The 115,343-nt window shown below is 39.7% G+C and carries 91 protein-coding genes, 10 tRNA genes, 10 rRNA genes, 1 other RNA gene, 1 pseudogene and 1 other annotated feature (1 of these 114 only partly in view); of the genes and pseudogenes, 107 read left to right on the top strand and 6 right to left on the bottom strand.

Features of this window, described 5'->3' with window-relative positions:
- The 69 genes from gltB to LN051_RS10390 form a co-directional block, all read left to right on the top strand.
- Positions 1 to 2,148, top strand: partial view of a glutamate synthase large subunit gene (gene gltB / locus LN051_RS10730; RefSeq protein WP_229292493.1) — the final stretch only. The gene continues 2,352 nt to the left of window position 1, outside the view; only the last 2,148 of its 4,500 coding nucleotides appear in the window; its start codon lies off the left edge, out of view; its stop codon occupies positions 2,146 to 2,148.
- Between the two features lie 12 nt (positions 2,149 to 2,160).
- A complete protein-coding gene (locus LN051_RS10725) occupies positions 2,161 to 3,618 on the top strand; it encodes a glutamate synthase subunit beta (protein ID WP_229292492.1) in 1,458 nt (485 codons plus the stop codon).
- A gap of 66 nt (positions 3,619 to 3,684) precedes the next feature.
- Positions 3,685 to 3,777: transfer RNA gene (locus LN051_RS10720), tRNA-Ser, on the top strand.
- A 426-nt stretch (positions 3,778 to 4,203) separates the two neighbouring features.
- Positions 4,204 to 5,640 (top strand): PTS system trehalose-specific EIIBC component, encoded by a 1,437-nt coding sequence (treP, locus tag LN051_RS10715; protein WP_229292491.1) that lies wholly within the window; start codon positions 4,204 to 4,206, stop codon positions 5,638 to 5,640.
- Between the two features lie 18 nt (positions 5,641 to 5,658).
- Positions 5,659 to 7,299: an alpha,alpha-phosphotrehalase gene (locus LN051_RS10710; protein WP_229292490.1), complete on the top strand. Its 1,641-nt coding sequence runs from the start codon at positions 5,659 to 5,661 to the stop codon at positions 7,297 to 7,299.
- A 15-nt stretch (positions 7,300 to 7,314) separates the two neighbouring features.
- A complete protein-coding gene (gene treR, locus LN051_RS10705; protein WP_229292489.1) occupies positions 7,315 to 8,040 on the top strand; it encodes a trehalose operon repressor in 726 nt (241 codons plus the stop codon).
- Positions 8,041 to 8,130: 90 nt separating this feature from the next.
- Positions 8,131 to 8,400: signal recognition particle sRNA large type (ffs, locus tag LN051_RS10700), an RNA gene on the top strand.
- Positions 8,401 to 8,703: 303 nt separating this feature from the next.
- Positions 8,704 to 9,237 carry a GNAT family N-acetyltransferase gene (locus LN051_RS10695; protein WP_229292488.1) on the top strand — a complete coding sequence of 178 codons (534 nt, stop codon included), beginning with the start codon at positions 8,704 to 8,706 and terminating at the stop codon, positions 9,235 to 9,237.
- 64 nt (positions 9,238 to 9,301) lie between these two features.
- Entirely contained in the window at positions 9,302 to 10,990 is a 1,689-nt protein-coding gene (gene dnaX, locus LN051_RS10690) for a DNA polymerase III subunit gamma/tau (protein WP_229292487.1), read from the top strand.
- 100 nt (positions 10,991 to 11,090) lie between these two features.
- Positions 11,091 to 11,411, top strand: a complete 321-nt coding sequence (locus tag LN051_RS10685; protein WP_229292486.1) for a YbaB/EbfC family nucleoid-associated protein — start codon at positions 11,091 to 11,093, stop codon at positions 11,409 to 11,411.
- Position 11,412: 1 nt separating this feature from the next.
- Entirely contained in the window at positions 11,413 to 12,009 is a 597-nt protein-coding gene (recR, locus tag LN051_RS10680) for a recombination mediator RecR (RefSeq protein WP_229292485.1), read from the top strand.
- 589 nt (positions 12,010 to 12,598) lie between these two features.
- Positions 12,599 to 14,149, top strand: a 16S ribosomal RNA gene (locus tag LN051_RS10675).
- A gap of 381 nt (positions 14,150 to 14,530) precedes the next feature.
- Positions 14,531 to 17,456, top strand: a 23S ribosomal RNA gene (locus LN051_RS10670).
- Positions 17,457 to 17,567: 111 nt separating this feature from the next.
- Positions 17,568 to 17,682: ribosomal RNA gene (gene rrf, locus LN051_RS10665) — 5S ribosomal RNA — on the top strand.
- The 16S, 23S and 5S rRNA genes sit together here, the layout of an rRNA operon.
- Positions 17,683 to 17,906: 224 nt before the next feature.
- Positions 17,907 to 19,250 carry an aminotransferase class V-fold PLP-dependent enzyme gene (locus tag LN051_RS10660; protein WP_229293679.1) on the top strand — a complete coding sequence of 448 codons (1,344 nt, stop codon included), beginning with the start codon at positions 17,907 to 17,909 and terminating at the stop codon, positions 19,248 to 19,250.
- Between the two features lies 1 nt (position 19,251).
- Positions 19,252 to 19,863 carry a dTMP kinase gene (tmk, locus tag LN051_RS10655; protein ID WP_229292484.1) on the top strand — a complete coding sequence of 204 codons (612 nt, stop codon included), beginning with the start codon at positions 19,252 to 19,254 and terminating at the stop codon, positions 19,861 to 19,863.
- 134 nt (positions 19,864 to 19,997) lie between these two features.
- Positions 19,998 to 20,327, top strand: a complete 330-nt coding sequence (locus LN051_RS10650; RefSeq protein WP_229292483.1) for a cyclic-di-AMP receptor — start codon at positions 19,998 to 20,000, stop codon at positions 20,325 to 20,327.
- A 129-nt stretch (positions 20,328 to 20,456) separates the two neighbouring features.
- Positions 20,457 to 21,386, top strand: coding sequence for a DNA polymerase III subunit delta' C-terminal domain-containing protein (locus tag LN051_RS10645; RefSeq protein ID WP_229292482.1), 930 nt, complete (start codon positions 20,457 to 20,459; stop codon positions 21,384 to 21,386).
- A 5-nt stretch (positions 21,387 to 21,391) separates the two neighbouring features.
- Positions 21,392 to 22,195, top strand: a complete 804-nt coding sequence (locus tag LN051_RS10640) for a PSP1 domain-containing protein (protein WP_229292481.1) — start codon at positions 21,392 to 21,394, stop codon at positions 22,193 to 22,195.
- A 13-nt stretch (positions 22,196 to 22,208) separates the two neighbouring features.
- Positions 22,209 to 22,568, top strand: a complete 360-nt coding sequence (gene yabA / locus LN051_RS10635; protein ID WP_229292480.1) for a DNA replication initiation control protein YabA — start codon at positions 22,209 to 22,211, stop codon at positions 22,566 to 22,568.
- Positions 22,569 to 22,606: 38 nt separating this feature from the next.
- Positions 22,607 to 23,332, top strand: coding sequence for a tRNA1(Val) (adenine(37)-N6)-methyltransferase (locus tag LN051_RS10630; RefSeq protein ID WP_229292479.1), 726 nt, complete (start codon positions 22,607 to 22,609; stop codon positions 23,330 to 23,332).
- On the top strand, positions 23,325 to 23,579 hold the full coding sequence (locus LN051_RS10625; RefSeq protein WP_229292478.1) for a GIY-YIG nuclease family protein: 255 nt from the start codon (positions 23,325 to 23,327) through the stop codon (positions 23,577 to 23,579). Before LN051_RS10630 ends, LN051_RS10625 begins: the two co-directional genes overlap by 8 nt.
- Positions 23,576 to 24,412, top strand: coding sequence for a 16S rRNA (cytidine(1402)-2'-O)-methyltransferase (rsmI, locus tag LN051_RS10620; protein WP_229292477.1), 837 nt, complete (start codon positions 23,576 to 23,578; stop codon positions 24,410 to 24,412). Before LN051_RS10625 ends, rsmI begins: the two co-directional genes overlap by 4 nt.
- A 96-nt stretch (positions 24,413 to 24,508) precedes the next feature.
- Complete coding sequence (gene metG / locus LN051_RS10615; protein WP_229292476.1) at positions 24,509 to 26,476, top strand: methionine--tRNA ligase; 1,968 nt, start codon at positions 24,509 to 24,511, stop codon at positions 26,474 to 26,476.
- 177 nt (positions 26,477 to 26,653) lie between these two features.
- Complete coding sequence (locus LN051_RS10610; protein WP_229292475.1) at positions 26,654 to 27,433, top strand: TatD family hydrolase; 780 nt, start codon at positions 26,654 to 26,656, stop codon at positions 27,431 to 27,433.
- Between the two features lie 20 nt (positions 27,434 to 27,453).
- Positions 27,454 to 27,993, top strand: a complete 540-nt coding sequence (gene rnmV / locus LN051_RS10605) for a ribonuclease M5 (protein WP_229292474.1) — start codon at positions 27,454 to 27,456, stop codon at positions 27,991 to 27,993.
- A 6-nt stretch (positions 27,994 to 27,999) separates the two neighbouring features.
- The gene (rsmA, locus tag LN051_RS10600; protein ID WP_229292473.1) at positions 28,000 to 28,890 is read left to right on the top strand and encodes a 16S rRNA (adenine(1518)-N(6)/adenine(1519)-N(6))-dimethyltransferase RsmA; all 891 of its coding nucleotides are present in this window, start codon (positions 28,000 to 28,002) and stop codon (positions 28,888 to 28,890) included.
- 98 nt (positions 28,891 to 28,988) lie between these two features.
- Entirely contained in the window at positions 28,989 to 29,255 is a 267-nt protein-coding gene (gene veg / locus LN051_RS10595) for a biofilm formation stimulator Veg (protein ID WP_229292472.1), read from the top strand.
- Positions 29,256 to 29,499: 244 nt separating this feature from the next.
- Positions 29,500 to 30,348, top strand: coding sequence for a 4-(cytidine 5'-diphospho)-2-C-methyl-D-erythritol kinase (gene ispE, locus LN051_RS10590; protein ID WP_229292471.1), 849 nt, complete (start codon positions 29,500 to 29,502; stop codon positions 30,346 to 30,348).
- Between the two features lie 22 nt (positions 30,349 to 30,370).
- Positions 30,371 to 31,198: a pur operon repressor gene (gene purR / locus LN051_RS10585; RefSeq protein ID WP_229292470.1), complete on the top strand. Its 828-nt coding sequence runs from the start codon at positions 30,371 to 30,373 to the stop codon at positions 31,196 to 31,198.
- A gap of 18 nt (positions 31,199 to 31,216) precedes the next feature.
- Entirely contained in the window at positions 31,217 to 31,597 is a 381-nt protein-coding gene (locus tag LN051_RS10580; protein WP_229292469.1) for a RidA family protein, read from the top strand.
- 62 nt (positions 31,598 to 31,659) lie between these two features.
- Positions 31,660 to 31,974: a septation regulator SpoVG gene (gene spoVG / locus LN051_RS10575; RefSeq protein WP_229292468.1), complete on the top strand. Its 315-nt coding sequence runs from the start codon at positions 31,660 to 31,662 to the stop codon at positions 31,972 to 31,974.
- Positions 31,975 to 32,255: 281 nt separating this feature from the next.
- Positions 32,256 to 33,620: a bifunctional UDP-N-acetylglucosamine diphosphorylase/glucosamine-1-phosphate N-acetyltransferase GlmU gene (glmU, locus tag LN051_RS10570; RefSeq protein WP_229292467.1), complete on the top strand. Its 1,365-nt coding sequence runs from the start codon at positions 32,256 to 32,258 to the stop codon at positions 33,618 to 33,620.
- A 71-nt stretch (positions 33,621 to 33,691) separates the two neighbouring features.
- The gene (locus LN051_RS10565; protein WP_229292466.1) at positions 33,692 to 34,657 is read left to right on the top strand and encodes a ribose-phosphate diphosphokinase; all 966 of its coding nucleotides are present in this window, start codon (positions 33,692 to 33,694) and stop codon (positions 34,655 to 34,657) included.
- 138 nt (positions 34,658 to 34,795) lie between these two features.
- Positions 34,796 to 35,455 carry a 50S ribosomal protein L25/general stress protein Ctc gene (locus LN051_RS10560; protein ID WP_229292465.1) on the top strand — a complete coding sequence of 220 codons (660 nt, stop codon included), beginning with the start codon at positions 34,796 to 34,798 and terminating at the stop codon, positions 35,453 to 35,455.
- 431 nt (positions 35,456 to 35,886) lie between these two features.
- Positions 35,887 to 36,456, top strand: coding sequence for an aminoacyl-tRNA hydrolase (gene pth / locus LN051_RS10555; protein ID WP_229292464.1), 570 nt, complete (start codon positions 35,887 to 35,889; stop codon positions 36,454 to 36,456).
- A gap of 50 nt (positions 36,457 to 36,506) precedes the next feature.
- A complete protein-coding gene (gene mfd / locus LN051_RS10550; protein WP_229293678.1) occupies positions 36,507 to 39,965 on the top strand; it encodes a transcription-repair coupling factor in 3,459 nt (1,152 codons plus the stop codon).
- Positions 39,955 to 41,484: a polysaccharide biosynthesis protein gene (locus tag LN051_RS10545; RefSeq protein WP_229292463.1), complete on the top strand. Its 1,530-nt coding sequence runs from the start codon at positions 39,955 to 39,957 to the stop codon at positions 41,482 to 41,484. The genes mfd and LN051_RS10545 overlap by 11 nt, the downstream gene beginning before the upstream one ends.
- Positions 41,481 to 42,668: a MazG nucleotide pyrophosphohydrolase domain-containing protein gene (locus tag LN051_RS10540; protein ID WP_229292462.1), complete on the top strand. Its 1,188-nt coding sequence runs from the start codon at positions 41,481 to 41,483 to the stop codon at positions 42,666 to 42,668. The genes LN051_RS10545 and LN051_RS10540 overlap by 4 nt, the downstream gene beginning before the upstream one ends.
- Positions 42,655 to 42,912, top strand: coding sequence for an RNA-binding S4 domain-containing protein (locus LN051_RS10535; RefSeq protein WP_229292461.1), 258 nt, complete (start codon positions 42,655 to 42,657; stop codon positions 42,910 to 42,912). Before LN051_RS10540 ends, LN051_RS10535 begins: the two co-directional genes overlap by 14 nt.
- 24 nt (positions 42,913 to 42,936) lie before the next feature.
- On the top strand, positions 42,937 to 43,332 hold the full coding sequence (locus LN051_RS10530) for an FtsB family cell division protein (protein WP_229292460.1): 396 nt from the start codon (positions 42,937 to 42,939) through the stop codon (positions 43,330 to 43,332).
- 168 nt (positions 43,333 to 43,500) lie between these two features.
- Positions 43,501 to 43,878 (top strand): S1 domain-containing RNA-binding protein, encoded by a 378-nt coding sequence (locus LN051_RS10525; RefSeq protein WP_229292459.1) that lies wholly within the window; start codon positions 43,501 to 43,503, stop codon positions 43,876 to 43,878.
- A gap of 68 nt (positions 43,879 to 43,946) precedes the next feature.
- Complete coding sequence (tilS, locus tag LN051_RS10520) at positions 43,947 to 45,233, top strand: tRNA lysidine(34) synthetase TilS (RefSeq protein WP_229292458.1); 1,287 nt, start codon at positions 43,947 to 43,949, stop codon at positions 45,231 to 45,233.
- Positions 45,223 to 45,762, top strand: coding sequence for a hypoxanthine phosphoribosyltransferase (hpt, locus tag LN051_RS10515; RefSeq protein ID WP_039647092.1), 540 nt, complete (start codon positions 45,223 to 45,225; stop codon positions 45,760 to 45,762). Before tilS ends, hpt begins: the two co-directional genes overlap by 11 nt.
- 145 nt (positions 45,763 to 45,907) lie before the next feature.
- Complete coding sequence (gene ftsH / locus LN051_RS10510; protein WP_229292457.1) at positions 45,908 to 48,040, top strand: ATP-dependent zinc metalloprotease FtsH; 2,133 nt, start codon at positions 45,908 to 45,910, stop codon at positions 48,038 to 48,040.
- A gap of 146 nt (positions 48,041 to 48,186) precedes the next feature.
- Complete coding sequence (gene hslO, locus LN051_RS10505; protein ID WP_229292456.1) at positions 48,187 to 49,077, top strand: Hsp33 family molecular chaperone HslO; 891 nt, start codon at positions 48,187 to 48,189, stop codon at positions 49,075 to 49,077.
- 170 nt (positions 49,078 to 49,247) lie between these two features.
- Complete coding sequence (gene cysK / locus LN051_RS10500) at positions 49,248 to 50,180, top strand: cysteine synthase A (protein WP_229292455.1); 933 nt, start codon at positions 49,248 to 49,250, stop codon at positions 50,178 to 50,180.
- Positions 50,181 to 50,535: 355 nt separating this feature from the next.
- Entirely contained in the window at positions 50,536 to 51,327 is a 792-nt protein-coding gene (gene folP / locus LN051_RS10495; RefSeq protein WP_229292454.1) for a dihydropteroate synthase, read from the top strand.
- On the top strand, positions 51,317 to 51,688 hold the full coding sequence (gene folB / locus LN051_RS10490; protein WP_229292453.1) for a dihydroneopterin aldolase: 372 nt from the start codon (positions 51,317 to 51,319) through the stop codon (positions 51,686 to 51,688). Before folP ends, folB begins: the two co-directional genes overlap by 11 nt.
- On the top strand, positions 51,681 to 52,160 hold the full coding sequence (gene folK, locus LN051_RS10485; RefSeq protein WP_229292452.1) for a 2-amino-4-hydroxy-6-hydroxymethyldihydropteridine diphosphokinase: 480 nt from the start codon (positions 51,681 to 51,683) through the stop codon (positions 52,158 to 52,160). The genes folB and folK overlap by 8 nt, the downstream gene beginning before the upstream one ends.
- A gap of 85 nt (positions 52,161 to 52,245) precedes the next feature.
- Positions 52,246 to 53,241, top strand: coding sequence for a tRNA dihydrouridine synthase DusB (gene dusB / locus LN051_RS10480; RefSeq protein ID WP_229292451.1), 996 nt, complete (start codon positions 52,246 to 52,248; stop codon positions 53,239 to 53,241).
- A 19-nt stretch (positions 53,242 to 53,260) separates the two neighbouring features.
- The gene (lysS, locus tag LN051_RS10475) at positions 53,261 to 54,748 is read left to right on the top strand and encodes a lysine--tRNA ligase (protein WP_229292450.1); all 1,488 of its coding nucleotides are present in this window, start codon (positions 53,261 to 53,263) and stop codon (positions 54,746 to 54,748) included.
- 563 nt (positions 54,749 to 55,311) lie between these two features.
- Positions 55,312 to 55,426: ribosomal RNA gene (rrf, locus tag LN051_RS10470) — 5S ribosomal RNA — on the top strand.
- Between the two features lie 9 nt (positions 55,427 to 55,435).
- Positions 55,436 to 55,511, top strand: a tRNA-Val gene (locus tag LN051_RS10465).
- An 8-nt stretch (positions 55,512 to 55,519) separates the two neighbouring features.
- A tRNA-Thr gene (locus LN051_RS10460) sits at positions 55,520 to 55,595 on the top strand.
- A 7-nt stretch (positions 55,596 to 55,602) separates the two neighbouring features.
- Positions 55,603 to 55,675 (top strand) — tRNA-Lys (locus LN051_RS10455).
- Positions 55,676 to 55,693: 18 nt separating this feature from the next.
- Positions 55,694 to 55,768: transfer RNA gene (locus LN051_RS10450), tRNA-Gly, on the top strand.
- Positions 55,769 to 55,776: 8 nt separating this feature from the next.
- Positions 55,777 to 55,865: transfer RNA gene (locus tag LN051_RS10445), tRNA-Leu, on the top strand.
- A gap of 7 nt (positions 55,866 to 55,872) precedes the next feature.
- Positions 55,873 to 55,949 (top strand) — tRNA-Arg (locus LN051_RS10440).
- Between the two features lie 10 nt (positions 55,950 to 55,959).
- Positions 55,960 to 56,033 (top strand) — tRNA-Pro (locus LN051_RS10435).
- Between the two features lie 26 nt (positions 56,034 to 56,059).
- Positions 56,060 to 56,135 (top strand) — tRNA-Ala (locus LN051_RS10430).
- A 138-nt stretch (positions 56,136 to 56,273) separates the two neighbouring features.
- Positions 56,274 to 57,824, top strand: a 16S ribosomal RNA gene (locus tag LN051_RS10425).
- A 381-nt stretch (positions 57,825 to 58,205) separates the two neighbouring features.
- A 23S ribosomal RNA gene (locus LN051_RS10420) occupies positions 58,206 to 61,131 on the top strand.
- Between the two features lie 111 nt (positions 61,132 to 61,242).
- Positions 61,243 to 61,357, top strand: a 5S ribosomal RNA gene (rrf, locus tag LN051_RS10415).
- Between the two features lie 232 nt (positions 61,358 to 61,589).
- Positions 61,590 to 63,140, top strand: a 16S ribosomal RNA gene (locus tag LN051_RS10410).
- 101 nt (positions 63,141 to 63,241) lie between these two features.
- A tRNA-Ile gene (locus tag LN051_RS10405) sits at positions 63,242 to 63,318 on the top strand.
- Positions 63,319 to 63,609: 291 nt separating this feature from the next.
- A 23S ribosomal RNA gene (locus LN051_RS10400) occupies positions 63,610 to 66,535 on the top strand.
- Positions 66,536 to 66,646: 111 nt separating this feature from the next.
- Positions 66,647 to 66,761 (top strand): 5S ribosomal RNA (gene rrf, locus LN051_RS10395).
- Between the two features lie 125 nt (positions 66,762 to 66,886).
- Positions 66,887 to 68,824, top strand: a complete 1,938-nt coding sequence (locus LN051_RS10390) for an FUSC family protein (protein WP_229292449.1) — start codon at positions 66,887 to 66,889, stop codon at positions 68,822 to 68,824.
- A gap of 118 nt (positions 68,825 to 68,942) precedes the next feature.
- Here the strand turns inward: LN051_RS10390 and pdxR are convergent, their stop codons facing one another.
- Positions 68,943 to 70,364 carry a MocR-like pyridoxine biosynthesis transcription factor PdxR gene (pdxR, locus tag LN051_RS10385; protein WP_229293677.1) on the bottom strand — a complete coding sequence of 474 codons (1,422 nt, stop codon included), beginning with the start codon at positions 70,362 to 70,364 and terminating at the stop codon, positions 68,943 to 68,945.
- 107 nt (positions 70,365 to 70,471) lie between these two features.
- Here pdxR and pdxS point away from each other — a divergent pair, with 107 nt between their 5' ends.
- Together pdxS and pdxT are read left to right on the top strand one after the other, a co-directional pair.
- On the top strand, positions 70,472 to 71,359 hold the full coding sequence (gene pdxS / locus LN051_RS10380) for a pyridoxal 5'-phosphate synthase lyase subunit PdxS (protein ID WP_229292448.1): 888 nt from the start codon (positions 70,472 to 70,474) through the stop codon (positions 71,357 to 71,359).
- Between the two features lies 1 nt (position 71,360).
- Positions 71,361 to 71,921: a pyridoxal 5'-phosphate synthase glutaminase subunit PdxT gene (gene pdxT / locus LN051_RS10375; RefSeq protein WP_229292447.1), complete on the top strand. Its 561-nt coding sequence runs from the start codon at positions 71,361 to 71,363 to the stop codon at positions 71,919 to 71,921.
- Positions 71,922 to 71,970: 49 nt separating this feature from the next.
- Here pdxT and LN051_RS10370 read toward each other — a convergent pair whose 3' ends face one another.
- Positions 71,971 to 73,176: a NupC/NupG family nucleoside CNT transporter gene (locus LN051_RS10370; protein ID WP_229292446.1), complete on the bottom strand. Its 1,206-nt coding sequence runs from the start codon at positions 73,174 to 73,176 to the stop codon at positions 71,971 to 71,973.
- Positions 73,177 to 73,340: 164 nt separating this feature from the next.
- Between LN051_RS10370 and LN051_RS10365 the strand changes: the two genes are divergently transcribed.
- The 30 genes from LN051_RS10365 to tuf all read left to right on the top strand — a co-directional run bounded on the left by LN051_RS10365 (position 73,341) and on the right by tuf (position 105,181).
- Entirely contained in the window at positions 73,341 to 73,802 is a 462-nt protein-coding gene (locus LN051_RS10365) for a CtsR family transcriptional regulator (protein ID WP_229292445.1), read from the top strand.
- Positions 73,803 to 73,813: 11 nt separating this feature from the next.
- A complete protein-coding gene (locus LN051_RS10360) occupies positions 73,814 to 74,347 on the top strand; it encodes a UvrB/UvrC motif-containing protein (protein ID WP_420853977.1) in 534 nt (177 codons plus the stop codon).
- Positions 74,331 to 75,335: a protein arginine kinase gene (locus LN051_RS10355; protein ID WP_229292444.1), complete on the top strand. Its 1,005-nt coding sequence runs from the start codon at positions 74,331 to 74,333 to the stop codon at positions 75,333 to 75,335. Before LN051_RS10360 ends, LN051_RS10355 begins: the two co-directional genes overlap by 17 nt.
- 12 nt (positions 75,336 to 75,347) lie before the next feature.
- A complete protein-coding gene (locus tag LN051_RS10350) occupies positions 75,348 to 77,825 on the top strand; it encodes an ATP-dependent Clp protease ATP-binding subunit (RefSeq protein ID WP_229292443.1) in 2,478 nt (825 codons plus the stop codon).
- A gap of 253 nt (positions 77,826 to 78,078) precedes the next feature.
- Positions 78,079 to 79,455 (top strand): DNA repair protein RadA, encoded by a 1,377-nt coding sequence (radA, locus tag LN051_RS10345; protein WP_229292442.1) that lies wholly within the window; start codon positions 78,079 to 78,081, stop codon positions 79,453 to 79,455.
- A 16-nt stretch (positions 79,456 to 79,471) separates the two neighbouring features.
- Positions 79,472 to 80,536: a PIN/TRAM domain-containing protein gene (locus LN051_RS10340; protein ID WP_229292441.1), complete on the top strand. Its 1,065-nt coding sequence runs from the start codon at positions 79,472 to 79,474 to the stop codon at positions 80,534 to 80,536.
- Positions 80,536 to 81,234, top strand: coding sequence for a 2-C-methyl-D-erythritol 4-phosphate cytidylyltransferase (ispD, locus tag LN051_RS10335; protein ID WP_229292440.1), 699 nt, complete (start codon positions 80,536 to 80,538; stop codon positions 81,232 to 81,234). The genes LN051_RS10340 and ispD overlap by 1 nt, the downstream gene beginning before the upstream one ends.
- Positions 81,227 to 81,703 carry a 2-C-methyl-D-erythritol 2,4-cyclodiphosphate synthase gene (gene ispF, locus LN051_RS10330; RefSeq protein WP_229292439.1) on the top strand — a complete coding sequence of 159 codons (477 nt, stop codon included), beginning with the start codon at positions 81,227 to 81,229 and terminating at the stop codon, positions 81,701 to 81,703. The genes ispD and ispF overlap by 8 nt, the downstream gene beginning before the upstream one ends.
- Before the next feature lie 92 nt (positions 81,704 to 81,795).
- Positions 81,796 to 83,250, top strand: a complete 1,455-nt coding sequence (gene gltX / locus LN051_RS10325; RefSeq protein WP_229292438.1) for a glutamate--tRNA ligase — start codon at positions 81,796 to 81,798, stop codon at positions 83,248 to 83,250.
- A 317-nt stretch (positions 83,251 to 83,567) separates the two neighbouring features.
- Positions 83,568 to 84,209, top strand: a complete 642-nt coding sequence (gene cysE, locus LN051_RS10320) for a serine O-acetyltransferase (protein WP_274704561.1) — start codon at positions 83,568 to 83,570, stop codon at positions 84,207 to 84,209.
- Complete coding sequence (gene cysS, locus LN051_RS10315; RefSeq protein ID WP_229292437.1) at positions 84,193 to 85,593, top strand: cysteine--tRNA ligase; 1,401 nt, start codon at positions 84,193 to 84,195, stop codon at positions 85,591 to 85,593. The genes cysE and cysS overlap by 17 nt, the downstream gene beginning before the upstream one ends.
- The gene (locus tag LN051_RS10310; protein ID WP_229292436.1) at positions 85,586 to 85,987 is read left to right on the top strand and encodes a Mini-ribonuclease 3; all 402 of its coding nucleotides are present in this window, start codon (positions 85,586 to 85,588) and stop codon (positions 85,985 to 85,987) included. The genes cysS and LN051_RS10310 overlap by 8 nt, the downstream gene beginning before the upstream one ends.
- Positions 85,988 to 85,992: 5 nt before the next feature.
- Positions 85,993 to 86,748: a 23S rRNA (guanosine(2251)-2'-O)-methyltransferase RlmB gene (gene rlmB / locus LN051_RS10305; RefSeq protein WP_229292435.1), complete on the top strand. Its 756-nt coding sequence runs from the start codon at positions 85,993 to 85,995 to the stop codon at positions 86,746 to 86,748.
- Positions 86,745 to 87,269, top strand: coding sequence for an NYN domain-containing protein (locus tag LN051_RS10300; protein ID WP_229292434.1), 525 nt, complete (start codon positions 86,745 to 86,747; stop codon positions 87,267 to 87,269). Before rlmB ends, LN051_RS10300 begins: the two co-directional genes overlap by 4 nt.
- A 74-nt stretch (positions 87,270 to 87,343) precedes the next feature.
- Complete coding sequence (locus tag LN051_RS10295; protein WP_229292433.1) at positions 87,344 to 87,928, top strand: sigma-70 family RNA polymerase sigma factor; 585 nt, start codon at positions 87,344 to 87,346, stop codon at positions 87,926 to 87,928.
- A gap of 78 nt (positions 87,929 to 88,006) precedes the next feature.
- Positions 88,007 to 88,150, top strand: a complete 144-nt coding sequence (rpmG, locus tag LN051_RS10290; RefSeq protein WP_229292432.1) for a 50S ribosomal protein L33 — start codon at positions 88,007 to 88,009, stop codon at positions 88,148 to 88,150.
- A 71-nt stretch (positions 88,151 to 88,221) separates the two neighbouring features.
- The gene (secE, locus tag LN051_RS10285; RefSeq protein WP_229292431.1) at positions 88,222 to 88,401 is read left to right on the top strand and encodes a preprotein translocase subunit SecE; all 180 of its coding nucleotides are present in this window, start codon (positions 88,222 to 88,224) and stop codon (positions 88,399 to 88,401) included.
- An 18-nt stretch (positions 88,402 to 88,419) separates the two neighbouring features.
- Positions 88,420 to 88,968, top strand: a complete 549-nt coding sequence (gene nusG / locus LN051_RS10280) for a transcription termination/antitermination protein NusG (RefSeq protein WP_229292430.1) — start codon at positions 88,420 to 88,422, stop codon at positions 88,966 to 88,968.
- A gap of 260 nt (positions 88,969 to 89,228) precedes the next feature.
- Positions 89,229 to 89,651 (top strand): 50S ribosomal protein L11, encoded by a 423-nt coding sequence (rplK, locus tag LN051_RS10275; RefSeq protein ID WP_037566312.1) that lies wholly within the window; start codon positions 89,229 to 89,231, stop codon positions 89,649 to 89,651.
- A gap of 243 nt (positions 89,652 to 89,894) precedes the next feature.
- On the top strand, positions 89,895 to 90,593 hold the full coding sequence (gene rplA, locus LN051_RS10270; RefSeq protein WP_105962898.1) for a 50S ribosomal protein L1: 699 nt from the start codon (positions 89,895 to 89,897) through the stop codon (positions 90,591 to 90,593).
- A gap of 115 nt (positions 90,594 to 90,708) precedes the next feature.
- Positions 90,709 to 90,850, top strand: a sequence feature (ribosomal protein L10 leader region).
- Between the two features lie 46 nt (positions 90,851 to 90,896).
- On the top strand, positions 90,897 to 91,397 hold the full coding sequence (gene rplJ, locus LN051_RS10265; RefSeq protein WP_229292429.1) for a 50S ribosomal protein L10: 501 nt from the start codon (positions 90,897 to 90,899) through the stop codon (positions 91,395 to 91,397).
- 53 nt (positions 91,398 to 91,450) lie between these two features.
- On the top strand, positions 91,451 to 91,816 hold the full coding sequence (gene rplL / locus LN051_RS10260; RefSeq protein ID WP_229292428.1) for a 50S ribosomal protein L7/L12: 366 nt from the start codon (positions 91,451 to 91,453) through the stop codon (positions 91,814 to 91,816).
- Between the two features lie 79 nt (positions 91,817 to 91,895).
- Positions 91,896 to 92,504 carry a class I SAM-dependent methyltransferase gene (locus tag LN051_RS10255; protein ID WP_229292427.1) on the top strand — a complete coding sequence of 203 codons (609 nt, stop codon included), beginning with the start codon at positions 91,896 to 91,898 and terminating at the stop codon, positions 92,502 to 92,504.
- Positions 92,505 to 92,716: 212 nt separating this feature from the next.
- Positions 92,717 to 96,268: a DNA-directed RNA polymerase subunit beta gene (rpoB, locus tag LN051_RS10250; protein WP_229292426.1), complete on the top strand. Its 3,552-nt coding sequence runs from the start codon at positions 92,717 to 92,719 to the stop codon at positions 96,266 to 96,268.
- 228 nt (positions 96,269 to 96,496) lie between these two features.
- On the top strand, positions 96,497 to 100,114 hold the full coding sequence (rpoC, locus tag LN051_RS10245) for a DNA-directed RNA polymerase subunit beta' (RefSeq protein ID WP_338061513.1): 3,618 nt from the start codon (positions 96,497 to 96,499) through the stop codon (positions 100,112 to 100,114).
- 143 nt (positions 100,115 to 100,257) lie between these two features.
- Positions 100,258 to 100,512, top strand: coding sequence for a ribosomal L7Ae/L30e/S12e/Gadd45 family protein (locus LN051_RS10240; protein WP_229292425.1), 255 nt, complete (start codon positions 100,258 to 100,260; stop codon positions 100,510 to 100,512).
- A 95-nt stretch (positions 100,513 to 100,607) separates the two neighbouring features.
- Entirely contained in the window at positions 100,608 to 101,021 is a 414-nt protein-coding gene (gene rpsL / locus LN051_RS10235) for a 30S ribosomal protein S12 (RefSeq protein WP_229292424.1), read from the top strand.
- A gap of 82 nt (positions 101,022 to 101,103) precedes the next feature.
- On the top strand, positions 101,104 to 101,574 hold the full coding sequence (gene rpsG, locus LN051_RS10230; protein ID WP_014614746.1) for a 30S ribosomal protein S7: 471 nt from the start codon (positions 101,104 to 101,106) through the stop codon (positions 101,572 to 101,574).
- A 145-nt stretch (positions 101,575 to 101,719) separates the two neighbouring features.
- Positions 101,720 to 103,801 (top strand): elongation factor G, encoded by a 2,082-nt coding sequence (fusA, locus tag LN051_RS10225; protein ID WP_229292423.1) that lies wholly within the window; start codon positions 101,720 to 101,722, stop codon positions 103,799 to 103,801.
- A gap of 192 nt (positions 103,802 to 103,993) precedes the next feature.
- Positions 103,994 to 105,181 carry an elongation factor Tu gene (gene tuf / locus LN051_RS10220; RefSeq protein ID WP_229292422.1) on the top strand — a complete coding sequence of 396 codons (1,188 nt, stop codon included), beginning with the start codon at positions 103,994 to 103,996 and terminating at the stop codon, positions 105,179 to 105,181.
- A gap of 173 nt (positions 105,182 to 105,354) precedes the next feature.
- Here the strand turns inward: tuf and LN051_RS10215 are convergent, their stop codons facing one another.
- Positions 105,355 to 106,524 (bottom strand): amidohydrolase, encoded by a 1,170-nt coding sequence (locus LN051_RS10215; RefSeq protein ID WP_229292421.1) that lies wholly within the window; start codon positions 106,522 to 106,524, stop codon positions 105,355 to 105,357.
- A gap of 108 nt (positions 106,525 to 106,632) precedes the next feature.
- Between LN051_RS10215 and LN051_RS10210 the strand changes: the two genes are divergently transcribed.
- The 3 genes from LN051_RS10210 to LN051_RS10200 all read left to right on the top strand — a co-directional run bounded on the left by LN051_RS10210 (position 106,633) and on the right by LN051_RS10200 (position 110,921).
- The gene (locus LN051_RS10210; RefSeq protein ID WP_229292420.1) at positions 106,633 to 107,823 is read left to right on the top strand and encodes a glycine C-acetyltransferase; all 1,191 of its coding nucleotides are present in this window, start codon (positions 106,633 to 106,635) and stop codon (positions 107,821 to 107,823) included.
- A gap of 275 nt (positions 107,824 to 108,098) precedes the next feature.
- The gene (locus tag LN051_RS10205; RefSeq protein WP_229292419.1) at positions 108,099 to 109,058 is read left to right on the top strand and encodes an L-threonine 3-dehydrogenase; all 960 of its coding nucleotides are present in this window, start codon (positions 108,099 to 108,101) and stop codon (positions 109,056 to 109,058) included.
- 786 nt (positions 109,059 to 109,844) lie between these two features.
- On the top strand, positions 109,845 to 110,921 hold the full coding sequence (locus tag LN051_RS10200) for a branched-chain amino acid aminotransferase (RefSeq protein ID WP_229292418.1): 1,077 nt from the start codon (positions 109,845 to 109,847) through the stop codon (positions 110,919 to 110,921).
- A gap of 101 nt (positions 110,922 to 111,022) precedes the next feature.
- Here LN051_RS10200 and LN051_RS10195 read toward each other — a convergent pair.
- Positions 111,023 to 111,232 (bottom strand): annotated as a pseudogene (locus LN051_RS10195) (tyrosine-type recombinase/integrase); the annotation flags it as partial.
- 90 nt (positions 111,233 to 111,322) lie between these two features.
- Between LN051_RS10195 and LN051_RS10190 the strand changes: the two are divergent.
- Together LN051_RS10190 and LN051_RS10185 are read left to right on the top strand one after the other, a co-directional pair.
- The gene (locus LN051_RS10190; RefSeq protein WP_229292417.1) at positions 111,323 to 111,646 is read left to right on the top strand and encodes a pathogenicity island protein; all 324 of its coding nucleotides are present in this window, start codon (positions 111,323 to 111,325) and stop codon (positions 111,644 to 111,646) included.
- A complete protein-coding gene (locus LN051_RS10185) occupies positions 111,643 to 112,122 on the top strand; it encodes a terminase small subunit (RefSeq protein ID WP_229292416.1) in 480 nt (159 codons plus the stop codon). The genes LN051_RS10190 and LN051_RS10185 overlap by 4 nt, the downstream gene beginning before the upstream one ends.
- A gap of 59 nt (positions 112,123 to 112,181) precedes the next feature.
- Here the strand turns inward: LN051_RS10185 and LN051_RS10180 are convergent, their stop codons facing one another.
- On the bottom strand, positions 112,182 to 112,571 hold the full coding sequence (locus LN051_RS10180) for a hypothetical protein (RefSeq protein WP_229292415.1): 390 nt from the start codon (positions 112,569 to 112,571) through the stop codon (positions 112,182 to 112,184).
- A 562-nt stretch (positions 112,572 to 113,133) separates the two neighbouring features.
- On the opposite strand from LN051_RS10180, the gene LN051_RS10175 reads away from it, so the two are divergent.
- Positions 113,134 to 114,033 (top strand): Abi family protein, encoded by a 900-nt coding sequence (locus tag LN051_RS10175; protein WP_229292414.1) that lies wholly within the window; start codon positions 113,134 to 113,136, stop codon positions 114,031 to 114,033.
- Positions 114,034 to 114,495: 462 nt separating this feature from the next.
- Here the strand turns inward: LN051_RS10175 and LN051_RS10170 are convergent, their stop codons facing one another.
- The gene (locus LN051_RS10170) at positions 114,496 to 114,786 is read right to left on the bottom strand and encodes a hypothetical protein (protein WP_229292413.1); all 291 of its coding nucleotides are present in this window, start codon (positions 114,784 to 114,786) and stop codon (positions 114,496 to 114,498) included.
- Between the last annotated feature and the right edge of the window lie 557 nt (positions 114,787 to 115,343).

Raw genomic sequence — 115,343 nt, 5'->3', positions numbered from 1 at the left:
CAGTATCATACGTTTAATCCGATGACGATTCAATTATTACAACACGCGTGCCGTGACAATGATTACGCAAAGTTCAAACAATTTTCGGAGATAGCGAATCATCATACGACGAGTCATTTGCGTGATTTATTTGAGTTCAAAACACGACAAAGTATTTCGTTAAACGAAGTGGAGCCCGTTACAGAAATTGTTAAACGTTTCAAAACAGGTGCAATGAGCTATGGCTCTATTTCTCAAGAAGCACATCAAACACTTGCAGAAGCGATGAATCGCATTGGCGGAAAAAGTAATAGTGGTGAAGGTGGCGAAGCGCTAGAACGCTATGAATTGAGCCAAGAAGGTTCAGACTACAAAAGTGCAATTAAACAAGTTGCTTCCGGTCGTTTCGGTGTGACGAGTTATTATTTACAACATGCGAAAGAGATTCAAATTAAAGTGGCACAAGGTGCGAAACCGGGTGAAGGGGGACAATTGCCTGGCAAAAAAGTGTATCCTTGGATTGCAGAAGTAAGGGGATCGACACCGGGAATCGGTTTGATTTCACCACCACCGCATCACGATATTTACTCGATAGAAGACTTGGCGCAATTGATTCACGATTTGAAAAATGTGAATCGTCAAGCTGATATTACCGTCAAATTGGTTTCTAAATCTGGTGTAGGAACGATCGCAGCAGGTGTAGCGAAGGCGTGCGCTGATAAAATCGTAATTTCAGGCTACGATGGCGGTACAGGTGCTTCTCCTAAAACGAGTATTCAGCATGCTGGATTGCCATGGGAATTAGGTTTAGCTGAGACACATCAAACATTAATGTTAAATGGTTTACGTTCGCGCGTGCGTCTTGAAACAGATGGTAAATTACTGACTGGGCGAGATATCGCCTATGCGGCAATGTTAGGCGCTGAAGAATTTGGTTTTGCAACGGCCCCGCTTGTTGTTTTAGGATGTGTCATGATGCGCGTTTGTCATAAAGATACTTGTCCGGTGGGTATTGCTACACAAAATGGAGATTTACGTGCCCTTTTTACAGGAAAAGCAGACCACGTTGTGAACTACATGCATTTTGTGGCCGAAGAATTACGTGAAATTTTGGCGACACTTGGTTTACGCACTGTAGATGAACTTGTGGGGAGAACCGATTTATTGGAAGCTTCTCAAGCAATGCGTCACCACCCAAAAGCACGTGAGTTAAATGTCGCTAAATTATTGCACCAAAATGAAGGTGAGCGTACGAAGCAGATTGAGCAGCAACATGGCCTTGACCATAGTTTTGACTTAACAATGCTATGGCCCGCTGCAAAACAAGCGATTTTAGCGGGGACTCCTTTTAAAGGGACGTTCAAAATCTGCAATGAACAGCGTAATGTAGGCGTAATCACAGGCAGCGAAATTACACAACGTTATGGCTTAGAAGGATTGCCACCGAATACGATAATGGCTTATACGACAGGACACGCCGGTCAAAGTTTAGGTGCTTGGATGCCTCGAGGGCTAACGGTACATCATACGGGTGATGCTAATGATTACGTTGGAAAAGGATTGTCAGGCGGACAAGTCATTGTCAATGCGCCTAATGAAGCGCGTGAAGATGAAATTATCGTTGGTAACGTTTGTTTTTACGGCGCGACAAGCGGGACAGCCTATATTAATGGACGTGCAGGAGAACGTTTCTGCATTCGTAATAGTGGTGCGCATGTCGTCGTTGAAGGTATCGGTGACCACGGTTTAGAGTATATGACAGGTGGCCGTGTCGTCATTTTAGGTGATGTGGGTAACAATTTTGGCCAAGGTATGAGTGGTGGTGTAAGCTATATTTTTCCAACATGTGTAGATGAATTTAAAACGACACACTTCTTAGAGACTTTAGATTTTGATGAGGTTACAGATGCAAAAGAATGTGACATGTTAAAGCAAATGTTAATGAAACACGTTCGCTATACACAAAGCCAAAAAGCGCAGCGCATTTTAGATGGTTTTGAGAAACATGTAACGCAATGTGTCAAAGTAATTCCTAAAGACTATAAACAAATGATGCATAAAATTTATCATTTTGAACGTCAACAAGAACATAAAGACGCATTGCTTTCCGCATTTAATGACCACACAGATGACGCTCTATGGACAGATAAGTCTATGACGGTTTACTAAGGAGGTCAAAATATGGGTGAATTTAAAGGGTTTATGAAGTATCCTAGACAAAAGCTAAATGAGTTGTCTTTAACAGAGCGTATTAAGAATTTTGATGCATATCAATCTCGTTTTTCAAATGAAGATGCGCAGCAACAAGGCGCACGTTGTATGGACTGTGGGACACCTTTTTGTCAGACAGGAGTTCAAATCGAACGTGAAACACTAGGGTGTCCATTAGGTAACTATATTCCGGAGTGGAATGATTTAGTTTATCGTGGAGACTTTAAAACAGCGTATGAACGGTTGTCAGAAACGAACAACTTCCCTGAATTTACTGGTTACATTTGTCCGGCGCCTTGTGAAGCTTCATGTGTCATGAAAATTAATAGAGATGCTATCGCGATTAAAGGCATTGAGCGTACGATTATTGATGAAGCTTTTGAACATGGTTGGGTTCAGCTGCGTGTGCCAGAAGTGCGTTTAGAAGAAAAAGTAGCTGTGATCGGCAGTGGTCCAGCTGGGCTTGCGGCAGCTGAAGAGCTCAATGCGTTAGGCTATAAAGTGGATGTTTATGAAAAAAATATGCAACCAGGAGGTTTATTGACGTACGGTATCCCTAATATGAAGCTGGATAAAGATGTCGTTTTTCGACGTGTGCGTTTAATGGAGACTGCCGGTGTAACTTTCCATTGTAATGTTGAAGTGGGTAAGGACATAGACAAAGCCAAATTGGATGCGACGTATGATGCAATTGTCATTTGTACAGGTGCGGAGAAGCCACGCGATTTACCGCTTGAAGGACGTATGGGCCAAGGCATTTATTTTGCGATGGATTATTTAACAGAACAAACGCAATTACTTATGGGTGAAACGTCAAAACAGACAATTTCAGCTAAAGGGAAAAATGTAGTAGTGATTGGTGATGGTGATACTGGAGCAGACTGTGTTGCTACGGCATTGCGTGACGGTTGCAAATCTGTGGTGCAATTCAATCGAAAAGCAAGAAAGCCAGAACGGTTTGAAATGAATTACAGTTGGCCGTTTCCTGAGCCAGTCTTGAAAAAAGATTATGCGCACCAAGAATATGAGGCGCGATTTGGTGTAGAACCGAGAGCGTATGGCATTCAAACGATGCGTTTTGACATTGACGAAATGTTTCATGTGCGTGGTATTTATGCGCAAGTTCAACGTGATCAAGCAGACGGTTCGTTGTTAGGTGATGACCGAGAAATTTTAATTCCAGCGGATTTTGTGTTATTGGCGATTGGTTTTGAAGGAGTCGCGTCTCAAGTAACACAGGCATTAGGGGTTAAAGTGAAGTACCAAAAAATCGTGGCGAATACGTCTGATTATAAGACGAGTCAATCTAAATATTTTGCGGCTGGAGATGCGCGAAGAGGGCAAAGTTTAGTTGTTTGGGCAATTAAAGAAGGGCGTGAAGTTGCTCATTCTGTCCATAGTCATTTAACGCGTAAAAGTTTTGTTTGATTTTTGTAAAATTTATGTTGACATTGTGTGCGGGCTATAATATTATATTTTATGTGCTCGTCACACGGAGGAATACCCAAGTCTGGCTGAAGGGATCGGTCTTGAAAACCGACAGGGGCTTAACGGCTCGCGGGGGTTCGAATCCCTCTTCCTCCGCCATTATAAGTAAAATCCAAGACTAATAGATATAAAAGCCAAATGTTTAACTGAAGTTGAACATTTGGCTTTTTTACGTGTTCGAAAATGATGTAATGCATTGGAGTGCTTACGATTCTGTACGTTAAGGCTCGTAATATCAGGCACTGAACGTTAGTTTTGTTTTGAATGTAAAAGTGGTTTAAATAGCTCTATAATTGTAAGTGATTAAACAAAAAATAAAGAAGACATGTCCTACCGACAACAATAAAATACTGTACATAGTTTACGGAGTAAGCATAGGTGGCATGAACATTGCGAGCTATACTCACTCCGTTTTATTTGCAAAAAATGAACATTTAGCCAACTATATATGAAAGCCTTTACAAAACTTGTCTATACAACTTACAATTTGTATAGACAAGTCTGAAATTTAAGGAGTGATAAGGGATGGCTGTGAAGCGCTCAGATGTTCAAGCGATTGTTGATGCAATTGGTGGGGAAGCAAATTTACAAACTGCCACACATTGTGTGACGCGTTTGCGTTTAGTATTAGAAGATGATAGTAAAGTAAACAAAGACAAATTGGCTGCTAATCCACTCGTAAAAGGGCAGTTTAAAGCAGATAATCAATATCAAATTGTAATTGGACCAGGAACGGTTGATGAAGTTTATAACATTTTGATCAACGAAACAGGTACAACCGAAGCATCTAAAAGTGAAGCGAAAGCGGTGGCTGCGAAGAAAGGAAATCCATTGCAACGTTTAATTAAGTTATTAGGGGACATTTTTATTCCAATTCTTCCGGCAATTGTTACGGCTGGTTTGCTTTTAGGGATTAACAATGTACTGACGATGCCGCTAATAAATAAGTCTCCATCTATTGTGGAACGTGTACCGCAAATTGCGGACTTTGCAAATATTATTAATGTTATTGCAACCACAGCGTTTATATTTTTACCTGCGCTTGTAGGTTGGAGTGCGATGCGCGTATTTGGAGGGAACCCTGTCCTTGGTTTGGTACTAGGGCTTGTACTTATGCATCCTCAACTCATGTCGCAATATGACATTGGTAAAGTAGAAAAAATCCCCACATGGGAAATTTTTGGATTAAAAATCGAACAATTAAATTACCAAGGACAAGTTTTACCGGTATTACTTGCTGCATATGTCCTTGCAAAAATTGAAAAGGCATTAAATAAGGTAGTCCATAACTCTGTGAAGTTATTAGTTGTTGGCCCTATTGCATTACTTGTTACTGGTTTTTTAGCGTTTTTAATTATAGGACCTGTTGCACTAATTATTGGTAAAGGTATTACCGGTGCAGTAACATTTTTATTCCAAAATGCGGGTTGGCTTGGTGGTGCCATCTATGGTTTGCTTTATGCACCGCTAGTCATTACAGGGCTACATCATATGTTTTTAGCGGTCGATTTCCAATTAATCGGTAGTGATATTGGTGGAACATACTTATGGCCGATTGTAGCAATGTCTAACATTGCGCAAGGTTCTGCTGCATTTGGCGCGTGGTTCATTTATAGAAAACGAAAAATGGAAAAAGAACGAAGTTTAGCAGCAACTTCAGGGGTATCTGGTTTCTTAGGGGTTACAGAACCAGCGATGTTTGGTGTGAACTTGCCGCTCAAGTATCCATTCATTGCCGCAATTTTAACATCTATGTGCGTTGGTGCTTTAATTGGAGCTTCAGGGGTTATTGGTAATGTAGGTGTAGGCGGTGTTCCGGCAATTCTTTCTATCAAACAACAATTTTGGGGCGTCTACATTATCGGAACACTCATTTCGATGGTAATGCCATGTATACTAACGATTGTTTTCTCAAGATTTAGTCGTGAAAAAACAAAGAAAATGGTAGATGAAACGTTATAAATTTAAGGTGGGTATGAATTGGTACAAAAAGATTGGAAAAAATCAGTCGTATATCAAATTTATGTTAAATCCTTTAATGATACAACTGGAAACGGTGAAGGTGATTTGCAAGGGATTATCGAAAAATTAGATTACCTTGCTTATTTAGGCGTGGATTATTTATGGTTAACGCCAATTTATGATTCGCCAATGAATGATAATGGTTACGATATACGCGATTATTTCAAAGTTAATGCGCGATTTGGTAACGAAAAAGATTTGAAAACATTGATTAAAGAGGCGCATGCTCGGCAATTGAAAATTATGTTAGATATTGTTGTCAATCATACGTCGACGGAGCATCAATGGTTTCAAGAAGCTTTAAAGTCTAAAGAGAGCCCTTATCATCAGTTTTACTTTTTTAAAAAATCAAATGATGGACCTCCGACAAATTGGGAATCGAAATTTGGAGGAAACGCGTGGCAATATGATTCTAAATCGGATGAATATTATTTGCATTTGTTTGATGTGACACAAGCGGATTTGAATTGGGATAATCCTGAAGTACGTCAAGAAGTATTTAAAATTGTGAATCATTGGATTGATTTGGGTGTGGACGGTTTTCGATTCGATGTCATTAATTTAATTTCTAAAGGAGCATTTAAAAATTCAACAGCGATTGGAAAAGAATTTTACACAGATGGTCCGCGCGTACATGAATTTTTACATGAGTTGAATCGTGAAACTTTTGGCGATAAAGGAATGATGACGGTAGGTGAAATGTCTTCAACGTCTTTGGAACATTGCATAAAGTATACACGTGAAGCACGTCAAGAATTGAGTAGTGTCTTCAATTTTCATCATTTAAAGGTGGACTACAAAGATGGTGAAAAATGGACGAATCAAAAATTCGACTTGCAACAATTAAAAGCCATTTTAATGTATTGGCAGCGTGGCATTTACGAAGGAGGCGGGTGGAATGCAATATTTTGGTGTAACCATGATCAGCCTCGGGTCGTTTCGCGATTTGGTAACGATGAAAATGAGGAGATGCGTCAAACGAGTGCTAAGACACTAGCGATTGCTTTGCATATGCTTCAAGGAACGCCTTATATTTATCAAGGTGAAGAAATAGGCATGACAGATCCTCATTTTACATCGATTCATCAATATCGAGATGTGGAATCGTTAAATGCATACGAAATGATGAAACGCAAAGGCTACGAGGAGTCGGAAATTTTAACCATTTTAAGTCAGAAATCTCGAGATAATTCACGTACACCTATGCAATGGGATAGTTCTAATCATGCTGGGTTTACTACTGGAAAGCCTTGGATTGACGTCGCTTCTAATTATCATACGATTAATGCGGAAGCGGCGCTAGCGGATGAAAGCTCAATTTTTTATACGTATCGCACATTGATTCAATTGCGTCATGAACATGATATTATTACTTATGGTGACATCGTACCACGTTATATGGATCACCCTGCACTTTTTGTTTATGAGCGTCATTATAAGGATGAAGTTTGGTTAATTGTTGCTAATATGACGAGCGAAGTAGTTGAATTACCAAATACGTTAGATATTAAAGGACGCCGAGTGATTCAAAATGGGACAATAAACGAATATGAAATCGGAGCGTATGGTGCTATCGTTGTGGCTAAAGAAAAAGAATAAGAGGCGAGGACTGAAATGAAACAAAATAAATTCAAATGGATATATGAGAACATGCGACGTGCGATTTTAGAAGGTACGTACCATTATGGTGATCAGCTCCCATCTGAATATCAGTTAGTAGAAAATTACAACGTGTCACGTGAAACAGTTCGTAAAAGTTTGAATATGCTTGTTTCGGATGGAATGATTCAAAAGATTCGAGGCAAGGGTTCGGTCGTTATTTATCAAGGCATGACGGAATTTCCATTTAATGATTTAATGAGTTTTAAAGAAGTGAAAGCCTCCTTGAACTTACCGCATCAAACGGTGGTACATTCATTTGAACGTATTCGAGCGGCAGATGTACCACATGTTAAACAAGCGCTGCAAATTGCTGATGAAACCCCGCTTTGGCACTTTGTACGTTATCGTCAAGTCGAAGGGGTAACGAAAATTATCGATGAAGATTACGTACTGGCTGCATTGTTTCCTGATTTAACGAAAACTGTTGTTCAAGGCTCGTTTTATGACTATGTTGAAAATGTAAAAGGGTTCGAAATCAGTTTTTCAAGTAAATCTATCACCTTTGAGCCGTTTGGTGAGACAGAACGGCAAGTTCTCGGCCAAATTACCCCGGAGTATACAGCAACGGTAAGGGGAATTGTACATTTAAAAGATACAACGAAATTTCAATATAGTATCTCTAAACATATCGCAACAGAATTTAAATTTATTGATTTTTCAAGACGTCATAAAATTTAGGGATTATCGAGACAATGTTCGGCTATTTGTCAAAGTTCGTGTATGTTTGGGCTTGCATTTGCATAATAGGATGTAGTAATATTGATTTTACCGTGCTAAGCGGGGAGGTAGCGGTTCCCTTTTCTCGAAAACCGCTTTATGCGAGGCTGAATTCCTTTGTCGCGGATATGTATTTGTGAAGTCTGCCCAAAGCACGAGGTGTTTGAAGATTTCGGTCCTATGCAATATGAACCCATGAACCATGTCAGGTCCTGACGGAAGCAGCATTAAGTGGATTCTCATATGTGCCGTAGGGTAGCCGAGATTTAGCTGTCGACTTTGGTAACGTTTGTGATGCATATACAACGCAAAGGTGCACGGTTTTTTTATGCTAAAAATCTTAAATCATATAGATAAAGGGGCGAGGACATAGAACTGTTCTCGCCTCTTTTTTCTATATAATGTTTTAAAATATAGGAATTACCTTTGTGAGATAAATTTTTTAAACTAAGTAAAGCAGTTTCTGTATATCGATGATTTGGGGTGCGTTGTTAATATATGTGGAGGTTGAAAATATACGATGGACTGGCGATCAGGTAATTTTTAAGTATATATAAGAAGTACTTTAACGATTTTTGTTATAATGTGTTTACTATACACATCATGAGATAAGGGAGGGATTAGATGTCAGTTTACATTAGTACATTAACAGAAAATGACTATGCACCTTCACTTGAGATGGTTCAAGAAGCTTTTAAGGATGTTCCGGAATCGGATGGAAATGAACAAGAACTCGTTCGAAAACTACGTCTTGAGCCAGAATATCATTTTGAACTCGAAGTAATTGCCAAAAATGAAGCGGGTGAAGTGATTGGGCATGCTTTATGTTCGCCGATTCAAATTGAAGCGGAGAATGAACGTTATGAGGCTTTAGCATTAGCGCCTGTTTCTGTAAAAAAAGCTTACCAACGCAAAGGGTTAGGAAAAGCGCTGATTCAAGCTTTAGAAGAACGTGCCCAAGAACTCGAATATACGACCATTGTCGTGTTAGGACATCCGGATTATTACGCAGCGCTAGGTTATGAAGTGGCAGCGGAACATGGGATTTCAACGCCTTTTGAAGTGCCAGATAATTTCGTGCGTGTCAAATTTTTGTGGGATACGTTAGAAGACACGCCGCATGGTCAAGTCATCTATCCAAGCCCCTTTTTTGAATAACCTTCACATACATTTTGAAGTGAGCATGCTATAATGAGACTATTGTAAAAACGGAGGTGCCAAAGTGAATTACCAAGCATTGTACCGGATGTTTAGACCGCAAAGTTTTGAAGATGTTGTCGGTCAAACGCATGTCACAAAAACATTAAAAAATGCGATTGCCAAAGAAAAGCAATCACATGCTTATATTTTCAGCGGACCAAGAGGCACTGGGAAAACAAGTATTGCAAAAATATTCGCCAAAGCGATGAACTGTGAAACACGCACAGATGGGGAACCTTGTAATACGTGTGCAAGTTGTGTGAGCATTACGCAAGGGACAAACTCCGATGTGATTGAAATTGACGCCGCGAGTAATAATGGTGTCGATGAAATTCGTAATATTCGGGACAAAGTAAAGTACGCCCCTAGCCAATCTAAATATAAAGTTTATATTATAGATGAGGTACATATGCTAACGACAGGTGCATTTAATGCATTGTTAAAAACGTTAGAAGAACCGCCTGCGCATGCCATTTTTATTTTGGCTACAACGGAACCGCACAAAATCCCACCAACGATTATTTCGCGAGCGCAACGTTTTGATTTTAAGGCGATTCATTCAGATAACATTGTTGACCGCTTGCAGTATGTCGCAGATACGCAAAGTATCGTGTATGACCATGAAGCGCTTGTCTTTATCGCGAAAGTGTCAGAAGGCGGTATGCGTGATGCATTAAGTATTATGGATCAAGCTATTGCGTTTGGTGATGAACGTTTGACATTAAAAGATGCATTAGATGTTACAGGGAGTTTGGACGAATCAGATTTAAATGCATTATTTAAAAATGTGGTCGAAGGCGATGTACATGCCGCTTTTGAGCGTTATCACGGTTTTATTAGCGAGGGCAAGGAAGTCAATCGGCTCATTAATGATATGATTTATTTTGTTCGTGATACGATTATGTTCAAAACAACAGCGGAAACACCTTCCTACGACGCGCTTTTCCAATATGATTTAGAAGTACTTTATAAAATGATTGAAATTATAAACGATACGCTCGTGTCTATTCGATTTAGTGTAAATCAAAATGTTCATTTTGAAGTATTGCTTGTAAAACTTTCAGAAATGATTAAGGAAGTTGTTCAAACTGGAGAAGTGGTCGTGAATCATGCACCGTCAGAAAGTAACGAAGCAATGGTTCGACGTATGGAAGCGTTAGAATCCGAATTGCGCACGTTGAAGTCTCAAGGTATTGCGACGTCGAGTGCCCCTAGCAAGCCTAAACCAGCGAAGAGACGAGGCAATGGTTCGACTTATTCAGTTGAGCAAATTGCTAAAGTGCTTGATAAGGCCAACAAAGAAGACATTGCACGTATTAAAGAACGTTGGGCGGATGTCATTCAATACGCGAAAGATCGAGGTCAAAAGGCGCTTGTGAGCTTACTTCAAAATTCGGAACCGGTCGCTGCCAGTGAAGATAAAGTCCTAGTTAAATTTGAAGAAGAAATTCACTGCGAAATTTTAAAGAAGGATAATGATAAGAAAGAAAGTATCGAAAATGTGGTACGCGATATCATTAATAAAGCGGTCGAAGTTGTAGGTGTACCTGCTGATAAATGGATGCAAGTGCGCAGTGACTATATCGATCAACGTAAACAAGGTCAATCATCACAAACAACAACGCCTAAAACATCGCAAGACAATGTCGTACAAAAGGCGAAAGATTTATTCGGTGATGAAACAGTTCATGTTATCGAAGACGAAACATGACAATCACCTTAAAGGTATGTATAATTGTAAACGAATCTAAGAGGGAATAACTCTCTATAATTAAAGATGATATTAAGCATAAATTAGGAGGAAGATAGTGATGCGCGGTGGCGGAAATATGCAACAAATGATGAAACAAATGCAAAAAATGCAAAAGAAAATGGCAGATGAGCAAGAAAAGTTAAAAGAAGAAAAAGTTGAAGGTTCAGCTGGCGGCGGTATGGTGAAAGTCATCGTATCAGGTCATAAAGAAGTTATAGACGTTCAAATCAATGAAGAAGTAGTAGATCCAGAAGATGTGGATATGTTACAAGATTTAGTATTAGCTGCGACAAACGAAGCGATGTCTAAAGCAGACGAACTTACTTCTGAACGTTTAGGCAAACATACTAAAGGCCTTAACATCCCAGGAATGATGTAAGATGCATTATCCAGCACCTATTTCTAAACTGATTGACAGTTTCATGAAATTGCCAGGCATTGGCCCGAAAACGGCGCAACGTCTGGCTTTTCATGTATTAGATATGAAAGAAGATGACGTTGTACAATTCGCTAAAGCACTTGTTGATGTGAAACGAGAACTGACTTATTGCAGTATGTGCGGACATATTACGGAACAAGACCCTTGTTATATTTGTGAAGATAAGCGACGAGATCGTTCGGTTATATGTGTTGTAGAAGATGATAAAGATGTTATTGCGATGGAAAAGATGAAAGAATATCAGGGCTTATATCATGTTTTACATGGGACTATTTCGCCAATGGATGGAATTGGACCGGAAGATATTAACATTCCAGGGCTTATTGAACGATTAAAAGATGAAGAAGTAGAAGAACTCATATTAGCGATGAATCCAAATCTAGAAGGTGAATCTACTTCAATGTATATTTCTAGACTCGTGAAGCCATTAGGAATTCGGGTGACGCGTTTGGCCCAAGGGTTGTCAGTTGGTGGCGATTTAGAGTATGCAGATGAAGTGACTTTATCTAAAGCAATTTCAGGGCGAACAGAAATGTAAATATAGAGAACGATTGAAAAAGATTGGAGAAAAGAGGTAAGGGAGTGGGACAGAAATCTATATGATTTCGTCGTCCCACCCCGACAAGGCTGACTAGGATTGAAAAGAGCGTTAAGCGAAATTTCAGTCCAGTCAGCTACTGTGCTTTTTAACAGATATATTCTCATTTGATGTGGGACAGAAATCTATATGATTTCGTCGTCCTCCCCTAAAGCATGAAAGTATGATGCTTTAACGACTTTTCTCTATTTTTTATCATTTAATAATGTAAAACCGGTGTTTTGTTGTCTAAAAGGCGCTTAGAGTGTAATTTTTAGCGTTGCCTTTATGCTAGAATGCCTGTATAGTTATATCTTGTTGAGCGGCACAAAACAGCTGTGAAACACTTCGAAAAATAAATTTTAAAAAGTTGTTGACTTGAGGTTCGAAAGTCTGTATAATTAATTCTTGTCGAGTTAAAAGAAAACGACGCATGAACATTGAAAACTGAATGACAATATGTCAACGTTAATTCCAATAATTTGAGTACGTTAAGTACTTTCAGAGTGATTGGCTTAACCAATCAACGAGCTATATCAAGCTTACTTCTTTTATGGAGAGTTTGATCCTGGCTCAGGATGAACGCTGGCGGCGTGCCTAATACATGCAAGTCGAGCGAACTGAAGAGGAGCTTGCTCCTTTGACGTTAGCGGCGGACGGGTGAGTAACACGTGGGTAACCTACCTATAAGACTGGAATAACTTCGGGAAACCGGAGCTAATGCCGGATAACATATCGAACCGCATGGTTCGATAGTGAAAGACGGTCTTGCTGTCACTTATAGATGGACCCGCGCCGTATTAGCTAGTTGGTAAGGTAACGGCTTACCAAGGCGACGATACGTAGCCGACCTGAGAGGGTGATCGGCCACACTGGAACTGAGACACGGTCCAGACTCCTACGGGAGGCAGCAGTAGGGAATCTTCCGCAATGGGCGAAAGCCTGACGGAGCAACGCCGCGTGAGTGATGAAGGTCTTCGGATCGTAAAGCTCTGTTGTTAGGGAAGAACAAACGTGTAAGTAACTGTGCACGTCTTGACGGTACCTAACCAGAAAGCCACGGCTAACTACGTGCCAGCAGCCGCGGTAATACGTAGGTGGCAAGCGTTATCCGGAATTATTGGGCGTAAAGCGCGCGTAGGCGGTTTTTTAAGTCTGATGTGAAAGCCCACGGCTCAACCGTGGAGGGTCATTGGAAACTGGAAAACTTGAGTGCAGAAGAGGAAAGTGGAATTCCATGTGTAGCGGTGAAATGCGCAGAGATATGGAGGAACACCAGTGGCGAAGGCGGCTTTCTGGTCTGTAACTGACGCTGATGTGCGAAAGCGTGGGGATCAAACAGGATTAGATACCCTGGTAGTCCACGCCGTAAACGATGAGTGCTAAGTGTTAGGGGGTTTCCGCCCCTTAGTGCTGCAGCTAACGCATTAAGCACTCCGCCTGGGGAGTACGGTCGCAAGACTGAAACTCAAAGGAATTGACGGGGACCCGCACAAGCGGTGGAGCATGTGGTTTAATTCGAAGCAACGCGAAGAACCTTACCAAATCTTGACATCTTTTGACCGCTCTAGAGATAGAGTTTTCCTCTTCGGAGGACAAAATGACAGGTGGTGCATGGTTGTCGTCAGCTCGTGTCGTGAGATGTTGGGTTAAGTCCCGCAACGAGCGCAACCCTTAAGCTTAGTTGCCATCATTAAGTTGGGCACTCTAAGTTGACTGCCGGTGACAAACCGGAGGAAGGTGGGGATGACGTCAAATCATCATGCCCCTTATGATTTGGGCTACACACGTGCTACAATGGACAATACAAAGGGCAGCGAAACCGCGAGGTCAAGCAAATCCCATAAAGTTGTTCTCAGTTCGGATTGTAGTCTGCAACTCGACTACATGAAGCTGGAATCGCTAGTAATCGTAGATCAGCATGCTACGGTGAATACGTTCCCGGGTCTTGTACACACCGCCCGTCACACCACGAGAGTTTGTAACACCCGAAGCCGGTGGAGTAACCATTTGGAGCTAGCCGTCGAAGGTGGGACAAATGATTGGGGTGAAGTCGTAACAAGGTAGCCGTATCGGAAGGTGCGGCTGGATCACCTCCTTTCTAAGGATAATATACGGAATATCGCCTTAGGCGATAAGGAATAACGTGACATATTGTATTCAGTTTTGAATGCTCATATAGGTTGAGGATTCAACATTGTACATTGAAAACTAGATAAGTAAGTATTGATTTTACCAAGCAAAACCGAGTGACAAGCGAAAAGCTTGAAACAAAAAATTATCGCTAGTCGTCGACAGACGACTCACATAATTAATAACTGGTGAAGATAAGTTAAGCATTATAACATAGATAGGATAGACGTGATTGAAAGCGTTTGTCAGTCTATGAATCACAAACAAGAACGAAGGCGCTTACTTGCGTAAGTAACTGAGTGATTTGTGCCGTGATGAATAAGAATGCGAACGCTTATCAACACGTCTAGATTAAGTTATTAAGGGCGCACGGTGGATGCCTTGGCACTAGAAGCCGATGAAGGACGTTACTAACGACGATATGCTTTGGGGAGCTGTAAGTAAGCTGTGATCCAGAGATTTCCGAATGGGGGAACCCAGCACGAGTTATGTCGTGTTATCCGCATGTGAATACATAGCATGTGAGAAGGTAGACCCGGAGAACTGAAACATCTTAGTACCCGGAGGAAGAGAAAGAAAAATCGATTCCCTGAGTAGCGGCGAGCGAAACGGGAAGAGCCCAAACCAACAAGCTTGCTTGTTGGGGTTGTAGGACACTCTTATGGAGTTACAAAGGAACATGTTAGACGAATAACCTGGAAAGGTTAATCAGAGAAGGTAAAAATCCTGTAGTCGAAAACATATTCCCTCTTGAGTGGATCCTGAGTACGGCGGAGCACGTGAAATTCCGTCGGAATCTGGGAGGACCATCTCCCAAGGCTAAATACTCTCTAGTGACCGATAGTGAACCAGTACCGTGAGGGAAAGGTGAAAAGTACCCCGGAAGGGGAGTGAAAGAGAACTTGAAACCGTGTGCTTACAAGTAGTCAGAGCCCGTTAATGGGTGATGGCGTGCCTTTTGTAGAATGAACCGGCGAGTTACGATCTGATGCAAGGTTAAGCAGAAAATGTGGAGCCGTAGCGAAAGCGAGTCTGAATAGGGCGAATGAGTATTTGGTCGTAGACCCGAAACCAGGTGATCTACCCTTGGTCAGGTTGAAGTTCAGGTAACACTGAATGGAGGACCGAACCGACTTACGTTGAAAAGTGAGCGGATGAACTGAGGGTAGCGGAGAAATTCCAATCGAACTTGGAGATAGCTGGTTCTCTCCGAAATAGCTTTAGGGCTAGCCTCAAGTGATGATTATTGGAGGTAGAGCACTGTTTGGACGAGGGGCCCCTCTCGGGTTACCGAATTCAGACAAACTCCGAATGCCAAATAATTTAACTTGGGAGTCAGAACATGGGTGATAAGGTCCGTGTTCGAAAGGGAAACAGCCCAGACCACCAGCTAAGGTCCCAAAATATATGTTAAGTGGAAAAGGATGTGGCGTTGCCCAGACAACTAGGATGTTGGCTTAGAAGCAGCCATCATTTAAAGAGTGCGTAATAGCTCACTAGTCGAGTGACACTGCGCCGAAAATGTACCGGGGCTAAACATATTACCGAAGCTGTGGATTGTCCTTCAGGACAATGGTAGGAGAGCGTTCTAAGGGCGTTGAAGCATGACCGCAAGGACATGTGGAGCGCTTAGAAGTGAGAATGCCGGTGTGAGTAGCGAAAGACGGGTGAGAATCCCGTCCACCGATTGACTAAGGTTTCCAGAGGAAGGCTCGTCCGCTCTGGGTTAGTCGGGTCCTAAGCTGAGGCCGACAGGCGTAGGCGATGGATAACAGGTTGATATTCCTGTACCACCATGATTCGTTTTAAGCGATGGGGGGACGCAGTAGGATAGGCGAAGCGTGCTGTTGGAGTGCACGTCTAAGCAGTAAGACTGAGTGTTAGGCAAATCCGGCACTCATTAAGGTCAAGCTGTGATGGGGAGAGGAAACAAGTTTTCCTCGAGTCGTTGATTTCACACTGCCGAGAAAAGCCTCTAGCTAGAAGATTGGTGCCCGTACCGCAAACCGACACAGGTAGTCAAGATGAGAATTCTAAGGTGAGCGAGCGAACTCTCGTTAAGGAACTCGGCAAAATGACCCCGTAACTTCGGGAGAAGGGGTGCTCTTTGAGGTTCACGCTTCGAAGAGCCGCAGTGAATAGGCCCAAGCGACTGTTTATCAAAAACACAGGTCTCTGCTAAACCGTAAGGTGACGTATAGGGGCTGACGCCTGCCCGGTGCTGGAAGGTTAAGAGGAGTGGTTAGCATTAGCGAAGCTACGAATCGAAGCCCCAGTAAACGGCGGCCGTAACTATAACGGTCCTAAGGTAGCGAAATTCCTTGTCGGGTAAGTTCCGACCCGCACGAAAGGCGTAACGATTTGGGCACTGTCTCAACGAGAGACTCGGTGAAATCATAGTACCGGTGAAGATGCCGGTTACCCGCGACAGGACGGAAAGACCCCGTGGAGCTTTACTGTAGCCTGATATTGAAATTCGGTACAGTTTGTACAGGATAGGTAGGAGCCTTAGAAGCGTGAGCGCTAGCTTACGTGGAGGCATTGGTGGGATACTACCCTAATTGTATTGGATTTCTAACCCGCAACTCTTATCGAGTTGGGAGACAGTGTCAGGCGGGCAGTTTGACTGGGGCGGTCGCCTCCTAAAGTGTAACGGAGGCGCTCAAAGGTTCCCTCAGAATGGTTGGAAATCATTCATAGAGTGTAAAGGCATAAGGGAGCTTGACTGCGAGACCTACAAGTCGAGCAGGGTCGAAAGACGGACTTAGTGATCCGGTGGTTCCGCATGGAAGGGCCATCGCTCAACGGATAAAAGCTACCCCGGGGATAACAGGCTTATCTCCCCCAAGAGTTCACATCGACGGGGAGGTTTGGCACCTCGATGTCGGCTCATCGCATCCTGGGGCTGTAGTCGGTCCCAAGGGTTGGGCTGTTCGCCCATTAAAGCGGTACGCGAGCTGGGTTCAGAACGTCGTGAGACAGTTCGGTCCCTATCCGTCGTGGGCGTAGGAAATTTGAGAGGCGCTGTCCTTAGTACGAGAGGACCGGGATGGACATACCTCTGGTGTACCAGTTGTCGTGCCAACGGCATAGCTGGGTAGCTATGTATGGACGGGATAAGTGCTGAAAGCATCTAAGCATGAAGCCCCCCTCAAGATGAGATTTCCCAACTTCGGTTATAAGATCCCTCAAAGATGATGAGGTTAATAGGTTCGAGGTGGAAGCGTAGCGATACGTGGAGCTGACGAATACTAATCGATCGAAGACTTAATCAAATTAGTTCATAAGGTAATGCTTGTGAAAATCTACTTACTATCTAGTTTTGAATGTATAACATTCAAAGTCACTTTACGAAGTGAAAACGTTTGACATAAAGTAAAACATTGTTTGGTGACAATAGCAAAGAGGTCACACCTGTTCCCATGCCGAACACAGAAGTTAAGCTCTTTAGCGCCGATGGTAGTCGGACTTACGTTCCGCGAGAGTAGGACGTTGCCAAGCAAACTTGCCCCAAGTACTTAAAGTACTTGGGGTTTTTTGTTGGTCTATTTTGAAAAAGTGGTTAATGAGCCACATGAATTTTAAACAAGTTTGGTATGTCTATTTCTTTTTACTTCTCTCATTCTGAATAATTACCGTTGATCATAACACATAGCATGAATAGGCAATTGAACAAATGCATGATAGGATTAAACTAATACGACGGAAGAGGTGGAAGATGGATGATGGAAAAGCCTTTATATGAGCGCCTAGAGGAATGGTCCAAAACACAACCTATATCGATGCATGTCCCGGGACATAAAAATCAAACGATAGGAGACTTATCATTTTTAACTGGTCGTTATGATATTACTGAAATTTCTGGGTTCGATGATTTACATCATCCTGAAGGACTTTTAAAACAAAGTATGGCAAATGTCAATCGTCATCCCGATTATGATGCTTTTTTTCTTGTTAACGGTACGACGAGCGGTATACTTGCAACAATACATGCTTTTCAAGAACAGTCTGGTCAGGTTGTTATGGCACGCAATGTGCACAAATCAGTCTTTAATGCATTAGACTTAGGCGCCCAACAGGCAGTTATTTTGCCTACAGAAGTAGATAGACGTACAGCACAATATAGCGCGCCTAATTTGCGACATTTAGATTTAGAAAATGGTAAATTGGGTGTGGTAACTTATCCTAATTATTACGGTCAAACATTCAACATTGATGAAACGATTAAACAATTTCATCAACACAATATCCCGGTTTTAGTGGACGAGGCACACGGCGCGCATTTTGATTTAGAAGGATTTCCTCAATCTGCTCTTAATTGTAATGCAGATTTTGTCGTTCAATCTTTCCATAAAACGCTGCCTAGTTTGACGATGAGTTCCGTCTTATTTATCCATAAAGCGGCGCCTCAACGTGAAAAAGTAATCGCGTTATTAGGAACATTTCAATCTTCTAGTCCTTCTTATTTGTTGATGGCTAGTTTAGAGGCCGCAAATGCATTTTACCAATCTTACGAAAGCACGCATTTTTTTGAGCAACGCGCTCAAGTGTTAGCAACTTTGCGTCAATCTAAGCTTCACGTACTTGAAGTTGATGACCCACTAAAAGTACTGATTGCGCACCCTAACTTAGCAGGGTATGAACTTCAAAAGCGTATGGAAGAGTTGGGCATTTATGTAGAGTTAGCCGATGAGTCGTATGTATTATGGATACTACCATTATGGCATGAGTCAGATGTTTTTCCTTTTGAGTTGTTGCTTCAGCGTATTGCACAAATTGAGGTGCCTCAAGAAGAGAGGGAGACAGAAGCGGTAGTTTCTCCAAAGTTATATACAGGTGGCGGGAATTATATTCCAAGCTCGTTTGAGAAAGACATTTGGTTGCCCTATCATAAGGCAGAGAATCGTATATTAGCACAGCACTTAATTTTATACCCTCCTGGTGTGCCGAGTCTGTTAAAGGGAGAACAAGTGTCGCTATCTATGATAGAATTAATTGACTATTGGTGTCAGAAAGGATTTCGTATAGAAGGTCTTTCTGAAGGAAAAATTAAAGTGAAGGATGACTAATATGGCATTGTTTATTACCATTGAAGGACCTGAAGGATCAGGCAAAACGACGGTACTGAAATCGGTCGTTGAACAACTATCTAAAGATTTTGAAGTGATTGCGACGCGTGAACCAGGCGGCGTAAAGACGGCTGAAGCGATTCGTAACATTTTATTAGAGGGAGACGCGATGGATGCGCGCACTGAGGCACTTTTATTTGCGGCAGCGCGTCGTGAACACCTTGTTGATAAAGTGTTACCTGCATTAGAAAAAGGGACGACAGTCCTTTGCGACCGCTTCATAGATAGTTCATTGGCTTATCAAGGTTTCGCCCGTGAAATTGGGGTAAAAGATATACAAACGATCAATGAATTTGCGATAGAAGGTCATTATCCAGATATGACATTGTATTTAGATATTCCTGCCGAAGTAGGGCGTGAACGTATTATGAGCAATCAACGCGCCCAAAATCGCCTTGATAAAGAAGACGCGACTTTTCATAATCGTGTTATAAAAGGCTATCAACAGCTGATTCAACAGAATCCTGAGCGTTATGTTGTTATTGATGCGACACAACCAGTTGATGAAGTGGTGCGCGAGGTAATAACGGTGATTAAAAAACGTTTGAAGTAAACATTCTTTTAGACGGCAGCACTTAATGAAAGCATTCAGAAGTTGAAATAAAATAACGATTTAATTTTGTTGATTCTTCAGTGAAGTGACTTAGTTACATATGATATAATAATGATCAAGAGGTGCGTGAGATTATGAAAATGATAATTGCTATTGTTCAAGATCAAGACAGTCAAGAACTCTCAGACCGACTCGTTGAAAATAATTTTAGAGCGACAAAGCTTGCTTCAACAGGTGGCTTTTTACGTGCAGGCAATACTACTTTTTTAAGTGGTGTTGACGATGATCGCGTAGAAGAAATTTTAAAAGTCATAAGTGATACATGTGGAAATCGCGAACAACTGGTGTCTCCAATCACACCGATGGGAGGCAGTGCGGATTCGTACATTCCTTATCCAGTTGAAGTTGAAGTTGGCGGGGCAACCGTTTTTGTAATGCCAGTCGAATCGTTTCACCAATTTTAGATGATAACGAAGGTTGTGGCAGCGTATGCGGGTCTTTAAGGCAGTGTGTACGACTGTGCAACCTTTTTTCTTTGGATTTATAATTATGTATGTTCAGCAACAAGACGTAAGAGACAAAGGAGCGGTGATATGAAAGAAATAGACCAATTACTTAAAGCTTATGAAAATCAAAAGCTTTCGCATGCCTATTTATTTGAAGGGGATGATATGGAAGCGATGACTTCAGCCGCGATGACCTTTTCGACACGTATACTATGTCATGGAGATACGCAATGTGAGGCTAAAGTTAACGCACACAATCATCCTGACTTTCATTATGTCAAAACAGATGAAACTACTATTAAAAAAGAGCGTATCGAACAACTTGTACATCATATGAATCAATTGCCTATTGAAAGTGATTATAAAGTGTATGTTATTCAAGATTTTGAACGTTTAACAGTTCAAGGGGAAAATAGTATTTTAAAGTTTTTAGAAGAACCACCGTCGAAAACGATTGCGATTTTAATTTCTTCTAAACCAGAACAAATTTTAGATACGATTCATTCAAGATGTCAACACGTTTACTTCAAACCGATGCGTCGCCAAACCTTTGTAGCACGTTTAGCTGAGCATGAAACGATCACTAAACCTGTAGCTGAGCTGTTGAGCACATATACCACGCAATTTGAAGAAGCGTTACAATTGAATGAAGAAGCAGATTTATCCGCTTTACGTAAAGTGATTTTACAATGGTGTGATCGATTATTGAGGCAACGCGAAATGGCGTTAATTGGCATCGTTGAATTATTGAAACAAGCTAAAAATCGGCGTTTACAATTGTTAACGCTTGCAGGGATTAACGCTTATTTTCAAGATATGATGTATGCAAAATTGGGAATGACGTCACGGATGACTTTTTCGGAGCTTCAGTCATACTATGAAACGGGTGCACAGCAATTAAGTTATCATCATTTAACCTATATTATTGAACAAATTACAGAAGCACATAAAAAGCTCAATCAAAATGTGAATCCAACGTTGGTTTTTGAGCAAATTGCAATAAAAGTGAAGGGGTGATGTGCATGTGTTTTGTTGTAGGTGTTTACTTTAAAAAAGCGAATACGTTGGAATATTATGCGCCGTGTGATGGTGATTTATGTAAAGGAACACCTGTTGTGGTGGAGTCACAACGGGGTTTTGAACTCGGAATTGTCAAGCATGAGCCAAAAGAAATAAACGGTGAGGACGTTGCACAGCCTTTAAAGCCGGCTTTGCGTATTGCTACAGAAGACGATTTATTAGCTCAAGCGGCTAATGAAGCTGCAGCTGAAGAAGCGTTAGCACTATGTAAGTCCTATGTGGCTGAACTTGGATTGGATATGAGGCTCGTCAATTGCGAGTATACGTTAGACCGTTCAAAAGTGATTTTTAATTTTACAGCAGATGAACGTATTGATTTTCGTAAGTTAGTACGTTTACTTGCGCAAAAGTTGAAAACCCGCATTGAATTAAGACAAATTGGCGTTCGTGATGAAGCGAAACTACTTGGCGGTATTGGACCTTGTGGGCGTTCACTCTGTTGCTCAACTTTTTTAGGAGATTTTGAACCGGTTTCAATCAAGATGGCAAAGGATCAAAACTTGTCATTAAACCCTTCTAAAATTTCAGGCGCATGTGGACGTTTAATGTGTTGCCTTAAATATGAGGATGACATGTATGAAGCAGCACGTGAACAACTGCCGGATGTGGGCGAAGTGGTAGAGACCCCTGAAGGTCGTGGAGAAGTAATCAGTTTGAATGTAATTAACGTCTCAATGTTTGTCAAAGTAGAAGGTTTTGAACAAACGTTAGAATATCATATTGAAGAATTAAAAACGATTAAATAAGGAGAGGGGCCCATTGGATCGAAATGAACTTTTCGACCGTTTAATGCAACTAGAGCAAAATGTAAGAGGCATCAATGAAAACATGCAGTCACTAAAAGCATTAACGGTGGAACTTGTTGAAGAGAATGTGGCATTACAAACGGAGAATGATCATTTAAAATCTTTGCTTAACCAGCAACAAGCAACCTCTGAACAAGAAGCAGCTAAGGTGAAAAAACGGGCAACCAAACAACTTCAAAGTCGTGAATATTTTGCAAAATTATACCATGAAGGTTTTCACATTTGTCATGATGTATTTGGAAAACATCGTAAAGGTGAAGACTGTATTTTTTGTTTAAATGTTTTAAATAGTAAACGTGACAATGAATCATAGGGTGATACAAAGGTGTAGAAATAAGTAGAGGTGGCAATGTGTTAGAACAAGGTGAACGTTTAGATTATTTAGTTAAAGAAAATTTGCGAATTATTCAAAATGACGCGGTGTTTTCCTTTTCGACGGATGCTTTGCTCCTCGGCCATTTTACAACACCAAGAAAACGAGATCGTATTTTAGATTTATGTAGCGGTAATGGCGTGATTCCTTTATTGTTGTCAGCCAAAGGCAATAACGCAATCACTGGTATTGAAATTCAAGAAAAACTTGTGGATATGGCGCGCCGGAGTGTGGCGTATAATGCGCTAAAATCACAAATTGAAATCATTCATGATGATTTACAGCACGTTACGCACCGTTTCAAACCGGCATCTTTTGATTTAGTGACGTGTAACCCGCCTTACTTTAAAATCAACCAAATGAATCAACATCAAATTGAAGCACATAAGATTGCGCGGCATGAATTGTATTGTACATTAGATGACTGTATTCGAGTGAGTGGTCATGCGCTTAAGCAAGGAGGACGGCTAATGATGGTACATCGTGCGGAACGCTTGTTAGACATATTTGAATCGATGCGACGCTATCATATCGAACCTAAGCGATTACATATGATATACAGTAAGGTAGGAAAAGAAGCTCAGACGATTGTAGTGGAAGGACGTAAAGGTGGCAACGAAGGATTGAAGCTAGTGCCCCCTTTTTATATGTATGACACATGTGGGAATTATACAGATGAAATGAAGGCGATTTATTATGGCTAATCATTATATTTACATTGTACGTTGTAAAGATGCGTCATTATATACGGGCTATACAACAGATATTGATGCGCGGATTGCAAAACATAATGAAGGCAAAGGAGCCAAATATACGAAAGTACGACGTCCTGTAAAACTGTTATATCAAGAAACTTTTGAAACAAAATCTGAGGCACTAAAACGCGAATATGCTATTAAACAATTAAGTCGCAAAGACAAGTTGCAACTGATTAAAGGAGCGCTAATATGACACATTTATATTTGGTAGGTACACCAATAGGCAATTTGGAAGATATGACCTTTCGTGCGATTGAGACGCTTATAAATGTTGATTTAATTGCATGTGAAGATACACGTGTCACTAAAAAATTATGCCACCATTTTAACATTACGACACCGCTACAATCCTATCATGAACATAATAAAGCACAGATGACTGACACATTAATTTCCGCATTATTGGAAGGGAAAACCATTGCGTTAGTTTCAGATGCGGGTTTGCCTTTAATTTCTGACCCAGGTTACGAATTAGTTGTACGTGCACGAGAAGCTCACATTACAGTTACACCTATTCCAGGGGCGAATGCAGGGCTAACAGCTTTGATGGCAAGCGGATTACCTTCATTTGTCTATACTTTCATTGGCTTTTTGCCACGTAAAATGCGTGAAAAAAAAGAAATATTAGAAACACGGATGTTTCAAGAAAGTACATTGCTTTTGTATGAATCCCCTTATCGTGTCAAAGAAACATTAGAAGCGATCCATGCAATTGATTCAGAACGACGTGTTACACTTGGAAGAGAATTAACTAAAAAGTTCGAACAAATTACGACAGATCGAGTTGAACACTTACTATCACAATTAGAGAAGACCATTCCACTTAAAGGAGAATTTGTCATTGTGATAGAAGGGGCTGAAGCGGTTGCTGAGACGCAGTGGTTTGAAGAACTGTCAATTGACGAACACGTTGAACACTATATTGCTCAAAATATGAAGCCTAAACAAGCAATTAAACAAGTTGCGCAAGAACGAGAAATATCAAGTAAGACGGTCTACAATATCTATCATAAGATTGAAGCTTAAAGCATGCGATTTCTAAGAAAGATGTCACGTTCGTAGATTGAAAAAGACCATGATTTTCGATATATTAGATAAGATAAGAAATGAGGAGGAGCGCTAATGGTAAAAGATACATTTTACATTACTACACCGATATATTATCCAAGCGGTAATTTACACATTGGCCATGCATACTCTACTGTAGCAGGAGACGTTATTGCACGTTATAAACGTTTACAAGGATACGATGTACGCTATTTAACAGGAACAGATGAGCATGGGCAGAAAATACAAGAAAAAGCTCAAAAAGCAGGAATGTCTGAATTAGATTATTTAGACGGAATGATTGATGGGATTAAAGCATTGTGGAAAAAGCTCGATATTTCTAATGATGACTTTATTCGTACAACAGAACGACGTCATACACAAGTCGTTGAAAAAATCTTTGAAAAACTATTAGCGCAAGGTGATATTTACCTTGGAGAATACGAAGGTTGGTATTCTGTACCTGATGAAACGTACTACACTGAAACACAGTTAGTAGAACCCGTGTACGAAAACGGTAAAATCGTAGGCGGAAAAAGTCCGGATTCAGGTCATGAGGTAGAGCTTGTTAAAGAAGAAAGTTATTTCTTTAAGCTTTCTAAATATGCGGATCGCCTACTGGCATTTTATGACGAACACCCAGAATTTATTCAGCCACCATCTCGAAAAAATGAAATGATTAATAATTTCATTAAACCTGGCTTAGATGATTTGGCGGTATCACGTACGTCGTTTAACTGGGGTGTGAAAGTTCCTTCTAATCCGAAGCACGTAGTATATGTATGGTTAGACGCCCTTGTCAATTATATTTCAGCGCTAGGCTATTTAACAGATGATGATACAGCATTTCAAAAGTATTGGCCAGCAGACATTCATTTAATGGCAAAAGAAATTGTGCGTTTCCATTCCATCATTTGGCCAATTATTTTAATGGCGCTTGATCTGCCGTTACCTAAAAAAGTTTTCGCGCACGGTTGGATATTGATGAAAGATGGTAAAATGAGTAAATCCAAAGGTAATGTGATGGATCCTAATGTATTAATTGACCGCTATGGCTTAGACGCAACACGTTATTACCTTATGAGAGAGTTGCCATTTGGCTCAGATGGTGTCTTTACACCTGAAACTTTCGTAGAACGTACGAACTATGACCTTGCGAATGACTTAGGTAACTTAGTCAATCGAACAATTTCAATGATTAACAAGTATTTTGGTGGTCAACTTCCAGCATACCAAGGTCCAAAGCATGAGCTTGATGCAGATATGGAGCAAATGGCTTTAGATACTGTGCACACGTATCATGAAAGTATGAATAATTTGCAATTCTCTATTGCGCTTTCAACGGTATGGAAATTAATTAGTCGTACGAACAAATACATTGATGAAACAACACCATGGATTTTAGCAAAAGATGATGCTCAAAAAGAAATGTTAGGCAACGTGATGGCACACTTAGTGGAAAATATTCGCTATGCTGCTGTATTGTTACGCCCGTTCTTAACACATGCGCCATATCAGATTTTTGACCAACTTAACATTCAAAATGAGACGTTACATGAGTTGGATAGTCTTGAAACGTATGGTCAGTTAACATCGGAAATAACAGTATCGGCAAAACCAACACCAATCTTTCCACGTTTAGATGTTGCAGCAGAAGTGGAATATATTAAAACGAGCATGCAACCGCCTAAATCAGAAACGGAAGCAGTATCTTCAAAAGCACAAATCGACATTAAAGATTTCGATAAAGTGGAAATTAAAGCGGCAACGATTATTGATGCGACGCACGTTAAAAAATCAGATAAACTATTGAAAATTCAAGTCGACTTAGACCATGAACAGCGCCAAATTGTTTCAGGTATTGCGAAATTTTATCAACCTGAAGACATTATAGGTAAGAAAGTGGCAGTCGTAACAAACTTAAAACCTGCGAAATTAATGGGACAAAAATCAGAAGGTATGATTTTATCTGCTGAAAAAGATGGCGTACTTACTTTAGTAAGCTTACCAAATGCAGTTCCAAATGGCGCGGTGATTAAGTAACACGTAGAGAGGCTTTAACAACGCGATTATCGAGAATGAGCAGTTTCACACAAGACGCGTTACGACACGTAACGGTAGGACTTGTTTGAACGTCGTTAGGGGTGGGACAACGAAGTCAAATTAACAATAATTTGATAACGGTCTCACTCCTTTTTTACTAAAATAGGAGGAATAATAATGTTAATCGATACACATGTACATTTAAATGCGGATCAATATGAGGAAGACTTAGAAGAAGTAATTGAGCGCGCGCGTGAAGCGGGAGTGAACCGTATGTTTGTGGTTGGTTTTGATACGAAAACAATTGAACGCGCGATGACATTGATTGAAGACTATGAATTTATTTATGCCATTATTGGTTGGCATCCGGTTGATGCGATTGATTGTACAGATGAACGACTAGACTGGATAGAGTCATTAGCGCAACACCCAAAAGTTATCGGTATTGGGGAAATGGGCTTAGATTATCATTGGGATAAATCACCTAAAGACGTTCAAAAAGAGCTATTCCGAAAGCAAATCGCATTAGCCAAACGTGTGAAGCTGCCAATCGTCATCCATAATAGAGAAGCGACACAGGACTGCATAGATATTTTATTAGAGGAACATGCTGAAGAAGTTGGCGGTATTATGCATAGTTTTAGTGGGTCTCCTGAGATTGCAGATATTGTCATTAACAAATTAAACTTTCATATTTCACTTGGCGGCCCCGTCACTTTTAAAAATGCGAAACAGCCAAAAGAAGTGGCGAAACATGTGCCTTTAGAACGTTTACTTGTAGAAACAGATGCACCTTTTCTAACACCTCACCCTTATCGTGGAAAACGTAATGAGCCTGCGCATGTGACTTTAGTTGCAGAACAGATTGCAGCGCTTCGCGGGATTACTTATGAAGAAGTGGCGCAACAAACTACAAAAAATGCAATGACATTATTCAATTTAAATGAATCATTTTGACATAAAAAGAAGGTGCCTATATGAAAATCAATGAATTTGTGGTGGTAGAAGGTCGTGATGACACAGAGCGGGTGCAACGCGCTGTTGATTGTGACACAATAGAGACGAATGGGAGCGCAATTGATCGCGAACGGCTAGATGTTATTCGTCAAGCACAAGAGACGAGAGGAGTCATTGTGTTGACGGATCCTGATTTTCCTGGCGATAAAATCCGCACAATTATTCGAGACGCTGTTCCAGGCGTTAAGCATGCTTATATCGACCGTGAAAAAGCCAAAAATAAAAGAGGGAAAATAGGAGTCGAACATGCATCATTTGAGGCTATTCGTGAAGCGTTAATGCATGTGTCATCACCTTTATCAGAATCCCATGAAACCATTGATAAAGCGGTGCTAATTGATTTAGGACTTATTATTGGCCCGGACGCAAGACGGCGCCGCGAAATTATAGGTCGAAAGTTACACATTGGTCATTCTAATGGCAAACAATTATTAAAGAAACTCAATGCGTTTGGTTATACTGAAGAAGATGTCCGACGCGCATTAGGAGAAGAGGAGTAACAAACCATGCATGAGAAAGATATAGCCACACCGACAAGAACCCGTGCATTACTTGAACAATATGGTTTTAGTTTCAAAAAAAGCTTAGGTCAGAACTTTTTAATAGACGTTAATATTATTAATAATATTATAAATGCGAGTGGCATTGATGAAAATACAGGCGTAATTGAAGTGGGTCCAGGTATGGGATCGCTGACAGAGCAATTGGCAAAACATGCTAAAAAAGTCATGGCTTTTGAGATTGATCAACGTTTAATACCCGTATTAAAAGAAACATTATCGCCTTATAACAATGTAACGATAATTAACGAAGATATATTAAAAGCAGATGTTTCACAAGCGATTCAAACACATTTGAGCGACTGTGACAAAATCATGGTCGTTGCTAATTTGCCATACTATATTACGACACCTATTTTGTTATCGTTACTTGAAGCGAAGTTGAATATTGATGGCTATGTGGTAATGATGCAAAAAGAAGTAGGTGAACGACTGAATGCTTCAGTAGGCACTAAAGCATACGGTTCATTGTCGATAGTAGCGCAATATTATACTGAAACGTCCCGCGTGTTGAACGTACCTAAAACCGTGTTTATGCCACCGCCTAATGTCGATTCTATCGTTGTGAAATTGATGAAGCGCTCGACGCCTATTGTGAAGGTTGATGATGAGCGCACGTTCTTTAAAATGACAAAAGGTGCGTTTAGTCAACGTCGTAAAACTATTTTGAATAACTATCAAAATATGTTTGTTGACGGTAAAAGTGTCAAAGCAGACATTATGGCGTGGTTAGAAGCGGCTGGCATCGATCCCAAGCGACGTGGAGAAACGCTTTCAATACAGGAATATGCACGATTATATGCGGAATTAAAAAATTTCCCAAAATTGACATTATAAAATGATTGACTTTCTAAACTAGCATTGATAAAATTGAAATTTTATTTGACCTTGGTACTAAAATGTGTTATACTACACTAGTAGCGAGGTGGAGCAATATGCCAAAATCTATTATAGACATCAAAAATCGTCTTGATTGTCAGTTAGGAAATCGTATTGTACTTAAAGCTAATGGGGGACGTAAAAAAACAATAGAACGTTCTGGAGTGTTGAAAGAAACATATCCATCTGTGTTCATTGTTGAGCTAGACCAAGATAAACATAACTTCGAACGTGTGTCCTATACTTATGCGGATGTACTCACAGAAAATGTACATGTAACTTTTGTAGAGGAAGAATTACAACAAGAAGCAGCGGCACAATAATACTTATATTGATAAGTTGTACATACTTGAGAGTGAGCGTGAAATCTATTTGTGGAGATTTCGACGTCTCGCTCTTTTTAGTTGAGTTTAAAAAGGGGCTGCACGCTGTCATAGCACGTGGGCCCTTAACACATCGTTTTAAGATGTTATAAACTTTTTTGAATTTAATATCTTGAGCGAGGCTCACGATGTGTCACTTATGGTAAAATCACAGTAATACCATTTAAAAAGAGGAAATGATAGTATGATTTATGAAACGGCACCTGCTAAAATCAATTTAACGTTAGATACATTATATAAACGAGAAGACGGTTATCATGAAGTAGAGATGATTATGACAACGATTGATTTAAATGACCGTTTATCTTTTGAAAAACGGCAAGATGGCAAAATCGTACTTCACGTAGATGAGACATACATTCCATCCGATGATCGTAATTTGGCATATCGTGCAGCACTTCTGATGAAAGAGACGTATCAAATTAAAGAAGGCGTGACGATTACACTAGAAAAGAATATCCCCGTCGCGGCAGGTCTCGCTGGGGGCTCTAGTGATGCAGCAGCAACTATGCGTGGCATGAATCGTTTGTTTGAATTAAATAGAAGTTTGGATGAATTAAGTGAATTGTCCGCAGAAATCGGTTCAGATATTCCGTTTTGTGTGTACGGCACTACTGCTTTATGTCGGGGACGTGGTGAAAAAATCACATTACTTGAACGGCCACCATCATCATGGGTTATTGTCGCTAAACCACAAGCGGGATTGTCTACACCTGATATTTATAATGGCTTAGATCTGAATCACCCTTTCAAAGTGCATACGGCAGATTGTATGAAAGCAATTGAAACGGGCGATTACACAGGTGTTTGTCAGAGCTTATCCAATCGGTTGGAACCTGTTTCAATGTCATTACAACCGGAGATTCAAAAGATTAAAGAAAATATGTTAAATAATGGTGCGGATGGTGCACTAATGAGCGGCAGTGGTCCGACAGTTTATGGACTCGCACAACGCGAACGACAAGCGCGCCACATTTATAATGCAATTTGTGGTTGCTGCAATGATGTATATTTAGTACGAACGCTAGGATAATTTTGAAAGGATTTGATGATACATGAGGTACAAAAGAAGTGAACGTATCGTCTTCATGACACAATATTTAATTAATAATCCGAATAAACTAGTCCCACTAACATTTTTTGTTACTAAATTTAAACAGGCAAAATCTTCTATTAGTGAAGATGTTCAAATCATTAAAGATACACTTCTTGAAGAAGGACTTGGCACAATTGAAACGGTAGCTGGTGCGAGTGGCGGTGTGCGCTATCGCCCAGAAATGCAAAAAGCAGAAGCAGAAGCGGTAATTAATGAATTAATCACACTACTACAGGAAAAAGAACGATTGCTTCCAGGTGGTTATTTGTTTTTATCAGATCTTGTTGGGAATCCGCCTTTGCTAAAACGTGTCGGTAAACTGATCGCGACACTTTATATGCATGAAGAATTGGATGCAGTAGTAACGATTGCGACAAAAGGTATTTCACTCGCAAATGCAGTCGCTAGTGTTTTAAACTTACCAGTAGTAGTAATCAGAAAAGATAATAAAGTGACAGAAGGGTCAACCGTCTCGATTAATTACGTTTCAGGTTCAACGCGTAAAATAGAAACGATGGTGCTTTCAAAGCGTACTTTAAAAGAACACTCAAAAGTTTTAATCATCGATGACTTTATGCGTGCAGGTGGTTCAATAAATGGCGTAATCAATTTAATGAATGAGTTTAAAGCCGAAGTAAAAGGGGTATCGGTACTTGTAGAATCTAAAGAAGTCAAGCAACGATTAATTGAAGACTATACTTCCTTAGTCCGTTTGTCCGATGTCGATGAATACAACCAAGCGTTTAAAGTCGAAGCGGGGAACAGCCTTTCTAAATTTGAAAATTAAAAGGAGCGTTTATCACAAATGAAAACAATTAACACAGATAAAGCGCCTGCTGCGGTAGGCCCATATTCACATGCAACTATCGTGAATGGTTTGGTCTATACGTCAGGACAAATACCTTTAAATTTGGAAGGTAAAATTGTAAGTGATGATGTAGAAGTACAGACAAAGCAAGTGTTTGAAAATCTAAAAGCTGTTCTTAATGCGGCAGGCTCAGATTTGGATCATGTCGTAAAAGTTTTAGTTTTCTTGTCTGATATGGAAAATTTCCAAAAGGTAAATGAAGTTTACGGCTCGTACTTCAGCTCGCATAAACCTGCGAGAAGTGCGGTTGAGGTAGCACGTTTACCCAAAGACGTTAAAATTGAAATCGAAGTCATCGCTGAAGTTAAGGATGTATAAACATACTTGAACTTCTTAATTAACTACATTTTTTAACTTATATACTATGGGGGGCTCACTACATGAAAGTGACAGATGTCAGACTTAGAAAAATACAAACTGATGGAAGAATGAAAGCTCTTGTATCAATTACATTAGATGAATCATTCGTAATTCATGATTTGCGCGTAATTGAAGGGAATTCAGGACTTTTCGTAGCAATGCCAAGTAAACGTACACCAGATGGTGAATTCCGCGACATTGCACATCCTATTAATTCTGAAATGCGTCAAGAGATTCAGGATGCTGTAATGAAAGTATATGAAGAGACTGATGAAGTTATTCCAAGCCAGAATGACGAAGATAAAAATGAATCAGAAAATAACGAGGAAGTTTAATTTTCCGTTATGGTAGAAAGGATTTTATGGTTGAGATTCTGTTCAACTGTAAAATCCTTTTTTATTAGCATGCATTTATATGAGTGGTTGTATAACTACATAATTAAATTGTAACAATTTTTATCAAAAGTACATTTATCTTTGAGTTGATGCATGTTTCTACATAAAAGTCTGACGTAAAAATCGAAGAGTCACTTCATTTCTTCGTTTACTTCTTGAAAGTAACACTTCGCTTAAATTATAATTGTGTAGAAGTGTAAAAAAACTGGAGGGTTCATTCCATGCAAAAACATGCAATCGTTTTAGCAGCTGGTAAAGGTACTCGCATGAAGTCTAAAAAATGTAAAGTGCTTCATGAAGTAGCTGGAAAACCTATGATTGAGCACGTCATCGATCAAGTCAAATTGGCTGGCATCGAGAATATTGTAACTATTGTAGGCCACGGTGCTGAAAGCGTGAAGGAAACATTGGGGGATGTTTCTAAGTACAGTTTTCAACAAGAACAACTAGGAACAGCGCATGCAGTACAACAAGCAGAGGCGCATTTGGGTCAGTTGAAAGGTACGACAATTGTCGTTTGTGGAGATACGCCTTTAATTAAAGGTGACACATTATCTCAACTTCTTGCACATCATGAAGCTTCCAATGCGCAAGCTACAGTGCTATCAGCGACGACAGAGCAACCATTTGGTTACGGTAGAATTGTACGTGATTCAAGCACTAACTTGTTACAACGAATCGTAGAGGAAAAAGATGCAAGTGATGAGGAAAAACAAATTACGGAAATCAGTTCCGGAATATTTGCTTTTGATAACGAGACGTTATTTAAACTTTTACGTGAAGTGGATAATAACAATGCGCAAGGTGAGTACTACTTACCGCAAGTTTTAACTTTAATTCACCAACAAGCAGGACATGTTGCTGTTTACCATGCAGAGCATTTTGAAGAAATGATAGGTGTCAATGATCGAGTGGCATTGAGTCGTGCTGAACGTATCTATCGTGAACGTACGAATGAAGCGCACATGCATAACGGCGTTACTTTACTCGATCCCGCAACAACGTATATTGGTGCAGACGTTACAATAGGCACTGATACAGTGATTGAAGCAGGCGTTAAAATTTCAGGAAAGACTGAAATTGGAGAGAATGTCGTTGTCGGTCAATATTCAGAAATACACGACAGTGTCATTGAAGATGGCGTTACAATCAAGCAATCGGTCATTACTGAAGCTGTTGTAGGTTCAAAATCTAAAATCGGACCGTTTGCACAATTACGTCCAGGCAGTGATTTAGGCAGCGAGACTAAAATTGGCAACTTTGTCGAAATTAAAAAAGCCCGTTTAGATGACGGTGCTAAAGTATCACATTTAAGTTATATTGGTGACGCTGAAATAGGTGCACGTACCAACATAGGTTGCGGCTCTATTACAGTGAACTATGATGGCGTCAATAAATTTAAAACGATCATTGGTAAGGATGCATTTATTGGTTGCAATACGAACTTAGTCGCGCCTGTTTCTGTTGGAGATGGTGCGTTGATTGCAGCAGGTTCAACGATTACGGAAGATGTTCCCGAAGAGAGTTTAGCCCTTGCACGTGCAAGACAAACAACGAAGCCTGGTTACTTAAATCAAAACAAATAAACTTTTACAGTGAAAACTATTTATATCAATACATCAATCAACAAACCCTAGATCATATTGGAGGATAAAACATGTTAAATACCGAATATAAAAATTCGTCTTTAAAAATTTTCTCATTGAAAGGTAATGAACCCCTAGCTCAAGAAGTAGCGGATCACGTAGGTGTCGAATTAGGTAAATGTACAGTTAAGCGTTTTAGCGATGGAGAAATCCAAATCAACATTGAAGAAAGCATTCGTGGGTGTGATGTGTTCATCATTCAACCTACATCAAATCCTGTCAATGTGCATTTAATGGAATTACTCATTATGATTGATGCATGTAAACGTGCGTCTGCAGCGAACATTTCTATTGTAGTGCCTTACTATGGATATGCGAGACAAGACCGTAAAGCACGTAGCCGTGAACCTATCACTGCTAAACTTGTAGCAGATTTATTTGAAACTGCAGGCGCAGATCGCATGATTGCTCTAGATTTGCATGCGCCACAAATTCAAGGTTTCTTCGATATTCCAATTGATCACTTAATGGGTGTCCCTATTTTAGCGGACTATTTCTTAAACAACAAAGACATCGATCCTGAAAAATGCGTGGTCGTGTCACCGGACCATGGTGGTGTGACACGTGCGCGTAAATTAGCAGACTTTTTGAAAACGCCAATTGCGATTATCGATAAACGTCGCCCTAAACCAAACGTGGCAGAAGTTATGAATATTGTCGGTGAAATTGAAGGCCGTACAGCAATTATTATCGATGATATTATCGATACTGCAGGCACAATTACGCTAGCGGCACAAGCGTTGAAAGATAAAGGAGCTACAGAGGTGTATGCATGTTGTACACACCCAGTTTTATCTGGTCCAGCTAAAGAACGTATTGAAAATTCAGCGATTAAAGAACTTATTGTAACGAACTCAATTCAGTTGAAAGACGAACAAAAGCCAAATAATATTAAAGAATTATCAGTAGCAGAATTATTAGCGCAAGCCATTGTACGTGTATATGAGCGCGAATCTGTAAGTGTTTTATTTGACTAAGTAGTGTTGACGCAAACGTAAAATTTGTGTAAAATATTTCTGTTCGTGTCATTACGGACAAATACACACTTGCAAGCGACGCACAGTTGATGGGCAAGTGCTTGCACATAGGTGCATGAAGAAAGGTGGAAACGAAATATGGCTTCTTTAAAGTCTATTATTCGTCAAGGTAAACAAACTCGCGGTGACTTACGTAAAATCCGTGAAGCAGGTAAAGTACCTGCAGTAGTATATGGATACGGTACTAAAAACGTATCTGTAAAAGTTGATGAAGTTGAATTCATCAAATTAATTCGTGAAGTTGGACGTAACGGTGTTATCCAATTAGGCGTAGGTTCTAAAGAAATCAAAGTTATGGTATCTGATTACCAATTTGATCCACTTAAAAACCAAATCACACACATCGACTTCTTAGCGATCAACATGAGTGAAGAACGTACTGTAGAAGTACCTGTAAACTTAGTTGGTGAAGCGAAAGGTGCTAATGAAGGCGGCGTTGTTGAGCAACCATTATTCAACCTTGAAGTGACTGCTACTCCAGATAACATTCCTGAATCAATCGAAGTTGACGTTACTGAATTAGACGTAAACGAAAGTTTATCAGTTGCTGACATTAAAGTAACTGGCGACTTCACAATTGAAACTGCTCAAGATGAAACAGTTGTATCAGTAGTTGTTCCTACTGAAGAGCCAACTGAAGAAGAAATCGCTGCTATGGAAGGCGAAGATCAAACAGAAGAGCCAGAAGTTATCGGTGAATCTACTGAAGCAAGCGAAGAAGATAAAGAAGAAGCTTAATCTTCTCAACTCAGAAAGACACAATATCGGCTATTGCCGCTATTGTGTCTTTTTTAACGTCTCAATTTTATTTGGTGGAGGAGAGATGACAGGGGTTTCATAAGGTTCATCGATGGTTATTTCGTTTGTAAAATGAAGTTTAGTCTTGTTAATGCAAGGGGATATACTTGTACCTAAACAAAAAAAGAAGTGGTCACTGGAAAAGTGAGACGACAAAAATCAATTGATATTACTTGATTATGATGAATACTACGCTATAGAATGAACACTCAAAATGCTAAAAGGTGATAAAGCATAATAAGGATATACTACTTTCATACCAACTAGACGCCTTTTTTATAGCGTTTAATTCTCGGAGATGTATAATTATGTGTTAGTATGTAAGAGTGATGAATAAGGAACGTTAAAGATGATTTCGGGGAGGACACATAATGAAACTCATCGTCGGTTTAGGAAATATCGGCAAAAAATATGAACAAACACGTCATAATATTGGTTTTGAAGTAATCGATTACCTTTTGGACCGTCATCAATTTAAGTTAGATAAACAAAAATTTCGTGGTGCCTACACTGTTGAACATTTATTTGGCGAAAAAGTAATCTTTTTAGAACCACTAACTTTTATGAATTTATCAGGCGAAGCACTTAAGCCGCTGATGAATTACTACAATATCGAAATTGAAGATATTTTAGTTTTATATGATGATTTAGATCTAACGCAAGGTCAAATTCGTCTCCGACAAAAAGGGAGTGCTGGAGGACATAACGGTATTAAATCAATCATTCAGCATTTAGGAACACAAGAATTTAAACGCATTCGCATAGGAATTGATCGATCTTCACGTATTCCTATCGTCGATTACGTGTTACAAAAGTTTTCTTCTGAAGAAATGAAAACGATGCAACCGGTTATTGAATATGTTGCGGATGCCGTAGAGGCATTTATTCAAAATGAAAAATTCGAAAATGTAATGAATCAATATAATGGTGAAGTAAAGTGAAATCAATAATTAATGAAATAATCAATAGAGATAGACAATTTAAAGAATTGATGGCACATGTTGGAGAAGACAATGTGCTTGTGACAGGTCTAATGCCAAGTGCTAAAGCGGCGATGATTGCAGAAACGTATCATAGCACACACAGACAAGTACTACTCATTACAAATAATCTCTATCAAATGGATAAACTTGAGTCTGATTTACTGCAATTTGTACCAGATGATGAGATTTATAAATATCCTGTTCAAGACATTATGACCGAAGAATTTTCAACGCAAAGCCCGGAGCTTATGAGCGAACGTGTCCGCACCTTGACGGCACTCGCACATGAACGTCGAGGCTTGTTTGTCATTCCGTTAAATGGATTGAAAAAGTTAGTGACGCCTAAAGCGATATGGCAAGCACACCAATTGCATCTTGAGGTTGGAGAAGATATAGAGGTTGACCATTTTTTAGCACGACTGGTAAATATGGGTTATCGTCGTGAGTCTGTCGTGTCAAATATCGGTGAATTTTCTTTGCGTGGTGGTATTATTGATATTTATCCGTTATTAGGTGAACCCGTACGTATTGAATTATTTGATACAGAAGTCGACTCTATTCGCAAGTTTGATGTGGAAACACAACGCTCTTCAGATAATATTCAACATGTGGACATAACATCGGCGCATGACTATATTATTACTCCTGAAGTTCGTCAAAATTTGATTACAGAATTAAAAGCCGCCTATGAAGCAACACGTCCAAAAATTGATAAATCTGTCCGTCAAGAAGTTAAAGATACGTACGATAGTTTTAATATTATTGAGGATGAGTTACAGGATCCACAAGTTTTGAGACGACTTGTTGCATTTATGTATGAAAAAGAAACGACATTGCTGGATTATTTTAAAGACAATGTGGTCGTTATGGTTTATGAGTTTAATCGTGTTAAAGAAACAGAAGAAACGTTAACAACAGAAACAGAAGACTTTTTACAAAATTTGATTGAATCAGGAAAAGGTTTTATAGGACAACGTTTTATGGTTAATGATGCGATTGAACATATGTTAGCGCAGCGACCTGTCACATATTATACGCTTTTTACAGCTTCTATGTCCGTCAAACTTAACCAGATGATGAAATTTTCTTGTAAACCAGTTCAACAGTTTTATGGTCAATATGATATTATGACCTCTGAATTTCAACGTTATATGAAACAAGGCTATCGTATGGTTATTATCGCTGAAACAGAAACGAAAAAAGACCGTATTCAAGCGATGTTAAGTGAAATTCACGTTCCGACGTTATTAAATGCGGAAGTCGCTCAACTTGAAGCGGGGCATGCGACGATTATCGAAGGGAGTTTATCTGAAGGATTTGAGCTCCCATACATGTCTTTAGTTGTCATTACAGAGCGTGAGTTATTCAAATCTAAGCAAAAGAAAGCATCTAAAAAACGTCGTAAAACGATTAGTAATGCTGAAAAAATTAAATCTTATCAAGAGCTCAATGTTGGAGATTATGTGGTTCACATTCATCACGGTGTGGGGCGTTATTTAGGTGTTGAAACGTTAGAAGTTGGAGACGTTCACCGAGACTACATCAAAATTCAATATAAAGGTACAGACCAATTGTTTGTACCTGTTGATCAAATGGAGCAAGTCCAAAAATATGTAGGTTCCGAAGATAAGACGCCGAAACTTTACAAACTAGGTGGAAGCGATTGGAAAAAAACGAAAGCCAAAGTTCAAAGTAGCGTAGAAGATATTGCAGACGAATTAATCGCCTTGTATAAAGAACGTGAAAAATCAGAAGGCTATCAATTTGGTCCTGATACAGAAGAACAACAAGTATTTGAAATGGACTTTCCTTATGAATTAACAGAAGACCAAGCGAAGTCAATCGAAGAAATTAAAAATGACATGGAGCAAGCACGCCCTATGGATCGTTTGCTTTGTGGCGATGTAGGTTACGGGAAAACTGAAGTTGCTGTGCGCGCTGCTTTTAAAGCGGTAATGTCAGGGAAACAAGTCGCTTTTCTAGTTCCAACGACGATTTTAGCGCAACAGCACTACGAGACATTAATTGAACGAATGAGAGATTTTCCAGTTGAAATACATTTAATGAGTCGTTTTAGAACACCGAAAGAGGTTCGTGAAACGAAAGAAGGCTTAAAATCAGGCTTTGTAGATATTGTAGTTGGTACACATAAACTGTTAGGCAAAACGGTAGAGTACAAAGATTTAGGCTTACTTGTTGTTGATGAAGAACAACGCTTCGGTGTGCGCCATAAAGAAAAAATTAAGTCTTTGAAAGCGAATGTGGACGTATTAACATTAACGGCGACGCCTATCCCTAGAACATTACACATGAGTATGTTAGGGGTACGTGATTTATCGGTTATCGAAACGCCTCCTGAAAATCGTTTTCCTGTTCAAACTTATGTTTTAGAGCAAAACGGGAATTTCATTAAAGAAGCGTTAGAACGCGAATTGTCACGTGGTGGCCAAGTCTTTTATTTGTACAACAAAGTTCAGTCTATTTACGAAAAACGAGAACAGCTCCAAATGCTGATGCCGGACGCTTCGATAGGTGTGGCGCATGGCCAACTTCCTGAGCGCGATCTCGAAGAAACGATGCTTGATTTTATTAATGGTGAATATGACATCCTTGTCACAACAACAATTATCGAGACGGGTGTAGATGTACCTAATGCCAATACATTAATTATTGAAGAAGCCGACCGTTTTGGATTAAGTCAGTTGTATCAACTTCGGGGACGCGTTGGGCGTTCTAGTCGCATAGGCTATGCTTATTTCCTTCATACGCCTAATAAAGTGCTCAATGAAACAGCAGAAGAGCGTCTCCAGGCGATTAAAGAGTTTACGGAGCTCGGTAGTGGTTTTAAAATTGCGATGCGCGATTTAAATATTCGTGGCGCAGGAAATTTATTAGGTAAGCAACAACACGGCTTTATTGATTCAGTTGGTTTCGACTTATATTCTCAAATGTTAGAAGAAGCAGTTAATGAAAAACGAGGTATTAAAGAAGTTCAAGCGGTACCTGAAATTGAGATGGAATTACGTTTGGATGCGTATTTACCAGCAGAATATATTCGCAATGAACAAGCCAAGATTGAAATTTATAAAAAGCTACGTGCGACGGAAACGGAAACACAATTGATGGATATTAAAGACGAATTACTAGATCGCTTTAATGATTATCCACAAGAAGTTGCCCAACTTTTAGATACAGTTGAAATTAAAGTGCATCTCATGAAGGTAGGTGTACAAAATGTGAAAGATAAAGGCAAAACGGTAGAAATTTTATTGACGCAACAAGGTACGAATCGAATTGATGGGGAAGCACTCTTTAAAAATACGGAAGCCCTTGGCAGAAGTATGAAAGTAGGCGTTGAAGCGGGTTGCATGAAAGTGACCCTTACTAAAGGCAAACAATGGTTAGAGTCGCTTAAGTTTTTAGCTAAAACGATGGAAGAAAGTTTGAAACTTGATCATGTCGACTAAATCTGCATTTAATGGTGTCATTGTTTTAACCCTTGCATTAATCATTGTTAAAATTTTAAGCGCATTATATCGTGTTCCCTATCAAAATATCCTTGGAGATGATGGCTTATATGCCTATCAACAAATTTATCCTATCGTTGCTTTAGGTGTTGTTCTCGCTAGCAATGCAGTACCTAGTGCACTGACGCAAATGCTTGAAGGCGAAGAAGCGAATCGTTCACTCATTCGGAAGTTGATTGTGACTTTGCAAATGGTAGGCGTGTTATGTTGCGTGATACTTTTGATAGGCGCGCAATGGATTGCTCAAATTATGGGGGATATCGCGCTTGCACCGATGATACGTGCTGCGAGTGTCGCATTTTTAGTCGTTGGTATGCTAGGTGTGCTACGCGGTTATTTCCAAGCTAAATTTGACATGAATAAACCTGCTTTTTCACAGGTGATTGAACAAATGATACGTGTTGGCATCATAGGGATTGTCATCGTTTTATTTACACAACATCATTTGTCGATTTATCAAGCTGGCTTGTGGGCGATACTTGCTTCCACCTTAGGCTTTATAGGAGCTACAGTCTTTTTATGGTGGTTTGTAAAACTACCAAGTATCCCTGTACAACAAACGGTACAATGGCGTCAATTTGTTATTGCTACGGTGATTTTTGCGTTGAGCCAACTTATTGTCATTTTGTGGCAAGTGGTAGACAGTTTTACGATTATTAATGTATTACAACATTGGCAACATTTATCTTTTAATCGAGCGATTACGCAAAAAGGTATTTACGATCGAGGATCGTCGTTTATTCAAATGGGATTAATTGTGACAACCACTTTTTGTTTCGTACTCATTCCATTATTGACTGAGACTCGAAAAGCAGGTCAGTATCAACAAATGAATAGTTACGCGAACGCGTCCTTAAAAATCACTATCGTTATTAGTTGTGCAAGTGCGATTGGATTGATGAATTTATTACCCATGCTTAATCATGTATTTTTCAAAAGTAATGAACTTACTGTAACACTCTCTATCTATATGTTAACGGTTATTTTTGTGTCGTTAATTATGATGTATATTGCACTTTTAGAAGTACAGCATCAATATCGCGCTATTTTAATTGGTTTTAGTATGGGATTGGTGATAAAAGCGTTCCTAAATTGGCTCTTAATCTCACATTTTGGCATTGTGGGAGCGAGCATTGCGACAGTATGTGCACTTCTTGTGTTTGCAATTTATTTACATCGACATATAAGACAAGCTTATCGGCTTTATGCACTAAGAAAATTTTATTTTAAATTGGTTGTCGCTTTATTGGTAATGACAGCTAGTGTACAATTAACACATTACCTTATTCCATCGATTTCTAGAATTGGTGGCCTAATCGAATTGGCAATTAGTGCAATGATTGGCGTAGTAAGCATTGTGTTAATGCTTGTATGGATGCATATTTTAGATGAGGAGGAATGGGTACATTTACCATTCGGTGATAAAATCATTCCTATTATGAAAAGGAGATCGTCATGACACATCAAATTTCAATTATTGGTCTAGGCAATTACGGTTTGGATGATTTGCCTTTAGGTGTCTATCGTTTTTTACAAGCGCAATCTACGTTGTATGTGCGTACGAAAGACCATCCAGTAATTTCAGAAATGGAAAATATAGAAATTCACAGTTTCGATGACATATACGAACAATACGACACATTCGAACCGGTTTATGAAGCCATTACGGATGAACTTTTACAACGCGCACAAACTGAAGCGATTGTTTATGCCGTGCCTGGTCACCCGAGAGTCGCTGAAACAACAACACAACTATTATTCAAAAAAGCACCACAATATAATGTTGCTGTGGAAGTGCGTGGGGGCAGAAGTTTTATTGATGATGTATTTGCGGCGGTTGCTATGGATCCCAATGATGGATTTACGATGCTTGATGCAACAGCGCTCCAAGAAACATCTTTAAATCCAAGAACAACGACTTTAATCACACAAGTATATAGTGCGATGGTAGCAGGAGATTTAAAATTAACATTAATGCAACGCTATCCGGATGATTTTAAAGTACATATTGTGGACGGAGCGCATCAGAGCGGTGCCAAACAATATACGTGTGCTTTGTATGAGCTTGACCACGAAGATGTATTTACTAATTTAACTAGCGTTGTCATTCCGAAAGTGACAGAGGACACAGCTTTGTATGGAGACTTTGATTTTGCAGATCAAGTCATTTCAAAACTGGTCGATGATGAAACGGGATGCCCGTGGGATAAAGTTCAAACGCATGAGTCGTTAAAACGTTATTTGCTTGAAGAAACATTTGAGCTTTTTGAAGCGATTGATCATGAAGATGATTGGCATATGATTGAAGAGTTAGGAGATATACTACTTCAAGTTTTATTACATGCTAATATTGGACGAAAACAAGATTACATGGATTCACGAGAAATTGTCGCTAGCTTATCTGAAAAAATGATTCGTCGTCACCCTCATATTTTTAGTGATAGTGAAGCAACAAATGTTGAGGATGTTAAAACGATATGGCAACAACAAAAAGCGGCGGAAGGGAAGCCGTCTCGTGTCAAATTCGAGAAAGTATTTGCGACGCATTTTTTAAAATTGTATGATGAAGTCAAAAATCAAGACTTGTCAGAAGAAGCATTAAAAGCCTACATTGAACGAGGAGGTCATCATGAGACTCGATAAATATTTAAAAGTATCTCGCTTAATTAAACGACGTACTCTAGCAAAAGAGATTAGCGATCAGGGGCGCGTTAAAGTAAACGGACAAACAGCTAAGGCGGGAACAGACGTTAAAGTAGAAGACGTCATTGAGATTCAGTTTGGACAAAAAATTGTGACGATTAAAGTGACTGGGCTTAATGAACATGCAACGAAAGAAAATGCTAAAGGGATGTATGAAATCTTAAAAGAATCACGTATTGATTAGGGAAGCAAAGAAAGGTGATGCCGCATGAATCGTAAAGTTCAAAATATCGGCAATCAATATACATCACAAAAAAATGCTAAAAAACGACGCCATGAACAACGTAAGCGCGTAGTGAAAAAGCGTGTTATGGTTTTTGGTGGGCTACTGTTAGCTATTATTGTTGTATTGCTATTGATGGTGTTTGCACAAATTAAAAGTAATAATGAAGCTTCTAATGAACGTCAGGCGAAAGAAGAAGAATATCAAAAATTACAAGATAAAGAGATTGAGCTTAAAGAGCAACTGAACAACTTAAATGATCCATCCTATATCGAGAAAGTAGCGCGAGATGAATATTATTTAAGTAATGACGGTGAAATCATCTTTAAGTTGCCTGAAGATCAACCAGATCAAAAGAAAAAGAATAAGCAAAAAGAATAATTTGTGATGAGACAGATCTACCTCCAACGATAGAAGGGACATCTGTCTCATTTTAGTTTTAGTAAAATACGTAAATAAAATAGTGAATCATCAATTTGTCATTGTGAAAATAGTAGAACACACGTATAATAGAACTAAATATCGAACTCGGGAGGATGCATTCAAACAATGTCAATCGAAGTAGGAAGTAAGGTCAAAGGTAAAGTCACTGGTATCAAAAAATTCGGTGCATTTGTGGAGTTGCCTGAAGGAAAAAGCGGATTAGTTCATATCAGTGAAGTTGCTGATAACTATGTAGAAAACGTGGAAGATCACTTAACTGTCGGGGATGAAGTAGAGGTTAAAGTATTAACCGTAGCGGATGATGGTAAAATCAGTTTATCTATTAAAAAAGCCAAAGAACGTCCACGTAGACAAAAGCCGGCACAAAAACCAGAAGACTTTGAGAAAAAACTATCAAACTTCTTAAAAGATAGTGAGGACAAACTTACTTCTATTAAGCGTCAAACAGAATCAAGACGTGGTGGTAGAGGCGCGCGTCGTTAATTTAATGAAGGGGGTTGAGAAGCGAAGGCACACTTTGAATCTCAACCCTTATTTTGTGTGGAGGTCGTATGATGAACATAACTTGGAAACCAGATGATCATCTTGTTGTTGCCGTTTCAACAGGTATCGATAGCATGGTCTTATTGTATCGATTATTACATCACTATCCATCGACATATCGACAATTGACGGTACTACATGTTCATCATGGTGTCCGTCAATCTTCTGATGAAGAAGCACAATTTTTAACACGTTATTGTGAGGCGCATCAAGTTGCTGTTCATATCCATTTATTGGATTTAAACACAACGCTTCAAGCACAGCGGAGTATTCAAAATGAAGCGAGACAAGCGCGATATGCATGGTTTGATTCAATGATGCATCAATTACAAGCAGATGTATTACTGACTGCACATCATTTTGATGACCAAATGGAAACAATTTTTTACCGTGTATTTACTGGTAAAGTGTTACGAAGCACTTTAGGCATTGAAGCTTGCGAACAACGAAAAGGGTATCGTCTCGTTCGGCCAATGCTAGAAGAAACAAAATCAGATATTCAAGCATTTCAACAAACGCACCAAGTCCCTTATTTTGAAGATGAAAGTAACCAAGACACAAAGTATGTGCGCAATGCGATTCGAAATGAAATACTGCCTCTAATTGAGTCAAATGCACAATTTAAAACAGAACATTTAAATAAATTATATGAAATGCATAAAGCATCCCTTGCGCATTTTGAAACGATAGCTCAAACATATATAGAAACAAAAGTTACAGAGGGTGCAAAAGGCTATGAAATGTCACTAGCATCGTTTCTTAAATGTCCGGAGCATGTTAGGATGATTATTTTAGATAAATTGATACAAAAGTGGGATACATTTGCAAGGATTAGCGATGCTCAGTATCAAGATTGGTTCGCAAAAATGGCGCGTCACGTGGCACAATTAGAGCTTTATACGTCAAACACGTGGCGCATTAACATCGTGTATGATAAATTAACCATAGCTGCTGCTATTCAAAAAATACAACCGACACCCATTCAAATTGACGCACCAGGATGTTATATATTTGGAGATTATCAAATTGAATTGAATGCATTAGCAGACGTACATTTACCAATACACATCCGTCCACGCCAAACAGGAGATCGTGTGACGTTACACCAACATGGACATAAAAAAATATCGCGCTTAATGATTGATGCCAAAGTACCTCAAGATGAACGCAATCGCATTCCCGTGATTGTGGACGCCAAAGGGCAAATTCTAGCGGTAGGTGAATTGTATCAGTTTAAAACATACAAACATTTAATTAATATCGCATATTTAGGAGATGAAGGAAATGAAAAATGATTTAAAGGATGTACTACTAACAGAAACAGAAATTTATGACATTTGTGATAAATTAGGTCATGCGATTACTGAAGATTATCGTGGTAAAGACTTATTATGTGTCGGTATTTTAAAAGGCTCCGTATTATTTATGACAGATTTAATCAAACGTATTGATACGCCTTTATCAATTGATTTTATGGATGTTTCAAGTTACCACGGTGGTACAGAATCAACAGGGGAAGTACAAATTTTAAAAGATTTAAGTACGTCTATCGAAAATAAAGATGTTTTAATCATTGAAGACATTCTTGAAACTGGAACAACGCTTAAATCAATTACAGAATTATTAGCCTCACGCCGTGTAAAATCATTGGAAATTGTGACGTTACTAGATAAGCCTAATCGTCGTAAAGCTGACATTGAAGCGAAATACGTAGGACGTCAAATTCCAGACGAATTTGTGGTAGGATATGGATTGGACTATAAGGAAAAATATCGAAATTTACCTTATATCGGTACTTTAAAACCAGCAATTTATGAGCAATAAACGCAAAGTGCTATGTAATAGGCTTCAAAGTTATCGTGCAATTGACGTATTGACGTCCGTAACTAATGTCTATTACTAGCCAGCCGTAATTAAGTTATGGTAAAATTTTTCTTAGTTTTATATTTGAAGTAGGAGGAAACGACGCATGCAAAAAGCTTTTCGTAATGTGCTGTTTATAGCTTTAATCGGCGTTGTAATGTTTGGGCTCTTTTCTTGGATTAACGGGAATGGAAAAGTGCCTAAAGAACTTACGTACAAGCAATTTACACAAGAATTAAAAGACGGCAAACTTAAAACATTAGAAGTACAGCCGGAAAACAACGTGTACAAAGTAAGTGGTAAGTTAAACAACGGAGATGACTATTCATCAACGATTTTATTTAATAATGATAAAGAGCTAGAACAGGTTACTGATATCGCCAAAGATCAGAAAAACTTAGAATTTACGGTTAAAGAGGAAGAAGGACAAAGTGTATTTGTTAGTATACTAACTACATTGATTCCTGTCTTAGTCATCGCACTACTCTTTATCTTCTTCTTAAGCCAAGCACAAGGTGGCGGCGGTGGTGGCCGTATGATGAATTTTGGTAAATCTAAAGCCAAAATGTACGACAACCAAAAACGACGTGTCCGTTTTACAGATGTTGCTGGTGCTGATGAAGAGAAACAAGAATTAATTGAAATTGTTGATTTCTTAAAAGATAACAAGAAATTTAAACAAATGGGCTCACGTATACCGAAAGGGGTCTTACTTGTTGGGCCTCCAGGTACAGGTAAAACATTACTCGCACGAGCTGTTGCGGGTGAAGCGGGTGTACCATTCTTCTCAATCAGTGGTTCGGATTTCGTTGAGATGTTTGTAGGTGTTGGTGCGAGCCGTGTGCGTGACTTATTTGAAAACGCGAAAAAGAATGCGCCGTGTATCATTTTTATAGATGAGATTGATGCTGTAGGTCGTCAACGTGGTGCTGGTGTCGGTGGTGGACATGATGAACGTGAACAAACACTGAACCAATTACTCGTTGAAATGGATGGATTTGGTGAAAACGAAGGTATCATTATGATTGCTGCAACAAACCGTCCAGATATTTTAGATCCCGCTTTATTACGTCCAGGTCGATTCGACCGACAAATTCAAGTAGGTCGTCCGGATGTTAAAGGTCGTGAAGCAGTATTACATGTACATGCGAAAAACAAACCTTTAGACGAAACGGTAGATTTAAAAGCTATCGCACAACGTACACCTGGTTTTTCAGGTGCTGATTTAGAAAATTTATTAAACGAAGCATCGTTAATTGCTGCGCGTAGTGGTAAGAAGAAAATTGATATGCGTGATATCGAAGAAGCGACAGACCGTGTCATTGCCGGTCCAGCTAAAAAATCACGTGTGATTTCGGACAAGGAGCGTAACATAGTTGCGCACCATGAAGCAGGACATACTGTCATTGGAATGGTGCTTGACGAAGCTGAAGTGGTGCATAAAGTGACTATCGTACCACGTGGCCAAGCAGGCGGTTATGCGATGATGTTACCTAAACAAGACCGTTTCTTAATGACAGAGCCAGAGATGCTCGACAAGATTTGTGGACTTCTTGGTGGTCGAGTGGCAGAAGATATCATTTTTGATGAAGTTTCTACAGGAGCTTCTAATGACTTTGAGCGTGCAACGCAATTGGCACGTCAAATGGTAACAGAATATGGTATGAGTAAAAAACTTGGACCATTACAATTTTCACACGGTGGCGGACAAGTCTTTTTAGGAAAAGATATGTCAGGCCAACCTGAATATTCAGGACAAATTGCTTACGAAATCGATAAAGAAGTTCAACGTATTATTAAAGAACAATACGAACGTTGTAAACAAATTCTTACAGAACATGAAGCTCAATTAAGATTAATTGCTGAAACATTACTTACTGAAGAGACATTGGTTGCTGAGCAAATTCAATCACTTTTCCATGAAGGTCACTTACCAGTAGTGAACTATGATGATGCAAAAGTAGTTGAACGCAACGACAGTGAATTTGAAGAAGGTAAATATGGCAAATCTTACGACGAAATTCGACGTGAGCAAGAAGACTTAACAAATCGTTCGCGTGCAGGTGTATCTAAACGTCAAGTTGATGCTAAAGAAGAACAATCAGATGCTCAAGGGCATCACGACACAAAAGATGCATCACGTCAAAACGACAGTGACCGTGAATCATCTGGCGACACTACAGGTTATGCAGAAGAACCTAAAATTGATCGTCCAGGCGAAGATAAACCGCCACGCTAATGGAATAAAATGCCGTCTCGAAATATTGCTTTCGAGACGGCTTCTTTTTGAGTTGAGTTTAACTTGAACGTAAGAATCATATTAGTTGAGTGAACACGCCAATGCGATTATTATAAAAAATGAAACAAATGAAGGAGCGAATAGCAATGACTCAAGATTATATCGTCAAGGCATTAGCCTATAACGGCGAAATACGCGCGTACAGTGCGAAAACATCCGCTACTATCCAAGAAGCGCAAACACGTCATTACACTTGGCCTACAGCATCAGCTGCATTAGGAAGAACGATGACAGCGGCACTAATGATGGGGGCAATGTTGAAAGGCGAACAGAAGTTAACGGTGACTGTAGATGGTGGTGGTCCAATCGGCAAAATTATTGCTGATGCCAATGCTAACGGCAAAGTCCGTGGCTATGTGACACATCCGCAAACGCATTTCCCTTTGAATGACGCAGGGAAATTAGATGTGCGTCGCGCGGTAGGCACTACTGGCGCAATCAATGTTGTAAAAGACGTTGGGATGAGAGATTATTATACAGGCAATAGCCCGATTGTTTCTGGTGAGCTTGGTGAAGATTTCACTTATTACTTTGCCAATAGTGAACAAACGCCTTCTTCTGTAGGTGTGGGAGTCCTTGTGAATCCTGATAACTCAATCAAAGCGGCAGGTGGTTTTATTATTCAAGTGATGCCGGGAGCAAAAGAAGAAACAATTGATAAACTAGAAGCTGCGATTGCGACAATGACACCAGTATCTCAACTTGTTGATGACGGTTTAACGCCAGAGCAGATGCTCATCCATATTTTTGGCGAAGACAATGTTGAATTTTTAGAAACGATTCCTGCACAATTTGAATGCCAGTGTGGGCATGATAAATTTTTAAATGCAATGCGAGGTTTAGGTGAAGCTGAAATCGAGAATATGATTAAAGTAGACCATGGGGCAGAGGCAGAATGTCATTTTTGTCGTTCCAAATACCAATATACTGAAGAAGAATTGCAAGGTGTACTGAACGAACTCAAGCAACAACGTTAGAAAGTTACAGTGTGCTACGGGGCGAATGATGAGGTTGTCCTCAATTATTTTTTCTTTAGATTAAGCATCAGGCTTTTTTAATTGTCAGAAAAATGATACACTGTATTTATATCCGATTTAAAAACTAAGTATTCTAGGGATGAATATTAAAATAAAGTGAGGTTATTAAAATGGTAAGAAAACCTGTAGAAAATATTACTGAAATCATTGGTCAAACACCCGTAGTAAAATTAAGACACCAAGCTGGTGAAGATGCAGCAGACATCTATGTCAAATTAGAATACCAAAACCCAGGTGGTTCAGTTAAAGACCGTATTGCTTTAGCGATGATTGAACAAGCTGAAAAAGACGGCAAAATTAAACCAGGTGATACCATTGTTGAACCTACAAGTGGTAACACAGGTATTGGTTTAGCATTTGTATGTGCAGCAAAAGGCTATAAAGCGGTATTTACAATGCCAGAAACGATGAGCCAAGAGCGACGTAACTTATTAAAAGCTTATGGTGCTGAATTAGTTTTAACACCAGGGGCTGAAGCGATGAAAGGTGCAATCAAAAAAGCTAAAGAATTAAAAGAAGCACACGGCTATTTCGAACCACAACAATTCGAAAACCCTGCAAACCCTAGAGTTCATGAACTTACAACAGGACCTGAGCTTGTGGAACAATTCGAAGGTAAAACAATCGATGCATTTTTAGCAGGTGTCGGTACAGGCGGTACATTATCAGGTGCTGGTAAAGTATTAAAAGAAAAATACCCTAACATTCAACTTGTTGCGATAGAGCCAGAAGATTCTCCAGTGTTGAGCGGTGGAGAACCTGGACCACATAAATTACAAGGTTTAGGTGCAGGATTTGTTCCTGATACGTTAAACACTGAAATTTATGATGAAGTCATCAAAGTCGGTAACGAAGTGGCAATGGAAACGTCTCGTCGTGTGGCAAAAGAAGAAGGGATATTAGGTGGAATTTCTTCAGGTGCGGCGATTCATGCAGCGATTCAAAAAGCGAAAGAATTAGGTAAAGGTAAAACAGTTGTAACTGTCTTACCAAGTAACGGTGAACGTTACTTATCAACGCCACTATACCATTTTGAAAATTAAAAGGATGAAAGTATCTCCTGAACGTAGCGTGAAATGACAAAAGCATGTAGCGTCTAGTTCAGAGTTACATTGTATAAAAATTTATTAAGATGAGCGATGAAGAATTCTGTGTGATAGATTTCTTCATCGCTATTTTTGTTTTAGTTGGTGGGACAACGAAATCAAATAGATTTCTGTCCCACATCTAATAAGAAAGCAACTGTTAAAAGTCACAGTAGCTGTCTGGATTGAAAATATTCTTATGTCCTGCACATGTAACGCGTCTCTTTTTGTGCTATTGAATAGCGGTATTATAGTATGAATAAAGCACAAATTTGCTATAATGGATATATTCATATAGAAAGGATGACCCACTATGCAAACTACACAAATCATGGGGATTTTAAATGTGACACCTGACTCATTTTCAGATGGTGGAATGTACAACGATGTAGAAAAAGCAGTGCGTCACGCAGAACGAATGGTCAAGGAAGGCGCACATATTATTGATGTTGGTGGTGTATCAACCCGTCCTGGCCATGAAACAGTGAGCGTAGAGGAGGAATTACAACGTGTTATCCCTGTTGTGAAAGCATTAAAGGGGATTCCAGCACAAATATCTGTAGATACATTTCGAAGTGAAGTCGCTGAAGCTGCATTGAAAGCGGGCGCTCACATTATTAATGATCAATGGGCAGGTCTTTATGACGAAGCTATTTTAAAAGTGGTTGCCCGATATGATGCTGAAATCATTCTCATGCATAACGGCGATGATCAACGTGATGCGCCCGTCGTAGATGAAATGCTAGTGACATTGTTGAAACAAGCGAATAAAGCAGTGCTTGCTGGTATTCCTCAACAGAAGGTTTGGTTAGATCCTGGAATTGGTTTTGCGAAAACGCGCGAAGAAGAACAAGAAGTGATGAAGCGTTTAGACGAACTCGTTGCGACAGGATTTAAAGTGTTATTGGCAACAAGTCGAAAACGTTTTATTAAAGAAATTTTAGGCGGGGACAATAAAGTAGATGAGCGCGACGAAGCTACCGCTGCGACGACTGCTTACGGTATTATGAAAGGTGTTCATGGTGTGCGTGTTCATAACGTTCAAATGAATGCACGTCTCGCCAAAGCGATGGATACATTGAAAGGATATGAAGATGAGAGATAATATTTTTTTAAAAGGGCTAGAATTTTATGCTTATCACGGCGCATTACCAGCAGAAAATGAAATTGGACAAGTTTTTGTCGTAGATATCGAACTAAAAGTAGATTTGTCTGAAGCAGGAAAATCTGACCGCGTAGAAGATACCGTTCATTATGGAGAAGTCTATGAAGATGTTAAAGCCATTATGGAAGGCTCACCTGTGAATTTACTTGAATATCTTGCCGAACATATTGCAAAGCGTATAAATTCACACTATAATCGTGTAATGGAAACGAAAGTTAGAATTACGAAAAAGAACCCACCAATTCATGGTATCTATGACGGGGTGGGGATTGAAATTGTGAGGGCAAAACATCATGGTTGATGTTTATTTAGGCTTAGGAAGTAATATCGGCAATCGAGCAGAGCAACTTAAAGATGCAATTGAACGCATTGGCCAATTAAATGATGTCGATATTCAACATGTCTCTTCCATGTATGAAACAAAACCAGTCGGATATGTAGCGCAACCAGACTTTTTAAACCTATGTCTACATGTTAAAACAACATGTACCCCAGAAGTATTACTAGAAAAATGTTTAACCATCGAAAAGGACTTGCATCGTGTACGCAAAGAACGCTGGGGTCCTCGAACAATGGATATAGATATTTTATTGTATGGTGATAAAATTATTGAGACAGACCGACTTACTATACCACACCCAAGAATGACTGAACGTGCGTTCGTAATGATACCTCTAAATGAGATTGCTTCACAAGTTGTTGAACCACGTAGCCAAAAAACAATTCATTCTCTTGTTCAATCTGACGAAACAGTTGTAAAATATGAAGGTTGATTCAAATTTAGGCCAGGTTCAACAAAGTATGTTGGCATCAGTGTCTAATTCGTAATGATAAAGTATTTATTGGAGGCACGACATTATGTGGAAAATTGGAGACGTCGAAATAGAAAATAGAGTCGTACTTGCGCCAATGGCAGGTGTGTGTAACTCAGCATTCCGACTTACTGTGAAAGAATTTGGAGCTGGATTAGTTTGTGCGGAAATGGTCAGTGATAAAGCGATTTTATTTAATAATCCTAAGACGATGAAAATGTTATATATTGATGAAAATGAACGCCCACTTTCGCTACAAATTTTTGGTGGAGAAAAAGAAACGCTCGTTGAGGCTGCAGAGTACGTTGATAAAAACACAACAGCGGATATTATAGATATTAATATGGGTTGCCCAGTCTCAAAAATAATTAAGTGTGAAGCAGGCGCGCGTTGGTTACTTGATCCAAACAAGATTTATGAAATGGTTTCTGCGGTAACTGAGCGTGTAAGTAAGCCTGTTACGTGCAAAATGCGTATCGGCTGGGATGAAGATCATATCTATGCGGTTGAGAATGCCAAAGCAGCAGAACGTGCAGGTGCAGCAGCGATTTCATTACATGGTCGTACACGTGTTCAAATGTATGAAGGTCAAGCGGACTGGGATATTATTCGCCAAGTAAAAGAAGCGGTTAATATTCCAGTAATTGGTAACGGTGACGTAACGAGTCCTGAGCTTGCAGAAAAAATGCTGAAAGAAACAGGGGTAGATGCGGTAATGATTGGCCGTGAAGCATTAGGGAACCCATGGATGATTTATAGAACCGTCCACTATTTAGAAACTGGCGAACTGATTGATGAGCCAGAGGTGGATGATAAGGTTGAAATTGCGTTGCTACATTTACGTCGCTTAGTCGATTTAAAAGGCGAAAAAGTAGGCGTAATGGAAATGCGCAAACATGCCTCATGGTATTTAAAAGGCATAAGAGGAAATGGAAAAGCTCGAAAAGCATTAAATCAAGCGGAAACAGAAGCAGAAATGGTTAAAATTTTAACGGAATTTCGTGAAGAAATGTTAGCACAACAAACTAAAGTAGAAGCATAAATAAAAAGGAGAGGTAAGCATGTCAGAAGAAATGAACGACCAAATGCAAGTACGCCGTCAAAAATTACAAGAGTTACGTGATTTAGGAATTGACCCTTTTGGTGAGAAATTTGATCGCACAGGTGATGCAGCATCATTAAAATCAGAATGGGACAAATATGCTAAAGAAGAACTCGTTGAAAAAGAATCAGAGAGTCATGCGGTAATTGCAGGAAGATTAATGACTAAGCGTGGTAAAGGTAAGGCAGGATTTGCACATATTAAAGATTTGACAGGACAAATTCAAATTTACGTGCGCAAAGACCAAGTGGGAGAAGAACAATTCGACATTTGGAATTCTGCAGATTTAGGCGATATCGTTGGCGTTGAAGGCGTCATGTTCAAAACAAATACAGGAGAACTTTCGGTTAAAGCGAAAGCATTCAAATTGTTATCGAAGTCTTTACGCCCACTCCCAGATAAACACCATGGTCTTCAAGATATTGAACAACGCTACCGTCAACGTTATTTAGATTTAATTACAAATGAAGAAAGTACGCAAACGTTCATTAATCGCAGTCGTATCATTCAAGAAATGCGCACTTACCTCAATGAAAAAGGCTACCTTGAAGTTGAAACGCCGATGATGCATCAAATCGCTGGTGGTGCTGCTGCACGTCCATTTGTGACGCATCACAATGCGCTAGATGCGACATTATATATGCGTATTGCGATCGAACTTCATCTTAAACGCCTAATTGTAGGTGGCTTAGAAAAAGTATACGAAATCGGTCGAGTATTTCGTAATGAAGGTGTGTCAACGCGCCATAATCCAGAATTTACAATGATTGAATTATATGAAGCTTACGCAGATTATAAAGATATTATGAGATTAACTGAAGAATTAATTGCACATATTGCGCGCAAAGTTTTAGGCACGACTTCAATTCAATATGGCGATAATACTATTGATTTAGAGCCTCAATGGCGTCGTTTACACATTGTGGATGCGGTAAAAGAAGCGACAGGTGTGAACTTCTTTGATGTGAAAACAGATGAAGAAGCACATGCGCTTGCGAAAGAACACGGCATTGAAGTTGATAAAAATATGAAATACGGCCATATTCTAAATGAATTTTTCGAACAAAAAGTTGAAGAGACGTTAATTCAACCAACCTTCATCTATGGCCATCCGATTGAGATTTCGCCACTTGCGAAGAAAAATCCTGAAGATCCACGTTTCACAGATCGCTTTGAGCTGTTTATTGTTGGTCGTGAACATGCGAATGCCTTCACAGAATTGAATGATCCAATTGATCAACGTCAGCGTTTTGAAGCACAACTTGTTGAGAAGGAACAAGGTAATGATGAAGCACATGAAATGGATGAGGACTTTATCGAAGCATTAGAATATGGTATGCCACCAACAGGAGGACTAGGAATCGGTATCGATCGCTTAGTGATGTTACTAACAAATTCACCATCTATTCGCGACGTTTTATTATTCCCTTATATGCGCCAAAAATAAATTGCATACTTAGTATAAAGAGATAGTAGATTAAAATGAGCGTGACTCAACTAGGAATGACTTTAAAGAAGTTCCTAGACTTGAGTCGCGTCATATTTTTGTTGTCATATTAAGGAAAAGTGAAATGTATGTCATCAACAATGTATTGCTAGAAAGACTGAAAGTGCAAAAGTATTGAAAGAAGAATTATAAAATCCACCTATAAAGTATAGGCTTTTACGCTACCATGAAAGAAATATTAAGTTTTTTACATGAATATTAAAAAACCACTTGCTATTTTAAAGAAAAGGCTATAGAATATTTCAAAGTGAGCGCATCAATCGTGCGGATAAATGCAATGCCATTTGATAGAACTTGAGAAATAAAAAGTTGAAAAAACATATAAAAAGTGTTGACACTTCGAATAGAATTATGTAATATATAAAAGTCGTCAAAAACAAGCGGCATACATAAGTAAAACGTTTGTAAAAAGCTTTAAGAAAGTGTAAAATTAACTATTGAAAAGTGTTTGCAAACTGTGTATTATAAAAAGGTAGCCGACAAAAGCTACGGAATAAAATTTGTCTAGTGACAATAGCAAAGAGGTCACACCTGTTCCCATGCCGAACACAGAAGTTAAGCTCTTTAGCGCCGATGGTAGTCGGACTTACGTTCCGCGAGAGTAGGACGTTGCTAGGCAATTGATTAGGAGAATTAGCTCAGCTGGGAGAGCATCTGCCTTACAAGCAGAGGGTCGGCGGTTCGAACCCGTCATTCTCCACCATTTTAATAGCCGGCCTAGCTCAATTGGTAGAGCAACTGACTTGTAATCAGTAGGTTGGGGGTTCAAGTCCTCTGGCCGGCACCATTTATATGAGCCATTAGCTCAGTTGGTAGAGCATCTGACTTTTAATCAGAGGGTCAGAGGTTCGAATCCTCTATGGCTCATCATTCGAATACTAATGAGCAGAAGTAGTTCAGCGGTAGAATACAACCTTGCCAAGGTTGGGGTCGCGGGTTCGAATCCCGTCTTCTGCTCCATTTATTTTGCCGGGGTGGCGGAACTGGCAGACGCACAGGACTTAAAATCCTGCGGTGAGAGATCACCGTACCGGTTCGATTCCGGTCCTCGGCACCATTAATAAGCGCCCGTAGCTCAATTGGATAGAGCGTTTGACTACGGATCAAGAGGTTATGGGTTCGACTCCTATCGGGCGCGCCATTTTTAATAACGGGAAGTAGCTCAGCTTGGTAGAGCACTTGGTTTGGGACCAAGGGGTCGCAGGTTCAAATCCTGTCTTCCCGACTTCTTAAAAACACTTTTCTTAATATGGGGGCTTAGCTCAGATGGGAGAGCGCCTGCTTTGCACGCAGGAGGTCAGCGGTTCGATCCCGCTAGTCTCCACCATTTTTATGATTTCTTATAATAATGAACATTGAAAACTGAATGACAATATGTCAACGTTAATTCCAATAATTTGAGTACGTTAAGTACTTTCAGAGTGATTGGCTTAACCAATCAACGAGCTATATCAAGCTTACTTCTTTTATGGAGAGTTTGATCCTGGCTCAGGATGAACGCTGGCGGCGTGCCTAATACATGCAAGTCGAGCGAACTGAAGAGGAGCTTGCTCCTTTGACGTTAGCGGCGGACGGGTGAGTAACACGTGGGTAACCTACCTATAAGACTGGAATAACTTCGGGAAACCGGAGCTAATGCCGGATAACATATCGAACCGCATGGTTCGATAGTGAAAGACGGTCTTGCTGTCACTTATAGATGGACCCGCGCCGTATTAGCTAGTTGGTAAGGTAACGGCTTACCAAGGCGACGATACGTAGCCGACCTGAGAGGGTGATCGGCCACACTGGAACTGAGACACGGTCCAGACTCCTACGGGAGGCAGCAGTAGGGAATCTTCCGCAATGGGCGAAAGCCTGACGGAGCAACGCCGCGTGAGTGATGAAGGTCTTCGGATCGTAAAGCTCTGTTGTTAGGGAAGAACAAACGTGTAAGTAACTGTGCACGTCTTGACGGTACCTAACCAGAAAGCCACGGCTAACTACGTGCCAGCAGCCGCGGTAATACGTAGGTGGCAAGCGTTATCCGGAATTATTGGGCGTAAAGCGCGCGTAGGCGGTTTTTTAAGTCTGATGTGAAAGCCCACGGCTCAACCGTGGAGGGTCATTGGAAACTGGAAAACTTGAGTGCAGAAGAGGAAAGTGGAATTCCATGTGTAGCGGTGAAATGCGCAGAGATATGGAGGAACACCAGTGGCGAAGGCGGCTTTCTGGTCTGTAACTGACGCTGATGTGCGAAAGCGTGGGGATCAAACAGGATTAGATACCCTGGTAGTCCACGCCGTAAACGATGAGTGCTAAGTGTTAGGGGGTTTCCGCCCCTTAGTGCTGCAGCTAACGCATTAAGCACTCCGCCTGGGGAGTACGGTCGCAAGACTGAAACTCAAAGGAATTGACGGGGACCCGCACAAGCGGTGGAGCATGTGGTTTAATTCGAAGCAACGCGAAGAACCTTACCAAATCTTGACATCTTTTGACCGCTCTAGAGATAGAGTTTTCCTCTTCGGAGGACAAAATGACAGGTGGTGCATGGTTGTCGTCAGCTCGTGTCGTGAGATGTTGGGTTAAGTCCCGCAACGAGCGCAACCCTTAAGCTTAGTTGCCATCATTAAGTTGGGCACTCTAAGTTGACTGCCGGTGACAAACCGGAGGAAGGTGGGGATGACGTCAAATCATCATGCCCCTTATGATTTGGGCTACACACGTGCTACAATGGACAATACAAAGGGCAGCGAAACCGCGAGGTCAAGCAAATCCCATAAAGTTGTTCTCAGTTCGGATTGTAGTCTGCAACTCGACTACATGAAGCTGGAATCGCTAGTAATCGTAGATCAGCATGCTACGGTGAATACGTTCCCGGGTCTTGTACACACCGCCCGTCACACCACGAGAGTTTGTAACACCCGAAGCCGGTGGAGTAACCATTTGGAGCTAGCCGTCGAAGGTGGGACAAATGATTGGGGTGAAGTCGTAACAAGGTAGCCGTATCGGAAGGTGCGGCTGGATCACCTCCTTTCTAAGGATATATACGGAATATCGCCTTAAGGCGATAAGGAATAACGTGACATATTGTATTCAGTTTTGAATGCTCATATAGGTTGAGGATTCAACATTGTACATTGAAAACTAGATAAGTAAGTATTGATTTTACCAAGCAAAACCGAGTGACAAGCGAAAAGCTTGAAACAAAAAATTATCGCTAGTCGTCGACAGACGACTCACATAATTAATAACTGGTGAAGATAAGTTAAGCATTATAACATAGATAGGATAGACGTGATTGAAAGCGTTTGTCAGTCTATGAATCACAAACAAGAACGAAGGCGCTTACTTGCGTAAGTAACTGAGTGATTTGTGCCGTGATGAATAAGAATGCGAACGCTTATCAACACGTCTAGATTAAGTTATTAAGGGCGCACGGTGGATGCCTTGGCACTAGAAGCCGATGAAGGACGTTACTAACGACGATATGCTTTGGGGAGCTGTAAGTAAGCTGTGATCCAGAGATTTCCGAATGGGGGAACCCAGCACGAGTTATGTCGTGTTATCCGCATGTGAATACATAGCATGTGAGAAGGTAGACCCGGAGAACTGAAACATCTTAGTACCCGGAGGAAGAGAAAGAAAAATCGATTCCCTGAGTAGCGGCGAGCGAAACGGGAAGAGCCCAAACCAACAAGCTTGCTTGTTGGGGTTGTAGGACACTCTTATGGAGTTACAAAGGAACATGTTAGACGAATAACCTGGAAAGGTTAATCAGAGAAGGTAAAAATCCTGTAGTCGAAAACATATTCCCTCTTGAGTGGATCCTGAGTACGGCGGAGCACGTGAAATTCCGTCGGAATCTGGGAGGACCATCTCCCAAGGCTAAATACTCTCTAGTGACCGATAGTGAACCAGTACCGTGAGGGAAAGGTGAAAAGTACCCCGGAAGGGGAGTGAAAGAGAACTTGAAACCGTGTGCTTACAAGTAGTCAGAGCCCGTTAATGGGTGATGGCGTGCCTTTTGTAGAATGAACCGGCGAGTTACGATCTGATGCAAGGTTAAGCAGAAAATGTGGAGCCGTAGCGAAAGCGAGTCTGAATAGGGCGAATGAGTATTTGGTCGTAGACCCGAAACCAGGTGATCTACCCTTGGTCAGGTTGAAGTTCAGGTAACACTGAATGGAGGACCGAACCGACTTACGTTGAAAAGTGAGCGGATGAACTGAGGGTAGCGGAGAAATTCCAATCGAACTTGGAGATAGCTGGTTCTCTCCGAAATAGCTTTAGGGCTAGCCTCAAGTGATGATTATTGGAGGTAGAGCACTGTTTGGACGAGGGGCCCCTCTCGGGTTACCGAATTCAGACAAACTCCGAATGCCAAATAATTTAACTTGGGAGTCAGAACATGGGTGATAAGGTCCGTGTTCGAAAGGGAAACAGCCCAGACCACCAGCTAAGGTCCCAAAATATATGTTAAGTGGAAAAGGATGTGGCGTTGCCCAGACAACTAGGATGTTGGCTTAGAAGCAGCCATCATTTAAAGAGTGCGTAATAGCTCACTAGTCGAGTGACACTGCGCCGAAAATGTACCGGGGCTAAACATATTACCGAAGCTGTGGATTGTCCTTCAGGACAATGGTAGGAGAGCGTTCTAAGGGCGTTGAAGCATGACCGCAAGGACATGTGGAGCGCTTAGAAGTGAGAATGCCGGTGTGAGTAGCGAAAGACGGGTGAGAATCCCGTCCACCGATTGACTAAGGTTTCCAGAGGAAGGCTCGTCCGCTCTGGGTTAGTCGGGTCCTAAGCTGAGGCCGACAGGCGTAGGCGATGGATAACAGGTTGATATTCCTGTACCACCATGATTCGTTTTAAGCGATGGGGGGACGCAGTAGGATAGGCGAAGCGTGCTGTTGGAGTGCACGTCTAAGCAGTAAGACTGAGTGTTAGGCAAATCCGGCACTCATTAAGGTCAAGCTGTGATGGGGAGAGGAAACAAGTTTTCCTCGAGTCGTTGATTTCACACTGCCGAGAAAAGCCTCTAGCTAGAAGATTGGTGCCCGTACCGCAAACCGACACAGGTAGTCAAGATGAGAATTCTAAGGTGAGCGAGCGAACTCTCGTTAAGGAACTCGGCAAAATGACCCCGTAACTTCGGGAGAAGGGGTGCTCTTTGAGGTTCACGCTTCGAAGAGCCGCAGTGAATAGGCCCAAGCGACTGTTTATCAAAAACACAGGTCTCTGCTAAACCGTAAGGTGACGTATAGGGGCTGACGCCTGCCCGGTGCTGGAAGGTTAAGAGGAGTGGTTAGCATTAGCGAAGCTACGAATCGAAGCCCCAGTAAACGGCGGCCGTAACTATAACGGTCCTAAGGTAGCGAAATTCCTTGTCGGGTAAGTTCCGACCCGCACGAAAGGCGTAACGATTTGGGCACTGTCTCAACGAGAGACTCGGTGAAATCATAGTACCGGTGAAGATGCCGGTTACCCGCGACAGGACGGAAAGACCCCGTGGAGCTTTACTGTAGCCTGATATTGAAATTCGGTACAGTTTGTACAGGATAGGTAGGAGCCTTAGAAGCGTGAGCGCTAGCTTACGTGGAGGCATTGGTGGGATACTACCCTAATTGTATTGGATTTCTAACCCGCAACTCTTATCGAGTTGGGAGACAGTGTCAGGCGGGCAGTTTGACTGGGGCGGTCGCCTCCTAAAGTGTAACGGAGGCGCTCAAAGGTTCCCTCAGAATGGTTGGAAATCATTCATAGAGTGTAAAGGCATAAGGGAGCTTGACTGCGAGACCTACAAGTCGAGCAGGGTCGAAAGACGGACTTAGTGATCCGGTGGTTCCGCATGGAAGGGCCATCGCTCAACGGATAAAAGCTACCCCGGGGATAACAGGCTTATCTCCCCCAAGAGTTCACATCGACGGGGAGGTTTGGCACCTCGATGTCGGCTCATCGCATCCTGGGGCTGTAGTCGGTCCCAAGGGTTGGGCTGTTCGCCCATTAAAGCGGTACGCGAGCTGGGTTCAGAACGTCGTGAGACAGTTCGGTCCCTATCCGTCGTGGGCGTAGGAAATTTGAGAGGCGCTGTCCTTAGTACGAGAGGACCGGGATGGACATACCTCTGGTGTACCAGTTGTCGTGCCAACGGCATAGCTGGGTAGCTATGTATGGACGGGATAAGTGCTGAAAGCATCTAAGCATGAAGCCCCCCTCAAGATGAGATTTCCCAACTTCGGTTATAAGATCCCTCAAAGATGATGAGGTTAATAGGTTCGAGGTGGAAGCGTAGCGATACGTGGAGCTGACGAATACTAATCGATCGAAGACTTAATCAAATTAGTTCATAAGGTAATGCTTGTGAAAATCTACTTACTATCTAGTTTTGAATGTATAACATTCAAAGTCACTTTACGAAGTGAAAACGTTTGACATAAAGTAAAACATTGTTTGGTGACAATAGCAAAGAGGTCACACCTGTTCCCATGCCGAACACAGAAGTTAAGCTCTTTAGCGCCGATGGTAGTCGGACTTACGTTCCGCGAGAGTAGGACGTTGCCAAGCAAACTTTTATCATGACCTAGCGGTCATTTTTTCTTTGGAAAAATAGAATAAAAGTGTTGACTTTCATTACAAAAGTCTGTATAATTAATTCTTGTCGAGTCGAAAGAAACGACGCATGAACATTGAAAACTGAATGACAATATGTCAACGTTAATTCCAATAATTTGAGTACGTTAAGTACTTTCAGAGTGATTGGCTTAACCAATCAACGAGCTATATCAAGCTTACTTCTTTTATGGAGAGTTTGATCCTGGCTCAGGATGAACGCTGGCGGCGTGCCTAATACATGCAAGTCGAGCGAACTGAAGAGGAGCTTGCTCCTTTGACGTTAGCGGCGGACGGGTGAGTAACACGTGGGTAACCTACCTATAAGACTGGAATAACTTCGGGAAACCGGAGCTAATGCCGGATAACATATCGAACCGCATGGTTCGATAGTGAAAGACGGTCTTGCTGTCACTTATAGATGGACCCGCGCCGTATTAGCTAGTTGGTAAGGTAACGGCTTACCAAGGCGACGATACGTAGCCGACCTGAGAGGGTGATCGGCCACACTGGAACTGAGACACGGTCCAGACTCCTACGGGAGGCAGCAGTAGGGAATCTTCCGCAATGGGCGAAAGCCTGACGGAGCAACGCCGCGTGAGTGATGAAGGTCTTCGGATCGTAAAGCTCTGTTGTTAGGGAAGAACAAACGTGTAAGTAACTGTGCACGTCTTGACGGTACCTAACCAGAAAGCCACGGCTAACTACGTGCCAGCAGCCGCGGTAATACGTAGGTGGCAAGCGTTATCCGGAATTATTGGGCGTAAAGCGCGCGTAGGCGGTTTTTTAAGTCTGATGTGAAAGCCCACGGCTCAACCGTGGAGGGTCATTGGAAACTGGAAAACTTGAGTGCAGAAGAGGAAAGTGGAATTCCATGTGTAGCGGTGAAATGCGCAGAGATATGGAGGAACACCAGTGGCGAAGGCGGCTTTCTGGTCTGTAACTGACGCTGATGTGCGAAAGCGTGGGGATCAAACAGGATTAGATACCCTGGTAGTCCACGCCGTAAACGATGAGTGCTAAGTGTTAGGGGGTTTCCGCCCCTTAGTGCTGCAGCTAACGCATTAAGCACTCCGCCTGGGGAGTACGGTCGCAAGACTGAAACTCAAAGGAATTGACGGGGACCCGCACAAGCGGTGGAGCATGTGGTTTAATTCGAAGCAACGCGAAGAACCTTACCAAATCTTGACATCTTTTGACCGCTCTAGAGATAGAGTTTTCCTCTTCGGAGGACAAAATGACAGGTGGTGCATGGTTGTCGTCAGCTCGTGTCGTGAGATGTTGGGTTAAGTCCCGCAACGAGCGCAACCCTTAAGCTTAGTTGCCATCATTAAGTTGGGCACTCTAAGTTGACTGCCGGTGACAAACCGGAGGAAGGTGGGGATGACGTCAAATCATCATGCCCCTTATGATTTGGGCTACACACGTGCTACAATGGACAATACAAAGGGCAGCGAAACCGCGAGGTCAAGCAAATCCCATAAAGTTGTTCTCAGTTCGGATTGTAGTCTGCAACTCGACTACATGAAGCTGGAATCGCTAGTAATCGTAGATCAGCATGCTACGGTGAATACGTTCCCGGGTCTTGTACACACCGCCCGTCACACCACGAGAGTTTGTAACACCCGAAGCCGGTGGAGTAACCATTTGGAGCTAGCCGCCGAAGGTGGGACAAATGATTGGGGTGAAGTCGTAACAAGGTAGCCGTATCGGAAGGTGCGGCTGGATCACCTCCTTTCTAAGGATAATATACGGAATATCGCCTTAAGGCGATAAGGAATAACGTGACATATTGTATTCAGTTTTGAATGCTCATATAGATTGAGGATTCAAACAAATGGGCCTATAGCTCAGCTGGTTAGAGCGCACGCCTGATAAGCGTGAGGTCGGTGGTTCGAGTCCACTTAGGCCCACCATTTAAATTGTACATTGAAAACTAGATAAGTAAGTATTGATTTTACCAAGCAAAACCGAGTGACAAGCGAAAAGCTTGAAACAAAAAATTATCGCTAGTCGTCGACAGACGACTCACATAATTAATAACTGGTGAAGATAAGTTAAGCATTATAACGTAGATAGGATAGACGTGATTGAAAGCGTTTGTCAGTCTATGAATCACAAACAAGAACGAAGGCGCTTACTTGCGTAAGTAACTGAGTGATTTGTGCCGTGATGAATAAGAATGCGAACGCTTATCAACACGTCTAGATTAAGTTATTAAGGGCGCACGGTGGATGCCTTGGCACTAGAAGCCGATGAAGGACGTTACTAACGACGATATGCTTTGGGGAGCTGTAAGTAAGCTGTGATCCAGAGATTTCCGAATGGGGGAACCCAGCACGAGTTATGTCGTGTTATCCGCATGTGAATACATAGCATGTGAGAAGGTAGACCCGGAGAACTGAAACATCTTAGTACCCGGAGGAAGAGAAAGAAAAATCGATTCCCTGAGTAGCGGCGAGCGAAACGGGAAGAGCCCAAACCAACAAGCTTGCTTGTTGGGGTTGTAGGACACTCTTATGGAGTTACAAAGGAACATGTTAGACGAATAACCTGGAAAGGTTAATCAGAGAAGGTAAAAATCCTGTAGTCGAAAACATATTCCCTCTTGAGTGGATCCTGAGTACGGCGGAGCACGTGAAATTCCGTCGGAATCTGGGAGGACCATCTCCCAAGGCTAAATACTCTCTAGTGACCGATAGTGAACCAGTACCGTGAGGGAAAGGTGAAAAGTACCCCGGAAGGGGAGTGAAAGAGAACTTGAAACCGTGTGCTTACAAGTAGTCAGAGCCCGTTAATGGGTGATGGCGTGCCTTTTGTAGAATGAACCGGCGAGTTACGATCTGATGCAAGGTTAAGCAGAAAATGTGGAGCCGTAGCGAAAGCGAGTCTGAATAGGGCGAATGAGTATTTGGTCGTAGACCCGAAACCAGGTGATCTACCCTTGGTCAGGTTGAAGTTCAGGTAACACTGAATGGAGGACCGAACCGACTTACGTTGAAAAGTGAGCGGATGAACTGAGGGTAGCGGAGAAATTCCAATCGAACTTGGAGATAGCTGGTTCTCTCCGAAATAGCTTTAGGGCTAGCCTCAAGTGATGATTATTGGAGGTAGAGCACTGTTTGGACGAGGGGCCCCTCTCGGGTTACCGAATTCAGACAAACTCCGAATGCCAAATAATTTAACTTGGGAGTCAGAACATGGGTGATAAGGTCCGTGTTCGAAAGGGAAACAGCCCAGACCACCAGCTAAGGTCCCAAAATATATGTTAAGTGGAAAAGGATGTGGCGTTGCCCAGACAACTAGGATGTTGGCTTAGAAGCAGCCATCATTTAAAGAGTGCGTAATAGCTCACTAGTCGAGTGACACTGCGCCGAAAATGTACCGGGGCTAAACATATTACCGAAGCTGTGGATTGTCCTTCAGGACAATGGTAGGAGAGCGTTCTAAGGGCGTTGAAGCATGACCGCAAGGACATGTGGAGCGCTTAGAAGTGAGAATGCCGGTGTGAGTAGCGAAAGACGGGTGAGAATCCCGTCCACCGATTGACTAAGGTTTCCAGAGGAAGGCTCGTCCGCTCTGGGTTAGTCGGGTCCTAAGCTGAGGCCGACAGGCGTAGGCGATGGATAACAGGTTGATATTCCTGTACCACCATGATTCGTTTTAAGCGATGGGGGGACGCAGTAGGATAGGCGAAGCGTGCTGTTGGAGTGCACGTCTAAGCAGTAAGACTGAGTGTTAGGCAAATCCGGCACTCATTAAGGTCAAGCTGTGATGGGGAGAGGAAACAAGTTTTCCTCGAGTCGTTGATTTCACACTGCCGAGAAAAGCCTCTAGCTAGAAGATTGGTGCCCGTACCGCAAACCGACACAGGTAGTCAAGATGAGAATTCTAAGGTGAGCGAGCGAACTCTCGTTAAGGAACTCGGCAAAATGACCCCGTAACTTCGGGAGAAGGGGTGCTCTTTGAGGTTCACGCTTCGAAGAGCCGCAGTGAATAGGCCCAAGCGACTGTTTATCAAAAACACAGGTCTCTGCTAAACCGTAAGGTGACGTATAGGGGCTGACGCCTGCCCGGTGCTGGAAGGTTAAGAGGAGTGGTTAGCATTAGCGAAGCTACGAATCGAAGCCCCAGTAAACGGCGGCCGTAACTATAACGGTCCTAAGGTAGCGAAATTCCTTGTCGGGTAAGTTCCGACCCGCACGAAAGGCGTAACGATTTGGGCACTGTCTCAACGAGAGACTCGGTGAAATCATAGTACCGGTGAAGATGCCGGTTACCCGCGACAGGACGGAAAGACCCCGTGGAGCTTTACTGTAGCCTGATATTGAAATTCGGTACAGTTTGTACAGGATAGGTAGGAGCCTTAGAAGCGTGAGCGCTAGCTTACGTGGAGGCATTGGTGGGATACTACCCTAATTGTATTGGATTTCTAACCCGCAACTCTTATCGAGTTGGGAGACAGTGTCAGGCGGGCAGTTTGACTGGGGCGGTCGCCTCCTAAAGTGTAACGGAGGCGCTCAAAGGTTCCCTCAGAATGGTTGGAAATCATTCATAGAGTGTAAAGGCATAAGGGAGCTTGACTGCGAGACCTACAAGTCGAGCAGGGTCGAAAGACGGACTTAGTGATCCGGTGGTTCCGCATGGAAGGGCCATCGCTCAACGGATAAAAGCTACCCCGGGGATAACAGGCTTATCTCCCCCAAGAGTTCACATCGACGGGGAGGTTTGGCACCTCGATGTCGGCTCATCGCATCCTGGGGCTGTAGTCGGTCCCAAGGGTTGGGCTGTTCGCCCATTAAAGCGGTACGCGAGCTGGGTTCAGAACGTCGTGAGACAGTTCGGTCCCTATCCGTCGTGGGCGTAGGAAATTTGAGAGGCGCTGTCCTTAGTACGAGAGGACCGGGATGGACATACCTCTGGTGTACCAGTTGTCGTGCCAACGGCATAGCTGGGTAGCTATGTATGGACGGGATAAGTGCTGAAAGCATCTAAGCATGAAGCCCCCCTCAAGATGAGATTTCCCAACTTCGGTTATAAGATCCCTCAAAGATGATGAGGTTAATAGGTTCGAGGTGGAAGCGTAGCGATACGTGGAGCTGACGAATACTAATCGATCGAAGACTTAATCAAATTAGTTCATAAGGTAATGCTTGTGAAAATCTACTTACTATCTAGTTTTGAATGTATAACATTCAAAGTCACTTTACGAAGTGAAAACGTTTGACATAAAGTAAAACATTGTTTGGTGACAATAGCAAAGAGGTCACACCTGTTCCCATGCCGAACACAGAAGTTAAGCTCTTTAGCGCCGATGGTAGTCGGACTTACGTTCCGCGAGAGTAGGACGTTGCCAAGCAAACATCAATATATGATGCGATGAGCCGAATCGAGACCGAGAGGTCTCTTTTTTTTATACACTAAAAAATGATATTCTAATATAGGAATAAAAAACACATATAGAAAGAATCTAGGTGAATTACATTGAATTTGTATGTTAAGCAATTAGCACAAATCAATACAGCAAAGATTGATATACGAAAAGGAATTCGACAAGGAATTATTATGCTAATTCCTTTGTTATACGGTTGGTTATTTAATGATATGGCAACCGCACTACTTATTTCTATAGGGACACTTGCACATATTTATGCGTTTGATTGGACATTTACGTCTCGTATTCGTGTGGTATCATTGACTTCATTAAGTTTCGTTATTGCTATGATGTTAGGGACTTTAACAACGGGAAATCCGATTATGTTTGCTATTTTCTTACTTATTTTTTCTGTTATCCCGTACTATATCTTTACAACTTTAAATGTACCCGGTCCTTCTTCAACTTTTTTTATCATTGCCTACAGTCTTTCAATTGTTATGCCACAACATCCAGAAGACTTTTTCCATCGTGGTGTAATGGTAGGGATAGGTGGCTTGTTAGCATTAGCGATGATTATTGTCGATCATCTGATTAAAAGCGAATCTCAAGAGACACAAGCAATAAAAAAAGAGTATCAATTAGTTCAAAAATTAGTGCATCAGTTTAATAATCAAGAACAATTTAATGATTTGACGAAAATCGCAGTAAAAACATTTCTCCAAACGTCTGAAACGTTAAATACAACAGGTTCTTCTTTACAAAAACGTTCGACACGTTATCAAAGAAGTGTGCTCTTACATCAATGGGCGGAAGGGATATATTCAGAGCTATTAGAACTTAATGCGAAAGGGATTCGCCCAATCCCTAAAGTGATTCAACAGATGATAGACCATATAACTAAAGAAATTGTGCATCCTTCTGAAACGAAGGCACTCTGGCGGAAACGTATCGATGTAGAAAAGCAATTTGATGAATTGGTTAAATTGATTTTTAAAGTAGACGAAACTTTGACTTCTACAGAATTAAGAGTGAAAGAAAATATTGAAATTCGTTCACCACAGTACAGTCATCGTTTGTTATATCATCTTACACCAGAATCAGCATCTTTTGTAGCAACAATGAAGTATACATTAATTATCGGCATTTCAATTATTGTGGCGCTAGTGTTTGACTTGGAAAGAGCATATTGGGTGCCTTTGAGTGCGCATACCGTATTGGTTGGAGGAACAAATATTGCAAGTTTAGAACGCGCTGTCGCACGTTGGCTAGGAACGATGGTAGGTGTAATTTTTGTTGCGAGTTTTCTTAGTTTTCATCCGCATATAGGTATTGTTGTGTGTGTGCTTGCTTTGAGTGCAGCATTAACTGAGGCGCTAGTAGGTGCGAATTATGCATTGGCTATGATTGCGATTACGACTCAAGTGATTTTATTAGGCGGACTTGCGCAAGGCAACTTTACGCCAATGATAGCAGTACCACGGTTTTTAGATACTACTGTAGGTATTGTCATTGCGGTGATTGGCGTAATGATTATTGGACGACGCATCGCTTCGAGAAATTTACCTGAAATTATGGCTGATGTGGCTAGAGTTGAGTCACAAATATTTCATTACGTTTTTTCTGAGCATCAGTATCCCAAATATCATAAAATGTATCATCCAAATAAGGCGAAATTACGTCTGAAATTAAAAGTTGAAAATATGGAAATGATGTATAACAGGGCATATGGTGAAATTTCATCAAATCATAAGCGTACACAATACTATTATCCAGCGATTTTCTTATTGCAACAGATTAACTTTAAGCTAACGCAAATTTTACATGATGACCGGGGTGTCTATTTAGATGAGCGTGCGCTTGGAATATATCTTGTCGTGTTTGAAAATATTGCGAAGTTGTTTGAATGTGGCAAATATCATGATGAAGTGATTGAGTTACCAGAACTCAAACATTACGCACAATTGCGTCAATTTTTAATGCAACTTCAAGAAATTGAATTATACGACTATCAAGACCAACGTAATCCTAATTTATTAAAAGATTAAAACCATATGAGTTTGATTCACAACGGTTAATCCTATACAAATTGAAAAAATAGATCACGGAAAATTAAAAAGCGGTTCAAGTTTAACTTAAATGGTTAAATTTGAATCGCTTTTAGTTTTAATCACTTTTGATACGATCTGTTGGTTGTAAGCTCGATATTAATTGTTTGGCATGACTTTCCACTTCATCTAATGGAATGCCTCCAAATCCGAGCACAAATTGAGGTGTCGTTGTTTTAAATTGATAGCGATAAGCTGACAACGGTTTAATTTCAATGCGATGGTGATGAAAGCTTTGGATACATTGAGCTTCAGTCCAACCGTTCGTTATGGTTATTACAAAATGCATGCCTGTTTTTTCACCTGAAATTTTAATTAATTCAGGGTGACGGTTTAAAGTGGCAATTAAAATATCTCTTTTTTGTCGGTAAATTTTACGCATTCTGTTTAAATGGCGCTCGAAATGGTGTGTTGCCATAAATTGACTGACCATATATTGTGTATGTCTCGGGACAGTTCCGCCCTCGATATTTTTGGTTTTTTGGTATTGTTGTTGCAATGCTATAGGTAAAACGGCATAGGCGATACGAATCGAAGGCGCTATCGATTTTGAAAATGTACTGACATAAATGACGCTACCAGATTGATCTAGGCTTTGAAGTGCTGGAATCGGTTTTCCTTCATAGCGAAATTCAGAATCATAGTCATCTTCTATAATGTATCGAAAAGGCGTTGCTTGTGCCCATTTCAGTAAAGCGATACGCTGTTTTAGTTTCATCGTCACACCTGTTGGAAATTGATGACTTGGCGTGATATAAACGACATCTTTATCACCTTTATGTTGTGCGATTTGCACGCCTTCATCGTGAACTTTTAAAAACGAATAGTTAATATGTTTACGCTTTAATAGTTGATGCACTTGTGGGTACAATGGATCTTCTAAAAGATAATGACTTTTAGGTGGCAATAAATCAGTGATAATGGACAAAATTTGATCTGTGGATGACGCAACAATGACTTGGGCAGGTGTTGCTTGAACGCCACGACTATGAAAAAGATATTGGCTTATTTCTTTGCGTAAGGCAAAGTCACCTTGTTTATGGCCTGTTTCGACGAGGTGGAACTGTGGCTCTTCAAAAGCTTCTTTTGAAAATTTTCTAAGCGTTTCGAGCGGGAAATGTGCTTTATCGATGGCACCTAATTGAAATCGGAATGGGTAGTGAGGCGTTGGTTTTGATTCCTCCGTGACTTCAACGGTGTTTTTTGTATTTCTTGCGATAAATGGAAGTGATTCTATATCACTCACGAAATAACCTGATTTAGGTTTACTAATCACAAAACCTTCATCTATTAATTGAGAATACGCATTTTCAATTGTCGTTTGGCTAACAGAAAGGTATTGGCTGAGTTGCCGCTTAGAAGGTAATTTTTCGCCTTCGCGCAAAGCCCCTTCAATAATACTCTCTTTTATTTTATCGTAGAGCTGTAAATAAATTGGCTGAGACTTTAGTTTATCGATATCAAACATGAGCATTTCCATTGTATCCATCCTATCTGACCACTTTAATTTGTAGCGTTCTGACACTTTTAAAGGTTCAGATAATAGTATAAGCTACTCTTGTATATTCGAAAAGGGGGCAATTTAAAATGTCTAAACAAGTAGGCTCAGATCGCGTAAAACGCGGTATGGCAGAAATGCAAAAAGGTGGCGTCATCATGGACGTGGTTAACGCCGAACAAGCTAAGATTGCAGAAGAAGCAGGTGCTGTTGCAGTTATGGCGCTTGAGCGCGTACCATCTGATATTAGAGCAGCAGGTGGTGTTGCACGTGCATGCAACCCTAGAATTGTTGAAGAAGTGATGAATGCGGTGTCTATCCCTGTAATGGCGAAATGTCGTATTGGGCACATTACAGAAGCACGTGTATTAGAGGCTATGGGTGTAGACTATATTGATGAATCTGAAGTGCTTACACCAGCAGATGAAGTTTTTCACCTTAAGAAGAGCGATTACACGGTTCCATTTGTATGTGGATGTCGTAATTTAGGTGAAGCAGCGCGTCGTATTGGTGAAGGCGCAGCTATGTTACGTACAAAAGGTGAACCAGGTACAGGTAATATTGTAGAAGCGGTTCGTCATATGCGTCAGGTGAATCAAGAAGTGAATCGTATCACTGTAATGAGTGATGATGAATTAATGACAGAAGCGAAAAACTTAGGCGCGCCTTACGATATTTTAAAAATGATTAAATCAACAGGGCGTTTACCAGTAGTGAACTTTGCAGCGGGCGGTGTTGCGACACCTCAAGATGCAGCGTTAATGATGGAATTAGGTGCAGATGGTGTATTTGTAGGATCTGGTATCTTCAAATCCGAAGATCCTGAAACTTTTGCTAAAGCAATTGTACAAGCAACAACACACTACCAAGACTATGAATTAATTGGTAAATTGGCTAAAGAACTTGGCACAGCAATGAAAGGGTTAGATATTAACTCACTTTCATTAGAAGAACGTATGCAAGAGCGTGGTTGGTAAGATGAAAATCGGCGTACTTGCATTACAAGGTGCTGTACGTGAACATATTCGCCATATTGAAGCGAGTGGGCACGAAGGCATTTATGTGAAAAAAGTAGAACAACTTAAAGATATTGATGGTTTAATTATTCCAGGTGGCGAATCTACAACATTACGTCGTTTGATGGATTTATATGGTTTTAAAGAAGCGCTCCAACAATCTGAGTTACCGATGTTTGGTACTTGTGCTGGACTTATCGTACTTGCTAAAGATATTGTGAATGAAACAGGTTACTTGCAAAAGTTAGATATTACTGTTGAACGTAATTCATTTGGGCGCCAAGTGGACAGTTTCGAAGCAGATCTAACAATAAAAGGCATTGATACGTTAGTAGAAGGTGTGTTCATTCGTGCACCGCATATTCAATCTACTGAAGCGACGGTAGAAGTCTTAGGGCGAATTGAGGATAAAATCATTGCGGTTCGTCAAGGAAAGTATTTAGGCGTGTCGTTCCATCCTGAACTTACTGAAGATTATAGTATCATCAATTATTTTATTAATAACGTTGTCTCTGAAGCATAAAATAAAAAGCTGTATGTCTATTTTTCATGACATACAGCTTTTTGTTGTTTTAAATAAAGAAACCAGCGATTGTAGCAGAAATAAATGATACAAGTGTCGCACCAAACAATAATTTAAGCCCGAAACGAGCGACAACGTCACCTTTTTCGTCATTTAAAGATTTGATTGCACCTGAGATGATACCGATTGAACTGAAGTTAGCAAATGACACTAAGAATACAGAAACGACACCAAGTGCACGTTCAGAAAGACCGTTAGCTTTGCCTAACTCAGTCATAGCTACGAATTCATTTGATAAAAGTTTTGTCGCCATAATTGAACCTGCTTCAACAGCATCATGCCAAGGAATCCCTGTTAAAAACGCAAGTGGTGCAAATACAAAACCGATTAATGTTTGGAAATTCCAATCTAGCGTACCACCAGAAGCGAAATTGATAATGGCGCCCACAATACCATTTAAGAATGTAATTAAGGCGATATATCCAATTAACATCGCACCAACAATCACTGCAACTTTGAAACCATCTAAAATGTATTCTCCCAACATTTCAAAGAAAGATTGTTGTTTTTTCTCTTCTTCTATAAGTAATTTGTCATCTTTTTCGTTAACTTTATAAGGATTAATAATCGATGCTACGATAAATCCACCGAATAAGTTTAAAACTATAGCAGTTACAACATATTCTGGTTTTACCATTGTAAAATAAGCGCCGATAATTGATGCTGAGACCGTAGACATTGCTGACGCTGTTAAAGTGTATAAACGATGTTTAGGAATGTAAGGCAATTGTTTCTTAAGTGAAATGAACACTTCAGACTGCCCTAAAATCGCAGATGCAACAGCGTTGTATGATTCTAAACGACCCATACCATTGACTTTTGAAATTAAAAATCCTAAAACATTAATAATGACAGGTAAAATCTTTAAATATTGTAAAATACCGATTAAAGCGGAAATAAAGACGATAGGAAGTAAAACATTTAAGAAGAATGGTGCTGCTCCTGTATTCGCTAAACCTCCAAATACGAAATTAACGCCTTCAGCAGCTTGTTTCAGTAAATAACCGAATCCGTGTGCAATACCGCCTACAATAATAACCCCGACATTCGTTTTTAATAAAATAAAAGCGAATATCATTTGAATAACTAACATTAAACCAATATAATGCCAGCGAACATTTTTCTTGTCAGAACTTGCGAGCCAAGCTACTCCCAAAAACACAAGTATCCCAATTATCCCAATCAAAATGTGCATGAAATAAACACCTCTGTCCAATTTATAAATTTTCACTAAGACTATCATACACCAAAAATGTAAGCAGTAACATAACAATTTTAGGACACTTAGAAACAAATTGGTTGAAAAAGGTCAAACTAGCTTCTATAATATAGTCAAAGATGGTCAAAAGAGGTGATACCATGCATAATATGTCAGACATCATAGAACAGTACATTAAACAGTTATTTGAAGAAACTAAAGAGGATGTCGTTGAAATTCAGCGCGCCAATATCGCACAACGCTTTGATTGTGTACCATCTCAGCTGAATTATGTCATAAAAACACGCTTTACGAACGAACATGGATACGAAATTGAAAGTAAACGTGGGGGTGGAGGCTACATTCGTATTACTAAAATCGAAACAAAAGATCATGCCTTCTATATCAAACGTTTAATGGATTTAATCGGCCCATCCCTCTCTCAACAACAAGCCTATTATATTATTGATGGGTTATTAGATAATCAATTAATTACAGAACGCGAAGCTAAATTGATTGCAGCAGTCGTCGATAGAGAAACGTTAACGATGGATGTCGCATCTCGAGATATTATCCGCGCTAACATTTTAAAACGATTACTTCCAGTCATTAACTATTACTAGAAGGTGATGCTATGACACATGAGGAACTAAAACGAGCGCAAGTACAACAACAGCGAAACCATAAGCCTATAGTGTTATCTCAAGAGCCCATACACAATCAATCTGATGAGCATTGGCAGGCAGGAGAAGATGTAGAAGGGACGTTTGTCGTTCAACAAATTTTACAGCATCTTGCTGCTAAATACGGTATCAATGTAGATCAACTTGTTTATCGCGAAGAAAAAAGATGTCCAACTTGTCAAATGTCGCTTAAAGATATTGCACATGTTGGTAAATTTGGATGTCGTGATTGTTATGTAACGTTTAAGGAAGATGTCTATGACATTGTCCGACGCGTTCAAGGTGGGCACATGACGCACTCTGGAAAATATCCACAATCCTCGCATCAAAAACGTGCATTAAAACAACAAATAGAAGCTAAGCAAGAAAAACTACAAGCGTTAGTTGAAGCGCAAGCATTTGAAGAAGCAGCAATTGTCCGTGATGAGATTAAAGCACTTGAAGTACAGCAAAGCGAGGTGTCTCAAGATGACCGACAATCTTAAACATCATATGAGTGGATGGCTTCAAGAATCTAGCACATCTCCTGTTGTGATGTCATCACGTATTCGCTTAGCACGAAACCTTGAAAACTATGTGCATCCGCTCATGTTTCCATCAGAAGAAGAAGGGCACCGTGTGATTAACGAGGTGCAAGATGCACTAGCCGATTTGAACGTTTTGCGCTTAGATGAGCTTGACCAACAAAGTAAATACAAATTAGTAGCCAAACATCTCATTAGTCCTGATTTGACGAAGCAGCCTGCCTCTGCTGTGCTGCTTAACGATGATGAGTCCGTGAGCGTGATGGTAAATGAAGAGGATCATGTGCGTATCCAAGTGATGAAAACAGATTTATCCTTGGAGGCATTGTATGACAAAGCATCCAAAATTGATGATCAGCTAGATGCCGCAACAACGATTAGTTATGACGAGGATTTAGGTTATCTCACAACCTGCCCAACAAATGTTGGCACAGGGATGAGAGCGAGTGTGATGCTTCATTTGCCTGGGTTATCAATTATGAAGCGAATGTCTCGCATTGCGCAATCGATCAATCGATTTGGTTTTACAATTCGCGGTATTTATGGTGAAGGGTCTCAAGTTTATGGACATATCTACCAAGTCTCGAACCAGCTTACTCTAGGCAAAAGTGAAAAAGAAATTATCGAAGCGTTAACAGAATTAGTACAGCAAATTATTAGTGAAGAACTGGAATTTAGAACACGCTTGCACACACATAAAAAAACAGAAATGCTTGATCGGATTTATCGTTCGCTAGGTATTTTGAAATATAGCCAATTAATATCAGTAGAAGAAGCGTCGTATCGTTTGAGTGATATTAAATTAGGTGTAGATTTAGGTATTTTAGATATGGAAGATTTTCAGTTTAATGAATTAATGATTGCAATACAATCTCCATTTTTAATAGACGAAAATGAAGAACAGTCTGTAGAAGCTAAAAGAGCAGAAATTTTACGAACACATATTTAAGGAGGTTTGATTATGTTATTTGGAAGACTTACTGAACGCGCGCAACGTGTTTTAGCACATGCGCAAGAAGAGGCCATACGTCTCAATCACTCTAATATTGGTACAGAGCACTTATTACTTGGCTTAATGAAAGAGCCAGAAGGTATCGCGGCAAAAGTATTAGAAAGTGTTGATATTACTGAAGAAAAAGTGATTGCAGAAGTAGAAAAACTGATTGGTCATGGCCAAGATAACATGGGGGCACTTCATTATACGCCACGCGCGAAGAAAGTCATTGAACTTTCAATGGATGAAGCCCGTAAATTACAACATAATTTTGTAGGAACAGAGCATATTTTATTAGGTTTAATACGTGAAAACGAAGGCGTAGCGGCACGCGTGTTTGCTAATTTAGACCTTAATATTACGAAAGCACGTGCACAAGTCGTTAAAGCATTAGGTAATCCTGAAACGTCTAACAAAAATGCGCAAACTGCAAAATCAAATAATACACCGACTTTGGATAGCTTGGCTCGCGATTTAACAGTTATCGCCAAAGATGGTACGTTAGATCCAGTAGTTGGCAGAAACAAAGAAATTACACGTGTCATTGAAGTGCTAAGTCGTCGTACAAAAAACAACCCTGTATTAATAGGGGAACCTGGTGTAGGTAAAACAGCGATTGCAGAAGGGTTAGCTCAAGCTATCGTGAATAATGAAGTACCTGAAACACTCAAAGACAAACGCGTTATGTCTCTTGATATGGGGACGGTCGTTGCAGGGACGAAATATCGTGGTGAATTTGAAGAGCGTTTGAAAAAAGTCATGGAAGAAATTCATCAAGCGGGCAACGTGATTTTATTCATTGATGAGCTTCACACTTTAATTGGTGCAGGTGGTGCAGAAGGTGCTATCGATGCTTCAAATATTTTAAAGCCCGCCCTTGCACGTGGTGAGCTACAATGTATTGGTGCCACAACATTAGATGAGTACCGTAAGCATATTGAAAAAGATGCCGCATTAGAGCGTCGTTTCCAACCCGTTCAAGTAGACGAACCAAGCGTTGAAGATACGATTCAAATTCTTAAAGGTTTAAGAGACCGTTATGAAGCGCATCACCGTATTAATATTTCCGACGAAGCTGTTGAAGCGGCAGCTAAATTAAGTGATCGTTATGTTCAAGATCGATTTTTACCCGATAAAGCAATTGATTTAATAGACGAAGCAAGTTCAAAAGTGCGTTTGAGACATCATACGACACCGCCAAACTTGAAAGAAATTGAACAACAAATCGAACAAGTTAAAAAAGAAAAAGATGCGGCTGTACATGCGCAAGAATTTGAAAATGCAGCGAACCTTCGTGACAAGCAAACGAAGTTAGAAAAACAATATGAAGAAGCTAAAAATGAATGGAAAAATCACCAAGGTGGTCAACATACGACGCTAGGTGCCGAAGATATTGCAGAAGTTATCGCAGGTTGGACGGGTATTCCGTTAACGCGTCTTAATGAAACTGAGTCTGAGCGTTTACTTCATCTCGAAGATACGTTACATGAGCGTGTAATCGGTCAAAAAGACGCTGTGACTGCGATTTCGAAAGCTGTTCGTCGCGCACGTGCAGGATTAAAAGATCCAAAACGTCCTATTGGTAGCTTTATATTCCTTGGACCTACGGGTGTAGGTAAAACAGAGCTCGCGCGTGCACTGGCAGAAACAATGTTTGGTGAAGAAGACGCGATGATTCGTGTGGATATGAGTGAATTTATGGAAAAACATGCTGTAAGTCGTTTAGTAGGTGCACCTCCTGGCTATGTAGGTCATGACGATGGTGGACAATTAACTGAAAAAGTGCGTCGTAAACCTTATTCTGTCATTTTATTTGATGAAATTGAAAAAGCACATCCAGATGTGTTTAATATTCTTTTACAAGTTTTAGACGACGGGCATCTTACAGATACAAAAGGACGACGTGTGGATTTTAGAAATACCGTAATCATTATGACATCAAACGTAGGTGCTCAAGAACTTCAAGATCAGCGTTTTGCAGGATTCGGTAGTCAAGGTGATGGAGAAGACTACGAAACGATTCGTAAAACAATGATGAAAGAACTTAAAAATGCATTTCGTCCTGAATTTTTAAACCGTGTGGACGATACAATTGTCTTCCATAAACTTACTAAAGAAGAATTAAAAGCCATTGTCACAATGATGGTTAATAAATTAACATCACGCTTATCAGAACAAAACATTAATATTAAAGTGACAGATGCGGCGAAAGATCAAATTGCTTCAGAAGGATATGACCCTGAATACGGAGCACGTCCGTTAATCCGAGCGATTCAGAAAACTGTGGAAGATAATTTGAGTGAACTGATTTTAGAAGGTAAAGAATTAGACGGTAAAGATGTGACGGTAGATTATGACGGCAAAGCGTTCAAATACGATATTCAAGAACGCCAATCTGAAGTAACGTCAGATCACGTTGAAGAAAAGGACGAAACGACATCTTAATAGAATGAGACAAACTGAGGCTAGGACATCCAATGTTCTAGTCTCTTTATGGTGTAAGTTTCGGCTTAGCTTATGCAGTCGCAACTTTTTAACGATGATACTACTTTGCGTCTGTGAAACATTACGTTTTTAACGTACTAGAATAATAAAAATGTATCGATTTTTGTTTCGCGATCTTTTTAATTCTTCATTTGTCAGATTGATGACACAAGTATAAAATAGATTTGTTATATCAAAAAAAGGAGGTGGCATCATGGCTAAGAAAAAAATAGTATACGAATGTACCGCATGCGGTCACCAGTACCCTAAATGGATGGGGAATTGTCTCAACTGTGGAGCATGGAATTCAATGGAAGAAGTTGTAGAACAAAAAACGACCAGTTCTAAACATAGCGTACGTGCACAAAAAACAAACCATTCTCAAAAAGTGCAAACGCTTAAAGAGATTAAAAACGAAAAAACGCCGAGAATTCTTACAAATAGTCAGGAGTTCAACCGTGTTCTAGGTGGCGGCATTGTTCAAGGCTCACTTGTCTTAATTGGTGGCGATCCGGGTATTGGTAAATCGACACTGTTACTTCAGATGTGTGCAGCATTATCCAAAGAAAAGAAAGTTCTGTATATCACGGGGGAAGAGTCATTAAATCAGACGAAATTGCGTGCCGATCGTCTTGATGAAGATGCCAGTGCTTTAAATGTTTTTGCGGAAACAGATCTTGAAATTATTCATGAAGTTGTTAAAAAAGTAGAGCCTGAATTGATTGTTGTCGATTCTATACAAACGATTTATCATCCAGAAATCAGTTCTGCGCCGGGTTCAGTTTCACAAGTTCGTGAAAGTACACAAAGTTTAATGCATATTGCGAAACAAATGAATATCGCCACATTTATCGTAGGACATGTAACAAAAGAAGGACAAATTGCTGGACCGAGACTATTAGAACATATGGTGGATACAGTGCTCTATTTTGAAGGAGATGAACACCATGCGTATCGCATATTACGTGCGGTTAAAAACCGTTTTGGTTCAACTAACGAAATGGGTATATTTGAGATGAAACAAGCGGGGCTTAAAAGTGTACCTAACCCTTCAGAAATGTTTTTGGAGGAGCGCTCTACTAATGTGCCTGGTTCAACGATTGTGGCCACAATGGAAGGGACGCGTCCGTTGTTAATAGAAGTACAAGCGCTTGTAACCCCAACGACATTTAATAATCCTCGACGTATGGCAACTGGAATCGATCATAACCGTTTAAGTTTGTTGATGGCAGTGTTAGAGAAAAAAGAAGGCTATTTGCTTCAACAACAAGATGCGTATATAAAAGTTGCAGGTGGCGTCAAACTGAGTGAACCTGCAGTAGATTTAGGGATTATTATTGCTACGGCATCAAGTTTCAAAGATCAAGCGGTAGACGGTTTAGATTGTTTTATTGGAGAAGTAGGCTTAACTGGAGAAGTTCGAAGAGTGTCTAGAATTGAACAAAGAGTCCAAGAAGCGGCGAAATTAGGCTTTAAACGTGTTATTATACCGAAAACGAATATTGGAGGGTGGAAATTCCCAGAAAATATAGAAGTCATCGGTGTTTCTTCGACAAATGAAGCATTAAAATATGCATTAAAACCGAGATAGAGAAAGGAGGTTTAAGATGGATTTTGTTAAATTTTTAGTTGTCATTTCCTACATGATTATCGGGAGTGTGTTAGGGCTTTTCTTAATCCCTGGCATACTAATCGATTTTCATGTAAGTCATCCCCCCATTATGGAAAATAGCTATGTGACTGCGATGATAGGCATGCTTGTTTTCTTTCTTATTTTTGGTTGGTTTATTCCGCGCATTGCTTATATGTTTAAAAATGCAGAACAGTTTATATTGAGCTACAGTGCTATTGAAATTATTTTTGCTACCATTGGTTTGTTTACGGGTTTGATGATTTCAGTTATGATTTCTTTTATTTTAAAATTTATTGGTACAGATTTAGTTGATCGAATAGTTCCTATTATTACGACATTGGTGCTTGGTTATTTAGGGTTTCAATTTGGATTAAAAAAGCGTGACGAGATGTTGTTGTTTTTGCCTGAAAATATGGCACGATCTATGTCGATCAATGCGCGTAATGCAGTGCCTAAAATTATTGATACCAGTGCAATTATCGATGGTCGAATTTATAAAATTATGGAAGCAGGATTTATCGATGGAGAAATCTTAATTCCTCAAGGTGTTATTAATGAACTGCAAGTGGTTGCAGATGCGAACGACAGTATCAAACGCGACAAAGGACGTAGAGGACTAGAAATTTTAAATGCCATTCATGACTCTAAACATCCGACACGGATTATTTATCCTCAAAAAAGTCATCATGATATTGATGCATTAATCATTAAACTTGCGCAACATTACCGCGCGCATGTGATCACGACAGATTATAACTTGAATCGCGTATGTGCGATTCAAGATATCAAGGTGCTTAATGTGAATGATTTGTCAGACGCGATTAAGCCGGAAGTCCATCAAGGCGATCGTTTCAATTTAATGATTACTAAAGTCGGAAAAGAACCTGGCCAAGGTGTCGGCTATTTTGAAGATGGAACGATGGTGGTTGTGGATGATGCAAAACAACACATTAACGAAACGTTACTACTTGAAGTAATCAGTATGCTTCAAACTGCTTCAGGTCGTATTATTTTCGCGAAAAAGGTGGAGGAAACATAATGCAACATTATCATGTCATCATTCCTGCAGCAGGGAAAGGCACACGTATGAATCGCGCATACAATAAGTTGTTTATCGAACTAGAAGGCGCGCCTTTATTAGCGCACACGTTAAACGTATTTCAATCGGACGATGCATGCCAAGCAATTCATTTGGCGATTCACCCTAGAGATTTTGAACATATGAACGCGCTATGTAAAAAATTTGATAAAGTGACAACCCTTATCGAAGGGGGCGATACACGACAAGAAAGTATTCACTGTGTTTTACGCGCAATCGATGTAAAGCAAGATGACGTTATTTTAGTTCATGACGGTGCGCGCCCATTCGTATCTCATCATACGATACATAAGCTAATTGACATCATTCAATCTCAAGGCGCAGCAGTTGTAGGTGTTAAAGCAAAAGATACGATTAAAGTAGTGGAAAACGACGCAGTGGCACAGACGTTGGAACGAACAAAATTGTGGCAAATTCAAACCCCTCAAGGCGCGACGTATCAAACGTTATTCAATGCGTATACAGTCGCTCAACAAGAGAAGTTTGAAGGCACGGATGACGGCAGCTTACTTGAGTATGCAGGCAACGCTGTTCACGTTGTCGAAGGAGAATATGAAAATATTAAAATGACGACGGAAGAAGATTTATGGATAGGTCGTGCATTTTTAAATAAAAGGAGTAATGAAAATCATGTATAGAGTTGGATTAGGTTATGACGTTCATGCATTCGATGCTGCTAGGCCTTTAATTATTGGAGGCATTGAAGTACCGCACACTCAAGGTTTAAAAGGGCACAGTGATGCAGATGTTTTATTACATGCCATTACAGACGCGATGTTAGGTGCGTGTGCGTTAGGGGACATCGGCAAGCTCTTTCCTGACACAGACCCTAATTTCAAAGATGCAGATTCTAAAAACCTACTGCGTGAAGCCTATGAAGCTGTAAAAAAAGAAGGCTACGTTATCAATAATATTGATGCGACAATTATTGCTGAAAAACCTAAATTCCGCCCCCACATTGATACGATGCGCCAAGTGATTGCAGAGTTATTTGAAGTGGAAATTGGACGTGTCAATGTGAAAGCGACGACAAGTGAAAAGCTTGGATTCACCGGGCGTGAAGAAGGTATTGCTGCACAAGCGATCGTCTCTCTTTCGCAAATGTAACATCATATAATAAGATGTATGGAACGATATAGGCATGTCTTATGTCACGTGATATAATAAAAATATTGAAATTGAAAACAGGAGTGAACGAAATGAGTAACCGAGTAAGAGTAAGATATGCACCAAGTCCGACAGGTTATTTGCATATTGGTAATGCACGTACAGCATTATTTAACTATTTATTCGCAAAACATTACGGTGGCGATTTTGTAATTCGTATTGAAGATACAGATACAAAACGTAATTTAGAAGACGGTGAATCGTCACAGTTTGATAATTTAAAATGGTTAGGTTTAGATTGGGATGAATCTGTAGATCAAGATAAAGGTTATGGTCCTTATCGTCAGTCAGAGCGTGGTCATATTTATCAACCGTTAATTGACCAATTGTTAGCTGAAGATAAAGCGTACAAGTGCTACATGACAGAAGATGAATTAGAAGCGGAACGTGAAGCTCAAATTGAACGTGGGGAAATGCCGCGCTACGGTGGTCAACATGCACATCTTACTGAAGCAGAGCGTCAACAATTTGAAGCTGAAGGACGTAAACCATCTATTCGATTTCGCGTCCCTCAAGACAAAACTTACAAGTTCGATGATATGGTTAAAGGCGAAGTATCATTTGAATCAGATAACTTTGGCGATTGGGTAATCGTTAAAAAAGACGGCATTCCAACGTACAACTTCGCAGTAGCTGTCGATGACCATTACATGGAAATTTCTGATGTTATTCGCGGTGACGATCACATTTCAAATACGCCAAAACAATTAATGATTTATGAAGCATTTGGATGGGAACCACCACGTTTTGCACATATGACATTAATCGTTAATGAGCAACGTAAAAAATTAAGTAAACGTGATGGTCAAATTTTACAATTTATCGAACAGTATCGTGATTTAGGTTACTTACCAGAAGCTTTGTTTAATTTTATTGGTTTGCTAGGTTGGTCTCCAGAAGGGGAAGAAGAAATCTTCAGCAAACAACAATTTATTGATATTTTCACTGAAAAGCGTTTGTCAAAATCACCAGCGTTTTTTGACAAGCAAAAGTTAGAGTGGATTAACAATCAATACATGAAAGAAAAAGATACAGAAACGGTATTTGAGATGACATTGCCGCATATGATTAAAGCGGGATTATTACCAGAATCGCCATCAGAAGCCGAATTAGATTGGGGACGTAAACTTGTTGCGTTATATCAAGAACAAATGAGTTATGCAGGCGAAATTGTTCCATTATCTGAGCTGTTCTTTAGAGACGAAAAAGAGTTAGATGAAGCCTCTCAAGACGTTTTAAATGGCGAACAAGTTCCTGAATTAATGAATGTGCTATATCACAAACTTGAAACATTAGAGCCATTTGAAGCTGCTGAAATTAAAAAGACGATTAAAGCAGTTCAAAAAGAAACAGGCATTAAAGGTAAACAATTATTTATGCCAATCCGTGTAGCAGTAACAGGACAAATGCATGGTCCAGAGTTACCAAATACAATGGAAGTGCTTGGAAAAGATAAAGTTTTAAAACGCATTCAACAGTTGTTATAGTGTGATCACGAATGACACACCTTAGCTTTAACAAATAGCAAAAGAGTGAGTTTTTAACTTGCATTCATTAGGTAAATAACATACGATAAAAGTGATTTTAAACATAAAGGATAAGTAAACAAATGATGTGACTCAGAGAGTGTGCGGTCGCTGCGAGCACACCACAAATTTTGTCGAATGCACCTTTATTAAGCGCAGTTGAATAAACTAATAAAGTGAGTACGCAAGTGAGCCGTACTAATTAAGAGTGGAACCGTGCACAAAGCACCTCTGACAAATTTGTTGGGGGTGCTTTTGGTTTTAAAGGAGGATTTGCTGTGATAAGAAGAATACTGGATGATGTAAAAATGGTTTTTGAACAAGACCCAGCCGCGCGCTCTACATTTGAAGTGATTACGACGTATGCCGGGTTACATGCGGTGTGGTCACATTTGATTGCACATCGTTTATACAATAAAAAATATTACACTTTGGCACGTGGGATTTCTCAGGTTTCGCGATTTTTTACAGGAATTGAAATTCACCCAGGCGCAAAAATTGGTCGTCGCTTATTTATCGACCATGGCATGGGCGTTGTTATCGGTGAAACATGTACAATTGGTGATAATGTGACCATTTATCAAGGTGTGACGCTTGGTGGTACAGGGAAAGAAAAAGGCAAACGTCATCCGGATATTGGTGATAATGTACTTATTGCGGCAGGTTCAAAAGTGTTAGGAAATATTAAAATAGATTCAAATGTGAACATTGGTGCGAATTCTGTTGTATTAAGAGATGTTCCAAGCTATACCACGGTTGTAGGTATCCCTGGGCGCATTGTGCGACAAGACGGTCAACGTATAGGTAAAACTTTTGACCATCTTAATTTACCGGATCCGATTTATGAACAATTAAAACAGCTCGAACGACAACTTGAACAAACTAAAAATGGAGAGATTAAAGATGATTACATTATATAATACGCTCACACGACAAAAAGAAGTGTTTAAACCTTTAGAACCTGGAAAAGTTAAAATGTATGTTTGTGGTCCGACGGTTTATAACTATATTCATATCGGTAATGCACGTCCGGCTATTAACTACGACGTAGTGCGCCGTTATTTCGAATATCAAGGGTATGAAGTGGATTATGTTTCGAATTTTACAGACGTAGACGATAAATTGATTAAACGTTCTCGCGAATTAGGAGAATCTGTTCCAGAAATTGCAGACCGCTATATTCAAGCCTTTCATGAAGACACGGCAGCATTAAATATTAAAAAGGCAACTTCAAATCCACGTGTTATGGAACACATGGATGACATTATTAAATTCATTCAAAACTTAGTTGATCAAGGATATGCATACGAAAGTGGTGGAGACGTTTATTTCCGTACGCGCAAGTTTGAGGACTACGGCAAATTAAGCCACCAATCGCTTAATGATTTAAAAGTAGGAGCACGTATTGAGCAAGGTGAACAAAAAGAAGACGCACTTGACTTTACTTTATGGAAAAAAGCAAAGCCTGGTGAAATTAGCTGGGACAGTCCTTTTGGTGAAGGACGTCCAGGATGGCATATCGAATGTTCGGTCATGGCTTTTGAAAAGCTTGGTCCAACGATTGATATTCACGCAGGGGGAAGTGATTTACAGTTTCCTCATCATGAAAATGAAATAGCGCAATCAGAAGCACATAATCACGCGCCTTTCGCAAACTATTGGATGCACAATGGATTTATTAACATTGATAATGAAAAAATGAGTAAATCATTAGGAAACTTTATTTTAGTACACGATATTATTAAAGAAATTGACCCAGATGTTCTGCGTTTCTTTATGATTAGTGTGCATTACCGAAGCCCTATCAACTACAATATTGAATTAGTTGAAGCGGCGCGTAGTGGATTAGAGCGCATTCGTAATAGTTATCAATCACTAATGGAACGTGAAGCTGTAGCCACTGACCTTAATGATGGAACGGCTTATATGGAACGTATTGATGAGATATTAGCGCAATTTGAAAAAGTCATGAATGATGACTTTAATACGGCGAATGCGATTACAGCATGGTATGATTTAGTAAAATTAGCGAATAAATATTTACTTGAAAACCAAACGTCAACGCAAGTTATCGCACGTTTTAAGGCGGTCTTTGAAATCTTTAGTGATGTGTTAGGCGTCCCACTCGTTTCAAACAAAACGGAGGAATTATTGGACGAAGAAATTGAAAAATTAATCGAAGAGCGCAATGAAGCAAGAAAAGCGAAAAACTTTGCTCGAGCAGATGAAATTCGTGACCAATTGAAAGCGCAAAATATCATTTTAGAAGATACGCCACAAGGTGTGAGGTTTAAACGTGGATAAACCAACAAATGCCAAACTTCTAAATCCGTTATCTTTAGCTTATGTAGGCGATGCGGTATTAGATCAACATGTTCGAACGTATATTATTTTGAAACAACATAGTAAACCAAATCGGCTACATCAAGAAGCCAAGCGCTTTGTATCAGCTAAAAGTCAAGCCGTGACGTTAGAAGCATTAATAGAGCATACGTGGTTTACAGAAGAAGAAAATGATGTGTTAAAACGTGGACGCAATGCGAAAAGTTATACGAAAGCGAAAAACACAGACATTCAAACTTATCGAAAAAGCTCTGCGTTAGAAGCGGTGATAGGATATTTATATTTGGACGGTCAAACGACAAGGTTGGAACAATTGCTTGAAACCATCGTTACATTAGTAGAAGAAAGGAGTTGAATCAATTGGAAACAGAAATTATAGTGGGACGTCATGCCGTAAGAGAAGCCATTCAATCTGGACATGCTATCAATAAGGTGCTCATTCAAGAAGGCGTTAAAAAACAACAAATTGAAGATATTTTAAAATCTGCAAAATCTCAAAAACTTGTGGTCCAAGCAGTGCCAAAGTCCAAATTAGACCAAATTTCAAATGCGCCCCATCAAGGTGTTGCGGCCTACGTAGCACCATACGAGTATGAACCTTTAGAAACGTTTTTAGAGAAACAAGCTCAAAAAGAAGCGTTATCGACGGTCATGATATTAGATGGTCTTGAAGATCCACACAATCTTGGATCAATATTAAGAACTGCTGACGCTACTGGTGTTGACGGTATTATCATTCCTAAAAGAAGATCTGTTGCCTTAACGCAAACGGTAGCTAAAGCATCTACAGGTGCCATTCAGCACGTCCCTGTGATTCGAGTGACGAATCTTTCACAAACGATAGATACACTTAAAGAACAGGGGTATTGGGTTGCTGGTGCAGAAGCGAATAATGCAACGGATTATCGTCACATGCAAGCAGATATGCCACTAGCTATTGTGATTGGTAGTGAGGGGCAAGGGATGAGTAAGCGTGTAAAAGAAAAGTGTGACTTTTACATTAAAATTCCAATGGTTGGCCACGTGAATAGCTTAAATGCCTCTGTTGCAGCAAGTTTATTAATGTATGAAGTGTTGCGTAAACGTCTTGCCCCTGGTGGTGACCAAAACGCATGATAGATTATTACGTAATAATTGATGGCTATAATATGATAGGGCAATCTCCGGAATTAAGTCGTTATGCTAAAGAGAATCTTGAGGAAGCGCGAGAACAATTGCTCATTGCGATATCTAACTACAACGCACATATGAAAGGTAAAGTCATATGTGTGTTTGATGCTTATGACACAGAGACGCCTCAAACTGAAACGGTGTATCATGGGGTGCATGTTGTATTTACAAAAGAAAATGAAACGGCAGATAGTTTTATAGAACGCTATGTACATAATATCTATAATAAGTACACGACGCATATTACTGTAGTAACGAGTGATATGAGCGAACAACATGCAATTTTTGGAACAGGTGCGTATCGTATGTCATCAAGGGAAATGTGGAAAGATTTGAAAGAGAATGAAACACACGTTTCTCAATCTATTTCTACATTTGAAGCGCGTAAACCACGAACGAGAATTCAACTGTCTGCTGATGTCTTATCAGAATTTGAAAAGATTAGACGTGGAGAGACTGAAAAGTAACGAAATGGGAGCTTGATTTGCATTGGCCACACTCGATATGATGATAAAAATCGAGTGAAGGCGAGGAATTTTAATTGCGTTTAAAGCCCACACAACAAGCTGATTTTAAGAACTTTGTACTCAATCTCAAAGCGAATCGACCTGAGGCATTACACGAGTTCATTAGAACAGTGAGACGCTGTGCAATGGTTGGTATCAATGATTACCGTATTACACCACAAGACTTTGAAGATATTGTACAAGAAACGGTTTGGGCAGTATATCGAAAAATATGCCAACCAGAATTTCATTTAGATGTGCCATTAGAACACTACATTAATAAAACGCTTTTTTATAAGAAAATGGACTATCGACGCAAACGTGCTTATTACCAAACATCGATGACTCATTTTATAGAAGAGTTTGAAATGCACTATGAGGGGCGCATCAAAAAGACACAAGGCTTTTCAATGTTAAAGGAAGATTTAGCAGAAACGAAACGTGCTGCACAAATATTAAGTGAATTCGAGTTGGAAATATTGGAGTATCTTATTGAAGAATGGACGCCTAATGAAATTGCAAGCGAACTTGGCATACCTGCGAAACGGGTATACAATGCGATTTATCGTTTGAGGAAAAAATTAAAAGGGCGATTATTACAAAATAAGGAAATCCATTAAAGCCTACAAAAGTTGTTTGACAATTGAACACAATCTTATGTATAGTAAACTGGTATTATAGGAGTAAGGTGAGTTAATGTGAAAAAAGTACCACTCAACTGCGAAAAGTGTGGCAATCGTAATTATCATGTACCTAAATCAAACCATCATACGACACGACTCGAGCTTAAAAAGTTCTGTGCGACATGTCAGACGCACACATTGCATAAAGAGTCGAAATAATCCACTGCACATTACGGGTGCGACGTGATAGATTCAAAACGTGATTACTATTGAAATTGGAGGGAATCCAAATGGCTAAAAAAGAAAACTTCTTCCAAGGCGTTAAATCAGAAATGGAGAAAACAAGTTGGCCAACCGGGACGGAACTTGTGAAATACACAGCAATCGTTGTGTTTACAGTAATGTTTTTCTTAGTATTCTTCTGGGGTCTAGATATTGGTATTGGCCAAATTATTGAATTGATAAAATAGAAATGAGGAGTTGTCAGCATGTCTGAAGAGTTAGGGGCTAAACGTTGGTATGCCGTTCATACCTACTCAGGTTACGAAAATAAAGTGAAAAAGAATTTAGAAAAGCGTGTTGAGTCTATGAACATGACTGAGCAAATTTTTAGAGTTGTGATTCCAGAAGAAGAGGAAACACAAGTCAAAGATGGCAAAGCAAAAAAACAAACAAAGAAAACGTTCCCTGGCTATGTTTTAGTGGAATTGATTATGACAGACGAATCTTGGTATGTAGTTCGTAACACGCCGGGCGTTACTGGTTTTGTTGGTTCTGCTGGTGCTGGCTCAAAGCCAAACCCATTATTACCTGAAGAGGCACGCTTCATCTTGAAACAGATGGGTATGAAAGAAAAAACAATTGATGTAGAAGTTGAACTTGGTGAACAGGTACGCATTACTTCTGGGCCATTTGCGAACCAAGTTGGAGAAATTGATGAAATCGAAACGAATAAGTTCAAATTGACAGTGCTTGTAGATATGTTCGGACGCGAGACACCTGTAGAAGTTGAATTTGATCAAATCGAAAAATTATAATCTCATTGTTGCTGTAGAGGAGTGAGGCATGGAAATGTCTACGCTCCTTATTTTGTTTGTTGCATTTAAAAAGAAAAGAGAGACATCGCTCCTAGATTTCTTTTTTTGCTTCTAAAATTTTTGTTGTCAAGTGATTTTACAAATGTTATAATAACGAAGTCGCGCGTAAATAGCGCTACATTTCGTCACGAAATGTTAAATGAGTGGGAGGGCAAAACTGAGCCCTGTGACCACATCACGATATCAAGGAGGTGCACATCGTGGCTAAAAAAGTAGAAAAAGTAGTTAAGTTACAAATTCCAGCAGGTAAAGCAAACCCAGCACCACCAGTTGGTCCTGCATTAGGTCAAGCCGGTGTGAACATTATGGCTTTCACAAAGGAATTCAACGCACGTACGCAAGAACAAGCAGGTTTAATTATTCCGGTTGAGATTTATGTATATGAAGATCGTTCATTTACATTCATCACTAAAACACCACCTGCAGCAGTATTACTTAAAAAAGCAGCTGGTATTGAAAAAGGTTCTGGTGAGCCAAATAAAAACAAAGTTGCTACAGTAACTAAAGATCAAGTACGTGAAATTGCTAACACTAAAATGCCTGACTTAAACGCTGCTGACGAAGAAGCGGCTATGCGTATCGTAGAAGGTACTGCACGTAGCATGGGTATCATCGTTGAGTAATTCTCGTAAATAACGACATATAAAGCAAACAAGATAAATGTCTGTTCATACATTTCAAATGTATGCATACTCGATATGGTGTCACACCATCGGATGAAAGACAAACATAGATAGCATATTAAACGTTACCTGTTATCTATGCTCGAGGGGCGGGGCGCCGAAATCATTGAAGATAATAAGATTTCTGTCCCGCTCCCAACGTGGGAGGACATTCCGCTAAAACCACTAAAGGAGGAAAAAACTATGGCTAAAAAAGGTAAAAAGTATCAAGAAGCTCTAAGCAAAGTTGATCGTCAAGCATTCTACTCAGTAGAAGAAGCAATCAGCTTAGCTAAAGAAACAAGCGTTGCTAACTTCGATGCTTCTGTTGAAGTTGCATTCCGTTTAGGTATTGATACACGTAAAAACGACCAACAAATCCGTGGTGCAGTAGTATTACCACACGGTACTGGTAAATCACAACGTGTATTAGTGTTCGCTAAAGGCGACAAAATTGCAGAAGCAGAGGCAGCAGGTGCTGACTACGTAGGCGATGCTGAATATGTAAACAAAATCCAACAAGGTTGGTTCGACTTCGATGTTGTAGTAGCAACACCAGATATGATGGGCGAAGTTGGTAAATTAGGTCGTGTATTAGGGCCTAAAGGTTTAATGCCTAACCCTAAAACAGGTACAGTAACAATGGACGTTAAAAAAGCTGTTGAAGAGATTAAAGCAGGTAAAGTTGAATACCGTGCTGAAAAAGCAGGTATTATCCACGCTTCAATTGGTAAAGTATCATTCGATACTGACAAATTAGTGGACAACTTCAAAACTTTACAAGATGTATTAGCGAAAGCGAAACCATCTTCAGCTAAAGGTACGTACTTCAAGTCTGTAGCTGTAACAACAACTATGGGTCCTGGTATTAAAGTAGATACTTCTAGCTTTAAATTAAACTAATCATAAACGCAACGATAGATTTTAGGAGTTAGGATAAGAAATGTCCCGACTCCTACATTTTTGATTAATTTAATAAAATAACGGTTGACTATTTACACAAAAGCCGTTATATTTATATATGTTGTATATTTTACCTAAGACAGTAGGAGTTCTTTGAGAACTTAATCTATGATCCTACCGAGGCTAAAATTGACTTGAACGTGATAAACATTCAAGCACTTTTTGCTGTGGGTAAAAAGTGCTTTTTTATTTGTTGTATAACAAATTTACAAAGCACCAAATTATTTTGATGGAGGTGTCTAAATGTCTGGAATTATTGAAGCTAAAAAGCAACATGTTGATGAAATTGCTGAGCAACTGAAAAGTTCAGTTTCAACAGTTGTTGTTGACTACCGTGGTTTAACAGTAGCAGAAGTAACTGAATTACGTAAACAATTACGTGAAGCAGGTGTTCAGTATAAAGTATACAAAAACACAATGTTACGTCGTGCAGCTGAAAAAGCAGGTATCGAAGGTTTAGATGAATTTTTAGCAGGTCCTACTGCTATCGCATTCACAACTGAAGATGTTGTTGCACCAGCTAAAGTTATCGCTGGATTCGCAAAAGAACACGAAGCTTTAGAAATTAAATCAGGTGTTATGGAAGGGAACGTTATCTCTGCTGACCAAGTTAAGACAGTGGGTTCTTTACCATCACACGAAGGTCTTGTTTCTATGCTATTATCAGTATTACAAGCACCAATGCGCAACTTCGCTTATGCAGTTAAAGCTGTCGGTGAAAGCAAAGAAGAAAACGCAGAATAATCTCATTTACATGGCGTAAAAAATAAATTTTAAAATAACGGAGGAATATAAAAATGGCTAATCAAGAGCAAATCATTGAAGCAATTAAAGAAATGTCAGTTTTAGAATTAAACGATTTAGTTAAAGCAATTGAAGAAGAATTTGGTGTAACTGCAGCAGCACCAGTTGCAGCAGCAGGTGCAGCAGGTGGAGAAGCAGCAGCAGAAAAAACTGAATTTGATGTTGAGTTAACTTCAGCTGGATCTTCAAAAATCAAAGTTGTTAAAGCAGTTAAAGAAGCTACTGGCTTAGGATTAAAAGACGCTAAAGAATTAGTTGACGGCGCTCCAAGCGTAATCAAAGAAGGTTTACCTAAAGAAGAAGCTGAAAAACTTAAAGAACAATTAGAAGAAGTTGGCGCTTCAGTAGAATTAAAATAATTCTTTTGATAAGTGAAAACCCGCTATTTCATGTAAATAGCGGGTTTTATCAATATTATACTAAAAAGGTGTGAATGCGATGAGTCATTACTATGATTCACATCCAGACAGTGAATCGAACGAACGAACACTCACTTATGAAACAGAGCACCAGCAACTTACTTTAACGACAGATGCAGGTGTGTTTTCTAGAGAACGTGTTGATTTCGGTTCTGATTTATTAATTCAAACATTTCTAAACGCTCATCCTCCCGGCGAAGTGAAACGTATTATTGATGTAGGGTGCGGATATGGGCCGATAGGTTTAATGCTTGCGAAAGTGGCACCATATGATGAGGTTACAATGCTTGATGTCAACCATCGTGCACTTGCTTTAGTAGAAAAAAATGCGCGTCTAAACGACATCCATAATATTAAAGTGTTGGAAAGTGATGGTTTATCAGCAATTGAAGTAGCGCAAGCAGATTATATTTTAACAAATCCGCCTATTCGAGCAGGCAAGCAAGTCGTGCACAAAATATTAGAAGATGCCCATGCTTGTCTTAAAGCTAAAGGTGCTTTGTACGTAGTGATTCAAAAGAAACAAGGTATGCCTTCAGCGAAGAAGAAAATGGAAGCTGTTTTTGGGAATGTTGAATCTATCAAAAACAGTAAAGGTTATCACATTTTGAAGAGTATAAAGGGTTGATTTAATCCTCTATATATGATAAAGTATTAAGATGAAAAAATTATGTTCAATAAGTGTGTACTTTTACCGCTAAAGTTTCATTGTAACATTTCATAAATACGTAATCAGAATAGAAAATGGTGTCATCATATAGTGAACAACCGTTTTCTTTTTGTCTTGTTACATAAGACTTTTTATAAAAGAGGCACACAATTTTTGAGGGGTGAATCTGTTTGGCAGGTCAATTTGTCCAATATGGAAGACATCGTAAACGTAGAAACTACGCAAGAATCTCAGAAGTATTAGAATTACCAAATTTAATTGAGATTCAAACAAAATCATATGAATGGTTTTTAAAAGAAGGACTCTTAGAAATGCTTCGCGACATTTCTCCGATTGAGGACTTCACAGGTAACCTTTCTTTAGAGTTTGTTGATTATAGATTAGGTGAACCGAAGTATGACTTAGAAGAATCAAAAAACCGTGACGCGACGTATGCGGCACCTTTACGTGTGAAAGTACGCTTGATTATTAAAGAAACAGGCGAAGTGAAAGACCAAGAAGTATTCATGGGCGATTTCCCATTAATGACTGAAACTGGAACTTTCGTAATCAATGGTGCAGAACGCGTTATCGTGTCTCAATTAGTACGTTCACCATCCGTATACTTCAACGAAAAATTAGATAAAAATGGTCGCGTGAACTATGATGCAACTGTAATTCCAAACCGCGGTGCTTGGTTGGAATATGAAACAGATGCTAAAGATGTTGTATACGTTCGCATCGATAGAACACGTAAGTTACCATTAACTGTATTATTACGTGCATTAGGTTATTCTACAGATCAAGAAATTATTGATTTAATCGGAGATAACGAATATTTACGTAATACATTAGAAAAAGACAGCACAGAAAATACAGAACAAGCATTGCTTGAAATTTATGAACGTTTACGCCCAGGTGAACCACCAACTGTAGAAAATGCGAAGAGTCTTTTATACTCTCGTTTCTTTGACCCTAAACGTTATGACTTAGCTAGCGTAGGACGTTATAAAGCAAACAAAAAATTACATTTAAAACATCGTTTATTCAATCAAAAATTAGCTGAGCCTATCGTAAACACTGAAACTGGTGAAATTGTTGCTGAAGAGGGCACAGTTTTAGATCGTCGTAAATTAGACGAGATTATGGATGTTTTAGAATCAAATGCTAACGCGCAAGTTTACGAACTTCCAAATAGTATTGTTGATGAACCTGTTGAAGTTCAATCCATTAAAGTTTACGTACCTAACGATAATGAAGAGCGTACTACAACAGTAATTGGTAATGCATTCCCTGATTCAGAAGTGAAATGTATTACGCCAGCAGATATTGTGGCTTCAATGTCTTATTTCTTCAACTTATTACATGGCATTGGTTATACAGATGATATCGACCATTTAGGTAACCGTCGTTTACGTTCTGTAGGCGAATTACTTCAAAACCAATTCCGCATTGGTTTATCACGTATGGAGCGTGTTGTGCGTGAAAGAATGTCTATCCAAGATACAGATTCAATCACACCACAACAACTGATTAATATCCGTCCGGTGATTGCATCTGTAAAAGAGTTCTTTGGTAGCTCTCAATTATCACAATTCATGGACCAAGCTAACCCACTAGCAGAATTAACACATAAACGTCGTTTATCTGCGTTAGGACCTGGTGGTTTAACACGTGAACGTGCTCAAATGGAAGTGCGTGACGTACACTACTCCCACTATGGTCGTATGTGTCCAATCGAGACACCAGAGGGTCCAAACATTGGTTTAATCAACTCACTTTCAAGTTATGCACGTGTCAATGAATTTGGTTTTATTGAAACGCCATACCGTAAAGTAGACCTTGAAACAAATTCGATTACAGATCAAATTGATTACTTAACAGCGGATGAAGAAGACAGTTACGTTGTAGCACAAGCGAACTCTCGTTTAGATGAAAATGGTCGCTTTATTGATGACGAAATTGTTTGTCGTTTCCGTGGTAACAATACAACAATGGCAAAAGAGAAAATGGACTACATGGACGTATCTCCTAAGCAGGTTGTTTCTGCTGCGACGGCATGTATCCCATTCTTAGAAAATGATGACTCTAACCGTGCATTAATGGGTGCGAACATGCAACGTCAAGCCGTACCTTTATTAAACCCAGAGTCACCATTTGTAGGTACAGGTATGGAACATGTTGCCGCACGTGATTCAGGTGCTGCAGTACTTGCAAAACACCGTGGTCGTGTAGAACATGTTCAATCAAGCGAAATCCTTGTCCGTCGCCTTATTGAAGAAAATGGCAAAGAGATTGAAGGCGAATTAGATCGCTATCCATTAGCGAAATTTAAGCGTTCAAACTCTGGTACATGTTACAACCAACGCCCTATTATTGCCGTAGGAGATGTCGTTGAGAAAAACGAAATTCTTGCTGATGGTCCTTCTATGGAGCTTGGTGAAATGGCATTAGGTCGTAACGTTGTTGTCGGCTTCATGACTTGGGACGGTTATAACTATGAGGATGCCGTTATTATGAGTGAACGTCTAGTGAAAGATGATGTCTATACTTCAATTCACATTGAAGAATACGAATCTGAAGCACGTGACACGAAACTCGGACCAGAAGAAATTACGCGAGATATTCCAAACGTTTCTGAAAATGCACTTAAAAACTTAGATGATCGCGGTATCGTATATGTTGGTGCAGAAGTAAAAGATGGCGATATCTTAGTTGGTAAAGTTACGCCTAAAGGGGTTACAGAATTAACAGCAGAAGAACGTCTTTTACACGCGATTTTCGGTGAAAAAGCACGTGAAGTGCGTGATACATCATTACGTGTGCCACATGGTGCTGGCGGTATCGTTCTTGATGTTAAAGTTTTCAATCGTGAAGATGGCGATGATTCACTTTCACCAGGTGTAAACCAACTGGTACGTGTATATATCGTTCAGAAACGTAAAATTCATGTAGGGGACAAGATGTGTGGTCGTCACGGTAACAAAGGTGTCATCTCTAAAATCGTTCCAGAAGAAGATATGCCGTACTTACCAGATGGACGTCCAATCGATATCATGTTAAACCCACTTGGTGTACCATCACGTATGAATATCGGACAAGTATTAGAGCTACACTTAGGTATGGCTGCTAAAAACTTAGGTATTCATGTTGCTTCACCAGTTTTTGACGGTGCCAACGACGACGATGTGTGGTCAACAATCGAAGAAGCTGGTATGGCACGTGACGGTAAAACAGTCCTTTACGATGGTCGTACAGGTGAACCATTCGATAACCGTATTTCTGTAGGGGTTATGTACATGTTGAAACTTGCGCACATGGTTGATGATAAACTACACGCGCGTTCAACAGGACCTTACTCACTCGTTACGCAACAACCACTTGGTGGTAAAGCACAATTCGGTGGACAAAGATTTGGTGAGATGGAGGTATGGGCACTTGAAGCATACGGTGCAGCATACACATTACAAGAAATTCTTACGTACAAATCAGATGACACTGTAGGACGTGTGAAAACTTACGAATCTATCGTAAAAGGTGAAAATATTTCTAGACCAAGCGTTCCAGAATCATTCCGAGTATTGATGAAAGAACTTCAAAGTTTAGGTCTAGATGTTAAAGTGATGGACGAACAAGATAATGAAATTGAAATGCGTGATTTAGAAGAGGATGACGTTCCTGATCGCAAAGTCAATTTGCAACCATCTAGTGTTCCAGAATCACAAAAAGATTTAACAGAGTAATTTTTGTATAATCTGTGAGATAAATCGTATGCAATGTGCTAGGAAGTAGAAAATCGATTTCATATTGGCAAAGAGACGTAGCTTGGAAAGCGTGTACGTGATAAGCACGTTTTTCAAGACGATTTCTATGCCGCTTAGGCGCTACTTTCCTAACGCATATGCACATCTGCCATTGTTTTAAGGATCAATCAACTAGCACAGCTAATTAAAATAAAGGAGGTAGGCTCCTTGATTGATGTAAATAAATTCCATTACATGAAAATAGGACTCGCTTCACCTGAAAAAATCCGTTCTTGGTCATACGGTGAGGTTAAAAAGCCAGAAACAATTAACTATCGTACTTTAAAACCAGAAAAAGACGGTCTGTTCTGTGAACGTATTTTTGGACCGACTAAAGACTGGGAATGTAGTTGTGGTAAGTACAAGCGTGTACGTTATAAAGGGATGATTTGTGACCGTTGTGGTGTTGAAGTTACAAAATCAAAAGTACGCCGTGAACGCATGGGTCACATTGAACTTGCAGCGCCTGTATCACACATTTGGTATTTTAAAGGTATTCCTAGCCGCATGGGCTTATTATTGGATATGTCTCCACGTGCGTTAGAAGAAGTCATCTATTTCGCTTCATACGTCGTAGTAGATCCAGGCCCAACTGGTTTAGACAAGAAAACGTTACTCTCTGAAGCTGAATTCCGTGAGTATTACGATAAATTCCCTGGTCAATTCGTTGCGAAAATGGGTGCCGAAGGGATTAAAGATTTATTAGAAGAAATCAACTTAGACGAAGAGTTGAAAATGTTGCGCGATGAGCTAGAATCAGCGACAGGCCAACGTTTAACACGTGCGATTAAACGTTTAGAAGTTGTTGAATCGTTCCGTAATTCAGGCAACAATCCTGCATGGATGATTTTAGATGTACTTCCAATTATTCCACCAGAAATTCGTCCAATGGTGCAATTAGATGGTGGACGTTTTGCGACAAGTGACTTAAACGACTTATACCGTCGTGTTATCAACCGTAACAATCGTTTGAAACGTTTATTAGATCTTGGTGCGCCTGGCATCATTGTCCAAAACGAAAAACGTATGTTACAAGAAGCAGTAGATGCATTAATTGATAACGGCCGTCGTGGTCGCCCAGTGACTGGTCCAGGTAACCGTCCATTAAAATCATTGTCACATATGTTAAAAGGGAAACAAGGACGTTTCCGTCAAAACTTACTTGGTAAACGTGTAGACTACTCAGGACGTTCAGTTATTGCAGTAGGACCAAACTTGAAAATGTATCAATGTGGTTTACCTAAAGAAATGGCGTTAGAACTTTTCAAACCTTTCGTAATGAAAGAACTTGTACAACGTGAAATTGCTACAAACATCAAAAATGCGAAGAGCAAAATTGAACGTACAGAAGATGAAGTTTGGGATGTTTTAGAAGATGTTATTACAGAACACCCAGTGCTACTTAACCGTGCACCAACGCTTCACAGATTAGGTATCCAAGCCTTTGAACCAACATTGGTTGAAGGTCGTGCGATTCGTCTTCACCCGCTTGTTACAACAGCATACAACGCGGATTTTGACGGTGACCAAATGGCGGTTCACGTACCTTTATCAAAAGAAGCGCAAGCCGAAGCCCGCATGTTAATGTTGGCTGCACAAAACATCTTGAACCCGAAAGATGGTAAACCAGTTGTTACACCATCTCAGGATATGGTATTAGGTAACTATTACCTCACTTTAGAACGTAAAGATGCGGTTAACACAGGTTTATTATTTAACAATGCGAATGAAGTAATTAAAGCTTATGCGAACGGTTATGTTCACCTTCATACACGTATTGGGGTACAAGCAGCTTCATTCAATAACCCAACATTTACTGAAGCGCAAAACCGTAAGATTTTAACGACTTCAGTAGGTAAAGTGATTTTCAATGAAATTATTCCGGATTCATTTGCATACATCAATGAACCATCTGCTACAAACCTTGAAAAGAACACACCAGATAAATACTTTGTCGATGCTTCTGAACTTGGTGAGGGCGGCTTAGCTGAATACTTTGAAAAAACGGAACTTGTACCACCATTCAACAAAAAATTCTTAGGTAACATCATTGCAGAAGTGTTCAATCGCTTCAGCATTACTGATACATCAATGATGCTTGACTTAATGAAAGACTTAGGATTCAAGTACTCTTCAAAAGCAGGTATTACAGTTGGTGTAGCTGACATCGTCGTGTTACCAGACAAGAAAGAAATTCTTGATGAATCAGAAAAACTCGTTGAACGTGTACAAAAACAATTCAACCGTGGTTTATTAACTGAAGAAGAGCGTTACAACGCTGTTATTGAGATTTGGACAAACGCCAAAGATCAAATTCAAGAAGAGTTAATGCAATCACTTGAAAAAACAAACCCAATCTTTATGATGAGTGACTCTGGTGCCCGTGGTAACGCATCTAACTTTACACAGTTGGCAGGTATGCGTGGATTAATGGCTGCCCCATCTGGTAAAATCATCGAGCTCCCAATCACATCATCATTCCGTGAAGGTTTAACCGTATTAGAATACTTTATTTCTACACACGGTGCGCGTAAAGGTCTTGCCGATACAGCCCTTAAAACAGCGGACTCAGGTTACCTTACTCGTCGTCTTGTTGACGTGGCACAAGATGTTATTGTTCGAGAAGAAGACTGTGGTACTGACCGTGGTTTACTTGTTTCAGACATTAAAGAAGGTACTGAAATGATTGAACCGTTTATTGAGCGTATTGAAGGACGTTACGCTAAAGAAACAATTCGTCACCCAGAAACAGATGAAGTCATCATACGTCCAGACGAATTAATTACACCAGATATTGCTAAAGAAATTACAGATGCTGGTATCGAAGAAATGTATATCCGCTCTGCATTCACATGTAATACGCGCCATGGTGTATGTGAAAAATGTTATGGTAAAAACTTAGCGACAGGTGAGAAAGTCGAAGTAGGTGAAGCAGTCGGAACAATCGCTGCGCAATCTATCGGTGAACCAGGTACGCAGTTAACGATGCGTACATTCCACACAGGTGGGGTAGCTGGTAGCGACATCACACAAGGTTTACCGCGTATCCAAGAGATTTTTGAAGCACGTAATCCTAAAGGTCAAGCCGTGATTACAGAAATCGAAGGTACGATTGACAACATTACAATTGGTAAAGACAGACAACAAGAAATTGTTGTTAAAGGCGCGAATGAAACACGTTCATACCTTGCACCTGGTACATCTCGTCTTAAAGTCGAAATTGGACAAGCCGTAGAACGTGGTGAAGTATTAACGGAAGGTTCAATCGAACCGAAAAACTTCTTAGCTGTTGCTGGTCTTACAGCGACAGAAGCATACTTGCTCAAAGAAGTTCAAAAAGTATACCGTATGCAAGGGGTAGAAATCGACGATAAACACGTTGAGGTTATGGTTCGTCAAATGTTACGTAAAGTGCGTATTATCGAAGCTGGTGATACGAAATTATTACCAGGTTCTCTTGTGGATATTCACCACTTTACAGACGCTAACCGCGAAGCATTTAAAGAACGTAAACGCCCAGCAACGGCAAAACCAGTGCTTTTAGGTATCACTAAAGCATCACTTGAAACAGAAAGTTTCTTATCAGCAGCTTCCTTCCAAGAAACAACACGTGTACTTACAGACGCTGCCATCAAAGGTAAACGTGATGACTTACTTGGCCTTAAAGAGAACGTTATTATCGGTAAGCTGATCCCAGCTGGTACAGGTATGAAACGTTATAGCCAAGTAGATATTGAAAAAGAAAAAGCAACTATCGATACGCAAGAGCACTTTGTGACAGAATAATCGATAGCATAAAAGGCGCAGTGAAGTCATCACTTGCTGCGCCTTTACTTTTTTGTTTTATCACTTAAAAAATGTTGACGTAACAGTATTGAAATGATAATATAGAAAAGGTTGATGCAAGCAGTACTTTGGAGGATATGCAAATGTCTAATGAAAAAGTCACACGCTTAAACAAACATACCTACGTTGTTGGTTTGAAACAGACGCTTAAAGCGTTAAAGAATCATAACGTATCACAATTGATCATCGGCGAAGATGTTAATGTGCATCTCTTAGCTCGCGTGTTAAGCTTTGCCAATCAAAATAACGTACCAATTACGTTTTACGAGAGCCAAAAGGCTTTAGGAGAATATATTGGTATCAATGTAAAGGCAACTGTGGTTGCTTTGTTGAAATGAGATTAGTAAGTATATAAAGCTTACTAAATTTTATTTAACCCAAAAATGAACCACCTGGATGTGTGGGATTAAAAATTGAGAGAGGAGGACACATAATGCCTACTATTAACCAATTAGTACGTAAACCAAGACAAAGCAAGTCAAAGAAATCTGACTCACCTGCTTTAAACAGAGGTTTCAACAGTCAAAAGAAACAATTCACGAAGTTAAACTCTCCACAAAAACGTGGTGTGTGTACACGTGTTGGGACTATGACACCTAAAAAACCTAACTCAGCGTTACGTAAATATGCACGTGTGCGTTTATCAAACAACATCGAAATCAACGCATACATCCCTGGTATCGGACACAACTTACAAGAACACAGTGTTGTACTTGTACGTGGTGGACGTGTAAAAGACTTACCTGGTGTACGTTACCATATCGTACGTGGTGCGTTAGATACTTCAGGTGTTGACGGTCGTATGCAAGGTCGTTCATTATACGGAACGAAAAAACCTAAAAAATAAGGTTAAGATAATGTAAAAATTCATCAGTGATTATGACTGATAGAGAATAAATAAACTATAATAGGAAGGGAGGACTTGTATTATGCCTCGTAAAGGATCAGTACCTAAAAGAGACGTGTTACCGGATCCAATTCACAACTCTAAGTTAGTGACAAAATTAATCAACAAGATTATGTTAGACGGTAAACGTGGAACAGCTCAACGTATTCTTTATTCTGCATTCGACTTAGTTCAAGAACGTTCAGGTCGCGATGCGATGGAAGTTTTCGATGAAGCTATCAACAACATTATGCCAGTACTTGAAGTTAAAGCTCGCCGTGTAGGGGGTTCTAACTACCAAGTACCTGTAGAAGTTCGTCCAGAGCGTCGTACTACTTTAGGTTTACGTTGGTTAGTAAACTATGCGCGTCTTCGTGGTGAAAAAACTATGGAAGAGCGTTTAGCTAACGAAATCTTAGACGCTGCTAACAACACTGGTGGTGCCGTTAAGAAACGTGAAGACACGCACAAAATGGCTGAAGCGAACAAAGCATTCGCTCACTACCGTTGGTAAGATAGATGCCTACTCCCTGAGCTTTAAAGACATCGTCAACGTGCAACGTGCTTATCGCATATTGAACGTTTGTCATGACTTTGCTTAGGGTAAAGCTATATCTAATCATATTTATCCTATTATTCTGGAAGGAGAAAGAATACCCATGGGAAGAGACTTTTCTTTGAAGAACACGCGTAATATCGGTATCATGGCGCACATTGATGCTGGTAAAACGACTACTACTGAACGTATTCTTTATTACACTGGACGTATCCACAAAATTGGTGAAACACATGAAGGTGCTTCACAAATGGACTGGATGGAGCAAGAGCAAGACCGTGGTATTACAATCACATCAGCTGCGACTACAGCTGCATGGAACGATCACCGTGTAAACATCATCGATACACCAGGACACGTAGACTTCACAGTAGAAGTAGAACGTTCTTTACGTGTACTTGATGGTGCGGTAACAGTACTTGATGCACAATCAGGTGTTGAACCTCAAACTGAAACAGTTTGGCGTCAAGCAACAACATACGGTGTTCCACGTATTGTATTCGTAAACAAAATGGATAAAATGGGTGCAAACTTCGATTACGCTGTAAGCACTTTACATGACCGTTTACAAGCAAACGCAGCTCCAATCCAATTACCAATTGGTGCTGAAGATGAATTCCAAGCAATCATTGACTTAGTAACAATGAAATGTTTCAAATACAACAATGACTTAGGTACAGATATCGAGGAAACTGATATTCCTGAAGATATGCAAGACCGTGCTGAAGAAGCGCGTGAAGCATTAATCGAAGCTGTAGCTGAAACAAACGATGACTTAATGGAAAAATATTTAGGTGGAGAAGAAATTTCTGTAGAAGAGCTTAAAGACGCAATCCGTCAAGCTACTACTGATGTTGAATTCTACCCAGTATTATGTGGTACTGCATTTAAGAACAAAGGTGTTCAATTAATGTTAGATGCCGTAATCGATTACTTACCATCACCACTTGATGTTAAACCAATCGTAGGTCATCGTGCAGACGATCCTGAAGCAGAAGTTATCGCGAAAGCGGACGACAGTGCTGAATTCGCAGCATTAGCGTTTAAAGTTATGACTGACCCTTATGTTGGTAAATTAACATTCTTCCGTGTGTACTCAGGTACATTAACTTCAGGTTCTTATGTTAAAAACTCAACGAAAGGTAAACGTGAACGTGTAGGTCGTATCCTACAAATGCACGCGAACTCTCGTGAAGAAATCAGCACTGTATATTCTGGTGATATCGCAGCTGCTGTTGGTCTTAAAGATACTGGTACAGGTGATACGCTTTGTGGCGAGAAAAATGACATCATTCTTGAGTCAATGGAATTCCCAGAGCCAGTTATCCACTTATCAGTAGAACCAAAATCTAAAGCAGACCAAGACAAAATGACTCAAGCGCTTGTGAAACTTCAAGAAGAAGACCCAACATTCAAAGCGCACACAGACGAAGAAACTGGTCAAGTTATCATCGGTGGTATGGGTGAACTTCACCTTGACATCATTGTTGACCGTATGAAAAAAGAATTTAACGTAGAAGCAAACGTTGGTGCGCCAATGGTATCTTACCGTGAGACGTTCAAATCAGCGGCTGCTGTTCAAGGTAAATTCTCTCGTCAATCTGGTGGTCGTGGTCAATACGGTGACGTTCACATCGAATTCACACCTAACGAAACAGGTGCTGGTTTCGAATTCGAAAACGCTATCGTTGGTGGTGTAGTTCCACGTGAATACATTCCATCAGTTGAGCAAGGTCTTAAAGACGCTATGGAAAATGGTGTCTTAGCTGGTTACCCATTAATCGATGTAAAAGCGAAATTATTTGACGGTTCATACCACGATGTCGATTCATCTGAAATGGCCTTCAAAATTGCTGCATCATTAGCACTTAAAGAAGCTGCTAAAAAATGTGATCCAGTTATCTTAGAACCAATGATGAAAGTAACAATCGAAATGCCAGAAGAGTACATGGGTGACATCATGGGTGACGTTACAGCACGTCGTGGCCGTGTAGACGGTATGGAACCACGTGGTAACGCACAAGTTGTTAACGCATTCGTACCACTTTCAGAAATGTTCGGTTACGCAACTTCATTACGTTCTAACACGCAAGGTCGCGGTACTTACACAATGTACTTTGATCACTATGCAGAAGTACCTAAATCAATTTCAGAAGAAATCATTAAAAAGAACAAAGGTGAATAATAGATTACCCAACCCGTCTATGAGATAACTGTCTAATGGGGCGTTATCATCCCTTTACCTTCTTTTAAAATTGATTTTTTCGGTAAAATGATTTATAAAGGTAATAAAGATTATCTATCTCATGAAGGTGAGTAACTTTCATGAGAGATATTTAAAATATTAATTCTTAATTTGAAGAGGAGAGATTTCATAATGGCAAAAGAAAAATTCGATCGCTCAAAAGAACATGCCAATATTGGTACTATCGGTCACGTTGACCATGGTAAAACTACTTTAACAGCTGCTATCGCTACAGTATTAGCGAAACACGGTGACACAGTTGCACAATCATACGACATGATTGACAACGCTCCAGAAGAAAAAGAGCGTGGTATCACAATCAACACTGCTCACATCGAGTACCAAACTGAAAAACGTCACTATGCTCACGTTGACTGCCCAGGACACGCTGACTATGTTAAAAACATGATCACTGGTGCGGCTCAAATGGACGGCGGTATCTTAGTAGTATCAGCTGCTGATGGTCCAATGCCACAAACTCGTGAACACATCCTTTTATCACGTAACGTTGGTGTACCAGCATTAGTTGTATTCTTAAACAAAGTTGACATGGTTGACGATGAAGAATTATTAGAATTAGTTGAAATGGAAGTTCGTGACTTATTATCTGAATACGACTTCCCAGGTGATGACATTCCTGTAATCGCTGGTTCTGCATTAAAAGCTTTAGAAGGCGACGCTGACTATGAAGCTAAAATCTTAGAATTAATGGAAGCTGTAGATGAGTACATCCCAACTCCAGAACGTGATTCTGACAAACCATTCATGATGCCTGTTGAGGACGTATTCTCAATCACAGGTCGTGGTACAGTTGCTACTGGCCGTGTTGAACGTGGTCAAATCAAAGTTGGTGAAGAAGTTGAAATCATCGGTTTAACTGAAGAATCTTCTAAAACAACTGTTACTGGTGTAGAAATGTTCCGTAAGTTATTAGACTACGCTGAAGCTGGTGACAACATCGGTGCTTTATTACGTGGTGTTGCTCGTGAAGACGTACAACGTGGTCAAGTATTAGCTGCTCCTGGTTCAATCACACCACACACAAAATTTAAAGCTGAAGTTTACGTATTATCAAAAGACGAAGGTGGTCGTCACACTCCATTCTTCTCTAACTACCGCCCACAATTCTATTTCCGTACTACTGACGTAACTGGCGTTGTTCACTTACCAGAAGGTACTGAAATGGTTATGCCTGGCGATAACGTAGAAATGGACGTTGAGTTAATTTCTCCAATCGCTATCGAAGACGGTACACGTTTCTCTATCCGTGAAGGTGGACGTACTGTAGGATCAGGCGTTGTAACTGAAATCGAAAAATAATTCAATTTATCTTTATAGATAAAAAAAGAGTTGGCATTATGCCAACTCTTTTTTTGCGCTTTAACATCTAGGAAAGGGGCGAGACAACCGCTCCCCCATATATTTAGAAGCTATTCAATTTTGAAAATTTACTGTAGTAGTTTATAGTCTTGTTGTCATTCTAAAAAGGTGAATTAGGATATGACATTTTCAATTTCTAAAATTTGCATAAACGTGCTTACGGTATATTTCATGGCAGATTCATCGATATCAAAATGAGGGCTGTGATGTGGCCATTCGCTATTTTTCTGAGGACTTCCACATCCTGTGAAGAAAAATGCGCCTGGACGTGCTTTAAGATAAAATGAGAAATCTTCACCTACCATCATTAAATCAGAATCTTGATATCTAAAGTTAAGACGATTTGCGGCTTGTTTAACAATATCTGCTGAAGCAGCATGATTATAAACAGGAAGATAGCCTTTAATATAATCAAATTCGTACGTCATATCGTTTGCTAAAGCTAGCCCTTGGAGCAATTTATCCATTTTATGATAAATATGATTTTGAACTTCAGGTTCAAACGTTCGGACTGTCCCACGACAAATGGCATAATCTGGAATTACATTATCTGCTTCACCTGCTTGAACTTTCCCGAATGAAATAACAGCTTGTTTTACTGGATCAATCGTACGCGAAACAATTTTTTGCGTACTCAAAATAAATTCTGCCAAAATCACGACAGGGTCAATTGTTTCATGCGGTTTTGCGCCATGACCGCCTTTACCGTGAATGACAATGCTGAATTCATCTGGCTGTGCCATCATCGGGCCTGGTCTTGTATGAATCGTTCCTGTAGGATAACCACTCCATAAATGATTACCATAAACTTTATCAACGCCCATTAGTGCATTATCAGCAATCATTTCTTGTGCACCACCGGGTGTGACTTCTTCACCATATTGAAATAATAAGACAACAGTCCCTTTTAGTTTAGATTGATGTTCATGTAACAGTTCGGCCACGGTAAGTAATGTTGCGGTATGGCCATCATGTCCACATGCATGCATAACACCTGGCACTTTTGAACGATAAGGCACATCTTTTAAATCTTCAATCGGAAGGGCGTCAAAATCAGCACGTAACGCAATGGTTGGCCCATCGTCGCGTCCTGATATTTTAGCGATGATACCATTTTGTCCAACTGGCGCCTTAATTTCAAAGTCGAGTTTTTCAAGACGTTGGACAATAAATGCATGCGTATGTTTTTCAAAAAATGAAACTTCAGGATATTGGTGTAAATAGCGTCGTGTTTCAATCATTTGAGCCTCTTTCTCACGCGCAAGTTGGAACCAATCGGTCAATGTGATCACTCCTTCACTAAATACTTATTTTTATATTATACACATGCTTTGAAGTTTGTACAAAATGCGTTATGATTAAGATGATTTATAGTTGAAAGGGGAAAGAATATGGTTCAAAAGTTAAATGACTTTTTAGAAGAAAATATTAACTATCTTAAAGACAATGGCCTATATAACGAAATTGATTCAATCGAAGGCGCTAATGGTCCTGAAATTGCAATTAAAGGTAAAACGTATATCAACTTGTCTTCAAACAACTACTTAGGATTAGCGACAGATGAAGATCTTAAAACTGCGGCGAAAAATGCGATTGACTCACACGGTGTGGGTGCAGGTGCAGTGCGTTCAATTAATGGTACTTTAGATTTACATGATGAACTCGAGCAAACATTAGCAGAATTTAAAGGTACGGAAGCCGCTATTGCATATCAATCAGGTTTTAATTGTAATATGGCTGCAATTTCCGCTGTAATGAACAAGAATGATGCGATTTTATCAGACGAACTTAACCACGCTTCGATTATCGACGGTTGTCGCTTATCGAAAGCTAAAATTATTCGCGTTAACCACTCTGACATGGATGATTTACGTCAAAAAGCAAAAGAAGCTGTTGAATCAGGTCAATACAACAAAGTCATGTATATTACTGACGGTGTTTTCAGTATGGACGGTGACGTGGCGAAATTACCAGAAATCGTAGAAATCTGTGAACCTCTAGGTATCATGATTTATGTTGATGATGCTCACGGTTCAGGCGTTATGGGTAAAGGTGCAGGAACAGTTAAACATTTCGGCTTACAAGATAAAGTGGATTTCCAAATCGGTACATTATCAAAAGCCATCGGTGTTGTTGGTGGCTATGTAGCAGGTTCGCAACAATTAATCGACTGGTTGAAAGCACAATCTCGTCCGTTCTTATTCTCTACATCTTTAGCGCCTGGAGATACAAAAGCGATTACTGAAGCTGTGAAAAAATTAATGGCTTCTACAGAATTGCATGATCAATTATGGGATAATGCGAATTATCTAAAAGACGGTTTGAAAAACTTAGGCTTTAATATCGGTGAATCTGAAACACCAATTACACCAGTAATTATTGGTGATGAAAAGAAAACGCAAGAATTTAGTAAACGTTTAATGGATGAAGGTGTATACGTTAAATCGATCGTATTCCCAACAGTTCCACGCGGTACAGGACGTGTAAGAAACATGCCTACTGCAGCGCACACTAAAGAAATGTTAGACCAAGCTTTAGAAGTGTATGAGCGTGTAGGAAAAGAACTTAACGTCATCGAATAATTTGAATAAATGAAGCGATACAAGATTGGGGTAAAAGCACATAGAATTTGAAAAGCGCGACACGATTGTCGAAACGTACGCATGCTTTTTAAAATTCTGTTCTAGAGATACTGGCGTTCAGTTCTCGAGGAAAGGGGCTTGATGCTCCTTTCTTTGTTTTTTCAAGATGTACAAGTAAGCGCTTAAATGATATAATTGTTCTGTAAATTGAGGAAATGAGTGTAATTCAAAGACGTATGTCCGTCTCGAAAAGACAGTTAGGAGAATGAATATTTATGAAAAAGATCTTTATTACTGGAGCTTTAGGTCAAATTGGTACAGAACTTGTTGCAAAATGTCGCGAAATTTATGGTAATGAAAATGTATTAGCTACAGATATACGTGAACCAGAAGTAGGCTCTATTGTAGCTCAAGGACCATTTGAAATTTTAGATGTGACTGATGCAGATAAAATGGAACAATTAGTCGAGCAGTTCCAACCAGATACATTGATGCATATGGCAGCACTTTTATCAGCAACAGCGGAGCAAAAACCACTTTTAGCTTGGCATTTAAACATGGGTGGCCTTGTTAATGCATTAGAAGTTGCACGTAAGCACAACTTACAATTTTTCACGCCAAGTTCTATCGGTGCATTTGGCCCTAATACACCAAAAAAGAATACACCACAAGTAACGATTCAGCGTCCGAATACGATGTATGGTGTTAATAAAGTATCCGGGGAACTATTATGTGATTACTACTTCACAAAATTTGGTGTAGATACACGTAGCGTACGTTTCCCAGGCTTAATTTCATACGTCAAAGAACCAGGCGGCGGGACAACAGATTATGCCGTAGATATCTATTTCAAAGCTGTACGTGAAGGTAAGTACACGAGCTATATTGCTAAAGATACTTATATGGATATGATGTTTATGGATGATGCGATTGAAGCAATTATCCAATTAATGGAAGCGGATAGTGGCAAGTTAATTAACCGAAATGCATATAACTTAAGTGCAATGAGCATCGAACCAGAAATGGTTAAAGCAGCAATTCAAGAACATATGCCAAACTTTAAATTAGACTACGACGTGGATCCTGTACGTCAAGGTATCGCAGAAAGTTGGCCAGATAGCATTGATACAAGCTGTGCTAGAGGAGAGTGGGGCTTCAACCCTAAATACGACCTCAAAGCGATGACAACTCGTATGCTTGAAGCGATTAAAGATAAAGAAACACATAAAGCATAATTTAACATATAAAACTAAAAAGCACAGTAGCTGTCTGGATTGAACTGCGCTAGTTAGCTTATTCAATCCTAGTCAGCCTTGTGGGGGCGGGACGACGAAATCAATAGATTTCTGTCCCGCATCATAGATAGACGTTGAATATAAAGAGCACAGTAGCTGTCTGGATTGAATCGCGCTTAATAGCTTATTCAATCCTAGTCAGCCTTGTGGGGGCGGGACAACGAAATCAAATAGATTTCTGTCCCGCATCATAGATAGAGCGTTGAATACAAAGAGCACAGTAGCTGTCTGGATTGAATCGCGCTTAATAGCTTATTCAATCCTAGTCAGCCTTGTGGGGGCGGGACAACGAAATCAAATAGATTTCTGTCTCGCATCATAGATAGAGCGTTGAATACAAAGAGCACAGTAGCTGTCTGGATTGAATCGCGCTTAATAGCTTATTCAATCCTAGTCAGCCTTGTGGGGGCGGGACAACGAAATCAAATAGATTTCTGTCCCGCATCATAGATAGAGCGTTGAATATAAAAAGCACAGTAGCTGTCTGGATTGAACTGCGCTTAATGGGATGTTGTTTTTGGCATTTTTATGACTGTGTCTCTAATGATTTTCATATTTTTTCTAAAGTTTGTATAATATTTAGAGAGTCCGGCGTGTTGTATTTAAAGCAATAATGCGAAAGGGTTTTCTGAAAGTTAGATTAATTTTAATTTTCAGAAAATACATTGAATTGTAATATACACATTGATATAATGCATATATTACATCTAAATAGGAGGAATAATCATGTCAGATAAGATTCAATTTCAACAAAGAGAACAACTTAAAGAAAAGCCAGATCAGTCCAAATTAACTTTCGGTAAAGTATTTACAGACTATATGCTTAGCTTTGAGTATTCAATCGATAAGGGATGGCACGATTTACAGATTATTCCTTACGGTCCTATAGAACTTGCTCCGGCAGCACAAGTCATTCACTACGGTCAATCGGTATTTGAAGGGCTAAAAGCATATAAGCACGGTGATGAAGTGGTTTTATTTAGACCAGAGGAAAACTTTAAGCGAATTAATATGTCATTATCACGTTTGAAAATGCCAGAAATTGATGAAGCATTATTATTGGAAGGTCTGAAACAATTGATTGATGTTGAGCGCGATTGGGTTCCTGAAGGAGAAGGACAATCGTTATACATACGTCCTTTCGTTTATGCGACACAAGAAGGTTTAGGCGTACATCCTTCACATGAATACCGTTTATTAATTATTTTATCTCCATCAGGTTCATATTATGGCGGCGATTCATTAAGACCTACAAAAATTTATGTTGAAGATGAATATGTACGTGCAGTACGCGGTGGTGTAGGTTATGCGAAGGTGTCAGGCAACTACGCGGCAAGTTTACTTGCCCAATCTAATGCGAATGCAGAAGGCTTTGACCAAGTCCTTTGGTTAGACGGTGTAGAACAAAAATATATCGAAGAAGTGGGAAGTATGAATATCTTTTTCGTTATCGATAACAAAGTAGTTACACCTGAATTAAACGGCAGTATTCTTCCAGGTATTACACGTAAAACGGTATTGGAACTTGCAAAATCATTAGGATATGAAACAGAAGAGCGTCGTGTCGCTATTGATGAACTCTATCAATACCATAAAGAAGGTCGCCTTCAAGAGGTGTTCGGTACAGGTACGGCAGCTGTTATATCACCAGTGGGTGAGTTACAGTTTAAAGATGAAAAAATAAGCATCAATAACAATCAAACTGGTCCAATTACACAAAAGCTTTATGATCATTATACAGGTATCCAAAGTGGTAAATTAGAAGATCCATATGGTTGGAGAGTAGTCGTACCAAGATACTAAAAAGTTATGTCTGATGAGCTAGAAACCCCGTTTTAAAAAGGTTTCTAGCTTTTTTGTTTTGTTTGAATTTCTTGACTGAATACGTTTTGAATACGTTAATGCTAAAAATTGATGTATTTCGCAAACTTTTCAGCAATTTGATCACGTTGTTTCTCTGTAATGTGAGCGTAGATATCCATAGTTGTCCCTATATTACCATGACCCAATCTATCTTGCACTTCTTGAATAGACAAGCCAACTTCAAACAAGAGTGAGCAATGTGTATGTCTAAAGCTGTGTATCTTTATCTTCTTGAAATTATGTTTTTGACATAGCTTATCCATTTTTCGTTGGAGAATTGGACACGAAGTCTAACGTGCGAATAAATATCATCGGAAAGAGTATTTAAAAGTGGTGTGATAATGGATAAGCAGCAAATAAAAGACTTTATATTTCACTATTACGAACAAATTCATGACGACGCATTCACAGATGACTTCTTTAATATTGGTTATACCTACACAAACGAATGGATAGCCACAGATAATGTAGATGATCATATTCTAAAAAATCACTTAGCAATGATAGTTGACCAAGTAGCTACGGATAAAGAATTCTATATATTTGATGCCTTATTGCATGGGCGTAGTTACAAAGATGTTAGTCAAGTATTAGAGTGTCCCGCAGAATCAGTTAGACAATGGTTTGCTAAGTTATTAGATAAAATGATGGAGGTGATAGAATGAGTGAATTAACGTCTAGACAAGTCCGTTTTGTCAATGAGTATATTAAGACATTAAATATAACACAAAGTGCTATAATGGCAGGATATGCGCCAAATTCGGCACATGTGACGGGAAGTAGATTGTTGCGTAATGAAAAGGTCGATGAATATATCAAAAGCCAACAAGATAAAGTGATGGACGATAGCATCTTAACTGCCAAAGAGCTGTTCCATCTGTTAACGAATGCAGCAATAGGTGATGAGACTGAAACGAAAGAGGTTGTAGTGAAGAAAGGTACATTTGAACGCAATCCAGATACTGGACGCTTAAACCTTGTTTACAATGAACACGTTGAGCTGGTAGAAGTACCTATTAAGCCAAGTGACCGTTTAAAGGCGCGAGATATGTTAGGGAAGTATCATAGTTTGTTTACAGAGAAGTTAGATGTAAGTATAGCAACGCCAACATTTATAGAAGATATTCCGTTAGAAGAGTGAGAAATATATTAATGTCAGGAGTAAAAGGAACTGAAAAAAGCTACCATTATGGGTAGCTTTCAAATATTGTTGGCCAAAAATATTACTAGTACTCCGACAATTATTAATAACAAAAAAGTTCCAAAAAAAGGTACAGCCCCTAAAGAAAAAGTAAGACAAATAAAAATTATTGAAACAATCATTTGAATTATTGATGTTATAGACAAAAGTCTCCAAGCAATAAATATTGTTAAGCAAAAAAGAACAATTGTTGTAAATAGAAGCGCTAAAACCTGCATAGTAGAGCTTATATATCCATCCACCAAAAGATTACTAACATGAACTTTGCTACCAAATCTTGCAACAAATTTATCTGAAATATTAGACAAATAAAGATATGAAAAAATTGAAATAGCAAGAGTAATAAAGTTCCATTTGGCTTTACTTAAATCTTCTAGAATATCATCCATGTTATCCCCTCACTTTAGTAGCATTTTAATAAAAATCGTCATTAAGTTAACCGGTTTTGCCTAAGTGTCAGAATATTATTCCTAACTGTTGTTAATTAGAAATGTATTTTATGGTAGTAATCTAGTTAGAGATGCCAAAACGAGGGACAGGAAGAAAAGAGAGAAATGATTTATTCCGAGGTATACAAAAACAGAATAGTCAAAAATCTTTATCAATTCATTTTTTATCTGATGAAACAAATTAGCACATTTGCAGAATCAATTTTTGGATTTTGCAAGATTACAATAATACAATTCTACTTTATATAACAATACTCTAATGGGAAATGTTAACTTATTGTTTTGGTACAAAGATTTCCGAAGACGTTGGAGGTCATGAAACATGACCTCACAAGCTTTTAAGGATAAAGAACGGAGTTCCAAAAAGTGAAAATAACGTGGCGTTTAAAAATATTAGAAGTATCTAACACTATTTTGTAAGTTTTAATGTATAATATGTGTAATATCCTAAAAAAGGTAAGGTTATATAATGTCATTGTCATACAAATCTCTTATACTTTATATGAAGTTTAAAGGTGTAAAATTTACGTATATTAATGAAACCAAAGCTATGAGAATATTAGAATTTAAAAATTATTATTACAAGCTCAATAGTTATGTGGATAACTATCCAAAACAAAGAGTTAGACATCAGAATCAGTTAGTTGAAAGATATCAAGAGGTTGATTTTAAAAATTTAGTAGATTTAGCAAGTTTAGATATGAGGTTACGTTATATCATAATAAAATTTTGTTTAGACATTGAGCACTCAATCAAATTAAATATTATGAGGTCAATTACAAATTTAGAAAATGAAGATGGTTACAAGGTTGTGAAATGTTTTTTTGATTATGTGAGACAGATGTCAAAAATAAAAAATCCATATAAAAAAATGATGAAATATTTAAGCTATGACACATATAGAAAGTTAGATTATGAAAAGTATGAACAAAATACACCTATATGGTTTTTAATTGAGCATATACAATTTGGTGACTTATGTTGGTTCATTGAATTTTACTATAATACGTATAAAATAGACGAGTTTAAAGAATTGAGTAAAACGGTACGATTTGTAAAAAATATCAGAAATAAAGCTGCTCATAATACTCCTATATTAAATAATATCGCTTTGAAAAACCAAATTATTGGCAATAATAAAAGTGTATTAATTACGGAATATGCGAAAAGTTTAGGTATTCGTAAACAAATTTTGGATAAAAGACTTACAAATTATAATATACATGATATTTTAGCGATGCTTTATGTTTACGATAAAATAGTTGTGAATAAAAATATGAGAGAGCGTAGAATTAATGAGCTCAATGATTTCATGGAGTATGCTCGAAAGAATAAACATATATATGATGAACGATTTAAGTCAGTATATAATTTTTTTAGCGAAGCACTTGCTAATTACTAAACTTTACCTTATTATTGTTATTAAGGAAATAAACTATATGTTTGTAGGCCCTGCATCATAAGATGTAGGGCTGAGTTTTTGTATATGTATTATATATTTTTGTGAAATAAATTTCTTGATAAAGAATAATATATGTAATCTCACACATGCAGGCAGTGAATACGTATTTGAATACGTTATTTATAAAGTGATGTGAAGTAATAGGAAGTATATAACTATAAAAACGCTGTAATATCAATGGTTATAAAACGACGATAATTTATGAAAATATAACCTCCTGTTGGAGAGTAGTCGTACCAAGATACTAAAAAGTTATGTTTATCAAAAAGAGAGGGTAAAACAGTGCCAAATTCGGTTACTGTTTTACCCTTTTGTTCACGAGTGCAGAGTTAAATATGCGATTGGTGCTATTGACATTCGAGTAAACCTTTACATGCAATTTCCGACACCAACATCAATATATTAATCGAACCATGCTGTTTTATCTTCAACATGCTTAACTTCATATACAGCTATGTTCTTTTTACAAAGCGCTCTAATTAAGTCTGGGATAAACTGTGAATGCGTTTTAATTAACAATACTGTTACCTCATTAACGTCTACAAATGTATAACTATAGTGATCAGGTAAGTTAGGTTTTGTAAGTTTTTCAATAGTTTTTACAACGCTTTTGCGTATTTTATACCAGTCTAAAGCCCCAATACTAATCATAAACACTTTATATTCCTCTGAATAATCTCTATAATCTATCAATTACTGTACCTCATTCTTAATTTTTATTTTTTAAATTATTGCATATTATTCGTAGAAATACAACGGATTTACAACGCATCACATCTAATTTTTTTCAATGTTATTGCAAAAAGCTAAAATTAATAATTTACTTTGTTTTTGACTTTGAAAAAGTAAGTAGCGTTACAAGTGATAGTGAGGATCAATAGTAGTGATATTCTAATAAATGCGCCGTCGTTACGTATTAGCAATATTGGAGTATAAGAGTATTTGACGTTAATTGCTTATTATAATTTAGTTATTGTAATAAAATATAATATGAAAGAGCTACGATATAATGAAGCAGTGCTCGAAGAAAGGGATAAACAGTGTAGAAAAGCGATGTGCGTAATGTGTTTCTTCGTAGAGCTAGTAATCGTTAAATTAAAAAGTGCTAACTAATGAGGGGAAAGTGGGGATAGCTTGTAATGAATTATGTTATGTATGTGTTTTGTATGTTGGTTTGGGGGTTGAACTTTATAGCAGTTAAAATCCAAGGAACGCATGTCTCTTTGGAAGTGGCTCTGTTATATCGCTCG

Source organism: Staphylococcus ratti, from assembly GCF_020883535.1.
Classification (GTDB): Bacteria; Bacillota; Bacilli; order Staphylococcales; family Staphylococcaceae; genus Staphylococcus; species Staphylococcus ratti.
Note: the sequence above shows the minus strand (reverse complement) of the source record. Positions and strands in the feature narration are given on the sequence as shown.

What these genes read in the sequence shown, in the direction of transcription:
- mfd (WP_229293678.1), top strand. Translation starts at nt 36,507, where the DNA reads ATGGCACATGTTGGAGAAGACAATGTGCTTGTGACAGGTCTAATGCCA.
- rsmI (WP_229292477.1), top strand. Translation starts at nt 23,576, where the DNA reads ATGACACATTTATATTTGGTAGGTACACCAATAGGCAATTTGGAAGAT.
- pdxS (WP_229292448.1), top strand. Translation starts at nt 70,472, where the DNA reads ATGTCTAAACAAGTAGGCTCAGATCGCGTAAAACGCGGTATGGCAGAA.
- lysS (WP_229292450.1), top strand. Translation starts at nt 53,261, where the DNA reads ATGTCAGAAGAAATGAACGACCAAATGCAAGTACGCCGTCAAAAATTA.
- LN051_RS10180 (WP_229292415.1), bottom strand. Translation starts at nt 112,571, where the DNA reads ATGGATGATATTCTAGAAGATTTAAGTAAAGCCAAATGGAACTTTATT.
- tilS (WP_229292458.1), top strand. Translation starts at nt 43,947, where the DNA reads ATGATGAACATAACTTGGAAACCAGATGATCATCTTGTTGTTGCCGTT.
- ispE (WP_229292471.1), top strand. Translation starts at nt 29,500, where the DNA reads ATGATTTATGAAACGGCACCTGCTAAAATCAATTTAACGTTAGATACA.
- LN051_RS10610 (WP_229292475.1), top strand. Translation starts at nt 26,654, where the DNA reads ATGTTAATCGATACACATGTACATTTAAATGCGGATCAATATGAGGAA.
- rplA (WP_105962898.1), top strand. Translation starts at nt 89,895, where the DNA reads ATGGCTAAAAAAGGTAAAAAGTATCAAGAAGCTCTAAGCAAAGTTGAT.
- LN051_RS10695 (WP_229292488.1), top strand. Translation starts at nt 8,704, where the DNA reads ATGTCAGTTTACATTAGTACATTAACAGAAAATGACTATGCACCTTCA.
- LN051_RS10255 (WP_229292427.1), top strand. Translation starts at nt 91,896, where the DNA reads ATGAGTCATTACTATGATTCACATCCAGACAGTGAATCGAACGAACGA.
- cysS (WP_229292437.1), top strand. Translation starts at nt 84,193, where the DNA reads ATGATTACATTATATAATACGCTCACACGACAAAAAGAAGTGTTTAAA.
- LN051_RS10580 (WP_229292469.1), top strand. Translation starts at nt 31,217, where the DNA reads ATGAAAACAATTAACACAGATAAAGCGCCTGCTGCGGTAGGCCCATAT.
- metG (WP_229292476.1), top strand. Translation starts at nt 24,509, where the DNA reads ATGGTAAAAGATACATTTTACATTACTACACCGATATATTATCCAAGC.
- LN051_RS10725 (WP_229292492.1), top strand. Translation starts at nt 2,161, where the DNA reads ATGGGTGAATTTAAAGGGTTTATGAAGTATCCTAGACAAAAGCTAAAT.
- rplL (WP_229292428.1), top strand. Translation starts at nt 91,451, where the DNA reads ATGGCTAATCAAGAGCAAATCATTGAAGCAATTAAAGAAATGTCAGTT.
- LN051_RS10565 (WP_229292466.1), top strand. Translation starts at nt 33,692, where the DNA reads ATGTTAAATACCGAATATAAAAATTCGTCTTTAAAAATTTTCTCATTG.
- ispF (WP_229292439.1), top strand. Translation starts at nt 81,227, where the DNA reads ATGTATAGAGTTGGATTAGGTTATGACGTTCATGCATTCGATGCTGCT.
- LN051_RS10185 (WP_229292416.1), top strand. Translation starts at nt 111,643, where the DNA reads ATGAGTGAATTAACGTCTAGACAAGTCCGTTTTGTCAATGAGTATATT.
- folK (WP_229292452.1), top strand. Translation starts at nt 51,681, where the DNA reads ATGGTTGATGTTTATTTAGGCTTAGGAAGTAATATCGGCAATCGAGCA.
- LN051_RS10525 (WP_229292459.1), top strand. Translation starts at nt 43,501, where the DNA reads ATGTCAATCGAAGTAGGAAGTAAGGTCAAAGGTAAAGTCACTGGTATC.
- LN051_RS10625 (WP_229292478.1), top strand. Translation starts at nt 23,325, where the DNA reads ATGGCTAATCATTATATTTACATTGTACGTTGTAAAGATGCGTCATTA.
- treR (WP_229292489.1), top strand. Translation starts at nt 7,315, where the DNA reads ATGAAACAAAATAAATTCAAATGGATATATGAGAACATGCGACGTGCG.
- rnmV (WP_229292474.1), top strand. Translation starts at nt 27,454, where the DNA reads ATGAAAATCAATGAATTTGTGGTGGTAGAAGGTCGTGATGACACAGAG.
- rplJ (WP_229292429.1), top strand. Translation starts at nt 90,897, where the DNA reads ATGTCTGGAATTATTGAAGCTAAAAAGCAACATGTTGATGAAATTGCT.
- hslO (WP_229292456.1), top strand. Translation starts at nt 48,187, where the DNA reads ATGACTCAAGATTATATCGTCAAGGCATTAGCCTATAACGGCGAAATA.
- tuf (WP_229292422.1), top strand. Translation starts at nt 103,994, where the DNA reads ATGGCAAAAGAAAAATTCGATCGCTCAAAAGAACATGCCAATATTGGT.
- recR (WP_229292485.1), top strand. Translation starts at nt 11,413, where the DNA reads ATGCATTATCCAGCACCTATTTCTAAACTGATTGACAGTTTCATGAAA.
- LN051_RS10200 (WP_229292418.1), top strand. Translation starts at nt 109,845, where the DNA reads ATGTCAGATAAGATTCAATTTCAACAAAGAGAACAACTTAAAGAAAAG.
- LN051_RS10190 (WP_229292417.1), top strand. Translation starts at nt 111,323, where the DNA reads ATGGATAAGCAGCAAATAAAAGACTTTATATTTCACTATTACGAACAA.
- spoVG (WP_229292468.1), top strand. Translation starts at nt 31,660, where the DNA reads ATGAAAGTGACAGATGTCAGACTTAGAAAAATACAAACTGATGGAAGA.
- LN051_RS10540 (WP_229292462.1), top strand. Translation starts at nt 41,481, where the DNA reads ATGACACATCAAATTTCAATTATTGGTCTAGGCAATTACGGTTTGGAT.
- veg (WP_229292472.1), top strand. Translation starts at nt 28,989, where the DNA reads ATGCCAAAATCTATTATAGACATCAAAAATCGTCTTGATTGTCAGTTA.
- LN051_RS10530 (WP_229292460.1), top strand. Translation starts at nt 42,937, where the DNA reads ATGAATCGTAAAGTTCAAAATATCGGCAATCAATATACATCACAAAAA.
- radA (WP_229292442.1), top strand. Translation starts at nt 78,079, where the DNA reads ATGGCTAAGAAAAAAATAGTATACGAATGTACCGCATGCGGTCACCAG.
- cysK (WP_229292455.1), top strand. Translation starts at nt 49,248, where the DNA reads ATGGTAAGAAAACCTGTAGAAAATATTACTGAAATCATTGGTCAAACA.
- rpsL (WP_229292424.1), top strand. Translation starts at nt 100,608, where the DNA reads ATGCCTACTATTAACCAATTAGTACGTAAACCAAGACAAAGCAAGTCA.
- nusG (WP_229292430.1), top strand. Translation starts at nt 88,420, where the DNA reads ATGTCTGAAGAGTTAGGGGCTAAACGTTGGTATGCCGTTCATACCTAC.
- folP (WP_229292454.1), top strand. Translation starts at nt 50,536, where the DNA reads ATGCAAACTACACAAATCATGGGGATTTTAAATGTGACACCTGACTCA.
- LN051_RS10175 (WP_229292414.1), top strand. Translation starts at nt 113,134, where the DNA reads ATGAAGTTTAAAGGTGTAAAATTTACGTATATTAATGAAACCAAAGCT.
- LN051_RS10560 (WP_229292465.1), top strand. Translation starts at nt 34,796, where the DNA reads ATGGCTTCTTTAAAGTCTATTATTCGTCAAGGTAAACAAACTCGCGGT.
- pth (WP_229292464.1), top strand. Translation starts at nt 35,887, where the DNA reads ATGAAACTCATCGTCGGTTTAGGAAATATCGGCAAAAAATATGAACAA.
- purR (WP_229292470.1), top strand. Translation starts at nt 30,371, where the DNA reads ATGAGGTACAAAAGAAGTGAACGTATCGTCTTCATGACACAATATTTA.
- LN051_RS10340 (WP_229292441.1), top strand. Translation starts at nt 79,472, where the DNA reads ATGGATTTTGTTAAATTTTTAGTTGTCATTTCCTACATGATTATCGGG.
- tmk (WP_229292484.1), top strand. Translation starts at nt 19,252, where the DNA reads ATGGCATTGTTTATTACCATTGAAGGACCTGAAGGATCAGGCAAAACG.
- dusB (WP_229292451.1), top strand. Translation starts at nt 52,246, where the DNA reads ATGTGGAAAATTGGAGACGTCGAAATAGAAAATAGAGTCGTACTTGCG.
- LN051_RS10640 (WP_229292481.1), top strand. Translation starts at nt 21,392, where the DNA reads ATGTGTTTTGTTGTAGGTGTTTACTTTAAAAAAGCGAATACGTTGGAA.
- LN051_RS10365 (WP_229292445.1), top strand. Translation starts at nt 73,341, where the DNA reads ATGCATAATATGTCAGACATCATAGAACAGTACATTAAACAGTTATTT.
- LN051_RS10360 (WP_420853977.1), top strand. Translation starts at nt 73,814, where the DNA reads ATGACACATGAGGAACTAAAACGAGCGCAAGTACAACAACAGCGAAAC.
- hpt (WP_039647092.1), top strand. Translation starts at nt 45,223, where the DNA reads ATGAAAAATGATTTAAAGGATGTACTACTAACAGAAACAGAAATTTAT.
- LN051_RS10370 (WP_229292446.1), bottom strand. Translation starts at nt 73,176, where the DNA reads ATGCACATTTTGATTGGGATAATTGGGATACTTGTGTTTTTGGGAGTA.
- LN051_RS10210 (WP_229292420.1), top strand. Translation starts at nt 106,633, where the DNA reads ATGGTTCAAAAGTTAAATGACTTTTTAGAAGAAAATATTAACTATCTT.
- LN051_RS10300 (WP_229292434.1), top strand. Translation starts at nt 86,745, where the DNA reads ATGATAGATTATTACGTAATAATTGATGGCTATAATATGATAGGGCAA.
- LN051_RS10355 (WP_229292444.1), top strand. Translation starts at nt 74,331, where the DNA reads ATGACCGACAATCTTAAACATCATATGAGTGGATGGCTTCAAGAATCT.
- LN051_RS10350 (WP_229292443.1), top strand. Translation starts at nt 75,348, where the DNA reads ATGTTATTTGGAAGACTTACTGAACGCGCGCAACGTGTTTTAGCACAT.
- LN051_RS10645 (WP_229292482.1), top strand. Translation starts at nt 20,457, where the DNA reads ATGAAAGAAATAGACCAATTACTTAAAGCTTATGAAAATCAAAAGCTT.
- fusA (WP_229292423.1), top strand. Translation starts at nt 101,720, where the DNA reads ATGGGAAGAGACTTTTCTTTGAAGAACACGCGTAATATCGGTATCATG.
- LN051_RS10545 (WP_229292463.1), top strand. Translation starts at nt 39,955, where the DNA reads ATGTCGACTAAATCTGCATTTAATGGTGTCATTGTTTTAACCCTTGCA.
- LN051_RS10650 (WP_229292483.1), top strand. Translation starts at nt 19,998, where the DNA reads ATGAAAATGATAATTGCTATTGTTCAAGATCAAGACAGTCAAGAACTC.
- rsmA (WP_229292473.1), top strand. Translation starts at nt 28,000, where the DNA reads ATGCATGAGAAAGATATAGCCACACCGACAAGAACCCGTGCATTACTT.
- secE (WP_229292431.1), top strand. Translation starts at nt 88,222, where the DNA reads ATGGCTAAAAAAGAAAACTTCTTCCAAGGCGTTAAATCAGAAATGGAG.
- folB (WP_229292453.1), top strand. Translation starts at nt 51,317, where the DNA reads ATGAGAGATAATATTTTTTTAAAAGGGCTAGAATTTTATGCTTATCAC.
- ispD (WP_229292440.1), top strand. Translation starts at nt 80,536, where the DNA reads ATGCAACATTATCATGTCATCATTCCTGCAGCAGGGAAAGGCACACGT.
- LN051_RS10535 (WP_229292461.1), top strand. Translation starts at nt 42,655, where the DNA reads ATGAGACTCGATAAATATTTAAAAGTATCTCGCTTAATTAAACGACGT.
- rpsG (WP_014614746.1), top strand. Translation starts at nt 101,104, where the DNA reads ATGCCTCGTAAAGGATCAGTACCTAAAAGAGACGTGTTACCGGATCCA.
- pdxT (WP_229292447.1), top strand. Translation starts at nt 71,361, where the DNA reads ATGAAAATCGGCGTACTTGCATTACAAGGTGCTGTACGTGAACATATT.
- LN051_RS10240 (WP_229292425.1), top strand. Translation starts at nt 100,258, where the DNA reads ATGTCTAATGAAAAAGTCACACGCTTAAACAAACATACCTACGTTGTT.
- glmU (WP_229292467.1), top strand. Translation starts at nt 32,256, where the DNA reads ATGCAAAAACATGCAATCGTTTTAGCAGCTGGTAAAGGTACTCGCATG.
- LN051_RS10660 (WP_229293679.1), top strand. Translation starts at nt 17,907, where the DNA reads ATGGAAAAGCCTTTATATGAGCGCCTAGAGGAATGGTCCAAAACACAA.
- ftsH (WP_229292457.1), top strand. Translation starts at nt 45,908, where the DNA reads ATGCAAAAAGCTTTTCGTAATGTGCTGTTTATAGCTTTAATCGGCGTT.
- LN051_RS10685 (WP_229292486.1), top strand. Translation starts at nt 11,091, where the DNA reads ATGCGCGGTGGCGGAAATATGCAACAAATGATGAAACAAATGCAAAAA.
- LN051_RS10205 (WP_229292419.1), top strand. Translation starts at nt 108,099, where the DNA reads ATGAAAAAGATCTTTATTACTGGAGCTTTAGGTCAAATTGGTACAGAA.
- treP (WP_229292491.1), top strand. Translation starts at nt 4,204, where the DNA reads ATGGCTGTGAAGCGCTCAGATGTTCAAGCGATTGTTGATGCAATTGGT.
- pdxR (WP_229293677.1), bottom strand. Translation starts at nt 70,364, where the DNA reads ATGGAAATGCTCATGTTTGATATCGATAAACTAAAGTCTCAGCCAATT.
- gltX (WP_229292438.1), top strand. Translation starts at nt 81,796, where the DNA reads ATGAGTAACCGAGTAAGAGTAAGATATGCACCAAGTCCGACAGGTTAT.